Raw genomic sequence first — 115,343 nt, forward strand, 5'->3', positions numbered from 1 at the left:
GGGCTGCGCTGCGGTATACGCCGCCAGAGGCCCTACCACAGGTACAACTCCTACAAGGGGTCTGTGGGGCAAAGTTTCGCCAACATCATCGGTCGCAACTTCACGGCGACTGGTCCTTGGCAGAAGTTGGGCACCGATGTCACCGAGTTTAAGCTTTCCTTCGGTAAGGCCTATCTCGCTCCGGTTTATGACTTTGCTAGCAAGGAGATTGTCGCCTATTCCATCTCGATGTGCCCTAATCTTGCTCAGCAGCAAGAGATGCTTCAGATACTCATGGAGGCCAAACCCGAGGGAGTCAAGCCGATTTTGCACTCGGATATGGGGTGGCAGTATCAGCACGAGTTCTACGTCAGAACGCTTGCTGAGAACGGTTTTATCCAGAGTATGTCACGCAAAGGCAACTGCATCGACAATGGCGCCACTGAGCAGGTTTTCGGTCACCTGAAGGATGAGTTTTTTCGTGGCCAAGACTGGCAGACCTTTGAGAGTTTCAAGGTTGACCTTGACGCCTATATTACGCATTGGAATACAGTAAGGCGTCAGGTGAAGCTTAGGGGCCTGACCCCGGTGGAGTACCGGGTTCAGGCCCTGCAGGAGGCCGTATAGGGGTTACTATTTAATGCGTCCAAGTTTCGGGGCGCAGTTCAAAATAGTGCGAGGGGGCTTTACTATGCCCGCACGTTACATCTTCCCTTGTCAGAAATGTTTGGGGGCTCAATATTACCTGCAGAGGGGACCGTTTTCATTTACACTTGAGTGTGTGTTCTATGGTGAACACACTTGTCCACTCACTTTATAAAGGAATATTGTGTTGAAAATTCACACCGCGACCGCTGGTGTTCTTGCGGGTGCTCTGCTGCTGACTGGTTGCTCTTCGTCTGTTCGCGCTCCGAAGCCTGCGCCTTCTACGTCATCGTCGACGTCTGTTTCTGCCAGCCCTTCGGTTTCAGCTACTCCTAGTTCTTCTCCGAGTGCGTCTGCGACTCCTTCGGAGTCTCCTACCCCGACGGTAACCCCGTCTCCGGTTCCGACTACTGAGGCTCCCGTGCAGGCACCGGCGGCTGAGGCACCTTCCGCGGAGGCGCCGGTGGCTCCGGTTTCTGAGGCTCCCGCGCAACAGGCTGAGCCTGTTCAGCAGGCGCCGGTAGCTACGGAGGCGCCCGTCCAGCAGGCGCCCGCGCAGGCTCCGGCGGCTGAGGCTCCTGCTCAGCAGGCTCCCGCTCAGCCGGTGCAGCAGGCTCCGGCGCAGTCGAGTGTTTATTACAAGAATTGTGATGCGGCTATTGCTGCGGGTGCGGCACCGTTGCATCGTGGCGAGCCGGGTTACCGCCCTGGTCTAGATAAAGACGGTGACGGCGTGGCGTGTGAGCCGAAGAAGAAGCATTAGGCTTCTGCCCCTCAGATATAGCGAAGCCCCCTTGTGCCGGTTCTTAGTTGAACCGGGGCAAGGGGGCTTCTTACTTTTTAGCGCTTCCAGGGCATGTTGTCCCAGAACTGTCCCATCTTAGATTTGGGAGGCGTGAGCTTACTCCTGTGAGTCTTAGCTTCAGAAGCCGTCTCATGAGCTTCTTCGTCTGTGGTTACCTCGTGGCTTGCTTGTTCCAGCTTGGCCTTGAGCTTGCTCTGCGGAGTTCGAAGACGTGACGGACGTTCCTCGGGTTCCTCGTCAACGTAGTACCCGTACTGCGTTGAGCTAAAGAGGTTTGATTCGCGGAATTCGTTAACCGGCACAAAGAACGGTTGAGGTTCCCCAGGTTCCTGAGCCTCAGACTCCTCAGCATCAGATTCCTCAGCTTCAGGTTCCGGGGATTCCATATCCTCAGCAACCTCGAGATCTGCAGACTCTTCCTCCTCTTCAGATTCCTCGTCCGAGAAATCCTCGTAGTAGCTTTCGTCGTACTCGTCAGTCTCAGTATCCAGATCTTCAGAGTCTTCCAACTCTTCAACCTCTACGTCTTCCGACTCTTCGATTTCTACATCTTCTGACTCGTAGTCTTCTACAGTTTCAGGGTCAGAATCCCAGGTATCTTCATACTGTTCTTCCTCAATACCTTCCTGAAGCTTGAAGGCCTCGATAACCTCGTTCTTGATGTCCTCAAGGAGTGCGCACATATCCTCGTACGACTTGTGTTGCACCATCTCAACGCCCATACGCACCGTGAGCTCTTCCGCGATTTTACGTTTGATATCACGGGCAGAGACTCCCCTCTCCAAACCGTAATCGCTGGGGGCGCCCACAGAGTTTAGGGCTCGAGCGAGAGCCAACGCCAAATCGCGGTTCGTCGAGATGGAGGTTCGGTCAAGAATCTGGTTGAGGTCATCTTCCGTGAGGTAGCCTCCCTCATCCATAACCTCGCCCAGGAGGTCGTAGGTCAGCCAGGTTCGACGTAGCACGTGACGGCGCAGGTTACCGATATGTCGAACTTCCTTCGAGGGGGCAAAACGTGCAAAAGCAGCCGCAGGAAGAACCCTCAGACCGATAAACTGCCACACCTCAATAGATTCAGCTTCACCACGAATCATGTGCAGGTTCTTGTGCAGAGCTTTACCGATACGGTGGGAGTACTCGTACTTCCACTTATCCCGATCATCAGCAAAAGCCTTAAGATTCTCGAGCTCTTTATCTACAATTCTGCGGAGACTCTTTAGAGTCGGCATCGGAATCTCGTTGCCGCCAATATTGAGGATTTCTAGATTCGTGTCGATTTCTCCGCAATCTACATTGCGTAGCGGAACCCCAGAGTTTTTCCATTCCTGCAACTCTATACCCGCTAGAAATTCTTCCAGGCGGTAGTAAAGATACTGTTCTTCCTGCTCTGCAGGCGCCTGAGTATTCTCAGGGCTAGTGTCCTGCTGGGCAGGCTCTACGCTCTGATGAACCATACCTACTTCCATCCCTTCTGCATGTACCCGGTAATACCGTCAATCTTGCTCTGCACGGAATTCCAATCCCTTTTCAGCGCGTCAATAAGTTCCGGAATCGTCATTGAGAAATTTTCTTTAATAATCCTCTGCGTAACGATTTGAAACTCTTCGCAATTTCCTTCAGTGAGTTCTTTCTGCGACGTATACAAAGAATTCTCGTTCAAATGAGCAACATAAATTTCTCGCACAAGAGTTGCCAAGAAATCTCGAGAAATAGCGGGTTCTAGAATTTCATAATCCTTTTCATCCCCTCGCACCAAAGCCTTACAAACCGGGTGTTTCGTATTCACAAATACTCGCACGCATCGTGAATACAACGCTTCCGGATTACTGGCATTGCACCTTACAACCCAGGGAGCATTTTTATCCCACTCTCGCACTCGAGAAAAATCAAGCTGCGAGAACGGCATACCAGCACCCTTAGCACTCAAAGACAGGCTGTCCTCTTGCACAGCAATATAGGCGGTTTCATCGGTGTTATATCCATCGATATTTAGGGCACCCGCCACTAGAGCTGCTCGGAGCTTTAGTTCTCCCGCAACCTTACGTCCAGGAATCTTGGCGCTAACAACCGCGACAAATGATTCCGAATCAAGCTGAACATCTCGGCTCTCTTCAATGACGCTCCAGTGGGTCGGTCGACACTGGACCTCACAAATCAGTCGAGGCAGAGACTCCTCATTGCCCAGCACTCGACGGATTCCTTCAAGCCGTACTTTGACGGAGATGGAGAGTTCCAGATCAGTGTCGTAATCCCAGGTGGAGGGCAACTTATCCGGGTCAACAATTTCGCCGTTCTGATTACGGATATCCCATTCGCCCCATTCCACTTCATGCGGGAAAAGGGTGAGATGAGGATATGCCTTTACACGCTTACCTGCCATAGCTATTAGCCCTCCACCTCAAAAATATAGGTCTTACCCTTACGCAACGTGATGACCACGGAGCCCTGGCTCTCCTCGGAATCTTCAGGGCCGTCCCACTGCACATAAACATGACCCGCCTTTTGGGTGTCATTAGCGTCAGGGCCCCATCCTTCGCTCCAAGAAGGCTCAAGGTCGTGCGAGTCCGTGTACTCCAGAGTCCTCTCATCACCGGTTGCAATAGAGACCTTGATACCGATACGCTGACCAGCCTTCCAAGCACTACTGCAGGAGAAGCTAATGAAATACTGCACGTAATCAGGGTCCTGCGGGTGAACACCAGTCATTGCTGCAGACTCAATCGATACCGAGGCGCGACGAACAACGCCACCAGGGCGCTTTTTATTCTTGCCTTCGTCCTCCTCCGTCAGCTCAGTAACGACACCGCCTCCGGAGGACATAATCGGATTGAATCGAGCAAGCTTCTGCGAAATCTTCGACAAAGAACCCAGTGACCCGCTATCGCGCTTAGTGTCCTTCGATTCGAAAAGACTCTTCAGGCTCTTAGTGATATTCGAAGCAGCATAAACAACAATGTTCTTGTGCTTAGCATTTTCGAGAGAGCTCGGGTTCCATTCGTCATGGGCCGGAGGTTCAGCCTCTCGGAAGGCAACATCCGTTTCAAGGTCGGGCTTGAATACGCCGTACCAGGTGGCCTTTGAATCGTCCAGGTCATTTACCTTTCGGTACTGGACAACCAATTCAGCCTCATTACGCATCAAGCACACCGTGTTTTGCGGATAGATGGACCTTTCAGCGTTAATATCGTACGCACCTCGAGCAATTCTTAGGTATCCGATATTGTAGGAATCCCTTGCTCGCTTAAAAACAAAGCTCTTGTACTGGAAAACACCGTCAAATGACTCAGCATCAAAATTCATCCTTTGAAGCTCAGCCATTTTGCGAACATCAATAAGAGCTGCGCACAGCTGCTCGATTCCCTTATATTCAGGCTTATTCTTAAGGTCCTGAATTAAGACAGGATCATTGTTAATCCTGATATCCATAGACCTATTTCCATCTTCAACATCCAATTTGGGCCAAAGATGGTACATCACGATATTTTGAATCTTTTCGTGGGAACGCTCAATAATTCGACCCGGGTCGTCCAGAATCTTACCTTCATCGTCTGATACTTCCATAAGCTCTGCAGGCTTTGCATCAACGATAAGAATTGAGGTGCCGGTTTCTCCGTCATTAAAGTGACGAGAGAAAATAGCCTCACCCAGCCGACGAGCAGGTTCTCCCGTCAGCGGGAGAATGTTACCCGTTCCCTTAACCGTGGGTCCCTCATATCCCCACCAATGACGACCGGTGTAGTTTCGACCGCCATACGTATATTCCTTGCCAAGAGCGACAGCAATAAGTCGGTAATCAATCTCGCCAGTTTTGGTCTTAAAGGCAGACCAGTAAATAACGGACTGAGACTCGCTCATATTGAAAGCAGCCGTTTTACCGAAGCCGTATGAGCCACCGTTACCTTGACCCTTGTTATCGCTACCAAGGTTCATCGTGAGGTTTACGAAGTTCTGGCTCTCCCCCTCCTCAACGGCTTCATCCGGGCGGTCCGGACCGTCAAGACCGACGGTGCCGCGGTCCCAAAATTCCAAGAAGTAGACGTCGCCGCGGTTAAAAGTCTGGTCGAGACCGGTGTACTTGCTATGGATCTCAAAACCAGCTGCGAACACCTCGTTCCTCAGGGTATTCAGTACACCCTGGTTGGCGTGCCGAACCAAGCAACCGAACTCCGGCATGTGCCCTTCGAGGCGTGCGTCCCATGAGTTCTGGGCCATCTCTCGGGTGACCAGAGCAAGCGGGCTCAGATTGGGTCGGCCGAGGGTACGCGAGGCACCTCGAGCGGATATCGAACCAGTGTTTTTAGGAAGGGGGAACCAGTTAAGGCTCACGATGTTATCTCCTTGCCCTGTAGAAGTTGTGGGCACTATTGAATCGTATGGGGCGTGTGTTGCTGAGGGAATAAAGCTCCGGGGTGGCATTATCCGGTGAAATGCCACCCCGAAACCTATACCCTCTTTGGGCGGTGAAGAAGCTACCTGATGTTACTCCTTGTAGTCGCCCTCATCATCACTTTCAGCTGCAGCCAGGATTGAGCTGTTCTCATCCAGTTCTTCCTCATCAAGCGCCAGAGTCTCAACCTGTTCAGGAACAACCGAAATGAAGTTGTTGTAGTCGGAACCTGCAACCTGGGGAAGAACCACCGCGTGCAAAATGACCGGTGCCACAGCGTCAAGGTCACGACGGCGAGCGCCCGGCTTAGCCTTCGAGTGGGGGTTGACCACGTAAATCACCAAAAGAGGAACGTTTCCTTCGACGAAGCGTAGTGCCAACTGCTTTGCGCGGCTCTTAGAAACCTTCAGGGCCTCGAGAGTGTCTTCGTTTAGCTTTCCTGCGTTAGCGAGAATCTTGAAGTCCAGAATCGGAGTCTCACCCACAGCAAGAGCACCCAGGTCCGCGATACCGTCATCAGCCGGGATGTCGTACGCACTACGAGTTGCCATACGAATGTCCAGACCAGCAAAGTTCTGCTGCGGCATATCCTTCTGGGTACCGGAGTAGACGACAACATTCCAGTCCTGGTCGGCGTACTTCTCAATCCACTCAACCAGCTTGTCCGAGCCAGCTTCGTAGTGCGAGGAGTGGGCCTTGAAGTCCTTGAAGTAGGACAGCACGACATCTACAGGCACGCCGGTGAAGAGGTAGCTACCGTTGTTCTTATCCTGCACTACCTCATGAGTGCTCGAGATAGAGCCAATGAGCGACTCGAATACCTGAATATTGTGGTTCAGGATTTCGGCGTTCTTCTCCTCGAAGCGAGTCAGCTGATGGAGCTTGCCGCTGTAATCGACGGTGAGCGCCTTGGCGTGACGCATCTTGTTCGCAGCGGTAACCTGTAGCGCCTTGGGGTGAGTACGAATCTTCACGCCAACGGTCTTAGGGGTGCTACCGACGATACGAATTTCTTCGCGAATCTCATCTTCCACACCGGCAAGGTGACGGTAATAGTCCTGAAGATCTGCAGTGGTCCACAGACGAATCAGGTCATCATAGCCGGGGCGGAAACCAAACCAGCGGCCCATCTGCAGAAGAGCATCGTAGGTCTTACTCGTCCTGAGGTAGTACGAGCTAATGAGGCCTTCAAGGGTCAGACCACGGGCGAGAGTATTACCGCCGATAACGACATAGGTGGCCGGTGAATCTGCGCTGTATTCCAGACGCTCTTCCGAGGAACCGTTATCCACAATGCACTTGGTCTCGCGGACAACCTGACCCACAGCAAGCTTCAGCTCATCCCATTCGGGGTAAATCTCTTCAGGGCGGATAGCCTGCATACGAGCAACTTCGCGCTCGTACAGACTCTGCATAGCATCGTTAATCTCAGGCTTACCGTAGTTTTCCTTCAGCGCTGAGATGTAATCCTCAATCACCTTCACCGCTTCAAAGTGAGTGTCAACCCTGTGCGAAAGGTGAATCAGCATTGAGCTGTGCTGCTTCTTCTGAGCACGACGACGACGAAGAGCCGTGGCAATCATAAACCACAGCACCGCATCTTCAAGGCTGGGAACCATCTCAGGCATGTAGTCCCCGCCGTCCTTACGAGTAGGAGGACGCAGAATTTTGGCTTCCTCAGTATCGATATCGCGCAATGCATCAATATCTACACCGTCGTTAAGGGTGCCGTCTTCGTCCTCGGTAGCCCACAGAGGGGTACCAAAAATACGGGACGCACCAATGTAGCCATTCGGGCGCTCCAAAGCGTAGATGAAGTCGGAGGGGTACAGGCCCGGGTAACGTTCGATGGTCTCACCCTCGGATTCCTCAGGATTAACCGGCTCTAGATACTCGGTGTAGCGGTCCTCATCATTCGGGTCCATCAGAACGTTTGCGAAGGGAGTCGCGGTGTACGCAACATAGGAGCCCTGCTGGACCTGGTCCCAAATCTGACGGAGAAGTCGGTTAATACCGGAGTACGCTTCATCTTCCTTCGCAGTGTTGGGCGTTGCCTGGTCAGACTCATCATCAATGATGAGTACGGGAGTATCATCCAGCAGACCCTCACGGTTTGCGGCTTCCAGCTGCTTGAGCAGGTTGCCCAGACGACTGTAGTTCTTCTTCACCACTGCAAAAACAACACTATCCTTAGTGCGCAGAGCGTTGAGGAGAAGGCCAGAATCCGAAGAGATATCGCCCTTGACACTGGTCAGAGGGAAAACAGACTTCCCAGCATTCTGGAGCGCGGCAACAACATCGCCGTCCAAACGTTCCTGAGTCTGACGACGCAGGTTGTTGTACATACCCGCCAAAACAATGACGAAACGGTAACCCTCGTCAACCGCCTTGGTGATAACCGCCGAGAAGTTCGCGGTCTTACCGGACTGCACGTAGCCGACAACAAGGCCCTTGTGGGTCAGATTCTTCGTAGCGGGATCGGCAAGAAGACCGACAACTTTGCCGGATTCCTGGTGAATAGTGGACGTACCGTCCTCGCCAATCTTCTCGGTAAGCTTCCTACGCAGATGGCTCCATCCGGCGGTATCGGGCTTCGCAGCGTCGTACCAGTGGTGGTAGTCTTCCTTGGCCGTAGCAGCCTCATCGAACTCGCCCTTGGCGTTCGCGGCTTCACGTTCCTGAATGCTACGAAGTGCCTTCTCGTAGACGGGAACAATTGCCTCCTCAGGAATACCTGCGGCAACCATACCGTCGATGATCTGGCGACAAGCGTCTTCGTACGAGATGAGTTCCCGCGCAGCAGTGTCATAAATCTGCTGTTCCGGCTGGGAAATTTCCTCGGCCATTTTTCTCCTCGTTGAAAAATAGAGATGTGAGTGTTTACGGGAGCCAATGGTTAGCTTCCTCTGTGAGTTTAGCACTCGTTCTCACACGTCAGCACAGGTTTTCGTCATCACAATGCACTATAAAACTACTAAATCCACATTGTTGGGTCCGGTGTGGCAGAATCTGCTCGGGGCAAGGGTGCGAGCAGGGCCCCCGGGCTGCTATTCTTAGAGGGTTTAAACCTGAATACATAGACGGTAATTCTATGTATCAACCGGCACATGACACAGCACTATGACTTGCGGAGAACCTTATGGCTGAGAAGCACACATCACCCTCACCCACAACCTACAAGATGGGTGAGCTCTTCTGTGGACCCGGCGGCATTGCCCTGGGCGCACACAACGCTGCCGATAAGGTGCCCGGAATCAAGGTTGAGCATGCCTGGGCTAATGACTACGATCCCACGACTGCAGATACCTACCGAGAGAATATCCCCGGTGCGTCTGGAGAGACCGTGTACGTAGGTGATGTTCGTGAGCTCGATACCGACGCCCTACCCCCGATTGGTGGTTTTGCATTCGGTTTTCCCTGTAATGATTTCAGCCTCGTAGGAAAGAAGAAGGGCCTAGACGGTACCTACGGTCCCCTTTTTACATACGGAATTAAAGTGCTCGAGAGCCATAAGCCTGAATGGTTCGTGGCAGAAAACGTGGGTGGTCTCTCTGGCGCTAATGCTGGTACCGCGTTTCCCTACATCCTACGAGAAATGCAGCGCGCGGGATACACTGTTGTCGCTCATAAATACCGCTTTGAGGAGTACGGTCTCCCCCAGGCTCGACACCGAATTATTATCGTGGGCCTGCATAATGACCTTATTGCCAGCGGCAAAGAATTCAAGGTTCCGAAACCCACCACTCCCGAACCTTTTATGATGCGCACCGCTAAGCAGGCGCTTACCGAGCCTCCTATCCCGAAATGGGCAACCAACAATGAGCTCACTCGCCAGTCTGAGGTGGTGAAGCAACGCCTCACCTACATCAAGCCCGGCGAGAACGCTTTCAACGCTACCGACATGCCCGAGGAACTACGCCTCAATGTGCGTGGCGCTAAGCTCAGCCAGATTTATAAGCGACTGGACCCCAATAAACCCGCGTACACCGTCACCGGTTCCGGTGGCGGCGGAACGCACATCTACCACTGGGAAGAGCCCCGCGCCCTCACCAACCGCGAGCGCGCACGCCTGCAGACGTTCCCTGACTGGTACAAGTTCATCGGTAGCAAGGAGAACGTCCGTCGCCAGATTGGTATGGCGGTTCCCCCGGACGGTGCGCAGGTCATATTCGAAGCTCTCTTCAAGAGCCTTAAAGGTATGCACTACGAAAGCATTGAACCGAATATTGATGTAGATAAGCGTATTCGTGAACTTGAGAAGAAAGAAGGCACTCTTTTCTAGGTAAAAGAAGGACCTATTCCCATGGAATTTTACTCGTCACTCATGGGCGACAACCTCGCTGAGCTTGTTCTCCAATCGCCGTACCCGAAGGATGATTGCGCCGGGCATGAGCTGTGGGCGGTTACCGGGTATATCTCGCGAACTACCATTCTCAGTGCACTGTACCAGGCTGATTTCACCCCCGGACGGCGTTCCAAGGAAGCCGGTCATTGGGGTGAGATGAGTAAGTTTACCCCCGTCTCCACCACACCTAAGATTCATCTTCTGGTTGGTATGGCACGAGATGGTGCGGTAAGCATTACGACTCATGAAATCCTCAAGGGATGGGTCAAGGCTAGTCACGGGTACCTGGATATTCGTTACCCGGATCCTCGCGTCTCTCCCCTGGTGCATACTAAGCTCTACGCTTGGGCGCAGAACGGTTCCTTCGATATTGCCTACGCTGGCTCAGCTAACCTTTCGACGGACGGCCTGAATATCGGTCGAAACGCTTCGGAATGTCAGCAGGAGAACATTCTTGTGCCGGTGTCGGTGGAGTATGCGGAGAACTATATCGATACGCTATTCGGTGCTTCGCTGAGCTGCACCGACCCTGTGGTTGATTCTCTCTTCACCTTCCCTGAAGCGCCCTCCGACGTCCTGGCGAATAAGTCTCTACCTCCGGTTCCTCCGCTCCCCGAACCCGAGACGGAACGCGAGGAAAGGTTGAAGGACTTCTCCTCCATCAAGCTGTACCTCTACAGTCACGCGGGTAAGGGCTCTTCGTACAACTGCGGTTCCGGCATTAACTGGGGTCTGCGAGATGTCCGAGCTAATAAGGATGAGGCCTACTTCGCGGTTCCCGCGAACATTGGGCGGTCAAACTTCTTCCCCGTGAAGAACACTCCCATTGTGGTGCACTGTGATGATGGCGAAGACCTCATCATGCGCGTTGCCAGCGGTTCTGACCGTTGCGGTAAGGACATGTCAACCATCCCGAACTCCGAGCTTGGCTCTTATATTCGTAAGCGCATGGGCCTCAACGAGGGCACTAAGGTCGGCATTCGCGAACTGCTCGATTACGGTCGAACCTACGTCACCATCACCCGTACCTCCGAGGGTAACTACTACCTGGATTTCTCGCCCGAGACTGCAGAACCTGATGAGTTTGCTCTGCAGACCCCCGAGATTGTCAACGAGTTTTTCCACGAGGACGACTAGCGCCTCCGGGTTAGTGCCCCCAGATATAGCGAAGCGCCCCCTCGTACTATTTCTAGTACAAGGGGGCTTCGTCATATCAGCCTCGTTCTGTTAGCTCAGCCGGTGAGGTTAGCGCGGCTGGTAGGCGCGGGCACGCTCAGCGCGAGCACGGCGCGCCTCCGCATCCTGCAGGACCGGCACCAGCATACGCACCACCTGGCCCATGCCACGCAGCACCAAATTCAGCCACAAACCCACAGACCACACCGCCGCCACACGCGGATGCCCCGTGCGCATCCATCGCACACCCAGAAAAGACAGCGAGTAATACAGCAGAAGCAGCAGCGACTCACGGAAGCGGTACACCTGCCGAAGAATAGGGTTCTGAGGAAGCTTCATCATGCCTCCCAGTATACCCACCGGAACCCCTCGCCGGGGCTCCCCCGCACTACCCGTAATAGTCGCGAATCGTCACCGTCTTCAACCCGCGCCGATCCAACAACACCCGAATACGGTCCAGCTCAGACACCACACCCCGATAATTCAAATGCCCAATCACAATATGCTGAGCCAACGCATACTTCTCCGCATAGGCATACACCTCAGCCGAAGAAATATTAGACGAATCCGCCAACGACCCGTACCACAGAACCGGGCGCGTAAAACCACACGACGCCGCAGCCGCCAACACGCGCGCATCATAATACCCGTACGGCGGGCGGAAATACGGCTTCGAAGACACCCCAAAAAGCCGCCTAATCTCCTCATCATTACGGGTCAATTCCTGAACAATCTGCTCATCCGTCAGGCTCGTCAACGCCGCATGACTATACGTATGGTTCGCAATCTGCAACTGGCCGCTCTTCACCAGCGGCAACAACAGGTCACGATGCTGCCTAAACGCCGGGTACTGACCGTTGATAAAGAAGGTGAGGCGCGTGCCGGTACGGCGGGAAAACTCCGCGTAGGCGCGTACCACCTCCGGATCGGCGCCGTCATCGACCGTCCACGCAATATACTTGCCCTCACCGGGCAGGCCGGTCTGCGGGCCAGTCCAGGCACGAGCTTCTGGAACCGGGTTCGACGAAGTCGCAGTCGCAGAAGCGGTCTTAGATGCCGCGGCGGTCGGGGATGGGGTACCCGTTGCGGAGCCAGTTGCAGATACGGAGGGGGTAGCCGCCGAGCTTGCCGAGGGGCTCGCCGAGGCGCTACCCGACGCACTACCGGACGGGTTGCTCGATGGGGTGTTCGACGGGGTGCAACCGGTGAGGCCAAGACCCAGCACGCCGAAGCCCACCGCGCCCAGCCCAAAGGTACCAACGTGGCGTAGCAGTTCGCGGCGACCCATGGAGGCGCGGGCAGAAGCACCCACCACCGCCCGGTCAGCGGCGGGGTCAGCTATAGCGGATTGATGAGGAGCGATAGGTGTTTCTAAGTGTGGAACAGTGTTCATATTATGAGTGTATGATGAGATTGCCGTCAGCTATCGAAAAATTCAAAATATTACTTAATGATTAACAACGGCGCCATTAAAGAACCTTTATGCACTTTCAGTCCACTCACTCACCGAAGACCACGCTCAGTACACTAAGCTACCCGCACGCCGGATAATCCCAGGTGCAACTCTAGGTAAGTACAGCGAGGCCCCTCCCCCAGAACACGTTCACAACGCGCCCGGGAAAGGGGCCTCAATATATAAAGTTCACGCAATCGTACTGCCAAGTACGCAGATACGATCAAGTACGCGGAGAGAAACCTACTCAGTTTCCGAAGCTTCCGGCTGCTCCGCCTTAGCAGAGTCCAGCGCATTCAGTGCCTCCAGAGCCGCAGCCTCCGCAGCCTCTTCGGCGTCCGCCTCAGCCACACGCTCAGCATCCGACTCAGCAGAAGTCACTGCCGTCGGGTTCGTCAGAACCTTCACACCCATGCTGCGCAGCGCATCCGTATTCGTAATCGTCTCGTCATTATCAATCAGGTACACCTTGTACCCGTCATTCCTCAGACGACGCATCAGCTCCAGGAGCATGCTCTGAGCGACCTCATCCACCGCGTACACGCGAGTCACGTCCAGGGCGACCTTGGAACCCTCCATCGGGGATTCCACAATCTCACGGATTACGCGCTCCACACCCGCAAAACGGATACGGCCCTGCAACTGGATCAGGCGCATAGACTCATCGCCCGAACCGATCTGGTAGTTCGCGCGCAACGCCGAACGAGCCACGGTCGGCACGTTCATCACGTGCATGCCCATGTCATCCGAGAACTGCTCGAACAGCTCCACACCGCGCACACTGTTACCGTGACCGTCAAGGCGCGGCGAGAACGTTGCCACACCCAGCTGACCGGGCACCGCACCAATAATGCCGCCGCCCACGCCGCTCTTCGCCGGCACACCCACCTGGGTTGCCCAGTCACCCGCAGCGTTATACATGCCGCACGTGAACATGACGCTCAGCACCTGACGCACCACAGTCTTAGGAACCACCTGCTCACCCGTCACCGGATGCACACCATAGTTCGCCAAAGTCGCCGCCATCAACGCCAAATCCTTAACCGTCACCATCAGCGAGCACTGGCGGGTATAACCCTGCACCGCCACGGTCGGGTCGCCGGTCAGGATGCCGTGGCCGCGCAGCATGTGCGCAATCGCGTAGTTGCGGTGCGCGTGCTCCAACTCAGACTCGTACACGCGCTCATTCACCGACAGGCGACGGCCCGCAAACGCAGACAAACCAGAAATGACGCGCTCCATGCGCTCGCCCTGAGTCGCACCGGGAGGACCCACCAGCGAATGGGTGGTAATCGCGCCAGCGTTAATCATCGGGTTCAGCGGCTTACCGGAGCCGTCTTCCAGGGACAGCTCATTGAACGGCTCACCGGAAGGCTCCACGCCCACCTTTGCAAGCACGTCATCATAGCCGCGGTCTGCGAGCGCCAGGGCGTACACGAACGGCTTAGAAATCGACTGGATCGTGAACTCCACATCGGAGTCACCGGCGGCGTACTGCTCACCATCAACCATGACGATGGACGCGGCAAGCTTGTCCGGGTCCACGGCGGCAAGTTCCGGAATGTAGTTTGCCAACTCACCGGAGGTATCAGAAGCGACCGACTCGAGGGTCTCGGTCAGGTAAGTGGCAATAGGTGAATGCATAGTGTTCCGTATCTGCTGCTAATCGTGGTTGTTCTCGTCAAAAATTCCAGGATGCGCCCGCCGGCTGTTGCGTTCCAGCTCGGCTGAGGCGCTCATCATTGCAGGCTACCGCGGCGGCCAGACTCAAGAGCCTGCCAGCGGACCTGTCAAAGTATGTGGGTGAGGAGCACCTTTTGCTCCCTAAAGAGTGTATCTTTTGCGTGTTGAAGCCACAAATATAACGGTCACTACTCCCCCGCTATTTCAGGCTCTGGTGCCTGTTCTGGTTTGCCGTTTTCTGCCGTAATTTACCGCGGCGGGCAGCACCGCCGACGAAACCCGGACAAAACCTACGCGAGCCAGCCTACGGGCACAGCTTACGGGTGGCGAATCGAATCCGGCTCACGACCACCCAGCTCGGCGGTCTCCAGCTGGAAGGTCGAGTGCTCCACCGACACCTCAAAATGGCTCGCCACGCACGAACGGATACGGTCCAGAATCGCCACCGCAGAGCCGTCATGGAAGCACGAATCGGCAACCACCACGTGCGCGGTCACCACCGGCAGACCGGTCGCCACCATCGAGGCATGCACATCGTGCACCTCCACAACGCCGTCAACGCGCAGCATGTGTTCACGCATCGCGTCCAGGTCCAAGCCGTCCGGGGTGAACTCCATGAGCACGGCCGTCGTCTGCTTCATCAAACGTACTGCACGCGGCACAATCAGCGCCGCAATGAATAGACCCGCCAGGGCATCCGCCTGGTAGAAGCCGGTCAGCCAAATCACGATAGCCGCCACAATCACGCCCAGCGAACCCAGGGCGTCATTGAGCACCTCCAGGAACGCGGCACGCATATTGAAGTTCGCGTTCCTCGCCGTAGCCAGCACCGCAATGCCGATAGCGTTCGCCACCAGGCCAACCACACCAAAGATCAGCAGTTCGGTGCCGGGCACCTCCGGCGGGGCGAACAGGCGATGCACACCCTCCACCGCCGTGTAGATACCCACCGCCAGCAGCAGCACCGACTGCCCGAGGGCGGCAAGCACCTCAATGCGGCGGAAACCCCACGTACGGCGGGACGTTGCCGGGCGCGTCATCAGCGAAGCCGCCGTGAGCGCCACCAGCAGTCCGGACGCGTCCGTAATGGCGTGCGCCGTATCGGTCAGCAGGGCAAGACTTCCCGTGACCAACGAACCAATCGCCTGCGCCAACACAATAACGACCGCCAAGCTGAACGCAATCAGCAGGCGCGGACGCATCGAGGCGGCGTCCTCCGGGCTCGGGGCATGCGAATGGTCGTGGTGATGCCCGTGATGCCCGCCGTGGCCGTGATGTGCGTGCGCTCCCATGAGTGACTCCTCAACTATGAACTGTGTTGTTGACTATCGAGAGTTATCGGCAGATAGCAAAATCGCCCGATTCACAAGAACCGGGCGACAAGCTCCTCAACCGAGGAAAACGTGGAGATAAGGGGACTCGAACCCCTGACCCCCTGCATGCCATGCAGGTGCGCTACCAGCTGCGCCATATCCCCATATTCTGTTAGTGACCTCAACGAGGCAACATGAATATATTACACACACCACGGACAGCGATGCAAACCAGCGCACCCAAAAATCCAAAAAGTTCCCGGCGGGTAAGCCAAAGGCTAAGCAAGAAGGGCGGACCCCGCGGCACCATACAGCGCCAGCAGAGCCCACCCCTCATCAGCTAAAAATCAAGCTTACGCCTCATCCTGAGCGGGAATGATGCGCGCAGCATCTTCCTCAGTCTCACCCTCAATGTCGAAGGGAGCCTCGTTCTCAACCCCCAGCTCAATACGCGGGGCCTCAGCCCACAGACGATCCAGAGCGTAGAACTCGCGGTCCTCCTCATGCTGAACATGCACGACAATATCGCCGAAGTCCAGCAGAATCCAACGACCCGAGGAACGACCCTCACGGCGGACCGGCTTCAGGTCAGCCTGCTCACGCAGAGCGTCCTCAACCTCATCCGCAACAGCGTTCACGAGGCGCTCATTGTGGGCAGAAACCACCAGGAAGCCATCAATCAGACCCATCGCGTCGGATGCATCCACAGCGAACAGGTTAGTTCCCTGCTTCTCCTCCGCAGCGCGGGCGGCAATGCGCAGAGCCTCAATCGAGGACTGTGCAGCAGTCATATTTTCCTTCCTTGCCGGCAGAACATCCGCCGGCAGCACCCACAACAGGGGTGCATTGTTCACGGCCTACTTAGGGCCAAAAATCATAATCAGACCAACAACGACCAGGGCAAGCAGCAGCACAATCCACAGCCACGCCAGGGAGGTCTTCTGCGCAGGTTGCAGAACCTCTTCAGCCTTCTCAACAGCGCTCTCAGAAGCAGACTCTTCCTCAGCTTCCTCCGGAGCCTCAGCAGAAGCAGCCGAAGCAGCCTTCGACTCAGCCGGCTTAGACTCTTCAACCTCAGAGTCCTCTTCGGACTCCTCGGCAGTCTCCTCGACCAGTGCTTCTTCGGGATCCTGACGATCCACCATGCGCTGCAGCAGCTCCTCAACCTCATCCGGGCTCAGAGCAACAGTCGGGTCGCCGTCCACCGAATCCACGGTATCCCCTGCGGAGGCGCTATCCAGCACGCTCAGGTCAAGACCCTGCGCGTCCACCGCGCTCACGCGGGTGGGCAGCTCGTCAGCAGACTCTTCAACCTCAGCAACCTCAACAGTCTCTTCCTCAACGGAAGCAACCTCGGTCTGCTCAGTCTCAACGTCAGAGCTGTCCAGCTCCTCAACCTTCGGCTCATCGCGCACCAGGTACTGGTGCAGCTCGGGTTCCGGTTTCTCCTCCTTAACCACGGCAATGACCGGGATCGAAGAAGTCATCGGGTTATCCACCGCGGAGGGGCTGGTCGCATCCACACGGTTCTGCGCGATCTCTTCGGGGCGCAGAATACGCAGGCTACTGGTCAGAGGAGCAGGCTCGTGCAGCTTCTCCTCATCGTTCGCCTCAGTGTCAATCTTGCCCTGAGCCGCCAGCGCCGCAAAACGACGCTGAACAGCCAGAACCTGCGGGTCAATAGCGTCCGTATAAATCACGGAGCCCATGTTCTCAACAGGCTTCGGATGCTCACCACGACGGTTCGCACGCAGGTACTCGGCAACTTCTTCACGGTAGCGGGCAAGACGGCGCGGACCCATCACCTTAGTAGGCGGCGGCACCTCAATGCCGTCCTCGGTCACGTACGTCTCGTAGAGGTACGCTTCGTCCTCGCTATAGGGCTTCGAACCCGTAGCTTCACTCATGTGTTCCCTCATTATTCGTCGATTGGGGTGCCTGCCCAGACTCATCCTTCACGCGGGGCAAGCCGTCACGGTACGCCGTCAAAGCGTCCTTCTTGTACAGGCCGTACTTAGCAATGTACTGCACCACACCATCCGGCACCAGGTACCAGATGGGGGCATCTTCAGCTGCGCGGCGACGAATATCGGTCGAAGAAATCGCCATCGCAGGAATCTTCAGAGTCGTAATATGACGACCCTCAGCCAGCGGCGGATCCAGCTCGTGATCGGGGCGGGTCACGCCCACAAAAGTCGCCAAATCCCACAGCTTATGGGCATTGCGCCAGGTCATAATCTGGCTAATCGCGTCCGCGCCGGTAATGAAGAACAGGTCAGCATCCGGGCGCAGGGCGCGCAGCTCGTTAAGCGTATCAAAGGTGTAGGTGGCGCCGCCACGGTCAATATCAATACGGCTCACCGTAAAACGCGGGTTCGACGCGGTCGCAATCACCGTCATCAGGTAGCGATGCTCAGCGTCACTCACGTGCCGCTCCCCCACCTTCTGCCAGGGCTGACCGGTCGGAACGAACACAACCTCGTCCAGGTCGAACACGGCGGCAACTTCACTAGCTGCCACCAGGTGTCCGTGGTGAATCGGGTCGAAGGTTCCACCCATCACGCCCAGACGCACCCGACCGGGAATGCGCGGGGGAATCGACTCGGTGCTCGGAGCACCAAAATCAAGGTGAACAGGCTGGTCAGTCACAAATGCCGTCCTTGCTGGGGACAGAGACCGCACCACAGCAGCTAAAAAGCCACTACAGGCGCGGATGCGGGCAGGTACACAGAAGGTACGCAACACCGAAAAAGGTGCCCGCGTACATTCTCCTCTATGCTACCTGCTTACGGTCAAAAAAACCGAAATGACGGGGGGTGAGCTAAGCCGCCAGTGGAATACCCAGCCAGCACGCCCGACCACAGGCTCACCCGAATGTTCCAACACACACATCCGGCGCGAGAGACAACCGCACAGCACACAAGAAAGTGCCGCGCACCGGGGCAAACCCCGGTGCGCGGCACCATTCACTGTCTAGGCAACAGCTGTCTAAGCAACAGCTAACGCTTCAGCTATTAGTCCTCGACGTTCGGCATGTCGATATTCTCGTCGACCTTGCCTTCCTTCAGCTTCTTGCGGTACTCAACCGACTCGGTCCACACGCCTGCAGCGCGCTCGGACTCCAGCTCGGCACGAGCCTCCGCCTTCGCGTCCATACGCTCCTTGTACTCCACACGCTTCTGCGCACGAGTCGGGCGAATGATCTCTTCCAGACGAGCGTCCGTACCACGCGGGGAGGACAGCAGCTCAGCGCCACCGACCATGGTCGGCTCCCAATCGAAGATCACCGAGTTGTCGTTCTCGCCAATCACCACGGCGTCACCGGCACGAGCACCAGCCTTGAACAGCTCATCCTCAACGCCCAGGCGCGCCAGGCGGTCCGCCAGGTAGCCGACAGCCTCATCATTATTGAAGTCAGTCTGCTGAATCCAACGCTCAGGCTTCTCACCAATCACGCGGAACAGCGGCTCAAGGTTACGTTCCTCGCGGCGAATAGTGAATTCCTGCTTCTTCTTACCGCGGAAGCCCTTCGGGCGAACCACAGGAGCCTCAACAACCACGCGCTCCGCTTCCTTCTCGGCAGCGGCACGAGCCACGCGGTCCTCCTCAACGAGCTGTGCCATCGCAAAGATCAGGGACTTCAGACCCTCATGGGAAGCCGTCGAAATCTCGAAGACCTTGAAGCCCATCTCCTCAAACTCGGGGCGAACAAACTCAGCCAGCTCACGAGCCTCAGGAACGTCAATCTTATTGAGCACCACAATCTGCGGACGCTCGTGCAGCGGCACGGTCACACCCGCAGTCGGGTCAACCTCATAGTTCTGTAGCTCGCCGCGAATCACCTCAAAGTCACTGATCGGGTCGCGGCCCGGCTCCAAAGTAGCGCAGTCAATCACGTGCACCAGAGCCGAAGAACGCTCCACATGGCGCAGGAAGCGGTGACCCAGACCGCGGCCCTCCGAAGCGCCCTCAATCAGACCCGGAACATCCGCGACGGTGTAGCGAACATCGCCCGCCTGCACCACACCCAGGTTCGGGATCAAAGTGGTGAACGGATAGTCAGCAATCTTCGGACGCGCCGCAGAAATCGCAGCAATCAACGAAGACTTACCCGCCGAGGGGTAACCCACCAGAGCCACATCCGCAATGGACTTGAGCTCCAGAACAATATCAGCCTCTTCACCGGGGGTGCCCAACAGAGCAAAACCGGGAGCCTTACGCTTAGCCGAAGCCAACGCAGCGTTACCCAGACCGCCCATACCGCCACGGGCAGCAACATACTCGTCGCCCACACGCAGCAGGTCAGCCAAAACATTACCCTCGCGGTCCTTCACCACAGTACCCTGCGGCACGGTCAGAACCAGGTCCTCACCGTTATAGCCGTGGTGCATATCGCCACGACCAATATCGCCATTCGGGGCGTGCTGGTGCGGGCTGTGGTGGTACTCCAGCAGGGTCGTGGTCTGGTTATCTACGCGCAGAATCACCGCGCCACCATTACCACCGTTACCGCCGTTAGGGCCGCCCAGGGGCTTAAACTTTTCACGTCGCACGGAGACGCAGCCGTTACCTCCGCGACCGCCAGATACATGCAAGACCACGCGGTCCACGAATTCTGCCACGGGTTCTCCTTATCTTGGAAAATCTTCACTTCGCCACCGCACGGCACACACCAATCATGCTGCGGATGCGGCGGCAGGCGCGACCGGGTTGGGGTGCGCCTCATCGTGGAGCCCAGCACGGGCGTCCACGGCATTCGAGGTCATAGCGAGAGGGGGTAGACTAACGCCTACCCCCTCTGCCCTAGCGGTGAGTATTACTCAGCTGCTGCCAGGATGTTAACGACCTTGCGGCCCTTGCGGGTACCGAATTCGACGGTGCCTGCTGCCAGAGCGAACAGGGTGTCGTCGCCACCGCGGCCAACGTTCAGGCCGGGGTGGAAGTGGGTGCCGCGCTGGCGAACGAGAATCTCGCCTGCGTTGACGGACTGGCCGCCGTAGCGCTTAACACCGAGGTACTGGGGGTTCGAGTCACGGCCGTTACGGGTGGAGCTTGCGCCCTTCTTGTGTGCCATTCTGTATTCCTACCTTAGGGTTGAATTCCGGTCGTTTCGATTACGCGTTGATAGCGGTAATCTTGACGGTGGTCAGCTCGGCGCGGAAGCCCTGACGCTTCTTGTAACCGGTCTTGTTCTTGTACTTCTGAATAACGATCTTCGGACCGCGCAGGTCCTCAACCTTCTCAGCAACAACCTTGGCGGAAGCCAGGGACTTTGCGTCAGCGGTGACCTTGTCACCGTCGACGAGCAGCAGCACGGGCAGCTCGATGGTGCTGCCGGGCTCGCCTGCAACACGGTCAAGGGTAACGAGGTCGCCTACGGAAACCTTCTCCTGGCGGCCGCCAGCGCGTACAATCGCGTATGCCACTATGGGACTCACTTTTCTCGACAACTTGCTTCTTGAATCTCACACGAATGAGCAGCCTGCGCTTTCATTGCTGTGCGCCCTCCCCCGCCAGTCGAATGACCGCGAACAAGGAGGAACGGCCCGTGCGTTCCGGCGGGATTGCCCGCCGAAGCCAACACGCGAGGCTCACCGGTGGTGTCTCTCTCCCGCACGTTCCAACTCAGCCGAATACTCGACCGCGCCGAAGACGATGCGGGTGGGAGCGGTGTCTCCCGCTGGCCCTGCGTCGATAGGGCTTCACTGAGATAAACACCAGTCCTTAAGGATACGGCATGATCTACGCGCCGCGCAATAGATAATTTTGCGGATTATCCGCAGACACCACGTGATGCTCCTCTAATACTGCACCGCACTCTTAGTAGCGCCTTTAAAATGACGCAGCACACGCACAGAAAAAATAGCCTCGGTAGGGAAGTTCCGGCTCGCCCTACCGAGGCTATCTCATATACACACACCATCGGAATTCCGATGATCGGAAGCTAAAGACTAATCGTCCTTACCTTCACGCTTAATGTCGGCAGCAGCAACGCCAATGCCGAACAAGACAGGAGCCGAAGCGTCATCAGCCACCGGAGCCACATCCGCAACAGAAGCGGAAGCAACCACGGAACCCTCAGCACGCTCGGAAGCGTCCACGGTCACGACCTGAGCACCGGCACCGGCGCTCGAAGCCGCACGGCGAGTGCGACGCTTACGCGGGGTCGAACCGGGCACCTGAGCCGCAGGCTTCTGAGCCTCCTCAACCGGAGCCTCAACCGCTACGGGAGCTGCGCCCACCACACCGGTCACCGCCGGAGCACCAATCACGCCGGTCACAACCGTGCGAGACTCAGACTTCTCAACCTTATCAGCCTTTGCGGGTGCCTGCTCGGATGCCACGCTCTGCTCAGCTGCCTTCTCGGCACGCTTCTCATCAGCGGCACGACGAGCACGGCGGCGGGAGGCACGCGGAGTCTCACGAACATCCTCAATGCGCAGGTCCTCACGCTCAACACGCTTGGACTCCTGAGCCTTCTGCACACCCGAGTTTACCTCAGCGGAGGTTGCCTCAGCGTTCTGCTGCTCACGGTCCTGGCGCTTGGACGAACGACGCTCTTCCGAACGATCCTCACGGCCCGAACGGAACGACTCACCCTCGGTGCGGGCAAGACGGCCAGCCTTCTGAGAAGCACGAGCCTTCGCCTCACCGGCGCGAATCGCCTCGAAACGATCCGAGGAGCGGCTAAAGCGCGGGTCGAGCTCCGGGTCAACGTGGTGCTCGTCCTCCAGCGCACCCGCGCCGGAATCCTCCACAGCGGCGATATCCGCATCGGTCAGCTCGCGGCGCTTACGGTTACGAGAAGACTTCTTCTCGCCACGCTTGGACGAACGACGCTCTTCCGAACGTTCCTGGTCAGAACGCTCCTCAGCAGAGTCCTTCGAGGAATCCTCAGCGGACTCCTCCACGCGGTCGAACGCGCTCGCCAGCTGCTCCAGGGAGAAACCACCCTGCTCACCAATCCAGTTGCCCTCGGTGACCTCAGCGACCTTGTCCTCACGCTGAGCAACCTCGGCGTGAGCCTGCTCGCTGGCAGCCTCGGCAATACCCTGAATTTCCTGCTCAAGCGAAAGCTCAGCGGTCTCCGCGCGGCGCGAACGCTTGCGGCGCTTACGCTTCTTGCGGGTCGAAGCGGTCTCCTCCGAAACGTCCTCGCTCTGAGCGGATGCGGCAGCCACCGCAGCCATAGCGTTACGGCGCTCAGCCTTCTTCGACTCCAGGGCATCCTGCTTCTGCTGGTCACGAGAATCCTCGCGGGCAGCGGCACGGCTACGCTTACGGTCATTACGCTCATGGCGGTGGATGTAATCCGACGCGCCACCGCTACGACCGCTTAGTGGCTGATCGTGAACCACCAGGCCACGGCCGGCACACTGCTCGCAGGGCTCCGAGAAGACCTCAAGCAGACCGGTACCCAGGCGCTTACGGGTCATCTGAACCAGACCCAGCGAAGTCACCTCAGCCACCTGATGCTTGGTACGGTCACGGCCCAGGCACTCAATCAGGCGACGCAGAACCAGGTCACGGTTCGACTCAAGCACCATGTCAATGAAGTCAATGACGATAATGCCGCCAATATCGCGCAGACGCAGCTGACGGACAATCTCCTCAGCAGCTTCCAGGTTGTTCTTGGTGACAGTCTCTTCTAGGTTGCCGCCGCTACCGGTGAACTTACCGGTGTTCACGTCCACCACGGTCATGGCTTCGGTACGGTCAATCACCAGCGAACCACCCGAAGGCAGGTACACCTTACGGTCCAGAGCCTTCGCCAGCTGCTCGTTGATGCGGTAGTGGTCGAAGAGGTCATCCTCGCCATCCCACTGCTGCAGGCGGGAAACCAGGTCCGGCGCCACGTAGGTCACGTACGCCTCGATGGAATCCCAGGCGTTCTCTCCCTGAACAATCATCGCGGTGAAGTCCTCGTTGAAGACGTCACGCACGGTCTTAATCATCAGGTCGGGCTCCTGGTAGAGCATCTCCGGAGCCAGTACCTTACGGGAGTTAGCCTTCTCCTGAATCTCTTCCCACTGCGCACGCAGACGGTTAATATCGTGGGTCAGCTCCTCCTCAGAAGCACCCTCCGCCGCGGTACGAACAATCACGCCAGCACCCTCGGGCAGCTTGTCCTTCAGAATCTTCTTCAGGCGAGCACGCTCGGTGTCGGGCAGCTTGCGGGAAATACCGGTCATCGAACCGCCCGGCACGTACACCAGGAAGCGACCGGGCAGGGAAACCTGGCTGGTCAGGCGGGCACCCTTGTGACCAATCGGGTCCTTGGTGACCTGCACCAGAACCGAATCGCCGGGCTTCAGGGCGTTCTCAATCTTGCGGGGCGCACCGTCCAGACCGGTAACATCCCAGTTGACCTCGCCCGCGTACAGCACAGCGTTGCGGCCGCGTCCAATGTCAACGAACGCAGCTTCCATGGAGGGCAGAACGTTCTGAACCTTACCCAGGTACACGTTGCCAATCAGGGAATCCTGCTGGGTCTTGGACACGAAGTGCTCAGCCAGCACGCCGTCCTCAAGCACGCCAATCTGGATGCGGCCGTCCTTCTGACGAACCAGCATCTGACGGTCCACGGACTCGCGGCGAGCCAAGAACTCAGCCTCAGTCACGATGTGGCGGCGGCGGCCCAGGGAGCGGGACTCGCGGCGGCGCACACGCTTCGCCTCCAGGCGGGTAGAACCGCGCACACCGGTCACGGTGTTGGATGCGTGAGAGTCAGCCAGGCGCGGCGCACGCACCTTGGTGACGGTCTCAACGTCATCATCAACGCCGCCCTCAATCTCAATATCCTCGGTACCGCGGCGACGGCGACGGCGACGGTGGCTCGTCACCTCAGCCTCAGCGGCAGCCTCCTCGCGGCGGCGCTCCATGCGCTCCTTACGCTTCTGCTCCTCGGCAGCGGCGCGGCGTGCTTCACGCTCCAGCTTGGCGGCAACAGCGAGCTCGCTCAGCTCCTCCGGCTCGGGCGCCATGAACAGCGGCATCGCACCCATGGGGGTACGCGAGCGCAGTTCCTGCAGCTTCTCGCGCTGCAGGTCGCTAATGGTCTTTACCGGCTCGGGAGCTTCTGCGGGCTCCTCAGCCGCGGGCTCCTCAGCAGACTCTTCTGCGGCAGGTGCCTCAGGTGCAGCTTCTTCGGTTGCGGATTCTTCAGCAACCGCAGCAGCCTCGGCGGGCTGCTCTGCGGCAGCCTCTTCAGCGGGATCTTCAGCCTTCTCAGCCGGTGCGGGGGTTACGACCTCAACCTTGGCGGTCTCTTCCTTCACCTCAACGGCAGGCTCGGCAGACTCAGCGGCGGGGGCAACAACTTCCTCCACCTTCGCGGTCTTCTCCACGGTCTCGGTCTTAGCAACCTTCTCAACCTTGGCGACCTCTTCAACCTTCGCGGTCTTCTCGACGGTCTCGACCTTTGCGGTCTTCTCCTCAACAGCAGGCTCAGCCGCCTTCTTCTCAGCAGCCGCAAACAGGCTATCGAGGGTAGAAGCAACCTCGGTCTCAGACGCAACGGGAGCGGCAACCTTCGGTGCCGGCGCGTGCTTAGCCTTAGCATTACGCAGGTTGGTCAGGCCAGCAGCAATCGCCTCATCCAGGGGAACCTCAGGAGCCTTCTCCTTCTTCGGGCGACCCGGACGGCGGCGCTCAGCACCCTGCTGAGCCTCAGAGCTCTCACGAACATTCTTACGCAGAGTTTCACGGGTCTCTGCAGAGGCGTTCTTCTCCTCCGCGAGGGCGTTCAGCGCCTCAAAAACCCCAAGTTCGACGTTCTTCTCGTCAGACATTAATCTTCTTTCGTTACACCCTGCTCCGCACCGCAAGGATTTTAACAGCGCGCATACAGCGCAAAGCCTAGTTGCTGCCACCGCGGCTCAAGCCTCACCCTACGGTGCGCGTTCTTCGCGGGCACTATCTCATTCAGTGCTTCTGCCGTAGGGGGCGAGCGGGCGGAACGCAGAGCGCGCCGCGACGGTCACAGCCACCTCGCTCTCGAGCACGGCACGCTCACACCCTTCCTGGGTGCTCTGCCGGTCTTCGGGTTTCTTCGCCGAGGCGGGCGGCCCGCGCGGTGCGACAGTTATGCTCCGCGGCTTATAGCCGGCGCTCTTCGGGTACTCTCCCTCGATGCGTTGGTGGGGATCTTTATGCGCGTGCGGGGCGCACAAGACACCGTGTTCCATTATACCCGGTAGAGGGTACCTCTAAGCCACCCCGCCCATCCTATCTGGGCTTCACCTCCCGGCAGGATGCACGGGCACAATACCGCGGGCACTCTGCGGCGGACGCATTGCGGGTACAGCAAAGCCGGGCGTGCCACTACGCACCACCCGGCTTCAAAAACTTTCACAGAGGAGGGGCTAGTCCAGACCCAGCTCCGCATCGCGCGCCTCACGAGCCTGCTGAGCAAGCTTCGGGTCGGTCGGCAGGTACTCCGGACCGGAACCGGTCGCAAACGGAACGCCCAGAATGAAAACAAACGGAGAAACCACCAGCAGAATCACCCACAGCAGCGAGAAGTGACCGGCGGTCAGCAACAGCAGGGCAGTCAGAAAAATAACGGCAGCAGCGCCCATTGCGGCAATTCCGGCAGTCTTCACGGTTCTCCTCGAAGGGGTATCAAGAATCTAGTGTCCAGCAGAACGGCAGGCAGTCAACGCCGCAGGCAAACCCCGCGGACGGCTCCAGCTGACGCCGCTCAAGAATATACCTGACCATTATACGCACCGGCGCCGCCTCCCCGCTGACCGCCGCCGGCAAAGTCACCGGCGCCTCCCCCGCTACCCGGCGCCCCAGCCCGGCGTATTCTGCCCGGCACGATCAGCCCGGCGTATTCTGCGCAGCCTCACCCACCCGCAGACGCAACAACGCCCCGGCACCAACAGGCACCGGGGCGTTGCACGTTCGGGGCATCAGCCCTCAAACCAAGCTCAGAGATGAACGCTTAGCGCATCATATTCACAATGACCTCAAAGAAGCGGATCACAATAATGCCGAAAATCAGGATCAGCCACAGGCTAATCGCAAACCAGGACCAGCCGCGAGCGCTCTCACGCATCGACTGCGACGCCGGAATAACACCCGCCGAAATATTGCGGACCGTGGTCTTTACAAAAAGCGTGATGGTCATAACCCACACGATCATGCAGAACAGGCACAGGGCATTAATCTGGAACGTCGTCTGGTACCACAGCCACATAATGAAGGCGGTCGCCGCAGCCAAACCAATGTTCATGCACACCCAGAACCACTTCTTAAACTGTGCACCCGCCATGATTGCGGCACCGATAGTCACCACAATCGAGAAGCCCACCAGACCAATGAACGGGTTCGGGAAGCCGAAAGCTTCCGCCTGCGGGGTGCGCATCACCGTGCCGCAGCTGAGCAGGGCGTTGATATCGCAGACCGTGGAGTGGCCGGCATCAATGTAAATCTGCAGGCGCTCGTACACCAGAATCGCTGAAGAAATGAGTGCGATCAGGCCGGCGCCAACCAGCCAGAATCCGAGCTGTCGGTCTGAGTAGCTGCCCGGGGTTCCCGCGTGCCCGTGCTGCGCTTCTTTTTCAGCGTGGGTGGGCTCGGTAGTACTCGATGCGGCGGTACTCATACGACTCCTTTAGATAGTGTTTTACGGTGATACTCACCGGCGCGGCATAGCCAGCACCCCGGAAGCAGTACCCCATTTATCCTAGCCTCTCACATTGCTCAATAGCACGCCATTAGCTTCTACATTTACTATATGACGCCTCAGATCATGCAAATAGGCGCATTTTTGTGACGTACCTTAAACACAAAAGCCCCGGAAGGAGCCCGCAACGTAGCGGCGGGCGGGACCTTCCGGGGCATGGTGCGCATGTTTTCTATGGCATTCGCCTTATCGACGCGCGGCGGCTCCCACGGCAACTACCGTGGAGCGCACAGACGGCACGTGAGGGCAGTGCGTTAGGGCAGCGGGTGGGTGTACGACTCGTCAAAGAACTGCTGCTCCAGCTCCACCGCGCGGCTAAAGAACTCGCGGGCACGCTGCGCATCCGACGGGCCCACACGGTCCAGTTCGCGGCGCAGGAAATCAACCAGCTCACGGAACTCCGGGTAGTCGTGCAGGGTAATCCACTCGTGGTGCACAAACGATTCGGGACGCTTGGCGGGAGCCTTCGACGCCCAATCCAGGTACAGGCCCTCGCAAACCACCAGCACCGACAGGATCGCCGCGTAGCTGCCGCTAGCCGCCGCGTCGAGGAAGAGACGCTTGAAGCCGGTGGTCGCCTCCGTATCGGGCATGGAGTCACGCTGATGTTCGGTCACGCCCAGAGTCTCAAAGCAACGCAGGAAGTAGGTGTTCTCATCGCCGGCAATTTCGCCCGCGAACTTGGAGAGGCGCAGACGACCCGCGAGAGTATCAGCGTTAGCAATCGCGCCACCAATCAGGGCGAGGAAGGTATCGAGGAAACGGTAGTCCTGCACCAGGTACCCCGCCATGACCTGCGGGGCGATTGAGCCGTCAAAAAGCTCAGCAACAAAACGGTGATTCGTGGCGGAAAGCCAGGTGGCGAGGTTCTCCTGACGCAGCGTCTCCGTGAACGAATCGGTGCCGATCAAATCGTTGAAGGGTGCGGGCATGATGGGTGCCTTTCACTATGTGGCATACCGTCGCTGGTATGCGTATGTGTGCGGGTGTGTTGGTGCGGCCTCAGGCGTTGGGGCCGGCGCCTCAGCGAATATAGCACCGTGACGCCAAGGCGTGCCCGGTTTTGCGCCCCCGGTGCCCACAATTTTTCGTTATTTTCGATTTATGGGTGGGTGGAGGCGGAAGATACCGGTTGCACTCGGGCGATTGGGGTTAGGTGAGAGCCCATGGGAACACGTGAGAAATCATGCGTTCGAGTGGGAGCACGAGGGCAGAGGCGCGAAAAGGCGGGGCACAAAAAACGGGGCGCCGCTCCCCCAGCCGGTAAAACCAACTAGGGGGCGGCACCCCGCCTTCTCATCAATAACCTCAGTGGGCTTTATTCGTCTTCGGAATCATCGTCACCGAAGAAATCATCGGTGTACGAGTCACCCAGCGGCAGACCCAGCGAATCCTCCAGCGAAGAACCCGCCGCAGACTCGCCACCCAGCTCAGCCATGATGCCGTCCAGCAGCTCATCCGGCTCAGCAGAGGCAGCCGCAGCCGCAGCGGCAGCCAGAGTCGAAGCCGACGCCGCACCCGCAGAACCCGCATAAGCACCCTCGGCGCCCAGCTCATCCGGCAGCTCCTCAGCCTCAGCGCCGGGGGTCTTCGCCTGCTCATGCGCAGCCAGCAGGGTACGCGCCTCACCGATGACCGTAATCGAACCGGTAATCAGCACGCCCGCCGACTCCTGCTCGAAGAGGGCGTTCTCCATGGCGGTGGCAATCGCCTCGTCCAGGTGCTCGAACACCTCAATCGAGTCTTCGTCTAGACCAGCGTCCAGGGCGAGCTCGTGCAGACGCTCCGGCGCAATCGCACGCGGCGAATCCGACGCCGCCAAGTACAGGCGGAACGTGCCGTCCGAAGCGTCCACGTACTCTTCGCGCATGGTCTCAAACATGCCCAGAGCATCCTTCTCACCCAAAATACCGACCACGGAATGCAGGTGCGACAGCTTGAACGCCTCAGTCAGCGCAGCCGCGGAAGCACGCACGCCGTGCGGGTTGTGGCCCGCATCCAGGATGGTCAGCGGCTCGGTGCGCACAACCTCCAGACGGCCCGGCGAGCGCACCGTCTCAAACGCGGTACGCACCACGTCCTCGGGTAGCTGACGCTGACCGCCGAAGAATGCCTCCACGGCGGCGAGAGCCACCACGGCGTTCTGTGCCTGATGCGCACCGTGCAGGGACAGCGGAACATCCGGGTACTCGCCCGCCAGGCCGCGCAGGGTCAGCAGCTGACCGCCGACCGCAAGCTCACGGGAGACAACGCCGAACTCCACGCCCTCAAAGGCGAAGGATACTTCCTTCTCGCGGGCGGAGGCGAGCAGCACGTCCGCCGCTTCCGGGTCCTGTGCGGCAGAAACCAGGAAGCCGCCGGGCTTGATAATGCCGGACTTTTCGGTTGCAATCTCGGCGAGGGTTTCGCCGAGCATGTCGGTGTGGTCCAGACCAATCGGGGTGACCACGGAAACCACACCGTCGGCAACGTTCGTGGAGTCCCAGGTGCCGCCGATACCGACCTCGAGCACCACCACGTCCACCGGCTCGTCCGCGAAAATTGCGAAGGCGAGCACGGTAACGGACTCGAAGAAGGTCAGGGCGGGCTCGCCGCGGGAGGTCATCTCCGCGTCCACAATCTGCAGGTAAGGGGCGATTTCCTTCCAAATACGCACAAAGGTGGCATCCGGTACGGGCGCGCCGTTAATGCAGATACGCTCGGTGACGCTTTCGAGGTGCGGGCTGGTAAAGCGGCCCACACGCAGGTCGTGGCCGAGCAGCAGCGCCTCAATCATGCGGGCGGTGCTGGTCTTGCCGTTCGTGCCGGTGATGTGGATGACCGGCGCGGCACGGTGCACGTCGCCGAGGATTTCGACGGCGCGCGCCACAGCGTCCAGGCGCGGCGCCATCTTGTTTTCGGGTGCTCGCGCCAGCAGTTCACTGTAGACCCGCTCCACGCCCTCGGGGTCGGGAATTGCGGGGTAATTCTTCTCGCTCATTGTTCTCCTCACTGGGATAGCCGGTCGGTGCCGGCAGGGGCCCACCGTGCGGCGGGATAACCGTGCGGCGGGATAGACGACGGGCCGCCCCGCCTGTGAAGGGGGCGGGACGGCCGTACGGTTCAGGCGTTTTATGCCTTGGCTACGCTAATGCTCAGCTCGGCTGCTTCGCTCAGCTGCAGGGACACGGCGAGGGTTTCGCCGGTCACCAGTGCTTCGTTGGTGCGCAGAGCTGCCAGAGTTTCCTCCGGTGCCGCGATGCTCAGGTTGATGCGGTCCGCAACGTTCAGGTCGGCGTCCTTACGTGCCTGCTGAATAGCGCGGATGGTATCGCGGGCGATACCCTCGGCAACCAGCTCGTCGGTCAGCTCAATGTTGAGGACAAGGAAGCCACCGGGCAGAACCGCAGCTGCAGTGTGCTCAGCACCCTCAGCGTCAGCGGCAACCACGGTTGCCAGTTCGTATTCGCCTTCTTCCAGAGCCAGGCCGCCGTCCAGAGCTGCCACGCCGACCAGGACGGTACCGTCCTCGGTCACAGTCCAGTCACCGGACTTGGAAGCCTTAATGGCAACCTGCACCTGCTTGCCCAGGCGCGGACCTGCCGCACGTGCGTTGACCTTCAGCTGCTGGGAGATACCGTAGTCGGCGGGGTCGACGGTGTCGGCGCTGACCAGCTCCACCTGGCGCAGGTTCAGCTCGTCCTCGACGATGTTCGCGAAGTACTCCGCGCCCTTCTCGCCGAAAGCGGTACCCAGTGCCGCGAACTGCTCGGGTGCGATCGCCACGGTCATCTTCTGCAGCGGCTGGCGCACGCGGATCTTCTTTTCCTTGCGCAGTGCCGAACCGGCGGAGCAGACCTCACGCACGGTCTGCATGAGAGCCAGCAGGTCGGACTCGTCAGCGAAAGCGGATGCCTCGGGCCAGTCAGCCAGGTGCACGGAGCGTTCACCGGTGAGGCCGCGGTAGATTTCCTCGCTGCTGAGCGGCAGCAGGGACGCGGCGACCTTCGACACGGTCACCAGTGCGGTGTAGAGGGTGTCGAATGCGTCGGTGTCTTCGTTGAAGAAGCGCTCGCGGGAGCGGCGCACGTACCAGTTGGTCAGTGCGTCGGCGTACTGGCGCAGGGATTCGCAGGCGTTCCAGATATCGTAGGAGTCCATCGCTGCGGTGACCTGCTCGATGAGTTCGCGGGTCTTGCCGAGGATGAAGCGGTCCATCACGTGCTGCGAGTCGTACTTGAGCTTTGCGCTGTAGCCTTCACCGTTGTTGGCGGCGTTAGCGTACAGGGCGAAGAAGTGGTAGACGTTCCACAGCGGCAGCATGACCTGGCGAACACCCTCGCGGATGCCCTGCTCGGTCACGATCAGGTTGCCGCCACGCAGGATCGGGGAGGACATCAGGAACCAGCGCATTGCATCGGAGCCGTCGCGGTCGAGGACCTCGGAGACGTCCGGGTAGTTACGCAGGGACTTGGACATCTTCTGACCGTCCGAGCCGAGCACAATACCGTGGCTGATGACGTTCTTGAACGCGGGGCGGTCGAAGAGTGCGGTCGCCAGTACGTGCAGCACGTAGAACCAGCCGCGGGTCTGACCGATGTACTCGACGATGAAATCTGCCGGGTAGTGGTTCTCGAACCATTCCTGGTTCTCGAAGGGGTAGTGCACCTGCGCGTAGGGCATGGAGCCGGAGTCGAACCAGACGTCGAGCACGTCTTCCACGCGGCGCATGGTGGACTTGCCGGTCGGGTCGTCCGGGTTCGGGCGGGTCAGCTCGTCAATGTACGGGCGGTGCAGGTCGGGTTCGCCGTCCTTGTTCAGGGGCAGGCGGCCGAAGTCTGCCTTGAGCTCTTCGAGGGAGCCGTACACGTCCATGCGCGGGTAGTTCGGGTCGTCCGAAACCCACACGGGGATCGGGGAGCCCCAGAAGCGGTTACGGGAGATGGACCAGTCGCGTGCGTTCTCAACCCACTTGCCGAACTGGCCGTACTTCACGTTTTCCGGGATCCAGTTGATCTGCTTGTTCAGCTCGTACATGCGGTCCTTGAAGTCGGTGACCTTCACGTACCAGGAGGTGATTGCACGGTAGATGAGCGGGGTACGGCAGCGCCAGCAGTGCGGGTAGGAGTGCACGTAGGACTTCTCGCGGATCAGCACATCGTCTGCCTTGAGAGCGTTGATGATGGTGCGGTTCGCGTCGAATGCCTGCACGCCTGCAATCTCAGCCAGGGCGGTGGAGCCGGAGGCGGTAGGCTTGGCGAAGAGGTTCAGGAACTTTGCGCCTTCGTCGAGGGAGAGGATCACGGGGATGCCGTAGCCTTCACAGACCTTCTGGTCGTCTTCACCGTAGGCGGGTGCCTGGTGGACGATGCCGGTACCGTCACCGGTGGTGACGTAGTCGGCGACGAGAATCTGCCAGGAGGTTTCGGTGCCCCACTTTTCGGCGTCTACGAAGTAGTCCCAGAGCGGGGTGTAGCGTACGTGCTCGAGCTGGGAGCCGGTGTAGCGTGCGGTGACGGCTGCGTCTGCGTCCTTTTCGGGCTGGTCGCCTTCGTAGCCGAGATCCTTGGCGTAGGAGCCGAGCAGCTCGGAGGCAATCAGGAAGGAGCGGCCCTCAAACTTGCCCGCGCCGGGCACGACGGAGTATTCAATCTCGGGTCCAACGGCGAGCGCCTGGTTGGTGGGCAGGGTCCAGGGGGTGGTGGTCCATGCGAGTGCTTCGACGCCGTCGAGTTCTGCGGCGACCTTCTCGTCAGCGCCGAGGGCGGTGTCTGCGGTGAGGCGGAATGCGACGGTGACGGTCTGGTCCTGGCGGTCCTTGTACACGTCGTCGTCCATGCGCAGCTCGTGGTTGGAGAGGGGGGTCTCGTCCTTCCAGCAGTAGGGCAGCACGCGGAAGCCCTGGTAGGTCAGGCCCTTATCGTAGAGGCGCTTGAACGCCCAGATGACGGACTCCATGTACTCGACGTTCAGGGTCTTGTAGTCGTTTTCGAAGTCGACCCAGCGTGCCTGGCGGGTGACGTACTTTTCCCACTCGTTGGTGTACTTGAGCACGGATGCGCGGGCAGCGTCGTTGAAGTTGTCGATGCCCATTTCGAGGATTTCGCGCTTGTCGGTCATGCCGAGCTGCTTCATTGCCTCGAGTTCTGCGGGCAGGCCGTGGGTGTCCCAGCCGAAGCGGCGTTCTACCTTGTGGCCGCGCTGAGTCTGGTAACGTGCGACGAGGTCCTTGGCGTAGCCGGTGAGCAGGTGGCCGTAGTGGGGCAGGCCGTTAGCGAAGGGAGGGCCGTCGTAGAAGACGAATTCGTTTTCGCCGTTTTCGCCTGCGGGGCGGTTCTCGACGGATGCGGAGAAGGTGTTGTCCTTCTTCCAGTAGTCGAGGACTGCCTCTTCGAGTGCGGGGAACTTGGGCGATGCGGTGACGCCGCTTCCTGCGGCTTCGAAGGCGCTCGCCTTGGGGTAAACATGGGACATGTGTTTGTGCGCCCTTATCTGTTGTTCTCAACGCTGAGAGGTTGGGGCGACAGGGTACGTAGCACTCGTCGTCCCACCGTTTCAGCGGGTGAGGATTGACATGACGGGTGCAAGGACGCCTGGGCATCGCTGACTTGCCCGGGTTGTGCCGGGGTCGGGATGCGGCGCGGTACCACCTTGCTTACTGATTTAACAGCTCAACGCACCGAACCCTCCCGGGGCTACGTGGCGTCGCGTGTCCGCGATACCTAGCCACCGGAAGAGCGGCGCGTTGGGCGGGTATCAGTCGCTTATTACAGCTATATCGGGCTTAACCGTCCGGTTCTACTGGGACTACATCTCTTCCGCTAAGACACCCTCGCCGCAGCGATTGGCGGGTGCCCGCAGGTGCGGTCCGTTCTTCCGAATTGCTCGCCGGTGATGGCCGGGTCGTTGCAAACACTAATAGTTTATGTGGCTTTTGTGTCTGTATGCAACCCCGCAGGGTGTGGGTTTGAACAGCACTTTTCAGATGCGCCGATGCCGAGGGCGTAAAACAGAATGGTTCTTCGTTCGGCGATATTTAGAGCGAGTAGGGGGCTTAAGGGGTCTTGCCTCACCCTGCACTCGGGCGTGTTTAAGGATGTATGTTTTTACATTCCCCCAGTGTTGCTTTAAGTGGGTTTCAATTTTTTCGAGGGAGTCCATGGGATTGCAGTCAGTGCAACCACAAGATATGGGGTGAACACCGATGTAATTCCACTAGATATTCACCCCTGCACGTTTTCATCTCTTCAACACCCCGTGTGGGAACCGGTTTTTCTGAATGATTCAGCAATGCATAGCGGGTGAATAGAGTGCATATTTGGGGATTACCGAACGGGTTTCCCCTTATTGAATCGGGTATTTCTCCTGAACTACTGAAGGCCTCCTCGCATTCAGAAGGTTGATCCGATCCCTCCCCTATCCCCCATTTTTTGCAAACACTGGGACGAGGCTCTTTCGTTTTTTAGGCCATAAATATGATTGAAATCACTTAATTTAACATACGTGCCGCCTCTCACCGAAGCGCCCACTCCCATCAAATAGCTCCCCATCGACAGAGCATAGTCACAATACTTTACGGTGATTGATATCTTGAGTGATCCATAGACTCACAGAGATTACTAAGGTGTATTTTCGTGCATTTTGAATTCAAAATAGTCTAAAATGAATCGTGCAACACATCAATGATGATTCGATAGCATCTACCCTCTCACCGGAGTGTGAACATAGCAGTCTCAAAGATGAGTTCACCGCGTATCCGTTCGCTCCACCAGCAGCATGTACGCGCCCGAGGTCACTTCCGGATGTGGACTGAAACCGCGGCATTTGCCTGAAGTTTTACCCCCTTTCACGACCTCACCCAACACGCCATACAACCACGCGCCCGCCGCCGGGTGCCCCGAGCCCGCCTCGGGAATAATCAAGGAGTTCACCGATGCTCTCACCCTCTTCGAGCACCCGTTCCGTTGCTTCCCGCCTAATGAGCCGCCGCGCCCTACTGCTCGGTGGCGCGGCAACCCTCATGGCTGGTTGCGCCTCCGACATTCGCCCGTTGAGCGAAGAAGCAAAAGCTAAGATCGGTTCCCCCACCCCGTCCGCGAGCGCTTCCGCTTCTGCATCTAGTTCGCCGTCTGCTACCGCTACTTCCTCGGCGACCGCATCAGCAAGCGCTAAGAGCAGCTCGTCCAGCGCGGCACGCGTACCCGTATCTGAGGACGCACTCGTTGAGGGTTGGGAAAAGTACCCCGGTCCCCTGAAGCTGACCGGCGAATACATGGGCGAGTACCAGCCCGCAACGGATTCTTCCCCTGCGAAGAACGTACCTAAGCCCCTCAAGACCGTTCCGCACCGTGAGGAACCAACGTTCCAGGGCGCCTACGAGACCTTGCGCGCATACTACAGCGCACAGATTACCGCACTCAAGGATGGCCGCTATGCAGATCAGGCGATTGAGCTGACCTACCCGGCAGACAAGAGCGCCATCGACGAGGTCAAGGCGGTCAAGGAACTGTATGAGCAGAACGGCTGGTACATGGACTTCACGTGCAGCATTTCCATGCGGAATACGGAGCCTCGAACCGCCCTGAAGAACGGTGACGGCTATGTAGAAATCATGATAGACGCCAAGTATTCTGCCACCGCCATCCATCAGCCGGACGGCTCCGAACGCAAGATACCGGCGATTACTCAGGTAGCCATTCCGCACGTGATGCTCTACACCGAGGGTAAGTGGTGGCGAATCGGCAACGACTATCTGAATGGCGGCAAGGGCTCTTCCGATTCTTCCGACTCTTCTAGTTCCGGAGGTTCCGGTTCCGCTGGTTCTAGCGGTTCTTCGGGTCGCGGCTCCACTAAGGTCTAAATCCGCAGGGGTCTAATACCCCCGGTCGAGAGCCGCCCCATCTCACCAATTTCATACGCGCTAGCCCAAAGTCGTTGAGGCACAGTTCCCCCTGCACCTCACCGACTTTGGGTTATTGTGCCTTAAAGACAATGTCCAGGGTTTTTTGACGAAGTTTTAAAACCAGTCTTCTATAGTAAGAAGTGGATACTTCATACCGCCGCAGTTCACGCTCCGGCGCACCCGTATCCCGGTACCCCCTGTGTACCGCGCACCATACAAAACGATGAGGCGGATCCTTTCGTACGCATCACAGCGTTGTGAAGCGAGCTACCTCAATCAACCACTTTCAGGAGATACCATGTCCTTCCGGCCGAGTGCACACGCCAGCTTCTCTGCTAACGACCGAAACGGATTGACCCGCCGCACCGTCCTTTTTGGCGGTCTGACCGCCGGCGCTTTCGCCCTGGCAGGATGCGCCTTCAACAAGGATATTCGCCCCACCGGTACCGGCGACACTTTCTCCGGCTCCCCGAGCGCCTCCGCCTCCCCCTCGGCGTCTGCGTCGGCTTCGCCTTCTGAGTCTGCCTCGGCTTCGGCATCCGCTTCGTCTTCGTCCTCGTCAAGCCGTAACAGCGCGAAGATTATTCCGTCCGACGAGTTCTTGAAGGACTATAAGAAGTACATTGGCGACGTCAAGTACGAGTACAAGCCCGCCATTGCGCACTATGTTGAGCCGACCGACACCTCCCCCGCGAAGAACGTCCCAATCCCGGTCATTGATACGGTGGCTCAGCGTACCGTCTCCCTCGAAGGTGCCTACAAGACCCTGGCTGCTTACCAGAGCGCGTACATTGCCGCGATGTACAACGGCGACCTGCAGTACCTCAAGGGACTGGTCCACGGCGCTGACAGCGGTCTGGTCAACAACCTGAAGGCTATCGCTAAGCTCTACGCTGCGGGCGGTTGGACTAAGGACTACGAGAGCAAGCTGAGCATCCGTGACGATCTCGATGCGAAGGCTCTTGCCTCTTCCGATTTGGCTGTTGTGGCGTTCCCCTGCCGGGATGTTGTCAAGGAATACACCATCTACCAGAAGGGCACGGGTGAGCCTCAGAAGGCAAGCACCCTGGATGTCGTGATTTACGTGGTGTACGCCGAGGGCAAGTGGCGCGTGACCAGCCGCGAGTACTTTGTGTCGGAGTACAGCGACCGATTCCGCAAGGTCTTTGAGGGTCCCTCCTCATCGGCTTCGGCAAGCAAGTCCAGTGGTGGCGGCTCCGGTAGCTCTAGTTCCGGTAGCAGCAGCGATTTCAAGATCTAGGCGCTGAGACTCTAAACTCCAAGATTAGGATTTGAGCGCAGCACCCCTGACGAAAGCGGGGCGGGTATCAACTGATACCCGCCCCGCTTTCGTATGTTTTTGTGCCGCTGTTTTTGCTCCGCGGCGCTCCCGGCGTAGCAATATAACCCGGCACAGCAACAGCCCCGCCCCTTGGCAACTAGGAAAACCAAGGATGCGGGGCCGTGCAATACTATCTGGCGCACCGCCTCTAGGAGGTGGAACGCTCACGCAGACGCTCGTGAACCTCGCTCACAAAGCGGTTCTGATTATCGCGAGCATAATGCACGACCTCACCGATGACGGTAATAGCCGGCGCCTTAACCGATGCGCAATCTACCTGAGCGTTCTCAAGGGTCGTGACAGTCACGCGCTCCTTCTCAGAGAAACCGTTCTCAATGGTTGCCAGCGGCGTGTCAGCCTCAATCCCACGAGAGAGCAGAGACGCCACCGTATCGGGCAGGGTACGAACGCCCATCAGCAGCACCACGGTGCCCTGGGCACGCAGGGTCGCCTCAACCGCCGACACTTCGGTCTCCGACAGGCCGGAGTGACCAGAAATGACGGTGAAAATCGAGGATACCTTACGCAGGGTCACCGGAATCGCAGCACGCGCAGGAACCGCAATGGCGCTGGTAATGCCGGGGATAACCTCAGCCTCCAGGCCGGCGGCGATGCACGCATCCAGCTCTTCAGCGCCGCGACCGTACACGTACGGGTCGCCGCCCTTCAAACGCACCACGGTCTTACCCGAGAGCGCGTAATCAATCATGAGCTGCTGAATGCGGGACTGCGGAACAGCGTGCTTACCGGGAACCTTGCCCACATCAACGATGAGGGCGTTCGGTGCGTACTCGCCGTACTCCTGCGGGGCGAGGTGATCCAGAAGGACCACGTCCGCCTCGCTCAGGGCACGTGCCGCACGCAGGGTCAGCAGGTCAGCGGCACCGGGGCCGCCACCCACAATGTAGACCTTGCCGGGGTTCTCAGCAGGCTCGCCGGGCAGAAGAATGCCGCGTTCCGTCACGCTATCGTCCAGGCTGTGCCCGGGCGCCCCGCCCGCGAGTACTTCGTCGATAGTGGCGAACTCGCGGGGCGGGAACGGAGGAATCTTCGGGCACATACTATGCTGCCGGGACCGGGTTGAGGTCACTGGGCTTACCCACGGGAATCTTGGTACCGGTCAGCAGGACGGTGTCGGACTCGCCAGCTTCTGCCGCCGCAATTTCCTCGGGGGTTGCGGGGCGAATCTGCTCGCGCTCCAGCACGTACAGGTGCGAACCCTCGTCGCTGCCGTTGGGCTCGTTGATGAAGGCACGGAAGCGGCGCAGGCGGCGCTCGTCACGCAGGGTTGCTGCCCACTCGTCCTCGTAAGAGTCAACGTGACGCTGCATGTCGCGCTCCAGGTCCTCGCACACGCCCAGGGAGTCCTCAATGAGGACGGACTGCAGGTGTGCCAGACCGTCGCCGTGCTCCTCATCCAGGTCCTCAAGCCAGCGAGCGGTACGCTGCAGCTTGTCTGCGGTACGGATGTAGTACATCAGGTAGCGGTCAATGTAGCGGATGATGTCCTCGCTGGAGGCGTCCTTGACGAAGAGACGACCGTGAGCGGGGTTTGCACCACCGTTACCACCCAGGTACAGGTTCCAGCCGTTGGTGGTTGCAATCAGACCAACGTCCTTACCCTGTGCCTCAGCACATTCACGGTTACAACCGGAAACGCCGAACTTGAACTTGTGCGGGGAACGCAGACCGCGGTAACGGTTCTCCAGCTGAATTGCCATACCGGTGGAGTCCTGAACACCGAAGCGGCACCAGGTCGAACCCATGCAGGACTTCACGTTACGCAGGGACTTACCGTATGCCTGACCGGACTCGAAGCCGGCATCCACCAGACGCTCCCAAATGTAGGGCAGCTGCTCCAGGCGAGCACCGAACATACCGATACGCTGCGCACCGGTAATCTTCACGTACAGGCCGAACTCTTCAGCAACCTCAGCGATGACACCCAGCTTCTTAGCGGGAATCTCACCTGCGGGAATACGCGGAACGACGGAGTAGGTACCGTTCTTCTGCATGTTCGCCAGTGCGCGGTCGTTGGTCTCCTGAATACCACCGCGGCCTGCGTCCAGGACGTAGGAGTTGCGGAAGGAGGAGAGAATCGACGCAACGGTCGGCTTACAGATTGCACAGCCGTCGCCACCGCGGCCGAAGCGTGCCAGAACGGAGTCAAAGTCGTCCAGGTTGGTCAGGCGCACAGCCTCAGCCAGCTCTGCACGGGAGAAGTCGAAGTGCTCACACAGTGCCTTGGAGACGGTCAGACCCATCTTCTTCATCTGCTGTTCCAGAGTCTTCTGTAGCATCGGAACACAGGAACCGCACTGGGTACCCGCGGTGGTGCAGGACTTCAGCGATGCAACATCGTGGTTGCCGTCTGCGATAGCCTCACGGACGGCACCGAAGCTGATGTTGTTGCAGGAACACAGGATTGCGTCGTCGGGCAGTTCGGTGTCGGGGATGCCGTCGCCGCCGCCAGCTGCGGTCAGGTAAACGTTCGGTTCAGCGGGCAGTTCGCGGCCGAGCAGGGGCTTGAGGGAGTCGAAGGGAGCGGTGTCACCGACGAACACGCCACCGAGCAGGGTCTTTGCGTCGCCGCTGGTCACGATCTTCTGGTACATACCGCGTGCGGGGTCTGCGAACAGAACCTCGAGGCAGCCCTCGGTGGTGCCGCGGCGGTCACCGAAGCCAGCCACCTGAACGCCGGAGAACTTCAGCTTGGTTGCGATGTCGAACTCTTCAACCTGAGCTTCTTCGTTGTCGTTGAGCAGGTTAGCTGCCACAGCATCAGCCATAGCGTTAGCCGGTGCGACCAGACCCCAGGTGCGGCCCAGCACGCAGGCGACCTCACCGATAGCCCAAATGTGCTCGTCGGAGGAGTGGCATGCGTCGTTGACGAGAATACCGCCGCGCTCGCCCAGTGCCAGGTCGGCGTCGCGTGCCAGCTCGTCGTTGGGGCGAATACCGGCACCGAAGACCACCATGTCGGCGGGCAGGGTGCGGATTTCTGCATCCTCAGAGGGAGAATCTGCGATGGAGACGGAGACGACGTTGCCGTCAGCATCCTTGTTGATGCCGGAGATGTACACGCCGGTCTCAATCTCAATGCCGGTTGCCTTAATCTGGGCGTTCACGGCGTAACCGCCACCCTGGTCAACCTCAACGGAAAGCAGCCAGGGAGCCACATCCAGGATGGTGGGCTCTGCGCCCAGGTCCTTCAGACCCTCAGCTGCTTCGAGGCCGAGCAGACCGCCACCGACGACAATACCGCGGGGTGCGCGGCCGAGGGTGTCCTGCAGGCGGTTAACCTCGGAGACCATGTTCTTCACGTCGTCAATGGTGCGGAAGACGTGTGCAGCGTCCGAGTTAAGAATGGGGATACGAACCGCGCGGGAACCGGTTGCGAAGACCAGCACATCGTAGGGGTACTCGTTGCCCTCGGTGTCGGTAACAACGCGGCGGGTGCGGTCAAGCTTCTCTGCGTGGCAGTTGTTGACCAGGTTGATGTTCTCTGCATTCCACAGTTCGGGGTCACCGAGGGTCAGGTCCTTCTCGGTGTCCTTGAAAATCTTCTCGATAGCAACGCGGTCGTAGGGGATGTAGGGCTCATCGTTGAGGACGGTGATGGTGTCCGCTGCGCGACCGGCAGCTTCAGCGCCTTCGTGGTACGCGCGTACAAAACGCCACGCAGCGGGGCCTGCGCCGACAACGAGAATGTTGCGGGGGGTGTGCGACATGGATTTTCCTTCCTAGTTGTAATGCAGGTAGTTCATGGCACTTATCTACCCTCAGTGTGCGGCTGGATCGTGCCCGGCATTGGAACTCCTAGTTTCCGTACCGTTGGGCTCGTACCTGATGCGTACCGAGTAGTTGGAGCGCCCGCTTCTTTAGAATGCATCTGAAAATTACGAAACATTTTTGTGTGGGATTATGTTGTTTTCTTCAGGCAGTCAAAAGGCGTTTTAAACTACGACTTTTATCGTACACTCTAGCGCGGGGTCGAGGCATCGAAAATCCGCATTTTTTGGGAAAATTTTCTAAAAAATCCGCGGAATATCGGGCTGAAATAGGGTATTCTTACCTTACCTGAAATTAAATTAGGTAAGGCTAATCTACAAAAATCAGGCTTGAGTTTTAGGGTAAAAATAACCTTTAGCACCCTCCGCGTGCCCCATTTCCAAATGTGGGTTTCATAAGGTAAACTCCAAACAAAGAACACACGAACCGCTATTGTGTCCTGCACCCCGCGCGGCGCAGACCACCACTTCGAAAGGAAACCCCCATGGCTGAGAACTGGGTACGCATCTGCGCCGAATCTGACCTCGAAGAAAACTGGGGTGAAGTCGCCCTGATCGACGGCTACCAGTACGCCATCTACAAGACCAAGCACGGCATCTTCGCCGGCGACCACCTCGACCCGCACAGCCAGGCACTGGTCCTCGCACGCGGCATCGTCGGTGAAAAGAACGGCAACCCCACCATCACCTCCCCCCTCTACAAGGAGGTCTACGACCTGACCACCGGCGAGTGCGTCTCTGACCCCTCCTACTCCATCAAGGTCTACCCCGTAGAGGTCCGCGACGGCGACGTCTACCTCAAGACCGCCTAAGCACTCAGCCGTCTACGGCTCTCAAACACAGCAACACAAAAACCTCGGGAACATAACGTCCCGAGGTTTTTTGTATGGGTTTTCAGAAGCCTCTCATCAGGCGAGTGAACAGCGAGCGCACTAGCCTGATTTTAAGTCATCTAGGCGGCATCCAGCTGCGCAATAGCGGCATCCATGCGGTCAATAAAGCACTCCGCCACCACGGCAGCAGAAGCGCCACCCTGCGCGTTCACCAGCGGCGCGGCAACCTTCACCGGCACACCGGTCGACTCAGCATCACGGCGCATCTTACCGGCGAAGAACCCCTCCGCCAGCAGGTAGGTCGCGGCAAACTTAGGCTGATGCTCAGCAACCACCTCGTGGAACTTCGGATCAATCGCGGCAACGAAGCCGTGATGCACCGGAACGTGCAACTCCTCAGCCAGCAGCTCAGCGGCACGGCTCATGTCCGCACGACCATCAGCACGAGAAGAACCGGCAGCACCCTGAACCACAGGGCCGTCGCCGGGAGTCCAGCCAGCTTCCTCCAAACGGGCGCGGGTCAGCGCGGCAAGGCGCGCATCCGGGCCCAGAGACTCACCAATACTAATACGCTCAATACCGCTATTGCGTGCGGCACGGCGCAAATCCACCTGAGTGTGGAAGCCAGTCGACAGCAGAATCGGCACAATAACGCAGGGCTCATCCTTAGGCAGGGAGGCTGCGGCGTCATCAACGCTGGGAGATTCCACATCCACGTATGCGGCGTGAACACGGTACTCCATACCATCGTTACGCTGGGCAAGCAGGAACTTGATCTGCTCACGAATCAGCGTGATAGCTTCACGACCGGCGACCGAGTCAGTGCCGTGCGAAGTTGCGATTACATTCAGAATAGTCATATTTCCATTGTATGAAAGGAACACCCCGCTCCCCCACTCATGAACACGAGTGGCGAAGCGGGGTGTTGCACGAAGGCTAAATTTTAGCTCTTGCGGCGGCGAGCCACGACCAGTGCGGTACCCGCAGCCAGGGTGATAGCACCAGCTGCTGCGGCGAACATAGCGCCGGATGCGCCGGTCTGTGCCAGCTTCGAGGAGGAGCTACCGGAGGTCGAGGAACCACCTGCGGAAGAACCACCGTTAGAGGAACCGCCGTTGGAGCCGCTCACACCCAAGTTGTCGGAGGCGCCGGAACCTGCGTCAGAACCGCCGTTGGAGCCACCCTTGTGGCCGGCTGCGTTCTGGTCAGCGGTGCTGCTCTCAGAAGCAGAAGCGCTCGCGGATGCAGACTCACTTGCGGAAGCGCTCGCGGACGCGGATGCACTCGCAGATGCAGACTCGCTAGCCGATGCGGTCACCGATGCACTGCTGGAGCTGCTTGCGGAGCTCGATACACTTGCAGAAGCGCTCGAAGAAGCAGATGCACTAGCAGACGCCGATGCAGAGGCGCTCACCGAGGGGGTCACGGCGGGAACGCTCGGAACCGCGGTCGGGGATGCGCTCACAGATGCACTCGGAATTGCAGAAGCACTCGGGGCAACAGAAGGCGCCACGGACGCGGTCGGCAGAGACGGCGAGGTGGGCTCTTCCGAAGGCGCTACGGTGGGTTCTGCAGTCTTGGTGGGCTCAGCAGTCGGTTCTGCAGTCTTGGTGGGCTCAGCCGTTGCCGAAGGCTCCGCGGTGGGTTCTGCGGTTGCCGAGGGCTCAGCAGAAGGCGCGACAGTCGGTGCCACGGTGGGCTCCGCGGTGGGAGCAACGGTCGGCTCAGCAGAGGGTACCTCGGTGGGCACAACGGTCGGCTCAGCGGACTTAGTGGGCTCTGCGGTCGGTGCCTCGGTCGGAGCAACAGTCGGCTCTGCAGTCACGGTAGGCTCAGCAGAAGGCGCGACAGTCGGCTCAGCAGTCGGTGCCACGGTCGGAGCTACGGTGGGAGCGACGGTAGGCTCAGCAGACTTAGTGGGCTCGGGTGCCGGGGTCTGTTCCGGTGCCGAGTTCGCTGCCAGGCGGTTCAGCCACAGCTGATCCTCATAGGTGTTCGGGTTCTCGAAGCTGGTTGGGTAGATAATATCGCCGTTGGGCAGCTCGAGAGCGTTGTAGCCGCCGCTCTTGTCGGTCTTACGCATCGAGGAGAGAACCACCTCGTTCACCTTGTTCAGGGTCTCGTCCATGAACACCAGGCGGGAGCCGGATGCGTCCACCACAACCACGTTGCCCGCACGGGTCAGGAACATGGTGGCAACCTCGGTCTTCTCGAAGCCCTCAAGAGTTGCGGACTCGCGGACCACGCTGAAAGTGCCGTTCTCGTACTTGAGGATCTGCACCTTACCGCCGTACCAGTTGTTCCAACGGTAAATGTAGCCCTTGGGGCTGACCAGGGTCGAGGGCAGGGCGGTGTCGTAGCCTGCGGGTGAAGAGTTCGGCACCAGGGACACGCCGTTGCTGCTCATGTGCAGCAGGTGACCCTTCTGAACCGCCTTTTCGCCGGCCGCATCGTAGATGGAAGTCGACGGCGCGTACACGAAGCTGCCGTCGGGCAGCGGTGCGAGGGTCACGGTGTTGTTGGAGAACGAGTCGCCGTAGTACTCGTCGAGCGAGTATGCGTTCACAACCTGCGGGTCGATAGAGTCGGGCTTCGGCAGAGCCTGCGAGGTTGCCTTGCCGGATGCATCAATGATGGTCAGCTTGCCGCCGCCCTGGCCGTCAATGCTGACGATGCCCCAGGTGTTGTTGGCGGGGTTGTAGCCGATTGCCTTGACGGTGGTGGTGCCGAGGTCTGCGTCGGAGTAGGTGCCGGAGGAGACGAGCTTACCTTCGGCGGTTACGGTGTACAGCTCGGGCTTGTTGGTCTCACTGTTGATGACGAGCATGCGGTTGCCGTCAGCATCCACCGCGAAAACGCCCTTGTTGGCCTTCAGGACGCCGGTGTCGGTCATCTTCAGGTTGGAGCTGGTCAGCACGGTGTAGGTGGTGTCGCCGCCGAAGCTCGGGGGTGCCACGTGCACGATGTGGTTCTGGCCCAGACGTGCGGTGTTCTGGGGCAGGTTCACGCCCGCACCGGTGTTGTAGGACTCAGCGACGCTGTAGGCGCTCTTGGGGGTGTTAGCTGCGCTACCGTTGTAGGAGATGCTCAGCGGGTCGAGGCTGGCGCCTTCGTTGTAGAAGTCGGAGAAGGCGTGGTTACCGTCGGCGGTCAGGTTCGCGGAGATGCCGCTGATGCTGACCACACCGTCCTTCTCGCTCTGCTTGGCGGTGCCGGTGCTCAGGGTCGCCATCTTGACTTCCATGGGGCCCTCGAACTTGCCGGAGGCGTAGTTTTTGGTGCGCACGGTCATGTAGAGGGAGCCGGTGCCGTCAGCAAGGTTCAGTTCCACGCGGGGGTTGGAGAAGGTGAGGTTCAGGGCGCAACCGGTTTCGGGGTCCTGGCCTTCAGCGCAGTGGCCGGTGAACCAGAGGCGGCCGGCTGCCTGCAGGGTGACCTGCTTGCCGTCTTCGGAGACGGTGGTGGAGGTCGGGGTGAAGGTGAACTGCTTTGCGGTTGCGTCCCAGGCGGCGCCGTCGGTCATTTCGCGGGGCATACCGTTGTAGGACAGGAAGGAGGCGCGCACGCCCCAGCCGAAGGATGCGCCTGCAGTTGCCTGGTCGCCTGCAGCGACGTTCTGTGCGGCAACGTTCTGGGCAGCGATATTAATGTTCTCGGCGAGAACGGGTGCCAGGGGCAGGGCGACAGCGCCAGCGACAGCGAGGGCGCAGGCTCCCTTGGAGAGGCGGGTGCCAGATGTGAAAATCTTCATTGGTGTGTATCCATACTATCGACACTGTTAGGACAGGCTTACTATATCGATAGCGTGAGTATTTCTCAACATCAGGTTCCAAGAAACCGTTTTGTGACAAACCACCCCACAGCACACCGACAGGGCAATACCCCCTCAACAGGCAACAGGGGCCGCTACTCCCCCACCCCCTACGCGACTAATCCTTCTTCGAGGTATGCATGCGTGACATGCCCAGAGCACCAAGAATCAGGCCACCGCCCAGGGTCACCAAAATCGGCAGAAGAGGCGAACTCTTATCCATGTTGCGGGTAATCTGCGCCTCCGTTGCCTTCACACCGTTCGGCGATCCGGGATCAGTACGAACCTGAGAGGAAGAACCGTTCAGAATCGCGGCACGGCGAGACTGAGCCGCCGAATCGGTACCCGAGGGCAAATTAGACTCGGGGGTCGCCACCTCAACAGGCTGCGCCTCCCCGGTGCGGTACCCCAGCGCCGAGGAAGACGCGGTGGCAGGGCTACCGGCAGCGCGCGGAATAGAAATCGTGGCGTCATTAGTACCCGGAGCCATAGCGGTATCAGCCTGAATACCGCGGGTCTTAGACGTAGAACCCGCAGCGGGTGCCTTCGCGCCGGATGCGTTCGCAGTCTCAGAGGCAGTCGAAGGAGAGGCGGAAGAAGCCGCAACCGGCTTCCCCTCACTCTTAGACGAAGGACCGGACGATGATCCGCCACCCTCAGAGGATGCCTGAGTCACCGTAAAACGCACCGTATTGAGCTGAAGGTTACCGTCACCGGCAGCATCAAAAGCCGCCACCAGGTACGTCTTACCAATCTGTAAGGACGCACCGGGCACACCAATCACCGCTTCGAAAGCGCCCGCAGAAATCGATTCCGGACTAACGTGCACAATGGCGAGCGCGTCACCCACGGTGTTGCCGTTGGAGTCGATTTCCATGACGATCAGGTCGTAACCCTTGTCATTCTGAGGGAAGTTCGTGGCACGGACCGTGACAGGCTTCGTATCATCCTGAGAGTCACCCTGCGAGTCCTGAATGGACAGGTGCGCCTTGCCCTTGCGCTGGTTCATCGGGTCATACACGCTATTGTCTTCGGAGACAACATACTGACCAGAATCCTTGTTCTGCGGGTTGTCTACGGTACGGCGAACCGTGTCACCGTTCGCATCGGTGGATGACGTAGCGGTCGGCGAAGGCAGGTTTACCGCCTCGGGACTTGGGGTAACAGTTGCGTCAGCGGTTTCTGCTTCTTCACGCTCAATATCGACCGAAGGTTCGGTGGGCTTTGCCTTACCGTTGCGCGGGTCAGCAGTCTCAACCAGGCGGTTCCCCCGCGCGGTCACAAAAAATTCGTAGGAGACACCGTGCGCGGTATCCTCCAGAACGATTACGTACACGACGTTTGAGTCCGTCGCCGGGCTCATCCGGAGGCGAAACTCCCCCTCCCTGGTCCCCTCAGTTAGGGTCGGGCTTTCCAGGACGGAGCCACCGTACTCACCGGAAGGGGTGTAGAAGTTCACGTCAACCAGAACGCTGGAGGCCTCCAGATCTTTAGGGAAACCCGTCCAACGTAGAAGATAGCCGCCATCCTTGAGCTGCGCCTTCATGGTGATGGTGGAGGCTGCACCCTGCACCTGCTGGTTGTCTTCAGCCTGGTTCGGGGTCGCATTCAGGGTGGCGGTTTTTTGCACAGCAGAGTGTGTCGTGACGGGTGCCTCCGCCGCGACAGAGGGTACAACAAGCCCGCACTGAAGCCCCGCAACCAAAATGGTTGCGGTGACAATACGGTGCTTCGCTGAATAAATACTCATGCAATGCGTCTTTTCGTGGTGGAAATGTGCGCACTATTGTTCGTTCTTCACGTGCCGCGTGGAGCCCTTCGGGCGCGTCATGTACCCGGATTCGTCGTACCATACTCCGCTTCGTATTTCAGGTGGTGAAGACCTGACAATAGCTCGCATCTATTTATCGGTTATTTCAACCCTATCACGAACCTTAAGGTTTATTCACGCGAGGGTAGAGTTTTTTTGAACACCCTGAACGCACGACTCGCCCCCGCGATCTGCACCAACAGATAGCGGGGGCGAGCATTCCTCATGAAACAACGAACATACTATGCGATGCCGTCAAAAAGCACGGATTAGGGGCGTTAGCCGCCGAGGACTCCCCTGCGGTGAGCCATCCACGCGGCACCAACCACCAGCGCCAAACCGGCGCCTCCAAGAGCCCAGAAAGCTACACCGTGCTGCGCAACCTCTTCACTAGCGGGAGACGCCGCCGAAGCTACAGCCTTCACGCCATCCTGACGATCAGCATTCGCGTTGGAGTGCACCTGGGTGGTATTCGAGTTCACCGTAGCGGAACGATTATTAGATTCCGAATGAACCACGGGGGTGAAACCCTTATTGCCATTACCAGAAGCTGCCGACGCTGCCTTTTCTTCATCCGTCAAAGCATCCAGCTTCGCGGTAGCAGCGATAGATGCCGGGTCAGAACCCGAACTGTACGCCGAAATCTGATTGGTGCGGGTCGGTTCAAAAGCCGAACGCGGAGCTACCGTGCGCGCCTGAGCCAAAGTCTGCAAAGCCTGACGCTGACGCTCAGCCTTCGCTTCCTTAGCCTTGGACATGGCGCTCACCGCATCCAGAGTGGAGCGGGGTGCGCTCGCGGCAGACTGACCCGAGCCCGACTGGGTGTCATCAGAACGAGTCGAGACGGCGTTAGTAGCAGCGGAGGGGCTACCCTGAGTGGCGCCGGTCGCCTCGGCTGTATTGGCGCTGGGCGTAAGCGATGCGTTTGCATCCTGGCGGGGCGACTCATCCTTCGTCAAGGAGGTTGAGTTGCCGGTCGCCTCGCCACTGACCTTGAATCGCACCGAGACAACTTCTTCCGCATACTCAGTATCGTCCGCACGCACCAGGTAGGCGGTGTACACCGAGCCGGTCTTCAGCAGAGAGCCGGGCATGCCAACCTCTTCCTTGAACGCGCCATTCACGATGCGATCAGAGCTGATGTGTGTAATGGACAGCGCATCACCCTTATGGTTGCCACTCATATCGGTTTCAACCACGATTAGGTCGTAGCCAGCCGCATTCGCGGGCAGACGCGCTGCACTGATAGTCACCGGCTTGGTTTCCTTATCAGAGCGAACCTCAGCATAGGCGACCTTCAGCTCCGCAACACTCAGGGTCTGAGTATCGCGAGAAGAGGTCGATCCGCCGGGGACCTGCTCCAGCTTCTGCGTATGGGTTTCGAGGTTCAGGTTTTCAGCAGACTCGGAAGGCACCTCAGTCTTAACCTTATCCTTGCTACCCTTCTGATCTGCATCCTGCTGGTTCTTCTGCTCCTCTTCACGGAGCTTTTCCATCGTCTTCAGCTCGTCAATGGTCGGCACCTGGTGGGCGTTTTCCTTCTTGTCCACCATCACCTCGTCAGAGTCATCCCCAATCGGGATAGCGTGCGGAACGAGGGAACCCTCAGAAATCATGAATTCGCCATAGCCCTCGTCAGAGGTCGTCAGGTCCATGACGCTCATGGAGTAGTAGCCCTCCTGGGGCATCTGCGGCATCTCAAAGGTGACGAGCATCGAGCCGTCGTCCGCACGCTCAACCTGCATTGCGGAGGGCTCGTAGGTGTCAGACCCAAGCAACGTGCCAGTGGCGTCGTAGTACTGCATTACCAGGTACACCCTAGAGGCATCGCCCACGTAGCCGCCCTCATAGAGGGGCGCGAGCTTAATGGTTGCCTGACCGTCCTTGATGGACTGAATCTGAATCTCAATGGTATCGACCTCAATTTCAAGGTCTTCGTAGGGGCAGCTTGAATTAAATTCGCTATTAACCAGAGCCGCCAGGCAATCATTCACGTTAATTGCTTCAGCCTCTACTGCGGAGGCGCCAGGAAGCACAAAAGCGCTTGCACCTAAAGCGGCTGCAAGCGAAAGAGCATGAATGCGTTTCGGAAGTCGAGTGATAGTCATGTGCGCCATTTCGATCGATGTAGGCGCAAAGCGTGGACTAGGGAAGGCTCACCACAAGCCGGTGTTTCTATCCAAGTATTTGCGCACCAGTACGTCGGTTACACCCTAGCCTAACACGGATATTGCACTTAATGTTGCATTGCATTCACGTGCTAAAACTTTATGTCGCGATAATTGCCGAAATAAAAGGGAATTAATTACTTTACTGAGATATAAATAACGCAAAATTCGAATGTCAAAATATATTCCCCAGAGTGCACTAAAAAGAGATTTTTACACCACCCCAAAGCGCACCAGACCACCGCGCAATAGAGTCAAACATCCGGGCACACAGAAGGCGCCCCGCCGAACACGCACCCACACGGCACGCACCCGACAGAGCGCCTCCCACTCAACAAACTCCCCTACAGAGAGCCACGCCTCACAGAGCTAAGCAACAAATAGCTGAACTACTCAGCACCCAGCTCCTCAGCACCCTCAAGGCGACGACGATACACATTCACCGCCACAGCAGTACCCACAAAAGCAACCGAACCCAGCAGAGCAATACTCAGCGGCAAGGTACCCTCCGGCAGCGGGCCATTATCCTGAGCGCTCGCCTCCAGCTTCGAACCGGCAGAATCACCGCGCGACTTCGAGCTACGCGTATAGAAACTACCCGAACCTGCAGCACCCACATTCTCCTGAGGCGAAGCAACAGTCACCGTTTCAGACTCCGAAGACTGATAACCCAGCAGGTTCACCACAGTACGACCAGGCAGTAGCGTCGCATAACCAGACATAATCATCGTCGAAGGAACCACCGCAGTCTCAGCCACAGAACTACGAGCCTGCGCGGTAATCGCACGCGCCGACTGCTGCGCCTGCACAATATAGCCCAGAGCGCTATCCACCGAGGGAATCTTAGCAACAGAATCAGTCACCAAATCTTGAGCATCCGCAGAGGCACCTGAAGAATCCACAGTGCTCACGCGACCCGAAGGGGCCGAAGGGCTCACACGATGATTCGCATCAGAAATCATCGGGACCTGCGGGTGAACAACAGTATTCGTAGGCTTCGGAGCCGGGTCAACAGGAACCGCACGCTGAATCACGCTCACACCAAAAGCACTGGTCGCCATGAGCTGCAGCTCCTCAGTGGAGTTACCACCCACCACAACCACACGATAGCGTTTACCAGCATTCAAAGAGGTACCGGGAACCTTCAAATCAGCAGAGAAAGAAGCATCAGCCACCTGCTGAGGGCTCACATGCGTGGTCGCCAGCGGTGAACCCACGGCACCGCCGTCAGCAGGCATCTCAAAGACCATCACGTCATAACCCAGGCCACTCTCCGCAACGTTCCTAGCGCGCACGCTAATCGGCTGCAGCTCATCCGATCCGCGCAGCTCTGCGGTGGAAATTTCCAGGGTCGCCTCACGGGTCTCCGCGGGAGCCCGATCGGAGCGGGAGTGCACCAGCAGACGATCCTCGGTCACCTCAGCGGGCGCCGCATCATCGGTAGAAGAACTCACCGAAGCAGAAGCACTGGCAGACGCACTCACCGAGGCGCTAGCAGATGCACTCACAGAAGGACGAGCAGAAACTTTCTGCGATGCAGACGGCGCTTCAGAAGGTGCCGGGGCGACCGTCGGGCGCGGGCTATCCTTCGCGGCACTCGGGGATGCGCTGGGGCTCAGGGACACCTCGGGGGCAGGATTCGCCTCCACGCGGTTAGCACGGGGAACACCGGGGGTGTCAGGGAAGAAAATGTTCTGGCTGCTAGCCATAATCTCGTCGACTGTTACACCGTACTCGGGCATAAACTCAACGGAGACAGTCTCGCCGTTGCTCAGATTCTCAATTTCCACCATGTACGGCTGCTCAACGTTGAGGCGCTGGTGGATGCTCAGCTCAATATTGCCTTCTTCATTCTTTGAGGCAGTCATCTGGGCTGCGGGTACGGTCATGGTCGCCACAACGCCATCTTCAACGGAGATGGCGGACAGGCGAACCTTCACCTGGTCCAGGGAATTTACACCGCCGATTTGCAGAAGAGTGTAGTCGCCAGTCTGAGCCAGTAAAACCAAGGAGATACTGTGCTGAACCACATCAGTGGCAACGGCGAGCGGAAGTTCAGGCTTTTCAGGCTGCTGAGTCTGAGCGTAGGCAACAGGCGCGAAAGTTGCGGGAGCAAGAGTTGCAGGCGCGAGAGCACCCCCCAAACCGAGGGTTGCGGACGCTACTAGCGCCGCGCCGCGAGCAGTTCGCTGCGTGGAAAACATGGTCACCTATTTTCGTGAGTGAGTGTGATGAATCGTCGTGTGACTCCTGCGCCCAAAGGTCGGAAGTAGGCACAGAATAACGGTTCTCTCATATCGGTGACCGGAGGCGCTTCACAGCGACTCCTCACCCCGGGTGAACGAGGTGATAAAGAGTGATAGTACCGTCTATAACAGCACTCTAAATTATAGGTATAACCTTAGAAAAAGTTAAAGATGCAGGGACGCCCGAATCTTGCATTTCGGACGTCCCTACATCTATGTGCACGTTTTGCCTAGTGGGGCAATAATTGCCCCGTTTTAGCGGCGAGAACTGAGCCGCATCTCACTACGGCGACGACGGCTCAAACGCATACCAGCAAGCAGCGACAGCGATCCAGCTGCGCTAATGACCAGCATATTGGAGGCGCCGGTAGCCGCCAGCTGCTCGCGCTTCGGCTGGGTAGCAGCGGCAACCTTTTGACCACCAGATGCCTGCGCCTCAACCTTCTGAGCATCGCTCTTCTGGGCATCACCCTTCTGTGCAGAAGCGTTCTGAGCAGGGGCGTTCTGGGTAGCAACCGGAGCCTCATTCTTCTGCTCAGCGTTGCTCTCCCCCGCCTTCTGCTCCGCAGCGGAAGCCTGATCAGCCACCGGAGCAGGCTCCGAAGTAGCAGACTCAGAAGGTGCCGAGGCATCAGCTGCGGGAGCTTCAGCCGCAGGTACATCCGCCGCGGGTGCATCCTGCTCAGGGGTTGCGGGCGCGTTATCCGCACTATCGCGCTCGACAGTGAAGCCGCCGTTGACCATGCGCACGGTGCCCTGCTCATCCTCCGCCACAGCGCTCACGCGGTAGGTGGTACCGGGCTTGAGCGCCGAGCCGGGAATCTGCACCTGAGCACTAAACGCGCCGGATGCATCAATCTCAGAGACATCAGCCGAGGCGATCATGCCGCCGGTTGCCACACCGTATTCGTCAACAGCGCTGACCATCAGGTGCACCGAGCCGACACCGGTGAAACCCTCACCACGCACGGTCAGAGTCTTCTCGGAGTCGTTCTCGGGAACTACGGTTTCTTCTACGTGCAGGCGGGCGGTCATCACGGGGTTAGAGGTGTTGTTGGTCTGTTCTTCGGTGGTGTCGTGGACGCGGTCAAAAACGGTGTTGCGCGGCAGGCTGTAGTGGCGGCGCGGGTCGTTCTCGGGCAGTACGTGGTCGAACTGCTCGACGGGGCTCGCGGCAACTGCCTGAGCGGACTGAGCATTCGAGGTAGCCTGCTCAGACTGCGCACTCGGGGTAGCCTGGGCGACCTGCTCGGGCTGCGCCTCCTCTTCGAACTGCTTCTTCTCGAACTGTGCCTGCTCCGCCATTGCACGCTCAGCGGTAGCAACCGGAGCGGAGCCATTCTGTGCATTCCAACCATTCATGAAGGGAACCTCAACTTCCTGGGCGGTGTAACCATTAGCGGCAGAGGGCGCAACCTCAATGCTCAGCACGTAGCGCAGGTCTTCGTGAACAGCCTGCACTTCTTCCAGCCTGGATCCGGGCACTTCAATGCCGTCCAGGAGGGTGCCGTTCATAACGTCGGCACGCGCGGGAGAGGCAGCGAGCAGGATGCGGTTACCCTGGCTATCCAGGGCGTAGGTGTAGGTCATGACTTCAAAAGCCTGCGCCTCACCCAGACCGGTGACCTTGTAGACGACAAGGTTCTTATCCTGCGGGATTTCCAGCTGCCCCGAAAGAATCTGAGCATTGAGCGGCTCATCCTGAGTATTTGCGGGCAGCAGCTCCAGCGGTGCGGAGGAGTTGTAGGAGGGGTCCTCGGTTGCATAACCCTTACCGGGGTCGACCACGGCAGTTGCGACGACGTACTGCTGGTTGGGGTCGAGGGTACCTGCGGGCAGGGTCACCTGGGTACTGAAGCGGCCACCGTCCACATCGAGTTCGGGCACGAGGGTCATCGTCACTGCGGAGCCGCGACCCAGTGCGTAGAGGGGGTACTGGCGGTATTCGCTCACGTACACTGCCACGCCGTAACGTTCGACAGGTCCGCCGGTGAAGCCTTCACCGGTCACGGTGATGCTCTGGGAACGCGCCGGGTTAATGACAACACCCTGCTCTACGTACACCTGCGGGGAGTTCTGGGTAGCAACGTTTTCGATGGGGGTTGCGTTTGCCGCGGAGGGAGGATTGTCGGATTCCACCGCAGTCGGTGAAGCCATTCCGCCGGTATTCTGCACCTGCACATCTGCGTGCGCAGCACCAACACCGGTGACGGACAGGACGGAAGCAGCAATAGCGGCTGTTGCTCGGGTTTTTGAGTGAGCGGGTTCGGGCATGGAACACACCTTTTCTGTGAGTGTGAACGATACCCTCCGGAGGGCGCCACGGATCGAAGTTGGACGGGTGTCTCTTCGGGATTGAACGCTATAACGTACGGACTAGTCATAACATTCATGTAATGGTGGAAGTTACCGCGAAGGGAATCGCTCTATTTATCGGTAATTCCACACTAACAATACTTTTCTTGTTATTGCTGTAAAGACGCTTTAGGTCCCAACTATTTTCCTGTGCAATAACCCACACAGCATATTTTTTACCCTCCAGAACAGCATCAAGAGCACTCAAACTGCATGGACTAGGTAAAATTTTTCAACTCTCCCTTGAAGCTCAAGGTTTTATTGCATGCATATGCAGTTTTAATGGATTTGAGATAAAAATATTCTGCACATTCATGCATTTAATTTATTTCTTTTAAGTGAAAAAATAGCAGGTCACACCGCTTTTACATGCGCATTGATTACAAGCATGCGTACCAATAATTGCGCGCCAAATAACCCAGCAAAATCATTCCGTTACACCGCCCCGCGCTTCCACCCCGCACCTCCACCACGGAAGAGAACACCCGCGCCTCTCCCCCAGCTTGCCGCACACGCTTTGCCACACCCCCTCCATTTCAAAACAGCTCAACACAAAACTGCCGACACGCAAAAGTGCCGCCAATACCCTTTTCAGAGTATTGACGGCACTTGCCGCACTCACCGTGCGGTGAGCATCAGATTTTCAGAGCCTGGCTATAGAGCCTGAGCTATTAGAGGCTGCGGCGGCGCAGGAGCATCAGTGCGGCACCAGCAATCAGAGCTGCGGCGCCAACGCCTGCGATACCCGCAACACCCTCAGCGCCAGTGTGCGCCAGCTGCTGCTTCGAAGAGGAAGAAGAAGCCGACGAAGAGGTCGAGGTCGAACCCTTGGTACCGGAGGTGCTCAGACCGTGGCCCTTCGAAGAGGTAGCAGCGGATGCGTTGCCAACCTTAGCCTTGGGTGCCTGAGAAGTGGGCATGCGGGTCTCGGTTACAACAACCGAACCATCTTCGCGCATTTCAGCGGTGAAGACGCTGGTGGTGCCGTCGCCGTTATCGCGAACGGTGGTGTTATCGTCCTCGGTAGCTGCCGGCAGGGTCGGTGCGGGGTTGTTCGCATCGCTCACGGTAGCGGTGGTGACTGCAACCTGGTGTACCAGGCCGTTCGGGTCGCTGGTTGCCACCATTGCGTAGGCGTAACCGGGCTGCAGCAGTTCTGCAAGAACGCTGACCTTGACGCGGAAGGTGCCGTTCACGATTTCAGAAGCAGGAATATCGTGGGTTGCCAGAGCGTCACCGGTGATGTTGCCGTTTGCATCCAGGCGGAAGATTGCAATCTGCACGCCGTTAGCAACAGACTCGTGGGTGAAGCCGGAGCCGTTGAAGGTCAGAACGTTGTACTGGTCGTTCGGATCCAGGGAAGCGTCCTCGGTGGTGAGGGTTGCGTTCTCGGGTGCTGCGGGAGCGGGAGTCTCGTCAGCCTTAGGTGCCTCGGGGGCCGGAGTCTCAGCCTTGGGGGCTTCCGGAGCAGGAGTTTCTTCCTTGGGAGCCTCAGTCTTGGGAGCCTCGGGTGCCGGGGTCTCATCAGCCTTCGGGGTTTCCGGCGCCGGGGTTACGGGTGCCGGGGTCTCGGTCTTGGGAGCCTCAGGAGCGGGGGTCTCCTCGGTCTTCGGAGCCTCAGTAGAGGTGGTCTCGGTGACCTTGAAGGAGGAGAGAGCCACGAGCTTCTGGTCAGCCTGAGCAGCCTGCGGGTTGCTTACAGCAACCAGGGCGTAAGAAGCGCCGGCGGGCAGCTTGCTTGCCTCGACAGTGAAGGAAGTCTTGAAGGAGCCATCCTGAATCTGGTCCGCAGACACGGACACGGTGGTAATGACGTCGCCGGTAATCTGCTGGTTCTCATCCAGCGCGTAGATGCTGACCTGAACGCCGGGGCCGACCTTCTCGCCGTAGAAGCCGGTACCAACAACGCTCACGGTGTTAAACTGCGCATCACCGGAGAAGCGTGCGTTCTCGATGGAGACGAAGGGGTTAGCCTGCTTCACCTCGGGAGCCGGGGTGGAGGGGGTAGTGGGCTCGGGGGTTGCAGGAGCAGGGGCCTCAGCCTTAGGAGTCTCAGCCTTGGGGGTTTCAGCCTTAGGAGCTTCAGCCTTAGGAGCTTCAGCCTTAGGTGCTTCAGTTGCCTCAGCCTTAGGAGCTTCAGCCTTGGGGGTTTCAGCCTTGGGAGCCTCGGTCTTAGGTGCCTCGGTAGCCTCAGTCTTAGGTGCCTCGGTAGCCTCAGCCTTAGGTGCTTCCGCCTTAGGAGCCTCGGTAGCCTCAGCCTTCGGAGCCTCGGTCTTAGGTGCTTCAGCCTTGGGGGTCTCTGCCTTAGGAGCCTCAGCCTTAGGAGCCTCGGTCTTAGGAGCTTCAGCCTTGGGGGTCTCGGTTGCGTTGCCGCCAGGCAGGGAAGAAGTCTGAGCAGTTGCCTTCTGGTCGACAACCTGCTGCTGGTCAGCGGGTGCTTCTGCCGCAAAAGTTGCCGGGATTGCTGCCACGGAACCGGCAGTAAAGGCTGCCGCTGCTGCGATCTTGTAAACGCGACGGGTAGTCTTCGACATTTTTCCTCGATCTCTGATTATCGGTGTTGAGCCTACCGTGGTTCGCCCCCGTCTTTGAAGGTGCAGTAGGCCCATACATGGGTGTGACTGCTAAAAGGCTAGCATTTGCCCCTGGATGTTTAGCATGCTTACCGTCATCTTTGCCCAACTGTAACGAAATCGTTATAAAACCACCCCTTAAGTTGAGGCTTAATGCAGACCAATCCGGAAATTTTACGCCCATCTACTGACATACGAAGGCATATAACCTTATCTTTTGATTGCATTTGAAGAAAATATAATACTTTCCATAGATGATTTCACCCCAACTATTTCACCATGGTGAACCTTAAAGTCTCACGTACCACTTTATAGTTCCATCAAGTACTCCTTGATACCTCTCCCCCACCTATTCCCGCCCCGCTTGGCACCCGGATCAAAGCTCCACACAAGCCACAGACCTCCCCGCGTACAAACAAAAAGCCTCGCCCGCATCCTAAGAATCAGGAATGCAGGCGAGGCAAGTTACCCCCGCATCAGCGGACGCAAGAGCACAAAGCTTAGCTCTCCTTGCGAATCACCTTGAACTGGCTCGGCTGCGCCACCGGGCGAATCGTAATGCGGTCAAGGTTCACGTGGTGCGGAACGTTCAACGCAAAGGTCACGGTCTGCGCCACGTCCTCTGCGGTCAGCGGCTTCTCAACACCCGCATAGACGCGCTCGGCGGCTTCCTTGGAACCCAGACGATTTAGGGAGAACTCCTCGGTGTGCACCATGCCCGGGCAAATCTCAATCACGCGAACGTTATGTTCCGCTTCTTCCAGGCGGAGCGCCTCGGTCAGGCCGCGAGCGCCGAACTTCGCCGCGTTGTATCCGGCGCCGCCCTCGTAGCCGTGCTCGGCAGCGGTGGAGGTCAGGTTCAGGATCGTGCCGTGACCGTTCAGGCGCAACGCCTCCGCGAAGGCACGCACCATGTGCAGAATACCGAGCACATTCATCTGGTACATCTTCAAATAATCGGTAGGCTTGCCGTCGGCAACCTTATCCACGCCAATAGCACCACCGGCAATATTGACCAGGGCGTCAATGGTGCCCTGCTCCTCCAGGATCTGCTCGGCAATAAAGCGGACGGAATGCTCATCGGTCACGTCGCAGGTCACCGGGTGAGCGCCGGTTTCCGCGTAGAGAGTGTAGAGGCGGTCGGTGCGACGAGCCAGAGCATAAACGGTCCAGCCGCTTGCTACCAGCTGCTGTACGGTGGCTCGACCAATACCGCTGGATGCGCCGGTCACCACGGCAACTTTGCCGTCGCCGGTATGGGGCAGGAAAGGAGATGCAGGAATGTGGGTGTTCTCAGTCATACTTTAATCCTAGTAGAGTGATGCCCGCGGGTGCTCTGTTCGAGCAGACTCGCGGGCATATATTTTGAAATTTTCGATAGTGAGATAGATGCCGACAATGCCACCATTCAGGACGAACGGTACAGGCGCTGTCACACCTACTACTTGCGGCGGCGCGGCAGACCCCAGCGGCTCCTGCCGCCGTCACGGAATCCGAGGCGGTGCTCAAAGTACACGGGCGAGCTACTACCGGTCTTCACGGTGTCCGGGGGAACCGTACCCTCGCGTGCAGACATGAGATAGAGAATCGCGGCACCGGGCATGAACGCAATCAGAGGCAGTACGAAACGCATACGCGCCTCACCGTAACCGCTACGCACCGTCAAATGCCAGACGCACAACGCAACCAGCACCAGGTGCAGTATCAGCAGAACGGTTTCAGACGTGCCCAAACCAAAAATACTCAGAGAACTCATTGGCAACTCCTCAAAGGTCGTGTATCTTCAGTCTACGCCGCGCCCGCTCTGCTGAGAAGGATTCGTGGGCATTGATACTGCAGATTTTCGCGCATACACTGCAGGTAATCAGGGGCAGCAATATTAGGGGGTCTCTCCCCCATTACCGTTTCCACCGAGTTTGTCACTGAATCGCCAATTACTCCTCATATAGGGAGCCTCCACATGACAGCAACACCGCACCAGCACATCACCGACCTTAAAGAGCAGCGCCGCACCCTCCAGCAGCGGGCGCGCAGCATCCGTGCCACCACCGGACTCCCCTACAGTTCCGAAGTTCACCTACTGCTCGGGCAGAGCTACCTCGACCCCGCCAGCTGGCAGGAGCTCACCGCCTCCGGCGGGGTACGCGCCGCAGTGCGCAGGGCACAATTTGTGAGCCGGTACCGGCACCTCCTGGCGCGCCTAGAAGCCGCCATCGAGCGGTACGAACAGCACGGTGCGGCGCAGAATTCCCCTGGAGCTGAGAGAATGCCGTGAATATGAGAAAATAGCCGTTATGGCTGAAAACATTTTGGGCTCAGACTCGCCCGTACAGATTAACGTTCCCGACCGCCCCGCCCTCGAAGGCCTCGAAGAGAAGCTCTCGCAGCGCTGGGCCGACGAGAAGACCTACGCATTCGACGAGAACACCACTCGCGAACAGGTCTACTCCATTGACACCCCGCCGCCGACCGCATCCGGCTCCCTGCACGTGGGTCACATGTTCTCCTACACCCAGACCGACGTCATTGCACGCTACCAGCGCATGACCGGCAAGAACGTGTTCTACCCCCTCGGCTGGGATGACAACGGCCTGCCCACCGAACGCCGCGTTCAGAACTACTACGGCGTTCTCTGCGACCCCTCCGTGGCAGACAACGACTCCTTCCGTGACCTGATCACCTGGAAGGCAGACGGCACCCCCAAGCCCGACCGCAGCCAGGCAAAGTGGCCGCGTATCTCCCGCAACAACTTCATTGAACTCTGTGAAGAGCTCGCGGTTGAAGACGAGAAGGTCTTCGAAAACCTCTTCACCACCCTGGGTCTGTCCGTTGACTGGTCGCGCACCTACCGCACCATCGACGCGCACTCCCGCAAGGTCTCCCAGCTCGCCTTCCTGAAGGACCTGGAAGCAGGCAACGCCTACATGGCTGAAGCACCGACCATGTGGGACGTCACTTTCCGCACCGCAGTGGCACAGGCTGAGCTGGAAGACAAGGAACGCCCCGGCGCGTACCACCGCATCAGCTTCCACCGCCCCAACGGCGAGAAGGTCTGGATTGAGACCACCCGCCCCGAGCTGTTGCCCTCCTGTGTGGCTCTCGTGGCGCACCCGGACGACGAGCGTTACAAGCCGCTGTTCGGCACCACCGTCACCTCCCCGCTGTTCGGCGTTGAGGTCGAAATTAAGGCGCACCCGCTGGCACAGCCCGACAAGGGTGCCGGTATCGCCATGATCTGTACCTTCGGTGACACCACCGACGTCACCTGGTGGCGTGAACTGCAGCTGGACACCCGCGCCCTCATCGGTCGCGACGGCCGTTTCTCCCGCGAAACCCCCGAGTGGATCACCTCCGCTGAGGGCCGCGAGCGCTACGAGCGTATGGCTGGCACCACCGTCTTCACCGCACAGAAGACCGTCGTGGAAATGCTGGTTGAGGCTGGCGAAATGGACGGCGACCCCAAGCCGATTACCCACCCCGTGAAGTTCTACGAGAAGGGTGACAAGCCCCTCGAAATCGTTGCTTCCCGTCAGTGGTACATCCGCAACGGTGGCCGTGACGCTGCACGCCGCGAGAAGCTCATCGAGCGCGGCCGTGAGATGAACTGGTACCCCTCCTTCATGCGTAGCCGCTACGAGAACTGGGTTGAGGGTCTGAATGGCGACTGGCTGATTTCTCGCCAGCGCTTCTTCGGCGTTCCCTTCCCCGTCTGGTACCCGCTGGACGCTGAGGGCGAGCCGGACTACGAGAACCCGATTCTGCCCACCGAAGAGATGCTGCCGGTTGACCCCGCATCTCAGGCTGCTCCCGGTTACACCGAGGATCAGCGCGGCGTAGCGGGCGGCTTCATCGCTGACCCGGACGTTCTGGACACCTGGGCTACCTCCTCCCTGACCCCGCAGATTGCGACCGGTTGGGGTGTGAACCCGGACCTGCACGCGAAGACCTTCCCCATGGATCTGCGCCCGCAGGGTCACGACATTATCCGTACCTGGCTGTTCTCCACCGCTGTTCGCGCGGAGACCCTGGCGTCCTCCGTGCCGTGGTACAACACCGCGCTCTCCGGCTGGATTCTCGACCCGGACCGCAAGAAGATGTCCAAGTCCAAGGGCAATGTTGTGGTCCCGAACGAGGTTCTGGAGAAGTACGGTTCGGACGCTGTGCGCTACTGGGCTGCTTCCGCTCGCCTGGGTGCTGACACTGCCTACGACGAAGGCCAGATGAAGATTGGCCGCCGCCTTGCGATTAAGCTGCTGAACGCATCCAAGTTCGTGCTGAACCTGGGCGCTACCGAGAAGTCTGTCATTACTTCTCAGGCTCAGGGTCGCGTGCTCATCAACGCCCTGGACCGTTCCCTGCTGGCTCGCCTGGCGTACCTGATTGAAGAGGCAACCGCTGCGTTCGAGAAGTACGAGTACGCTCGTGCTCTGCAGATTTGCGAGAGCTTCTTCTGGTCCTTCACCGACGACTTCGTCGAGCTGATTAAGGACCGTGCGTACGGTGCTCGCGGCGAAGAGGAGCAGGCTTCTGTTCTGGCTGCGCTGGCAACCACCCTGGATGCCCTACTGCGTCTGTTCGCTCCCTTCCTGCCGTTCGTGACCGAAGAGATTTGGTCCTGGTGGCGTGCAGGTAGCGTGCACCGCGCCGAGTGGCCGCAGGCACTGCCCATCCTGGAAGGCACCCTGCTGGCTGAGTACTCCGCTCAGAACCCGACCGCCGGCATTTCGGCTCAGTGGGTCCTGGCGGACGCTGACCCGGCTCAGATTGAGTCGCTGAAGCAGATTCTGCCGGATGTTGCTGAGGCTCTGGGCGGCCTGCGTAAGGCTAAGAGCGACGCGAAGGTTAAGCAGCGCACCGAGGTTGAGTCCGCAACTATTGCGGCTCCCCAGGCTCAGCTGGATCGCATTGCCGCTGGCATGGCTGACCTGAAGGCTGCCGGTAACGCTCGTGAGCTGTCCCTGGTGGCAGCTGAGGGCGGGCTGGAGGTTCGCGACGTTGTACTCGTTGTGGAAGAAGCAGCTGAGTAATCGAATCTAACGTTCATTGCTTAGTGACATAACACCGAGTTGGTGTTGAGGACGGGGCGGTACCGATTGACGGTACCGCCCCGTTTTCTGTGTCTGCGGTTCGTTGGTTTCTGCAGGCAAGGTACCCGGAGAGCGTGATGCTCGACTGCGGGCGGTGCTTTGTATGGCGCTTTTACGACTCTGACTAGAGGCTTTACACATTCGGTACCCGCGGGTGCCCGTACCCATCCCTAGCACCTTCACAACCTCCTCCCCCAATAATGTGGGTTTTAGTCTGCTGTTCTGTAGGGATTATGTGGGATTTTCAATCCCTTTTTCTGTTCATCAATGTGCAAAGAGCATAATCAACCTTATGAGATTGACTGTCACTTTATGTATGATTGTTGATGCGAGGGTTTTACCATCAGGAACAACCCTCTATTCAACTTCAGCAACGGACAAATCACCGGTACGAGTAACGACATACCCCGACCAACCGCACGACAGTAAACCACCCGTCAGGCGCAGCGATGCGTCCTGACTCTGACCCGCGCCAAAGTAGGCGCACCCATAATTACTATGAATTCACACTCTTCATCTTCCGGATTACCGCAAGAGCCTCAGGCGAGGCAGAGCTCAACCCCGAGCACGCCGCCAGGAGCACAAGCCAACATTTCCCCCGATCAGCTTCAGCACTATCACACGAGCCTGAACGAGTACATCAGCCAGGCACGTGAACATGCCCAGGCGCTGCGTGCCAGCTACACCAACGAAGTGTATGAACTCTGGCTTCAGCATATTTCCACCAGCGCCGCCACCGATGAGGCGAGCATCGCCTCCGGTTCGTTGACCGCTCAGCAACTTGAGGAACTGACCCGCAAGTGGGTGCGCCTCATGCGTGAAAGCCGCGACATGCTGCACCACGAAAGCACTATTGCCGCCGCCCGCGCCGCGGTGGAGGCTAAGCCCCTCCCCGAGTAGGGTCACCCTTTATTTCTTTCGCGCGGCAACGCCAGCACTCCGCGTTGTACCGCGTTTTTCTGCGGCGGGGCTATCGAGCCAAGCGATTAAGCCCTGCCCGGAATGCGTACTTCACATAACCTGCCCCTTGCTATAGTTATGGATATTCAAAGACCCTAACTATGTTGCAGAAAGGGCGGGAATGTCCCACCAAAAACGCGTCCTGCGGCCTATACGTAGCGATGTTGCTCCCCCAGTCACCTCGCCACCGGTTTACCGTGGCGATATTGACACGCGCGGTGCGGCGCAAGACCTCGTGCCGCGTAGCTTCTGGGTTGATTTCTGGGACACTCTCTTCTTTATCTTCGCCGGCGTCGCCGCCCTCGTGCTGACCTTCATGATTCTGGCGAATACGGTCGGCCACTCTTTTTGGGGCGTGCCCATCGCCTTTATCTTCTGGGCGGTCACCGCGTACCTGACGCTACCGCGTTTTCACGCCATCATGACCCGCATCTACGTGCCCGATTACTTCATTGGGCGCACCCGCACCCCGGACGGCCTGCTCGGCGACCCGGTCAATATCGGCCTGATTGGTACCGAGGAGCAGATTCACCAGGTCATGCAGGATGCAGGCTGGACCCGTGCTGACGACGTCACCCTCGTCTCCTCGTGGAAGATTATTATCTCCACCATCACCCGCCGTTCCTACGCGGAGGCGCCGGTCTCCCCGCTAAAAATTTTTGGTAAGACGCAGGCTTTCGCCTACCAGAAGGAAGTGGACGGCAACCCCGAGAAACGCCACCACGTGCGCTTCTGGAAAACCCCGAACGGCTGGCTTCTGCCTGGTGGTCACCAGGTGGATTGGTTAGCGGCGGGCACCTACGACTCCGGTGTGGGTTTCAGCTTCTTCACCCTGCAGGTCACGCACCGCATCGATGCTGAAACCGACTTTGAACGCGACTACATTGTGGAGTCCATTCAGTACGCCCACCCGGAAACTCACGTTGAGATTCTGCACGATTTTTCCTCCGGCTACCACGCCCGTAACGGCGGCGGTGACGCGATCCGCACGGACGGCGCGCTCCCGGTCATCGTGCTGAACAATGAGGGTCTGGAGCCGCAGGAGCAGGAAGAAATTCACCTCTCCAGCGCGCACGACCTGGCGTACCGCATGCCGCTGAGTCTGCTGGTTGGTTCGGGTATGCTCATCGCCGTGACCCTCGCCGATATTGTCAACAGCGTCATTCTGGCGCTCAGCCGCCCGGCTCTGCGAGCCAAGCTGCTGGAGGAAGGATCCGGCGACGATCTTGATTTGCTGAGCCTATTCGATCAGGTGGATAGCGACGTGCTGCTGACCATCACCAGCGCGGTGTTGGTGGGCTTCGTAGCCGTCTATTCTGCGGCCCACCTCTTCCTGCTGTGGAGCACGCTGCGCGGCTCCTCCAAGGCTCGCCGTCTGGCCCTGCTACTGACGGCGCTAAACTTCATGGCGATTACCGGCGGCGTGCTGTGGGGACACCACTCCCTGCCGCTGTCCACGATTTTCTTCCAGCTGGGCGTTGCGGTGTTCGCAATGTTGGCGTTCACCTCGGACGAGGCGGTCCAGTACACCGCGACCCGCACCTTCCACATGCGCGACACGAAGATTGTGCAGCGCGCGACGCACCCGAAGGTTCTGGAGCGCAGGGCTCAGCGCAAGGCGCAGAAAGCACGAAAGACGGTTTCTGAAAACCGAAGCCGCCAAGTCTGACCCGCATCCGGCAATTCGGCACCGTTAGACAGAAATTACCGCCCGGTCAGTGTGACCGGGCGGTACTTTTATGCTCTGTTGAGGCTCTATCGCCGAGGGGCTCTGCCGAGCTCGGGGTTTTCGAGTCTTGGGGCTTCAGTCCCCGGCGTTTCGAGCCTCAGTTCCCGCTGTGTTTAGGCTTCGCCGTCCTCGCCGTGGAAAATCGGGCCCACGGTGCGGGGGCGCTTGAGCTCAAAGAAGCCGGGGTAGGAAGCCAGCGCCAGGGCGCCGTCGAAGAGCTTACCGGCCTCTTCACCGGCAGGGCTCGGGGAGATGACCGGGCCGAAGAAGGCGGTGCCGTTAATGGAAATCAGCGGAACACCCACATCGGTGCCGCCCACGGTCTTCAGGGCGAGGTCCAGAGAAGCGCGCATCTGCTCGTCGTACTTGTCGGTGAAGGCCACATCCGCCAGCTCTGCGGGCAGGTTGACCTCTTCCAGCGCCTTGACGATTGCGTCGCGGTAGGAATCTGCCTTGTTGTCGTTGTGGTGAATCTGCTCGCCCAGAGCGTCGTAGAGGGGCTTGATGACCTCGTTGCCGTGCAGCTCGCGCACAGCGGTAATGAGGCGGGTCGGCGCCCAGGACCGGTCCATCGCTGCCTGGTAGTCGGCGGGCAGGTCGCGGCCCTGGTTGTGCATGGACAGGGAGAAGGGACGCCAGGTCACCTCAATATTGCGGACCTTCTGCACCTCGCCAATCCAGCGGGAGGTAATCCAGCACCAGGGGCAAATCGGATCGAACCAGAAATCAACCTGTGCGGGGGCGTTCTCAGCCATGGGTGTTCCTCTCTTGTACGGATGCGCGTACCGCCCGTGCAGCCCGGCACCCTGTGTTCACCTTTAATATCTGCACCAGCCAAGCCCGCGGTTTCTGAGCGCGGCACCTGCTAGTGAGCCGTCACCCCGTATAACCGGGGCGACGGCTTCTTTATTCCCTGGCCTCTTCGGCCGGAAGTATTCGATTAGGCCACCTTGCGCCCGGCCTTCGCGGCCTTCAGGGAGGCGGTCTTCGCCTCCCCCTTCACGGTGCGGGTGGTCTCGGGGTCCGGTGCCTGCAGCACGTAGCGGGGTTCTGCCCCGTTGAGCACGGTGTCCTCACCGATGACGATAGACACCACGTCGGTGCGGTCCGGGATGTCGAACATAATCGGCTGCAGAATCTGCTCCATCATGGAGCGCAGGCCGCGGGCACCGGTACCACGTTCGGCGGCGAGGCGCGCAATAGCCGCGACTGCTGCGTCGTCGATGATGAGTTCCACGCCGTCCAGGGCGAAGAGGTGACGGTACTGCTTGAGCAGCGCGTTCTTCGGTTCGGTCAGCACGCGAGCCAGCTCTTCTTCGTTGAGCTCGCTCAGGGTCGAGATGACCGGCAGGCGACCAATCAGCTCGGGGATAATGCCGTAATGCGCCAGGTCCTCGGGCATGATCTGATCCAGCGGGTTCTTTACGGAACCGCCCAGCTCGGCACCGAAACCGATGCCACCGGCACCCACGCGGGCTGCAATGCGGTCGTCAATATTGTCGAAGGCACCAGCCACGATGAAGAGAATGTTCGAGGTATCAATCTCAATGTTCGCGTGCGCCGGGTGCTTGCGGCCGCCCTCCGGGGGTACGGTCGCCACGGTGCCCTCGATAATCTTCAGCAGCGCCTGCTGCACGCCCTCACCGGACACGTCACGGGTGATGGAGAGGTTCTCGCCACCCTTGCGGGCAATCTTGTCGATTTCGTCAATGTAGATGATGCCGCGCTGAGCCTTGGCAATATCGCCGTCAGCGGCGTTAATGAGGCGCAACAGAATGTTCTCCACGTCGTCACCCACGTAACCCGCCTCGGTGAGGGTGGTTGCGTCAACCAGGGCGAAAGGCACATCCAGCTTCTTCGCCAGGGTTGCCGCCAGGTAGGTTTTACCGCAGCCGGTCGGGCCGAGCATCAGAATATTCGACTTGCCCAGCTCCACTTGCTCCCCCGCGGTCGCCGAAAGAATGCGGGAGGTCAACACCGGGTTATCAATATCGTGGATGCGCTTGTAGTGGTTGTACACCGCCACCGCCAGGGTGCGCTTCGCCGCGTCCTGACCGATGACGTAGTCGTTGAGGTAGCTGTAAATTTCGCGCGGAGTAGCCAGCTGAGGCGCGGGCGCAGCGGCGGGGGCCTTCACCTTCAGACGCTCTTCAGCGAGGATCTCTTCGCACAGCTCCACGCATTCGTCGCAGATAGAAACATTCGGGCCGAGCACAATCTTAAAAACCTGCGCGCGAGTCTTCTTGCAGAAGGAGCATCGCATGCTGGCGTTGGGCTGTTCGGGAGGCACAATGACGTCTGTGGCCACGAAAATTCCCTTTCGATCGGCGTGGTGAAATCGGCGCAGAAGGGTCAGTGACCTGATGTCTGCGGTGATTTCTCAGGAGGAGCACCGGCGGGTGGTGGGCGCCCTAGTTTGAGTGAGAAAACGGTATGAAATACTCGAATTTTCTCCTTTTCTAAGGCTACCGGAGTTCACCCCGGAACCAAGAATTACGCACCGCAAATGAACGGACTTACCGGGCATATGACAAAGCGCGTCTTTTATGACGGCGGCAGGAACTTCCACACCCCGATATGACGGTGATTCACAAGGGTAAAGTGCAGGTCAGAGTCACCTACTGAAGCACCACACGGAGACCCACCAAATACACCCACGGTGCACAAAAAGAAGCGGCACCGCACCGCGCACCAGCCCGAAGGCTCGCACACGGGGCAATGCCGCCCCTCCCCCGAAAAATACTCGGGGATATTCCTCAAAACTAAAGTTTAGGTGTGGGAAATAGCGGTGTTGGTCGCAGGCTTACGCAACTTACGAGACTCCAGCACCTTATCGACCAGGCCGTACTCCAGAGCAGCAGCCGCAGTCAGAATGTTGTCACGCTCAATGGAGCGGTCAACTTCCTCGTAGGTCTTGCCCGAGTGCAGCGCCAGGGTCTGTGCAGTCCACTCACGCATACGCATAACCTCGTTCGCGTGAATCTCAATGTCAGATGCCTGACCGCCCTGCTGGCCGCTCAGAGCGGGCTGGTGAATCAGCACGCGAGCGTTCGGCAGTGCCAGACGCTTGCCGGGGGTACCGGCAGCCAGCAGAACCGCCGCAGCGGATGCCGCCTGACCCAGGCACACGGTCTGGATCTCGGGGCGGATGAACTGCATGGTGTCGTAGATAGCGGTCATTGCGGTGAAGGAGCCGCCGGGCGAGTTGATGTACAGGGTGATGTCACGCTCGGGGTCCTGTGCCTCCAGCACCAGCAGCTGAGCCATGATGTCGTCAGCGGATGCGTCGTCCACCTGGGTGCCCAGGAAGATGATGCGGTCCTCGAACAGCTTTGCGTACGGGTCCTGACGCTTGTAACCGTAGGGGGTGCGCTCCTCGAAGCTGGGGAGCACGTAGCGGTTGCTCGGCATAGCCGGCGCCGAGGTGGTGATATCGTTCGGCAGGTAGTTCATGTGCATCTCCCTTATGCGTTCTTCGATTCGGGCAGCTTACCGGCGGTGGTCGCAATGTGGTCGAAGAAGCCGTACTCCAGGCCCTCTTCCGCGTTGAACCAGTTGTCGCGGTCGTTATCCTTCAGGATGGTTTCCAGGCTCTTGCCGGTGCGCTCAGCGGTAATCTCTGCCAGGCGCTTCTTCATGTCCAGAATCAGCTCAGCCTGGGTGCGGATATCCGATGCGGTACCGCCAATACCACCGAGGGGCTGGTGCATGAGGATGCGGGCGTTCGGGGTTGCGTAGCGCTTGCCGATGGTGCCTGCGGTGAGCAGGAACTGACCCATGGATGCTGCCATACCGGTCACCACGGTCACCACGTCGTTCGGGATGAGCTGCATGGTGTCGTAGATTGCCATACCGGCGGTCACGGAGCCGCCGGGCGAGTTGATGTACAGGTAGATGTCTGCCTCGGGGTCTTCAGCCGAGAGCAACAGCATCTGGGAGCAGATGAGGTTAGCGTTGGAGTCGCGCACCTCGGAGCCGAGCCAGATGATGCGCTCCTTCAGGAGGCTGTTGTAGACGTAATCTTCCTGGGCACCAACGATGGGGGTTGCCATAGACGGCGCGGGCGCCACGCCGGCTGCCTGGGAGGCGCCGATGGGCAGAGGCATGTAGCTGGACATTCTTCCTCTTCTTCTCTAATGGGTCTTCGCTGCATCTTTGCGCGATTTACGCGCCGGAGCGCACGCGAAAAGTTTCGTTGCTACTACCTTACCGATAGTTGCTCTCCCCCGCTTCCCTTCGGGTTGTTCGTTCGCCAGGGGGTGAAGCAGAGGCGAAAACCTCGGTACGGAATAACTTGAGGGCGGAATAGTTTGGGGTGAAAAGAGCCTCAGCGGGCACCCAACCGGTCAACCGGTGGATGCCCGCTGAGGCTACACATTTCAAGCAATCAGCTCACGCCCTCTAGCGGGGTGGCTTTTTGCAGACCGTGGCGGGGATTTAGGCAGCTGCCTCTTCGCCCTCGCCCAGGTACTTGGACAGGTCAACAACGTTGCCCTTGGTGTCCTTGACCACTGCGGTCTTCAGCACTGCTGCCAGAGCCTTGGAGCGGCGAACCTCGCCGACCAGTGCGCCAGCCTGGCCGGAGCCGTCCAGCATCTGTGCGAACTGGTTGGGGTCCATGCCGTACTGGGAGCTCATGGTGATGATGTAGTTGATCATCTCAGCCTGGTCGACGGTCACTTCTTCCTTGTCCGCAACAGCGTCGAGAACCATCTCGTTCTTGAATGCGGTCTCGGTGTTCTCGCGAACCTCGGCGCGGTGCTCCTCGGTGTCGTGGCCTGCTTCAGCGTTGGGGTTGTTGAAGTGCTGCTCGAGCTGGTCCTCGATAACCTTCTCGGGGACGGGGATCTCAACGAGCTCAACGAGCTTTGCGAGGACCTTGTCGCGTGCCTGGGTGCCCTGCTCGGCAACCTTAGCCTCTGCAACCTGCTTCTTGATGTCTTCCTTCAGTTCTTCGATGGTGTCGAACTCGGAAGCCAGCTGTGCGAACTCGTCGTCAGCTGCGGGCAGCTCGCGCTCCTTGACTGCGGAGAGCTTGACCTTGATGACAGCCTGCTCGCCTGCGTGCTCGCCGCCGGAGAGCTTGGTCTCGAAGGTTGCGTCCTCGCCAGCGGACAGGCCGGTCAGAGCCTCGTCGATGCCGTCGAGCATGGTGCCGGAACCAATCTGGTAGGACAGGTCGTTTGCTGCGTCTACCTGCTCGCCGTCGATTTCTGCGGCGATGTCGATGGTCACGAAGTCCTTGTCAGCTGCGGGGCGCTCAACGGTCTTCAGGGTGCCGAAGCGCTCACGCAGAGCGTCCAGTGCCTGAACCTCGTCCTCAGCGGTGACCTCTACCTCGTCAACCTCAACCTCGAGGCCCTCGTAGTTGGGCAGCTCGATTTCGGGGCGGACGGTGACGGTGATGGTCAGCTTGAGGTCTGCCTCACGGTTCTCAGTGGAGGGCTGGGACTGAACGTCCAGCTCGGGCTGTGCCAGGGGGGAGAGTTCGTTCTCGCCCAGTGCCTGTGCGTAGTAGTCGTTCAGAGCGTCGTTCAGGGATGCCTCGACGATGTAGTCGAAGCCCGCACGCTGCTCGATGAGCTGCTTGGGCAGCTTACCCTTGCGGAAGCCGGGAACGCTGATCTGACCCGAGAGGTTCTTGTAGGTGCGGTCCAGGTAGGGCTTGAATTCTGCGAAGGGAACCTCGACCTCAATCTTTGCGAGGGTCGGGTTGAGCTTCTCGACGGCGGTCTTCACGTCCGTGATCTCCTCATATAGTTTCGGTGCGGCACGAATCGTGTGTGCCGCGGTTGCTTAGTGGAAAGAGCGCCACGACCTTGTAGCGTCGCGGCAACCGTTTCACGTCGGGGCGACAGGATTCGAACCTGCGATCTCCTGCTCCCAAAGCAGGCGCGTTAGCCAAGCTACGCCACGCCCCGTGAAACCGACCGTGTTGCGCACTTGCGTGTTTAACACAGTCAGTGCCCTAGTTTACCTGTTTTCCCGCTAAATGCCCAACACAGCGGCTCGTGCGCGGTTTATTTCCACTGAGCGCGTACTCCCCTATCTCCCTTGGTTTTGTAGGGTGTTTTGTGTGGATGCGAGGTGGAGGGGATGACGAGCTGGAGCGTGCGGATTCCGAGCGCGCGAGGAAATAAATCCGCATGCGTAAGCGAATCCCGGAGATTAGTTCTCGAGGGGATGACGGGCTGGAGGGCGAAAATCCCGAGCGCGCGAGGGAATGTATTTTCGCCCGGAAGCGATTCCCGGCAACCTTAGCTGGGATTTGTGCGAGGGGATGACGAGCTGGAGCATGCGGATTCCGAGCGCGCGAGGAAACAAATCCGCATGCGGAAGGGATTCCCGTCATCCCCTCGAGGGAAAAAGAAAGGGCCTCGACGCGAAAGCGTCGAGACCCTAAATCTCGAGGGGATGACGGGAATCGAACCCGCGTAATCAGTTTGGAAGACTGAGGCTTTACCATTAAGCTACATCCCCGGAATGGAACTTGACTATAGTATCGAGGTTCCATCTGGACTGTCAAATATTTGAGCAGTTTTTAGACCTGGCAGCCGGGGCACCAGTAGAGTTTGCGGCCGGCGATTTCTTCCATGCGGATGGTGGTTCCGCAGCGGCGGCAGGGCTCGCCGTGGTGCATGTACACGTAGTTGGCGTGGTCGGGCCAGGCTTCGGTTTCGGGCACGCCGAGGCGGTCTTCCGGTTCGGTGGTGATGATGCGACCCACGCGCACGCCAATAACCAGCAGGTGCTTGTTATCTTCCCAGAGCCGTTCCAGCTCATCATCGCTCAAGCTCTTACCGGGGCGTAACGGATCAATTTCCTGGCGGTAGAGCGATTCGGCGCGGAAGATATTGCCCACGCCGGAGATTGCCGCCTGATCCATCAGAATCACACCAATCGGGCGGGAGCTCTTGCGTGCCGCGCGGTAGAACTGTTCGGGGTCGGCGTCCGGGTTGAGCGGGTCGGGGCCGAGCTTGGAGCGGACGGTGCGCACCTCCTCCGGCGTGAGGGTGCGGCAGATAGTCGGGCCCACCAGGTCCGCCCAGCCATGCTCCGAAACAATACGGCAACGCACGGTACTCTTCGGCTCAGGAGGACCGGCGTAGGGTTCCCCCTCCCCCGCCGCGTATTCTTTTTCGCCGATCTTGCGGGGCGCGCCAATGCTCGAAGCACCCGTGAACGTCTCATCCCCACCGAAGCTCCAGTTACCGTAAATACCCAGGTGCACGTTCAGGGTCAGGTCGTTTTCGAAGGTCACGAACAGGTGCTTACCGTGCGCGTACGCCCCGGTGATGGTGTGCCCGTCCAGCAGGGCGGCACCCTCAGCATAGCGGCCCTGCGGGGAGGAAACCTGCACGCGCTCGCCGGTGAAGACGTCACTGATTTGGCGGGCTATACGGTGGATGGAGTGGCCTTCGGGCACGGGTTCTCCTCGAAAACTTGTCGGCTAGAAATAGCGTGGATTATATGGGGTGCAGAGACGACTGAGGCGCATAGCCTGCACTATGCGCCTCAGATTTTAGAGCTTAGGCAGCGTCAATCTGCTTGCCGGCAATGTCGCCGGTCTGCTCGTACTCAGCCAGCTGACCGATACGGCGTGCGTGACGCTCCTCGTTGGTCCAGGGGGTAGCCAGGAAGACCTTGATGATTTCCAGTGCTTCTTCCTTGCTGTGCTGGCGGCCGCCCACAGCAACGACCTGTGCGTTGTTGTGCTCGCGAGCCAGTGCCGCGGTGTCGTGGTTCCACGCCAGAGCCGCGCGGATACCCTCAACCTTGTTCGCAGCCATCTGCTCGCCGTTGCCGCTACCGCCCAGCACAATACCCAGGGAGTCCAGGCCAGCCTCGCGGTCACGCTTCACGCCAAGGGCTGCATTAATGCAGAACGAGGGGTAGTCGTCCAGCGGGTCATAGTCGGCGGGGCCGTGGTCAATCATTTCGTAGCCCGCAGCGGTGAGGGACTCGATTAGGTAGTGGCTCAGTTCGAGGCCAGCGTGGTCGGTTGCGATGTGTACGCGCATGGTACTCTCCTGGTGATTTTGTCTTGGTGTGACGTGCGTTTGTGCGTTCGTGGGAGGCGCCGGTTCTCAGTTCTGAGCGCCGTTGCTAGAGTGCGCCGCGCATCCATCAGGTGGGATACGCTTCCCCGTTTGGGTTTTTTCTGTCTTAACTGTATCGAATTCGCGCGGGTTCGGGTAATGCGAAGCCTTCTATACCCCCACCTATACGGTAGACTGTGGGATATGGCACTTTTTGGTGTCCCGATTCGCCGCGCCCAAGCTTGAAGGCCTCCAGCGCTACGTATGCAGCGTCGCAGGAGCCGCGCACCTCGGGAACCAGCGCACCATGACAGGGCGTGTCAACACGGCACGCTATTCACATCTAAGGAGAGGGAGCTGTATGCCCGGCCTGAACCTAACCCGCAATGAGGCAATCGAACGCGCATCCATTATTAAGCGCGTGCACTCGTACCGTATTGAACTCGACCTTCCGAAGGACAAAGACGTCTTCTCCTCGAAGGTTGAAATTCGCTTCGACGCTCAGGAAGGTGCCTCCACCTTCATTGACGCCATCACCTCCTCGGTCAAGTCCATTAACCTCAACGGCGAAGAGCTGAGCACCGACCTGGCGGACGGCGAGCGCATCCAGCTGCCGAACCTTGCTGCTGAGAACACCCTGGTCATTGACGCAGAGATGTTCTACACCAACACCGGTGAGGGTCTGCACCGTTTCGTGGACCCCGCCGACGGCGAAGTGTACCTGTACTCCCAGTTTGAAGTGCCGGACTCCCGCCGCGTGTTCCCCGTCTTTGAGCAGCCCGACCTGAAGGCTGAATTCGAGTTTATTGTGCGCGTTCCCTCGCACTGGGTGGTTGTGTCTAACCAGCCCGAGGTGAAGGTTGAGGAGAAGGAGTGCGGTTGCGGCCGTGCGAAGACCTGGTTCTTCAAGCCGACCCCGCGCATGTCTTCGTACATTACCGCGATTGTGGCTGGCCCCTACGAGAAGGTCACCAGCGAGCTGACTAACTCTGAAGGTCGAGTGATTCCGCTGGGCGTGTACGCTCGTAAGTCCCTCATGCCGTTTGTGGATGCTGAGGACATGTTTGAGCTGACCCGTCAGGGCTTCGAGTTCTACGAGGAGCAGTTCAAGACCCCGTACCCGTTCGAGAAGTACGATCAGCTGTTCGTGCCCGAGTTCAACGCCGGTGCGATGGAGAACGCTGGCTGCGTGACCTACCTGGAGACTTACGTCTTCCGCTCCAAGGTTGCGGAGGCTCTGCGTGAGCGCCGCGCTATCACCGTTCTGCACGAGCTGGCTCACATGTGGTTCGGTGACCTGGTCACCATGAAGTGGTGGAACGACCTGTGGCTGAACGAGTCCTTCGCTGAGTTCATGTCGACCCTGGCTGCTGCGGAGAACACCCGCTACGCGAAGGAGGCGTGGGCTACCTTCGCCGCATCGGAGAAGACCTGGGCGTACCGTCAGGATCAGCTGTCTTCGACCCACCCGATTGTGGCTGAGATCCGTGACCTTGCCGACGTTCAGGTGAACTTCGACGGCATCACCTATGCGAAGGGCGCTTCGGTGCTGCGTCAGATGGTGGCGTGGGTTGGCCAGGAGAACTTCATGGCCGCTCTGAAGGTGTACTTCGACAAGCACAGCTGGGGCAACACCGTTCTGGACGACCTGCTGGTTGAGCTGGAGCGCACCTCCGGCCGTGACGTGCGTGCGTGGAGCGCTAAGTGGCTTGAGACCGCTGGCGTGAACACTCTCGCCGTTGAGATTGAGAACGACGAGGCTGGCAACATCTCTTCGCTGGGTATTCGCCAGTCCTACGCTGAGGGCTTCGAGACCCTGCGCCCGCACCGTGCGGTAATTGGTTTCTACAACCTGGTGGACGGCAAGCTGACCCGCACCGACCGCATCGAGCTGGACATTGACGGCGAGCTGACCGTGGTTGAGGAGGCTATCGGCAAGAAGCGCCCCGACCTGCTGCTGCTGAACGATGAGGACCTGGCGTACGCTAAGATTCGCCTGGATGAGCGTTCCATCGAGACCGCTATCAAGCACCTGGGCGACATTGATTCGTCCGTGGCTCGCGGCGTGGTCTGGGGTTCGCTCTGGGATACTGTGCGTGACGCTCAGATGCCGGCACGTAAGTACGTTGACCTGGTGCTGAACAACATCGGTAAGGAGACCAACTCCACCGCTCTGCGCACCCAGATCAACAACCTGTCCGCTACTCTGCACTCCTTCGTAGCTCCTGAAGCTCGCGAGGAGACCCGCCACCGTGCCGCTGACCGTCTGTGGGAGCTGGCATGCGTTGCAGAGCCCGACTCGGATGCTCAGCTGCAGCTGCTGCAGGCGTTCATCAACCAGACCCGCACCGAGGAGCAGTACGACAACGTGCAGCGTCTCTTCGAGGGTGAGCTGACCCTTGAGAGCCTGGATATTGACGCTGACCTGCGTTGGAACCTGGTGTGCCGCCTGGCTACCGGTGGCCGTTTCTCCGCCGAGCAGATTGCTGCGGAGCTGGAGAACGACAACACCGCAAACGGTCAGCAGTACGCCGCTCAGGCATACGCGTCGATTCCGACTGCTGAGGCTAAGGCTGAGTACTGGAACAAGATCATGGTGACCGGCGAGCTGTCGAACATGATTCAGCGTTACGCTATTTCCGGTTTCAAGTCCGGCAAGCCCGAGCTGATTGCCCAGTACAATGAGCCGTACTTCGAGCAGATTGAGGGTATTTGGCGTTCGCGTTCGCACGAGATTTCCATGCAGATTATTGGTGGCATGTACCCGAGCGAGCCGACCGCTGAGCTGCTGGAGCGTACCGAGGCGTACCTGGCTTCTCTGCCTGAGGATGCTGCGGCTCTGTACCGTCAGATTGCGGAGGCACGCGACGGCGTGGCTCGTGCGCTGAAGGTTCAGGCGGCTGACATCTAACAATGCTTGTGAGCTGAGGCAGGTTCGCCACCTGCTCTCATAAGTTTTTATTCGTCCCCTTCTACCCCGAGATTCGGGGTGGGAGGGGACGTTTCTATATGGGGTTTATGCCGGTTCTATTTTGAGTTGTGCACCGGTTTGCGCACCGAGTCTAATTCTTGTCACTGCGGTGCATATTTTTTGGTATTTTCATTTGAATATCCCTCAAAAGCTCTCTACTTGGGGTTGCGCCTATCGTATACTGTTGTGCATGCCTTCTATCAAGTCTCCTATCGCGAAAGTTTCTCTGACCGGCACAATCCTTGCTGTGGTTGCCGCCGGTTCCTTTGGCGTGTACTCCGCAGGAGGCTTCACCGCACCCGGTAGCACCGCCGCTACCGCTGCTACGGGCGCCGAGCCTACCCAGTCGGCCCAGGAAAGCCCCAGCGAGTCCCCCTCCCCCGAGCCGACTCCGGAACCGACCACCCCGGCTCAGAAGATGGAACGCACCGCGCAGAACGCCTTCGGCAAGGAGGGCGCACAGGCAACCGGTGAGATTCAGGCGCCGTTCTCCACCTCCGCTGATGCCGCCGACATGCTGGTTCAGCAGTTCAAGGGTGGCGTGGTCATGTACACCCCCAAGTACGGTCCGGTTGCGGTGGAATCCGGCGTCTACGAGCACTGGTGGAAGCAGCGCGGGTACAGCGACTTTGCCGGTTGGGAGGGTCTGCCGGTGAGCTGGCGATCCAAGAAGGGCGTTCTGTACACCAAGTTTGAGAAGGCTGAACTCTACTGGGATAAGGCGAACGGTCTGCCGCGTAACACCAATGTTCTTGGCCCTAAGGACGCCCTAGTGATTGGTGACTCGCAGGTGACCGCAACCTCCTGGGTTGGTTTGGGTCTGAAGCAGGCAGGTTTCGTCCCGTACCTGTTCCGTTGCGGCGGCATCGGTTTTGTGACCGCCCGCGAGGGTGTGTGCCCCTCCTACTATCAGGGTGTGATGGGTGGCCGTTGGGCTCTGCCGAGCGGTAACCCCGGCGTGATTTACCTGGACGCCTCCGGCAATGACATTTACATTCACGAGGATGAGACGAAGGCGCGCGAGCACGTGAACGCTCACCAGACTCAGGTCATTGAGCAGCTGCGACGTATGTACCCGTCGTCGAAGATTGTGTTCGGTGGTGTGGTGTCTATGGATGAGGCGTCTGCACCGGATAAGCAGGTGGCGCATAAGCGTCACGTGGCAAACGAGGTGGCAAGGCAGGGTGCCCGCGAGACCGGCGTGCTGTTCATGGACACCTCGGGCTGGCAGAGCCTCTACCTGGCTGAGGGTGACATGGCTGATGGCGTGCATCTGAAGGAGAAGGCGCACCATAAGCTGGCGGGCCCCTTTGCGACTCGTCTGCGTGAACTGCTCGGCACCGCGTAAACTAACTGTGTAATCAGCCGAGTACATCAGCTTCGATCAACGCATATAGCATTAGAATGAGGCGCCGGGAGGATTGAATCCTTCCGGCGCCTCATTCGTTTGAGTGGGTTACCCACCGCAGCTCTCAAGTTGGTGTGCGGGTTTTATGCCGCGACGTTTGCCTGGCGTTCCTTCGCCTCGGCCTTCTGGTGTGCGAGCACGCCCTCCGCAAGGCGACGCTTCTGACGCTCACGAGCGGCTTCCTTCTCACGCTGCTCGGCAGCCCAGGCGACCGGGTCAATGTCGATCGACTCGTAGTGCCATTCGCCAATGTAGTCGCGAATCGGGGCGACCCAGGTGACGGGAATGCCGCGGCGCAGGTACACCTCGTGGTCGGTGTCTTCAAAAGCGTGGATAATGCGGTTGCCGTCAGCAATCAGGGACTCAATGACGGAGTCCTTCCATGCGGGGCTGTTGGAGCCGTCGTTGCCGGGCTTAGCGAACACGTGCTTGGGTTCCAGACCTGCGCGGGCGATGAACTGGTTCAATTCCTTCATGTAGGTGCCATCGCGGCCGGTAATTACTACGACCTCTGCGCCGGTGTCTGCCGCGATTTCGCGAACACGGTCGGCAATTTCAACATTGACCGTGGCGTTGCGGATGGCCTTGAAGAATCGGCGGTTGCTTGCGAAGAAACCGGTCAGGTACTTGTCCATCTGATCTCGGTTGCTGGCAAGGGTACCGTCAATGTCGACTGCAATCAGATCCATATAGGTCTCACTTTCGATCCGTACGGGAAGAATGCGCCTGGTGAGGGCGCGGCGGAAGAGTTCCCGTGCGGTGTGGCTGGTAATCGGTGTGTCAAAGACGCCCCGGTGAAAGGGCGTAGTCTCTCTAGAATACCCTATTTTCGTAAAGTAATGCCCTATCGAATGTCATTATTACAACTACCCCGTTGATGTCATACGGCATAGAAAAACCGCTGGTGGCGCAGGCAAAGAGCCCACACCACCAACGTAAAAAGTCTAGAAATGTCTCGAGGAAAGTTAGAGTAGCGAACCGGAACCGCGGCGCACCAGCACCATACCGGCGGGCGCCACAATGCGCAGCCACTCCTCCGAACCTACATGCGCAGCGAAGAGCGGCAGATCGCCCGTGAAGCCTTCCGGGATGAAACCGAACACGCGCAGGGCGAATGCCGCGCCGGTCGGTACAAGCACGGTATCGAACTCAGGTAGGTATTCCAGCACCATATCGGAGGACCAAATACGCGAGCGCACCGTGGAAAGCACCGCGGCACCGGGGTTCTCGGGCAGGGCGCGTTCTACCGCCTCCAGGCCTTCTGCGGTGGCGCGGTGGAATTCTTCAACCGGGACGGCACCAACCTCGTACCAGCCGCTGAGCGGGGCTGACTTGCCAGCCCAGCTGGCGTTGACGGTCACCGGCGGCATGAACAGCACCAGCTGCGAGTTCTCTTCGTTACCCTGTTCTTCTGCCTGCTTCTGCAGACGCGCCAGTCGGTCCAGTAGCGCCTGCGCCTGTACGGTCATGTCCAGGGTCGAGTCAGCCAGCAGGTGCAGGGCGCGCAGACCCATAATGACCGGGGTGTCCGAGGAGGCGTCCTCCGGCTCCAGGGAGCAGGCGAACACCGCCACCACGCGGCCGCGCGCGGTCAGGCGGATAGCCGCATCCGGGTTGACCGCCAGAGCACGAGAAATGTAGGTGGCAAGATCCTTGACGACTGCGGCACCCTGGGCACCGCCGGGCAGAATCAGGTAGGGCTCCTCCACGCCTTCGTGGGGGTTGTACTTGAGCTCAATAGGTGCTGCCGCGTTCGGTGCGCTGTTCTGTTCGGGAGCGTTCTCCTGCACGGGGGTATTGTCAGGGGTGGTTTCAGACGGCGTAGTCATTTCTGCTCCTTTTCGGCGTTGGCCTGCTCGGTGGCAAGTTGGTGGGTGATATATGCGATGGTGTGTTAGGGGAACGTTCCGGATTGTTCATCCAGATCGATAATCCGGGCCGTTGTTCCTAGTCAATGTTCCGAATCAACCTGTCGTGGTTGTCTCAGAGTATGCTCTCCCACTCTACGCCAGAAACCGGCTCATTGAAAACGTGCGAGAATAAAACCATGACCAAGCCCACTGTGACCCAAAACCTCATGCGGATGCTGGACCTCTCCCCCGTGGAGGCGGCGCCCGCCTCCTTCGGTAGTGATGAAGTGTCTACCGGCGTGACGCTCACCCGCGAGCAGCCGCGTACTTTCGGTGGTCAGGTTCTTGCCCAGTCGATTATTGCCGCCGACCGCACGGTGGAGGGCAAGGACATCCACTCGATTCACGCCTATTTTCTGCGTCCCGGCGATATTGAGCGTGAACTGTTCTTCGCCACTCAGCGCCTGAACGATAGCCGTTCCTTCTCGACCCGCCGCGTGCAGGTGTTCCAGGATGAGGCGCCCATGTTCTCTGCAATTATGTCTTTCCAGGCGGATAGCCGCGGCCCGGAGCACACCGCGGTCACCATGCCGGAGGTTCCGGACCCCGAGTCCCTTCCGAAGGTCAGCGATTATCTGGGCCAGCTCCCCCACCCCATTGCACAGGCGGTAGCGTGGGAACGTCCGATTGATATGCGCCACGTGGATGCGCCCCTGTACACTCAGCCGGATGCCTCCTCGACACAGCCGCGTGCCTGCGTGTGGTTCAAGACCTTTGACCGCCTGGTGCATGCTGATGGTTCTGAGGCGTCGGAGGCGGAGCACCGCGCCGCTATCGCCTACGCTTCGGATTACCTGCCGCTGGAGCCTGCTCTGCGTCGTCACGGCAAGTTCTGGCTGGAACCGGGCCTCAAGAGCGCCTCGCTGGATCACGCGATGTGGTTCCACCGCCCGGCGCGCGCCGACGAGTGGCTGCTGTACGTGCTGGATTCCCCGAGCGCGCAGGGCGGCAGGATGCTCGCGCAGGGTTCGATTTTCAATCGTTCCGGTGAGCTGGTGGCGACCGTGGCGCAGGAAATGATGTTCCGCCTGCCGGAATATCGATAAAGCAGAGCACCGCTAGGACTACCGGAAGGCGTCAGGCGAACCTGGCAGAGCATACAGAAAGACCGTGTGAGGTGGTTGTCTCACACGGTCTTTCTTATGTTCTAGTGTACGGTCTAGAAGCCGTTTGGAAGCTCTTATTTAGCTTCGCCGTCAATCACACCGTCCGGGGAAATGTGCACGGTGCTCTTGGTGCGGCGGGAAACAAAGAAGTCACCCACGAATACCAGACCGGTCACCAGAAGACCCAGTGCTGCCATCCATACTGCCGCCACGCCGTAGATTATCGGGAACAGCACCACGAGCAAGCCCAGAATAAGGGTACCAATAGCAGAGAGCTGCAGGTGGCGTCCGGCGGCGTAGCTCAGGTATTTCATGCCCTGGGCAGTCATCAGACGAATCAGCGCCCACATAATCATCCACGTACCCACAATGGTCGGGATGAAGGTTGCCTGTGCACCCACCGAGGCAGTCAGCAGAATCAGGCCAGCCACCACGGTCAAGATGCCGTCAACCAGGTCCCAGCCGGTACGTGCCTGCTTTGGCGTGCCGAAGTAACGTACCAGTTCAAACACGCCACCAAGCCACACCGAAATGGAGAACACATAACCCAGAACTACCAGCGGAATAGCGGGATTGGCGAACATGTAGATTGCCGCTGCAATCAGCAACAGACCGGTAACCAAGGACATCCAGTTATATTTTGAAAGCATAATGCTCTTCTCTTCGTAATCACATGTGTCAGTTGTACTTACGCACATACCCATTATAAACCGTAAATATGAAGTCCGCCACGATATATCGGTCGCCACTGAGCGAACTATTTCTACCGGCGAACACGCGACCCTCCCCTCGCCAGCACATACAGCAGCCAACGCGCGCAGCATCCAGTACACACAGCGCGTACGGCATCCAGCGCATATGGCATCTAGCGGGCACAGCAAAGCCCCGCCTCCCCACGCTTCAACAGCGCAGGAGGCGGGGCTCGCTACCGAACTAAACCCTATCGGGTCAGCTTGCGGTGCACCACGCGGTGCGGCTTGGCGGCCTCGGGGCCGAGGCGCTCAATCTTGTTCTTCTCGTAGGACTCGAAGTTACCCTCGAACCAGTACCACTGATCCGGGTTCTCGTCGGTGCCCTCCCACGCCAGGATATGGGTTGCCACGCGGTCCAGGAACCAACGGTCGTGAGAGACGACCACGGCGCAGCCGGGGAATTCCAGCAGCGCATTTTCCAGGGATGCGAGGGTCTCAACGTCCAGGTCGTTAGTGGGCTCATCGAGCAGCAGCAGGTTACCACCCTGCTTGAGGGTCAGCGCCAGGTTCAGGCGGTTGCGCTCACCACCGGAGAGCACACCCGCCTTCTTCTGCTGGTCCGGGCCCTTGAAGCCGAACGCGGAAACGTACGCACGCGAAGGCATTTCAACGTTGCCGACCTGGATGTAGTCCAGACCGTCAGAGACGACCTCCCAGAGGCTCTTCTCCGGGTCGATGTTCGCGCGGTTCTGGTCAACGTACGAGATCTTCACGGTCTCGCCGACCTTCAGCTCGCCGCCGTCGAGGGGCTCCAGGCCAACGATGGTCTTGAACAGGGTGGACTTACCCACACCGTTCGGACCAATCACACCCACAATGCCGTTACGGGGCAGGGAGAAGGACAGACCGTTAATCAGGGAACGGCCGTCGAAGCCCTTCTGCAGGTTCTCAGCCTCAATAACGACGTTACCCAGGCGGGGTCCCGGAGGAATCTGAATCTCTTCGAAGTCAAGCTTGCGGGTCTTCTCAGCCTCCGCAGCCATCTCCTCGTAGCGTGCCAGACGAGCCTTCGACTTAGCCTGGCGGCCCTTAGCGTTGGAGCGGACCCAGTCCAGTTCCTCGCTCAGGCGCTTAGCGAGCTTAGCGTCCTTCTTGCCCTGAACTTCGAGGCGGGCGCGCTTCTTCTCCAGGTAGGTGGAGTAGTTACCCTCGTAGGGGTACAGGTTACCGCGGTCAACCTCGGCGATCCATTCTGCCACGTGGTCGAGGAAGTAACGGTCGTGGGTAATCGCGATGACGGCACCCTCGTAGGACTGCAGGTGCTGCTCCAGCCAGAGCACGGACTCTGCGTCCAGGTGGTTGGTGGGCTCGTCGAGCAGCAGCAGGTCGGGCTTCTGCAGCAGCAGCTTGCACAGTGCCACGCGGCGGCGCTCACCACCGGAGAGGTGGGTGACGGGCATGTCAGCGGGCGGGCAGCGCAGCGCTTCCATTGCCTGCTCCAGCTGGGAGTCCAGGTCCCATGCGTTAGCGGCGTCGATAGCTTCCTGCAGCTGACCCATTTCTTCCATGAGGGCGTCGAAGTCAGCGTCAGGCTCAGCCATGAGGGCGGAGATTTCGTTGAAGCGGTCCAGCTTGGACTTGATTTCGCCCACGCCTTCTTCAACGTTGCCCAGAACGGTCTTTTCTTCGTTCAGCGGCGGCTCCTGCAGGAGGATGCCCACGGTGTAGCCTGCGGTCAGGCGCGCCTCACCGTTGGAGGGCTGGTCGAGGCCAGCCATGATCTTCAGGATGGTCGACTTACCCGCACCGTTCGGACCAACCATACCGATCTTGGCGCCGGGGAAGAACGACATCGTCACGTCGTTAAGGATGACCTTGTCGCCCACAGTCTTGCGGGCCTTGATCATCTGATAAATAAATTCAGCCATAGTTACCTATTTTAGCGTGGATTTGCCGGGCAGTACGAGAGTTTTAGGTTGCGTGCTAGGCGGGGTACCGTGCGGGGCACTAGACTCGAAGCTATGAGCACAAACCCCTCCCCCAAACTTCTGCGACCCGAGAACCTGGAGCAGACCCTGCACCGCCTCGCGCTCGCCATGCCTCTGGCAACCTCCGACCAGCCGTTCGGGCCCGAGCACACGGTGTACCGCATCGGCGGCAAGATGTTCGCCATGTACACGGAGGGTATCGGCTACCCCATCGTGAACCTCAAAACCGACCCGGAAGAATCCGAGGTGCTGCGGCGCATCTACCCGAGTATCATCCCGGCATGGCACATGAATAAGAGGCACTGGATTTCCGTGGGTGCCGGTGAGGGTGTCACCGAGCGGGTGCTAGAAGAGCTGGTCGAGGATGCGTACCTGCGCGTCATGTACTCGTTACCCAAGGCGAAGCGACCCATCGAGTTCCGCGAGCGCCCGGTACCCGAAAAGCACTAGGCTAAAACCACCAGGTGGGAATAATCCGCCAGAATTTTCGTCATTAAATAGCGGAGCGGGTGAGCCTCGGTCCGGACCACCGAATCGCTCACCCGCTAAGCAAAGCACTTTTCTATCCGCGACTGGGAGGGTCATCAACCACGATGAACGCTCGAACCACCAAGCTCCCATCCCATATATTGCGGGGTCCAGTACCATGCACCACTTGTGTGAATACGTGATAGTTGAGTCGGCTCCCCTGCCAGACCTTCCTATGCAGAGGAGGTACTCACACGGGTGCGCTGAATATTCCCTTGAGTGACTCGGCTGTCTCATGCGATGTAGCCGAGAGGGGATCGCTGTCCTCGCCCGAACTACCGGCACGGACGAAGTGTGCTCTCGGGAACAATAATAACCTTTTTGCATTAAAGTGTCACTTTCGGATTGAAGGATATAGAGGGCATTTATTGACCATAATTCAGGTGTTTTATAGCGCCGAACCCACATATCCAATAACCACGAAATACCTGCAGATTTTATGCCCCGAAAAATCAAGGAGGGGCCACGCTGACCCTTCCTTATACCGCCTCCACATGGGCTAATACCCACTTAAAGCAATATTCAGAAAAGTCAGTGCGACCCCTCACTATATGAGATAAATTCTTTATCTCACATGGGCTTCAGCCATAAATCCGGTCAGACGCAGACAAACACAGATGTTAGTCGTCGAACTCCACCTTCTCGAAGCTCATGGTGCCATCAGCGTGAGAGACAACAGTATTCGGGTCACGCTCACGACGAGCCGCCGCATACGCATCGTGGCTTGCCTCATCAACCCAGCGGGTCACCACAAAGTAGTCGCCGCCCTCATCCAGGGGGCGCCACAGCTCAAAACCCTCAAAGCCGGGGAAAGAGTCAGCGATGTGGCGAGCAGCGGCAAAGCGCTTCTCCAGCTCATCACGGTTGTCGCCAACGACAGCCAAACGGTGAACCTTAACAACGGACATGTGTCCTCCTTCTGTTGAGTACATGCTTTCAACGATGAAAGCGGGTTACAACCTCGCATCAGCTATAGATGAGCTATGTTCTTAGCGAGGTTAACCTCAGAATAACGGTTCGCGGGCACAAAAAATAGGGGTTAGCGCCAACTAACAGTTATATGACGCTAACCCCCATTCAGAGAATTATGAGGCACCCACAGGCACCCGTTCGAAGCTTAGGATTCCGGCTGGGTCTGCACGGTATTAGGCTGCACGGTATTAGACTGTGCAGTATCAGGCTGTGCCGCCTGAGCCGCGCTATCAGCCTGCGGTGCGGGGTTCTTCTTCGCCTTCTTCTGAGCCGCCTTCGCCGGGTTCGCAAAATGCACCCCACGCTCAGCCAAGAAGCGGCGATCCTTCTTATCCCACTGCTCCACCGGGTACGCCTCCAACAGGTCCGGGCGGCGCTCCAGGGTGCGCTCAATCTGACGGTCACGACGCCAACGCGCAATCGCACCGTGATTACCCGACAGCAGCACCTCCGGCACCTCACGCTCACGCCACACCGCGGGCTTCGTGTACACCGGATACTCCAGCAGACCGCCCGTATGCGACTCCTCCTCCAGGGAGGCGGGGTTACCCATCGCGCCCGGAATCAGGCGGGTGATAGCCTCAATCATCGCCATGACCGCAACCTCGCCACCGTAGAGCACGTAATCGCCCAGGGATACGGGCATCACGCGGAAGCTCTCCTGCGCCCAGTCCAGCACACGCTCATCAATGCCCTCGTAGCGCGCCGGAGCGAAGACAATATGCTTCTCCTCCGCCAGCTTGTACGCCATCGCCTGATCGAAAACGGCACCCGCCGGGGACGGGACAATCAGCAGCGGGCGGGTATCAGCGGCGGGTTCGGCGGGCCCAGTGCCCTCAGACTCGGCACCCTCAGACGCATCTTCGGTAGCGGCGTTTAGCGGGGAGGCGGCAAGCACCTCATCCAGCGCCAAACCCCACGGCTCCGCCTTCATCACCATGCCCGCGCCACCGCCGTACGGAGTGTCATCCACCGTGCGGTGACGGTCAAACGTGTACTCACGCAAATCATGCAGGTGCAGATCCACCAGACCCTTCTCGCGTGCCTTACCCAGCAGGGACAGCTTCAGCGGCTCCAGATACTCGGGGAAAATCGTGACCACATCGTAGCGCACGGACTACTCCCCCGCCTGCTCGGTCGCCTGCGCAGAATCCTGCTCAGCGTCCTCGACCAGGTCAATCAAACCCGCCGGAGGGGTCAGCAGCACAAAGCCGGGCTCATCCTCGGTCGAGGGAACCACCTCGGGCACAATCTCCTCAACAAAAGGAATCATGATCTCTTCACCCGCGCCGGAGGCAAGACGCGGCGAACGAGCCAGCTTAATCAGCAACAAATCCTGAACCGGCATGGTCTGCAGACCGGTCACCTTACCCAGCGGCTTACCCACAGCCGGGTTATCCACGGGGCTCTCACCCTCGGGAACGTCCGCCAGCAGGTACACGGGCAGGTTCACCAGCTCCTGCTCGTAGAAGCCCTCTTCATCGCCCTCGTCCTCGGGAACCTCGTAAACCAGGCGGCTGCCGCGCAACTCCTCAGCCTGGTTGCGGGTAGTCACCTCATCAAAACGGACCACCAGAATCTTCTTGTTCCAGCGGGCACCGGCAACCGTCAGCTCACCGGTAGGCGCCACAGAAGCGGCAGCAGAGCCGGGCTTGAAATTCTCGATACCGAGCACCTCACCGCGGGCAAAACGCTCCTGCGGGGCATCAGTAAAGAGCTGAACCGTCACCTCACCACGAATACCGTGAGGCTTACCGATACGAGCCACCACAACCTGCATAATTTTCCTCCGCTGGATACAAGCTAAAAACCTACGCCGTGCACGTGCACGGCTCCCACTATTCTACCGGGCACTTAGGACGGGCGCATTCTGCCGCCCGCGCTACAACCGGGACCGCTACCGGGACCGGGGTACGCGAAAGCCCCCGCCTTCCGGAAAAACTCCGGGAGCGGGGGCTTCAAGCGTTTACGAGCTAGCGTCGCTTTTTGTCGGTGTCGATAATGTCGATACGCATCGGCTCGCCATCAGAAATAGCCTCCATCACCAGACGGATGCTCTTGGCGGTACGACCAGACCTGCCGATAACTCGGCCCAGGTCATCCGGATGCACGCGAACCTCAAGGGTTTCACGGTGACGCTGAGTGCGCAGGCGCACCTTCACGTCCTCCGGACGATCGACAATCCCTCGAACCAGGTGTTCGAGTGCGTCAGCCAACATAATTACTCAGCTGCTTCCTCAGCCTCAGCCTCGGGTGCTGCTTCCTCAGCAGCCTCTTCAGCCTTCTCAGCCTTGGGGGTGATAGCCTCGGGCAGGATCACGGAACCCTTTTCGGGAACAACGAACTCAGCCTTAGCCTCGACGGGCAGAACCTTGGACTCTGCCTTCTCGCCCTTGAATGCAGCCCAGTCGCCCGAGAGCTTCAGCAGAGCCAGAACCTGCTCGGTCGGCTGTGCGCCGACGGAGAGCCAGTACTGAGCACGCTCAGAGTTGATCTCGATACGCGAGGGGTGCTCGGTCGGGTGGTAAATACCAATCTCTTCGATGGTCTTACCGTCGCGCTTGACGCGCGAATCAGCGACCACAACGCGGTAACGAGGATCGCGGATCTTACCCATACGCTTGAGACGAATCTTAACAGCCACTTTAGTGGTTACTCCTGTTTCATAATTTGGTGCGAGGCACACGGTTCAGCACCCGTGGGGCGGGCCATTCACGGCGCCTCTATGGACACAACGGCGCGCGAAGAGAGGGGTCGCGCGTCGCCGGGTACTCAGCTAGGGTATCAGAGCCCAAGATTTTAAGCTAGCGACACGGAAAAATAATTGCCGCAGGCACCGAACATCACTTTTAAACAGCGTTCTGTTCCCGTGATGTGCCCGGCTGTGCCCGGTCACTCGGCTGTTACTCGGCTCAAATAGCTGCCCCGGCGCCCTCACCGATGAGCTCTAGTCGAGGTTGCTAGGAATTGATGTGGCTAGGAGTCGAGGTTGCTCATCTCCAGAGTCTCCCCCGTCTCCAGGGCGCGGTAGCACTCACGCAGACGCTCCACCATCGACGGGCGCACATAACCCTCCAGGTTCTCCGGAGCCACCCACTCGTAGGTCACCAGCTCGGCATCCTGCAGGGTAATCTTCGTATCCGCCGCAATCACGCCGCCGTCGTACATGTAGTAGGTCGAATCACCCCACACACCCAGCGACAGGCCGTGGAAAATCAGCAGCACGCGACCCAGCTTCAGGTCCAGGCCCAGCTCCTCCACAATCTCACGCTCGCAACCGGGCTTGGGGGCCTCGCCCGCCTCCACGGTACCGCCGGGAAGAATCCAGCCGTCCTTATAGTTCGGCTTCACCAGCAGCATCTCGCCGCGCTCATTACGAATCAGCGCGCCCGCCGCCAAACGGCGCGTAGGCAGGGTGGCGATAAAAGCCTTCAGCTCTTCATCGCTCAGATAGGAATCCTTCATGGCTTCTTTCCTTTAGCGGTCGGTTTTCTTCGCAGCGCGCTGCCTGATGCTACGCACTATACCCAGGGCACGCTCACGCAGTCCAGAGGGTGCCTGCTCCGTGGACGGGGCGGCATCCTCCACCGTGCGGTAGTTGCCCTCACGTAGGTCATCAATGAGAGTGCGCTTGGTCGAGGGCTGCTCACCGGTGGTATCCCCCGGATGCACCAGCTCAGCATCCGCAACCGGGCGGGCATGCTTCTTCAACTGGGTCTGCTCGAAAGAACGCAGAACCGTCGGAATCAGAGCCGACTCGACCGTAGCGTTCAGCGCAAAGAGCGCGGCAGCCACCGAGAACTTACGGCTCGCCTTACCCTGCGCGCGGCGGCGGCGCGCCACATTCGCCAAGGTCAGGGCAATAGCGCTCTGAGCCGTCACATCCGCGCCCAGGACAAGACCCACGCGGCGGGTCTTCGCACGAATCTGCTCCGGGGTCAGGCGCTTGCGGCGCGAACGAGGCGCGGGACTCTGAGCGGAGGTGGTCTGCGGTGCGGGAGCCTGGGGTGCAGGACTCTGATCTGCAGAGCTTGAGGAAGCATCGAGCACGGTCTCAACGCTCGGGGCGGCTTCGTTCTGAGGTGCGAGCGCGACAGAAGGCTCGGGAGCCTGCTGGCTTACCTTTGCCTCGTGCGATGCCTGCTCCTCGGTAGGCGAAGAGTCAGCCTCGTGCAGGGCGCTGTCAAGAGACAGGTAGCCCTCTTCGGTCTCCACGAAGGAATCCGGCGCAGAGTCCTCCGGCGAACCCATGTGCGTGTACTCGTAGGGGATGTGCGCGTTGTTGAGAGCGTCCATCCACTCGGAGAGGGTCACGCGGCGGCCGGTCGCAACCAGTCGGTAGCTACGCTCCATGGGCGAGGGGAAGTTACCCGGGTAGGGCTCAATCTCCTCGTCATCTTCGAAGGAATCGTCCTCTACGGGGGTGCTCTCGGAGAAAGTAGCCTCGGCAGCGGAGTCATCCAGCGGGAAGGTAACGTCCAGAGCTTCAGAAGTCTGCGCCTCATCAGCAGCTTCAGCTGCGTCGGCAGAGTCAGTCTCAGCAGAACCGGCGGGCTGTGCGAGCTCCTCATCCTCGTTGCCAAAGACGCGAGCCGTGCTAATCGACGCCACGTCAAAACCGGTGGTCGGAACCAGCGCCAGCTCCGTGGGAACGTCCAGCAGCTGCAGCACCGACTCCAACGCCAGGGTATTGCTCGTATCGCGCAGGTACGCATTCAGGCGGCGGCCGGTAATGGAGTCAGCCTCCACACCAAACATCGCCATGACATTAGCGATGCCCTGCTCGATTTCTTCCTCATCGGAACCGAAAATCTTCGAACCCGAAAGCTCCGGGGCGCTACCGGGAAGCTCCGAGAGCAGGTCCTCCAACATGCCGCCAAAACGTGCGACTTCCTCACGGCTGAGGGCCCGGTTCAGGCGCTTAGGCACACGCTGCCAGGTGAACTCCTCCACGATGTTCTCGTAGGGTTCGCCGAACGCCTCCAGGTACCACTCCTCATCCGAGTAGGGGTCGCGGGCGGGCTCTTCATAGACCACCAGGTGCTGCTGGTTCGAGTTGCCCTCAGCAATCAGGGCGTTGCAGTTCAGCAGGCCCAGCAGCGCCATCAGATCCACCGGGTCGGCAGAAATGAGGGTCCACTCCCCCGCCGGCGCGGCAACAACCTGGCGGGTACCGGCAGGAAGGTACGCCAAAAGAAGTCCGGTAATCATGTCAATGGGCAGGTCGACGAGCATGGCGGCGTCGCCGTCCACCAGGAACTCCAGCTCACCCTGCCCACCGGGCAGCTCCTCCCACACGGTCGCCTCACCCTCAAGGGCGGCACCAGTAACCGGCAGCTGATCCACCAGCTGCGCCACGTAATCCTCAACGGGGGTACCCACGTGCAGGTGGCCGTCAGCGACCTCCAGCACGTTCATGTAGCCCTCATCATCCACGGCGCACAGCACGTAGAGCTGCACCTGATGCTCCCCCATCTCGTAGGCAATCAGCTCCGGGGAGGCGGCGGTCGCCTCAATAAGGGCGGCAATCAGCTCCTCATCGGTGGTGGAACGAGCCATGATGCGGCGGCGCTGAATCTTCTCCTCCAGCTCCATGGTCTGCTCGATGCGCTCATTGCGCTGCTTCTCGGCGGTGCGCTCCTCATCCTGGGCGCGCAGGTACTCGGGGCTATCCGATTCGCCGGTTCCGGCGGGTGCGGGGGCCTCATCCCACATGCCGGTGAGCTTATCGACGGTCCACTCTTCGCTCTCCAGGGCGGCGGCGAGGCGGTCAACCTTCGTGCGGTCGTTCCAGGCGCGCTGCGTATCGGGATCTTCCGCCTTCACCTCATCGTGCATGCTGCGGGCTTCACGAATGAGGTTCAGAATGGTTGCGGCAACGTCGTCAACGGCGGGGTCGTCGCTCTCACTGGAGTAGACGAGGTCACCCGCCAGCTCAGCGGAGTGTTCACCGTATTCGAGGGCGATGCGCGCCCAGACAGGGGTGTACCCGGGAAGGATGCTCGAATCATCGTCGAAGTCGCCCATAAGGTCGCCTGCGAAGTCATCCGAAAAGTCATCATCAAGATCCTCTGCGGAAGCTTCGGAGAAGCCCAACGAGCCCTCCTCAGCTACAGGCTCGCCTGCAGACTCCTCTACAGACTCGGCGGCAGATTCAGTAGCAGGTTCCTCTACAGAATCATCAGCGAAGGCGCGCTGAGACCACGGCGTGACCTGCTCATTCAGCTGATCATCCGCGTTCTCTCGATCCCAATTCTGCTCGTTCTGAGCCATTGATACCTTCCCTTCACACACCCAAACCGGGCACCATACCGGTACGGGTGCGCCCCGTCACCACGTGCGCACCCGTACCACCCCTCGCGGGGCTCATATTTGCTCTTACTGCAGGAACTTCTCGAAGCCCTTCGGCAGGTTCATGCTGGACAGATCCATCTCCTGGTTCTGAGCCTGCTGACCAAACGCAGCACCGGCGCGAGCCTGCTGCGCCTTAGCTGCTGCCGCCTCCTGCGCCGCACGCTTCTGCGGGTTGCCGGAGCGAGCCTTCTTCTTCTTGTTGTTCTTCGCGTTCTTACGAGCGCCACCCGCCGCAGCCGCCATACCGGGCATCTGCATACCGCCGGGCATGCCGGGCATCTTGCCCGAAGCGAGCTTCTTCATCATCTTCTGAGCCTGAGCGAAACGCTCCATCAGCTGGTTCACCTCAGACACGGTCACACCCGCACCCTTAGCGATACGGGCACGGCGAGAACCGTTAATGATGCGCGGAGCCACACGCTCGTGCGGGGTCATGGAGCGAACAATCGCCTCCACGCGGTCAATCTCGCGCTCGTCAAAAGCCTCAAGCTGCTGGCGCATCTGAGCCGCACCGGGCATCATCATGAGCAGCTTCTTCATGGAACCGAGCTTACGAATCTGCTGCATCTGAGCCAGGAAGTCCTCAAAAGTGAAGTCTTCCTGATCGATGAACTTCTTCGCCATGCGGTCGGCTTCAGCCTTATCCCACTGAGCTTCAGCCTGCTCAATCAGGGTCAGGATGTCACCCATGTCCAGGATGCGGCTTGCCATACGGTCCGGGTGGAACTGCTCAAAGTCAGTGACGTTCTCACCGGTGGACGCGAACATAATCGGCTTGCCGGTCACCGAAGCCACCGACAGTGCCGCACCACCGCGGGCGTCACCATCCAGCTTGGACAGGACCACACCGGTGAAGTCCACGCCCTCGTTGAAGGCGTTAGCGGTGTTCACGGCGTCCTGACCGATCATCGCGTCGATGACGAACAGAACTTCGTGCGGCTCAATAGCGTCACGGATGTTACGTGCCTGCTGCATCAGCTCAGCGTCAACACCCAGACGACCCGCGGTATCGACGATGACCACGTCGTGTAGCTTAGCGCGCGCCTCAGCCACACCGTCACGTGCCACCTGCACGGGGTCGCCGGTGGGTACGTCAAACTCGCTGGTCACACCGGGGTGCGGCGCGTACACGGGCACGCCCGCACGCTCACCAACGACCTTCAGCTGGGTCACCGCATTGGGGCGCTGCAAGTCGGATGCAATCAGCATCGGGGTGTGGCCCTGGCCCTTCAGCCAGTGAGCCAGCTTGCCCGCCAGGGTGGTCTTACCGGCACCCTGCAGACCCGCCAGCATGATGATGGTCGGGCCGCTCTTCGCCATGTTGATGCGGCGGGTCGAACCGCCGAGGATGCTCACCAGCTCCTCGTTCACAATCTTGACGATCTGCTGGGAGGGGTTCAGCGCCTCGGAAACCTCCGCACCGAGAGCGCGTTCCTTCACGTGGGCGGTAAATTCGCGGACCACGGGGACGGCGACGTCAGCGTCGAGCAGGGCGCGGCGGATTTCGCGTACGGTTGCATCAATGTCTGCCTCGGAGAGGCGGCCCTTGCCGCGCAGGTTCTTAAAAGTTGCCGTCAAGCGGTCGGAGAGAGAATTGAACACGATCCGTGATCACTTTCTTAACGTTGAGGTGGCCCCCAGCCGCGAAGGCGAACGGGGATGGTTAGTCAGTCTTTAAGGATACAGGATGCGCGCTTTCTCCCCCGCCTCCACCTGTGGATAAGTGGCGCCGGTTCACCCTGAGCTCAGGATTTACGCTCAGGATTTACACTCAACATCCCCTCCCGCACCCCTCAGCAAATGCGCGGCAGGTACCAGACTTACCCCCTCATAGACGCGCGACAGAAACCCTCAGCAGATGCTCCGCACCCCGCCTCAGCCTGCTCAACACGTCAGATAGATTAGATTTTCTAGACAGCCTGGGTTAGAATTCTAAAGGTGTTACGTACAAATGCGTGATACGCCCGAGTGGCGGAATTGGCAGACGCGCCTGACTCAAAATCAGGTTCTTCGGAGTGTGGGTTCGAGTCCCACCTCGGGCACCAACGCAAAAGCGGCGGGAAAGCTTCAAGCTTTCCCGCCGCTTTTGCGTATCTACCCTACGCCCACCCGGCCCACCCGCGCATCAGATGCGGCAACAATAAAGACGCAATAAAGATAAAGACACAAGAAACCGCCGCCCGGCCGTGAGAGTTCACGACCGGGCGGCGGTTCTACATACCGAGCGTACAGGCTGAGAATTACCCTCAGCTACGCATCGAAAAAGATTGGTGAGCGGCTTAGCGCTTGACCTCGTTCTCCTCGTAAGGACGCAGAGCCTCACGCTCGCCCTCAGCACCGTAGACGCGGTGTACCTGAACCATGTTGGTGGTACCTGCGCGGCCTGCGGGAGCACCGGCAGCAACGACGACCAGGTCGCCAGCTTCTGCCAGACCGTTCTTCAGCAGGTACTCGTCCACGAAGTGGAACAGACCTTCCTGATCGGTAATCATCTCAACCTGCTCAGCCTCAACGCCCCACAGCATGGACAGGAAGGAGCGAACCTTCGAGCTGGTGGTGAACGCGACAATCGGGGTCTCGGGACGCAGACGTGCCAGACGACGTGCGGAGTCACCGGACTGGGTGAAGGTTACGATGAGCTTTGCGTCCAGCTGGTCAGCGATGTTCACTGCTGCGCGGGTAATTGCGCCACCGCGGGTGCGGGGCTTGCGATCCAGCTCGGGCACGCGGTACAGGCCGCCCTTTTCGGTGTCCTTGACGATTGCAGCCATAGCCTGCAGGGTCAGGATCGGGTACTTACCGACCGAGGTCTCACCGGAGAGCATCACTGCGTCTGCGCCGTCGAGGATTGCGTTAGCACAGTCAGAAACCTCTGCACGGGTGGGGACGGGGTTGTCGGTCATGGACTCGAGCACCTGGGTTGCCACGATGACGGGCTTTGCCCAGCGGCGTGCCATGTCGATTGCCTTCTTCTGGACGAGGGGAACCTCGGAGAAGGGCAGCTCAACACCGAGGTCACCACGAGCGACCATGATGCCGTCGAACTTGTCGATGATGTCCTGCAGGTTCTCAACAGCCTGGGGCTTCTCGATCTTGGCGATGACGGGTACGCGGATACCCTCTTCGTCCATGATCTTGTGGACGGGGTCAACGTCTGCGCCGGTACGGACGAAGGAGAGTGCAATGATGTCTGCACCCATCTTCAGTGCGAAGCGCAGGTCGTTTGCGTCCTTCTCGGTCAGCGCGGGCAGGGAGACTGCTGCGCCGGGCAGGTTGATGCCCTTGTTGTTGGAGATGGGGCCCCCGACAACCACGCGGGTGCGAACGCGGGTGGGAGTTACCTCAATAGCTTCGAGGCGAATCTTGCCATCGTCGAGCAGGAGCTTGTCGCCGAGCTTTACGTCGCCGGGCAGGCCCTTGTAGGTGGTGCCACAGATTTCTGCGGTACCTTCAACGTCTTCGGAGGTGATGGTGAAGTCTGCGCCGGGCTCAAGGTATTCCTTGCCGTTTGCGAAACGCTCGAGGCGAATCTTGGGGCCCTGCAGGTCGGCGAGGATAGCAACGTCCTTACCGAGCTTTGCAGACTGGTCACGGATGGTGTCGTAGCGTGCCTGGTGCTCGGCGTGGTCACCGTGGCTCATGTTCAGACGGGCGACGTTCAGGCCAGCCTTGATTGCCTCGGAGATCTTCTCGGGGGACTCGATTGCCGGACCGATGGTTGCAACGATTTTTGCGCGCCTCATGTACCTAACCTTTGTGTGTTGTTTCATGTGACCCCTGAGGGCTCACACTGATTTTCCGGGGAAGACTAACGTCAAATTCCCAATTATTCCCACGCGTTCTAACAGGTAACCACATGCCGGATGCGTGGGACTCTTTCTCAATTATAGGGGTTTTGCGCCCTCTTGGGTATGTTTCTCCCAACTCTTTCCACCGAAGAAATTGTGTTTCACGTCGCATTTTGAACATCACCTCTTCCCCATCGAACACGCCACAGAAAGTCGATTTTCACCCCCACCACCCCCGTCTCCCCCGGAAAGTAAATTAGGGTACTTTTTACCCATATCTAGCCTTCACTGCACAATATTTAGTCTCGTTCGAGAACATTCGAGCATATTTCAAAAACATAGAGACACTCTGAGTGGGCTATGAGAAGATAGATAGGGTATCCAAAAGCTGGGCGATTTCACATTTTCGCGCGCCTAGCCTATATTGGAACCCATAATTAGTATTTGAAATGCGAAATATATCTGGAAGGTTCACAGATGACTACTCGCGTGCTGATTATCTTCGGCTCCACCTACGGCTACACCGAACAGTACGCCACCTGGCTGGCAGAAGATCTGCGTGCACTCCCGCAGGCCCCCGAGGTTGAGACTGTCCCCGCCTCCAAGGTCACCCCCGAGCAGGCTGAGGCATTCGACGCTTTCGTCATTGCCGGCAGCGACTACGGTGGATTCCTCAACGGCGCACCGGCACTTCGCAAGAAGATTCTGCCGATCATTGCGCCCAAGAAGAACCGCACCGCGTTCTTTACCGTCTCCTTCACCGGTGAATACTCCAAGAAGCTGCTGGACAAGGCTGTCGCCAAGAGCTACACCCCCGAACTGACCGAAGGTCGCCCCGTCTACCACCTGCGTGGCGGCATCGACTTCGACAAGATTTCGCTGGCTCACAAGACCGCCCTGAAGGGCCCGGTGCGCGCATGGCTCATGGCGAACCCGCACCCGAACGAAGGTATTCAGCAGATGCTCGAATGCTACAAGACCGGCAAGGCTGAGTACATCGATCGCGAGACCCTCAAGCCGCTGGTCGAGGACATCGCCAAGTTCCTCTAAGCCCTCGAAATTTTAAAAAATTCGAGGAAAAATAAACTTTCGCCTCTTCCCTCCCGATCTTTCAGCCGGACACCAGAACCTGAAAGAGCGGGCGGGAAGAGCCGAGAAAAACGTGCCAACAGGCACCATATACGTGGTCGATGACTCTTCATCTCTCCTGCATCGACCATGAAACTCCGGGTGCCGGTGCGAGGCCGCGCCAAATACAGTACCCGGAACATGAGGGGTGGGTCTTTGTGTGTGCGGCCCACCCCTTTCCTTATGCCCAAAAGCCGACTCAAAAGTCGCAAGAGGCACCGCCCGGCGCATCAGCACCCGACTGCATCCCGGCAACGTAGCTCTAGATGCTGCGGCCCACCCTGAACAACGAACCGACACAGCGACGCCCCAATACAGCAGTCCACAGAGTGAAATTCGCAACGCCTCGGCGTGTCGCGTGCCTAAAATTTTGTCCCAAAAACTTGAGCCAATAAATGCACCAACAAGCCACAAAGTAAAACAGGCACCCCAAAGATTCTAGGTTACTGTGCACTCTGCGAAAGATATGCCGCCAGAATGACACCCCAAATCATTGCGCACATCGGTGCAGGTACCGTACGCTGTTAGCTGTGTCAGCCGCATGACATACCCGGCAGCCGACACACACATCACTTCAACTACCCCACATATTCACTCGTGTCAGAAGCCCCCACACAGGGCCACATCGACACATCCACCTCTCAAACACAGGCAAAATCTATGAAGAAACTCCAGACTGCCGCACGCTCCGCGGCAGCCCGCTCCATCATGGCGTCCGCAGGTGCGCTCTCCCTGGTCGCCGCATCCCTCACCTCCGTTCCCGCCGCATTCGCCGCCCCCAACGCGAGCGCAGCCGCAGAGGTCAACCCCAATGCCTCCTACGAGGAGCTCACCTACGCCCCCGCCCCGGATGCATCCCTGGTCGAACGCTCCAACCCCGCCATGGGTGCGGGCGAGCGCGAACGCCTGGGCACCGCCAACGCGCGAACCGGCGCCACCTCCCCCGCTTCTACCGCAACTCTGAGCGGTATTTCCGCGACCCAGAGCTCCGCGCAGGGTCTGGGAGCTGGTCGAGCTCCGGCAGCCGGTCAGGCACTGGCACAGGGCCGCTCCGCATGGACCCCCTCCGGCGGCACCCTCGGTATGGACGTCTCCTCGCACCAGCAGAACGTGGACTGGGCGAGCGCCTACGCCGCAGGTTCCCGCTTCGCCTACGTGAAGGCAACCGAGGGCACCTACTACACCAACCCCTACTTCGGTCAGCAGTACAACGGCTCGGCGCAGGTCGGCATGGTGCGCGGCGCCTACCACTTCGCAAACCCCCGCACCTCCTCGGGTGCCGATCAGGCACGCTACTTCGTGCAGAATGGTGGCGCGTGGACTGCCGACGGCCAGACCCTGCCCGGCCTGCTGGACATCGAGTTCAACCCCTACCCCGCCTACGGCAACACCTGCTTCAACATGACCCCGGCGCAGCTGACCGCCTGGACCCGCGACTTCGTGGACACTTACCGTTCGCTGACCGGTCGCGCCCCGATGGTGTACACCGCAACCTCCTGGTGGTCGCAGTGCGTGGGTTCGCAGCAGTTCGGCGCTCTGCCACTGCACCTGGCGAGCTACTCAACCGTGGTCGGTGCAATTCCGGCGGGTTGGAGCGGCTACGACATTTGGCAGTTCACCGATTCGGGCCCGTTCGTGGGTGATTCGAACTTCTTCCCCGGCACCGTGAACGATCTGAAGGTTCTGGCGAAGAACCCGAAGGCTGTGCACCGCAACTGGTCGAACGGCCAGGACCGCGCAGTTGAGGAGCGCGCGGCAGAAGATCGCGCCGCTCAGGATTCGAACGTGGTGACCACTGCGACCGGTTCCATTGACATTCGCACCGGCATCGGCGACTACTGGAACCGCAACCGCTCCTTCTACGGCAACCCGATCGGCACCGAATACTACCTCGGCAACGGTGTGTACGCACAGAAGTTCACCAACGGCAAGACCATCTACTGGACGAACGCCCACGGCTCGCACTGGCTGGTCACCAACGGCGGCCTGGACCAGAAGTTCCGCTCTGATATTGCACGATTCCGCGGTCTGACCACCAACGAGGAAACCCGCTCCGACACCATCGCGGTCTCCTTCGCCAACGGTGAGGGTGGCTACTGGTCCAACGCGTACGGCACCCACATCATCAACGAGCGCGGCGCTATCTACGCGACCTGGCGCGCAGCTGGCATGAAGGGTGCACCCACCACCGACGAGCAGAACCTGGGCAACGGCATCATCAAGCAGGAATTCACCGGCAGCACCACCTATGTGTGGTCCGCGCAGACCGGCACCCACCGCCTGCACACCGGCGGCGCGTTCTACCACCGCTTCCTGCAGCACCGCGGCACCTGGGGCGCCCCGGTGACCGACGAGACCGTCACCTCCACGGGTGCGCAGGTGCGATTCGCCTCCGGCAAGGTACTGCTCTGGTCGGATGCGTACGGTGCCTACGAGACCAACGGTAACGGCGCAATCTTCAAGCACTGGGAGAAGAACACCGCCCGCTACGGTGCGGCACGCGGCGACGAGTCCTACGTGAACGGCGTGTACTACATGGACTTTGAGCGCGGCACAATCCGCTGGACCGCGCAGCGTGGCATCTACTCATAACGCGGCAACTGCTCAACCATAAAACGCGCATATAAAAACGAGGGGCACCTGACAGAGGTGCCCCTCGTTCTTTTGCCACAGGGCGCATCTTCTGAACAACACAAAAATCAAGATGCGTTCTGCAGCGGGTGGGTTACCGAGTGAGTAGAGAACCCGGCTATGTTACCCGTGCCGGCAGGTAAATTTAGCCGTGGCGGTAAGAGTCGCCACGAAGTCATGCAATGTCCTAAAAGCCCCGGATTAGTGTGGCGGACATAGTCCCCATTGACCATGTCCGTGGGGCCCACACTAATCGTTGGTGAGACCTCACCCCGAAGGTGTCTAGAGGGGCGCCTGACCGGAAGTAAGGACTCAACGGTGAATAACGGCACGGTACGAAGATGCTGAAATTCACCCGGGTATGGCGTTCCGTAAGAAGGAATCGATATCTAGGAGGGCCGAAACCTTCACGCGTCATATCCCGTTACATATAGAGTAGGTGCAGGCGCGCGCGAAACCTATCTCTTCGGCAAATATTACGCTTCAACCAGTGGTTGAATGTTTACAATACAAATATGCACTTTGAGGTCTTTAGATGTCAAACAAAGCATACTATTGCGTTAGTTTAGTGCGAATTTTGAGATAATCCACCGGATATTTCAAAATAAATTCCCACATATATTACGTTTAGGTGCATTGCACTCACAGAGGTTTCAGGGCGCTGACGATAACGGCTCTCAAAAACTCGGCAACTCTGCAACACCGCATTAAAAACACTAAGGCGCACCCCGCGTCGTATGCACAGCAGAAAGAGTACCCCTACTCCCCCGCCACACGGGATGCGCCTTAGGCGCTATAACCATCGAAGCTACCGGCAGGACCTCAGCCGAGTGAGACCTTAAAGCCCCGCCGGGCGCCTCGACCCATCCGCCAGCTTAGAGGCTAGCGAAGTCCAGAACCATACGGCCGGTAATCTTACCCGCCGCCATTTCCTCGAAGACAGCCGGTGCCTCGTCAACCTCACGCAGCTGAACCACCGGAACCACGATGCCGTCAGCACCGAACTGGAATGCCTCCGCCAGATCCTGACGGGTACCCACCAGGGAGCCCACCACGCGGATGCCGTCCAGAATAATCTTCACAATGGACAGCTCCATCATCTCCGAGGGCAGACCAACAGCCACCACGGAACCGCCCGCGCGTACCGACTCAACAGCCTGGTTGAACGCAACCTTCGACACTGCGGTCACCACGGCAGCGTGAGCGCCACCGCCGGTCAGCTCGCGAATACGAGCCGGAACATCCTCAACCTCACGACCGTTGATGACATGGTCAGCACCGGTCTCACGAGCCAGAGCCAGCTTGTCATCGTTGATGTCAACGGCGATAACCTTCGCGCCGAAAACCTTCTTAGCGTACTGAACAGCCAGGTTACCCAGACCGCCAGCACCGTAAGCAACCAGCCACTGACCCGGGCGAACCAGCGACTCCTTGATTGCCTTGTAAGTGGTCACACCAGCGCAGGTAATGGAGCTAGCCTGTGCCGGGTCCAGACCCTCGGGCACCTTCACCGCGTAGTCAGCGGTCACCAGGGTGTACTCGCTCATGCCGCCGTCAACCGAGTAGCCTGCGTTCTTCACCGAACGGCACAGGGTCTCACGACCCGAGGTGCAGTACTCACAGTGACCGCAGCCCTCGAAGAACCAAGCCACCGACACGCGGTCGCCTTCCTTCAGGGACTCAACGCCCTCGCCAACCTTGACGACACGACCGATGCCCTCGTGGCCCAGAATACGACCCGGAACCTCACCGAAGTCACCGGAAGCCACGTGCAGGTCAGTGTGGCACACACCCGAGTACTCAATCTTCACGAGCGCCTGACCGTGACCGACAGCAGGAACGGGAACCTCACGGACAACAACCGAACCGTCAACCTTCTCAGGAACAACAACAGCCTTCATGGTTTCCTTGCACATGACCTAAAACTCCTTAGTCATTGGTTGCCGCGCTCGGACCCTATACCTAGCGGGGCGGGCGCGCGTATTCTTTACATTTCCACCGTAAAATGATGAGCCGCCAATCTAAAGGACTATCCCCGAATATGACAGAGGGGTTATTTAGGGGTCAGCACGCGAGCAAGGATGAGCTTTCGATAAGGTCTATTCCGACCAATGCGCTAAACCGCCAAAGGTTGATATGACGCTATGACGAAGCAACACAGAAGATGAGAATGCCTCCCAAACCAGTAGCTTGGGAGGCATTCAGAAAAAATTTAAATATTAAGTTTGAGGCGCATACCACCCTAAAGAAAGGGTTCAATCTGCACCTATACGATTCCTAACGGATCTCAGTAGCTCTGCGCGGCAGCCTAGAAGCAGAAAGCAACCTCAATATAGCCGGCACCGCGCTCACCCGGACCATTCGGAGCGTTCAATGCCCAACCCAGATCCATGATGCGCACCGTAGAATCCATGAACGTACCGCCGCCAGCGCCACCGCCAGCCAGCTGCACCGAACCCACCGCATAGCGGGCACGAGCCGAATCATTATTCCACTTCTGCGACACCACACGAGCCGAAACGCTCAACGCAGCACCGGAACCGCCGCCGCCATAACCGGCGCCACCGCCTCCAGAAACCACCGACTGGTAGCCGTTAAACAGCTCGCCAGCATTCGACGGGCGGTTATCGGTACCCTCCGGGGTCTGATCCCACTGGTACGAATAGCTCGCCACACCATCGGCACCCTTCGCACGGAAACCGCTCGCACCCGCCGCACCGGCAGTCGCAGTGCTCACCAGCTTCTGGGTGGAGGTGCTCGAAAAACCAATCACCGAACCATCAACAGTCGGCGGGTTCAGCTTCTCACCGCCAGCACCGCCCACACCACCGGCGGCACCCGAACCCGGGTTCACCGTCAGAATCGGCTCAGACTGCGCCTCATACGAGGTGAAACCAACAAAACCGGGCGAACCGTCGCCGTCACCCGAACCAGCGCCACCACCGGTGCTGAACTGGTGCTCGCCGCCGGAGCTATCAAGCGAATAGTGCGCGGTCGGGCGCACAGCACCCGCATTCGCGGGATTCGGCAGAACCGTCGCATACGACGCCAGCACACCGGCACCGCCGCCGCCGCCGGCAACAATCATCGGCACGCCATCCACCTCAATAGCGGACGAACCACCGCCGGACGCCGAATACAGCACAGCGCTCATGCCGCCGCGACCGGTCACACCGCCAGAAATGCGGGTCAAAGCATTAATCGCAGAAACAACATTCGCGGGAACCGGCGAAGAAGCCTTCGAGGAGCCGCCCACACCGTAGCCGTCGCCGCCCTCAGCGGGCTTCAGCTCACCATTACCGATACCACCCGAACCGGCAGTCAGAGTAATAGTCTGGCCGCCGCGCACAGCCATAGAACCCTCCACCATGGCACCGGAACCGGCATCAGCCACAGTGTAGTTCGTGCCGCCGGCACCGCCCACAGCGGTAAAACGCATACGCTTAGCGCCCGCAGGAACCGTCAGCACGGCAACCTTCTTTACGCCGTCACCGGCAGTGATCATCGTCGAATCCTCGTAAGGTCCGGTGCACTCGCCTTCCTCATCAGAAGCCGCATACGCCGGAATCACCGACGACGCCACAACAACCGGGGCAGCCCACGCCGCACCAGCCACAAGACGACGACGGGTCAGACCCGGACGAGAAGAAGGAGAAACGGGGCGCGAAGAATCGCCGGCAGAAGAGCTCACGATAAAAATCCTGTACGTTGAGTGGGTGTTTCTAAACGCAGACGCGACGGGCACTCAAAGAGCCTCATACTCCTTACGCGGAGCCTCATGCCCCTTACGCGGGTGCCCGCCACACGCAATACCTCTATTATGCCTTCTCAACAGCCCAAATCCGTACAGGGCCCCGGCATATGCCACCATGAGAACATCCACCAGCAAGAAGCAGACAGCAAGCACAAATAGCGGGCATAAAAACCGCCGGACGGGGGCACTCCCCCATCCGGCGGTTTTTCTATGAAATTTAGATGGAGCTAGGAGCCCTTCGTCGAAGACTCAGAAGAGTCAGAAGTGTCAGAATCCTCGGCAGACTCTGCCTTCTTGGATGCCTTCTCAGTTGCTTTCTCCTCAGCGTCCTCTGCAGACTCATCTGCGGCAGGCTTCGGAGCGAACTCTGCAGGTGCAGGCTCAATACCCGCAGTAGCCTTCGCCGCAGCACGACGGCCAGCCACCACAAAACCAACAGCACCCAGCAGAACCAGCAGCAGAGCAGTCCACACGTGAATACGAACGCCCCAGAGCATCTCCGAGGTATCAATACGCAAGAACATCTCAATGAAGAGGCGACCCACACCGTAGTAGAACACATACAGCCACAGGGTCTGACCCAGCTTCAGCACGCCCTTCTTGCCCAGCCACAGCAGCAACGCCACACCCAGCAGGTTCCACAGCGACTCGTACAGGAACGTCGGATGGAACAGCGTGCCCGCCGGATACTGGGTCGGGAAATTACCGCTCGACGCGCTAATCTCCAAGCCCCACGGCAGAGTCGTCGGCTTACCGAACAGCTCCTGGTTGAACCAGTTACCCCAGCGGCCAAACGCCTGAGCCAGCAGAATACCCGGCGCTACCGCATCCGCAAAAGCCGGGAAATTCATGCCGTAGCGGCGGCAACCATACCAGGCGCCCAACGCACCGACCGACACGGCACCCATAATGCCGATGCCGCCCTCCCAAATCTTCAGGAAAGCCCACGGATCAGCAACATTCGGACCGAAATAGCTACCCGGGTCAGTAATCAGCACATGGTAGGCGCGGGCACCAATAATGCCCGCCGGAATAGCCCACATCGCCACGTCAAAAACGCGCTCAGGGGTACCACCCGCCGCCTTCCAACGGCGAGAACCCAGCCACAAGCACACCGCCATACCCGCAAGAATACACAGGGCATAGAAATGCACACGGAACGGGCCCAGCTGCAGGTACGAAACGCTCGGAGAGGGAATCGAAGCCAGCACGTTAGCTACCGGCACGCTCGCCAGCGACAGCACATCAGACATTAGCCTTCACGCCCCGCCAGCTCACGGGTCAGCTTAGCCACCGCCTCAACACCGCCAGAAGCCAAAGCCTTCACTAGCGCAGTACCGACAATCACGCCGTCCGCATACTCGCCAATCTCCTCAACGTGGGCACGAGTCGAAACGCCCAGACCCACGCACGCACGAGGCGCACCGGCAGCCTTAATGTCCGCAACCAGGGTGCGAGCCGCCTCCGACACGGAGGTGCGGGCACCGGTCACGCCCATCACCGACACGGCGTACACGAAGCCGCTCGACGCCTTCGCAATAGTCGCCAGACGCTCCGGCGAAGAAGACAGAGCAGCCAAGAAAATACGGTCCAGACCGTACTCATCAGAAGCTTCAAACCACGACGACGCCTCATCAGGCACCAGGTCCGGGGTAATCATGCCCGCACCGCCGGCAGCCGCCAAATCACGCGCAAAATTCTTCACACCGTACGCCAGAACCGGGTTCCAGTACGTCATCACGACAACCACCGCGTCGGTCGCCTCGGTAATGCGGCGGACCGCCTCAAACAGCTGAGGAAGCTTGAAACCGTTCTCCAGCGCCACGCCGGTAGCCTTCTGAATCACCGGGCCATCCATGACCGGATCAGAATAAGGCACGCCCAGCTCAATAATGTCCGCGCCGTTATTGCCCAGAGCAATCGCCGCGTCAATCGACTCGTCCAGGGTCGGGAAGCCCACCGGCAGGTAGCCAATCAGCGCCGCACGGCCCTGCTTCTCGCACTCAGCCAGACGAGCCGCCAGAGGCGACTGCGCATTCGGAGCGGGGAAAGAACCATCCAGCACCGTAAAAGGTGCCGCCTGAGAAATAGCGTCCTGGTAGCTCATTACTTAGCCTCACTTTCAGCCTGTGCGTTCTGTGCAGCGGATGCGGCAGCTTCCTTATTACCGGTCATCAGGGTCGAGGACGGAATCGCCTTACCCAGACCGAACCACTTCAGAGCGGTCTCCATGTCCTTATCGCCGCGGCCCGACAGGCAGACAATCATGGTCTTCTCGCGTGCCGCTTCCGGATCCTCAGCAGCCCAACGCTGGCACACGCGCAACGCGCCCGCCAGAGCGTGCGAGGACTCAATCGCCGGGATAATACCCTCGGTGCGGCAGAGCAGACGCAGAGCGTCCATCGCCTCGGTGTCAGTCACCGGCTCATAGGTCACGCGACCAATATCGGACAGGTAGGAGTGCTCAGGACCCACACCCGGGTAATCCAGACCAGCAGAAATCGAATGGGACTCAATGGTCTGGCCGTCCTCATCCTGCATCAGGTAGGTCATCGCGCCGTGCAGCATGCCCGGGCGGCCCAGAGTAATGGTCGCCGCGTGACGGCCGGTCTCCACGCCGTCACCGCCAGCCTCAAAACCGTAAATCTCAACCGAAGAATCGTCCAAGAACGCGTGGAACAGACCAATCGCGTTCGAACCGCCACCCACGCAGGCAGCAATACCATCGGGCAGGCGGCCAGTCTCAGCAAGAATCTGCTCGCGCGCCTCCTCACCGATAGCGTCGTGGAAGAAACGCACCATCGCCGGGAACGGGTGCGCACCCGCAGCGGTACCCAGCAGGTAGTGGGTGTTCTCAACGTTCGAAACCCAGTCGCGCAGCGCCTCATTAATGGCGTCCTTGAGGGTGCGGGAACCGTTCTGAACCGCAATCACCTTCGCGCCCAGCAGCTGCATACGAGCCACGTTCAGCGACTGACGCTCAGTGTCTTCCTCACCCATGTAGACCACGCACTCCATGCCAAACAGCGCAGCCGCAGTCGCAGTCGCAACACCGTGCTGACCCGCACCGGTCTCAGCAATCAGACGGGTCTTACCCATACGCTTAGCCAGCAGAGCCTGGCCAATCACGTTATTAATCTTGTGGCTACCCGTGTGGTTCAGGTCCTCACGCTTGAGGAACACACGCGCACCAGCATGCTCAGAGAACTTCGGAACCTCAGTCAGCAACGACGGACGGTTCGAATACTCAGCAGAAAGACGCTGGAACTCAGCAATGAACTCGGGGTCGTTCTTCGCCTCGTTAAAGGTTGCCTCCAGCTCATCCATGGCGGCAATCAGTGACTCGGGCATCCACCGCCCGCCGTACTCACCAAAATAGGGGCCGGGGGCATTCTTCAACGACTCGCCGTTGAGGAAAGCATCTGCCAGGTTCTCGCTCATCACTATTCCTTCCCTGGATGGTTGCCGCCGGATGCGCGCCGCGGGTAGGGCGGGGCATCAGGCCTGATCACAGCGAAACACCACGCCAACCGCGAATAGGTGGGCGGTGTTCGCACATATCCCCCTATAGTACCCGGGTACAGGCGGTGACCTGTACCCCGGGGTGCACATGACCATTCCTAGGACATGTGACGTTCGCCGGGGTGGGTGTGCTCGCGGGTATGGGCGGCTCGCATGGGAAGGTTTAAACGCTGGGAAGAAGCGGCGAGGCAGGGGCGCTCGGCTGGGTCTGGCCGGGTCGGGCAGGGTCTGGCAAGCGCGGCGGGCTACAGCAGCTCGCGCAACTCCTCCATCTGCTGAGAAAGCACCGTCGACACACCACCGCGCATCGACACCCCGTACAGGGTCTCCGCAATCTGCATCGTGCGCTTCTGATGCGTCACCACAATCAGCTGCGAACGCTCCCCCAACTCACCAATCACCTGCAGCAGGCGCGAGAGGTTGCGGTCATCCAGCGCCGCCTCAACCTCATCGAGGGCGTAGAACGGCGACGGGCGAGACATATAAATCGCAATCAACAGCGCCAGCGAAGCAAGCGAACGCTCACCGCCAGATAGCAACGACAGGCGCTTAACCTTCTTACCTGCCGGGCGTGCGTGAATCTCCACACCCGAATTCAGCGGATCGGACGGGTCGTCCAGCTCAAGGTGGCCCTCGCCTCCCGGGAACAGGGTCTCAAAGATGCGGCGGTAGTGGGTGTTAATGTCCTCCATCGCGGCGGTGAACACCTCCGCAATGTGGCTGCTGACCTCGTCCATGACCGTGTTCAGGTCGCGGCGGGTCGCCTTCAAATCCTCAATCTGCTGGTTCAGGTAGGCGTGGCGTTCGGACAGCGCCTCGTACTCCTCCAGCGCCAGGGGGTTAATGGCGCCCAGCGCCTCCAGTTCGGCGCGGGTTGCCTTGAGGCGAGCGCGGACGCTCTCGGTGGAGGCTTCGGTAGCAGCATTCTCGGAAGCGGCGTTTTCGGAAGCCTCATCTGCGGGCACGTCAACCGGCAGCTGCTCGGAATACTCCTCCTCCAGCTGCTCCAGGGTCAAACCGGTCACCAGGCGGGCACGCTCAGCCAGCGCCTGCACGCGCTCCTGCACGCGTGCCGCCTCCGTCTGCGTGCGCGCCAGCAGGGTCAGCGCCGCCGCGTGCGCCGCCTGCAAATCCTGCACCTCATCATTTGTGCTGGTCAGGCCCTCCTGGGCGTTCTTCAGGGAGCCGCTCAGCTCGTGCAGCTGCTGTTCACGCTCACTCACCTGCTCGGCAAGCACCTCACCCAGTCGGTGGGCGCGGCGCTCAATGGTCGCCGCGGGAGCCTGCTCCCCCGTGCCCGCCAGGTAGGAATCCTCGCGGGTGCGCGCCGACTCGTAGGCGGTGCGCGCTTCGGCTACGGATTCCTCCGCGGCGGTGAGGCGCTCGTTCAGGCGGGCGCGCTCATTCTGAATGTTCTGCGCGGAGGCTTCCAGGGACTCCGCCTGGGCGCGGGCGCGGGCATGCTCGGCGCTCGCCGCGCCCGCCGCCTTCGCAGCCTCGCGTTCTGCTTCAACCGCTGCCTCTGCCGCGGTCTGAGCCCGCTGAACGGCCTGTTCGGCTTCGTCCAGTTCGGCGCGGGTGCGGGTCACGACCTGGGAGGCAGCGCGGTATGCGGCGGCAAGTTCCAGGGGGCTGGCACCCTCAGCCGGGTAGAGCAGGCTGTAGCGGGTGTGCTCGGCGCCTGCGGGGTCAAAAATACGCCACATAGTGCGCTGACCTGCGAGGTTATTCTCTGCGAGCAGGTGCAGGGCCTGCTCTGCGGAGGCGGCATCCGGCGCGAACAGCACACCCGCCAGGCGCTCACCCAGCGCCGCGGTGACGCGTGCCAGGGCGTGCTCGTCGATGCCGGCGAGCGCGGCGGCATCCTCGCTGAGCGGTTCAATCATCTCGGTTGCGGGGCGGATACCCAGCTCGCGCAGCTCGGCGGCGCAGGATTCGGGCAGGGTGGTTTCGGGCAGTTCTGTTGAAAGTTCCTTCGCGGCAGATTCGCTGCTTTCGTCCCCCTTATCACCGCGCAGCTGCGACACCTCGGCGCCCTCAACCGGCACGCTCAACGCCGCGGTCGCCAGCGAGGTCAGCGCAGCAGACGCCGCACGCGCGTACTCGGGGTCAATCTGCACGGCATCCAGCACGCGTAGCAGGCTCGCGCCCTCGTTCGAAGGATCCATGAGCTCGCCGGTCTCGGGGTCGAACACCGCCTCAGCAGATTCAGCGTCCAGTTCGGCGGGTGCTTCGCCCAGGCTCTGGCCCAGCGCCTCACGCAGAGTTGCGGCACGTTCAGCCGCCGCCGCGTAGGCGCGGGTCGCCTCCACCGCGGCGGCGCGGGCGGCATCCAGTCGGGCCTGCGCGCGGGCACGAGACTGCGCCGCCTCACCCGAGGCGCGCTCAGTCTGAGCCACCTCGGACGCCGCCTTCTCAACGTTCTTCAGCGCCGCATCGTAGCGCTCCTCAAAGCTGGCGTAGCTTTCCACCGCGCGCTCTGCCTCTTCGCGGCGCTCCTCCAGCAGTTCCAGGGCGCGTTCGTATCCGGCGCGGGCGGCGGCGGTCGCCTCGGTCAGCTCCACGCGGTAGGTGCGCACGCGCTCGGCGGCGATGGACTGCACGGTGCGCACGCGCGCAGCGGACTCACGCAGGGTCGACACGGCCTTCTGACAGGCGGTGACCTCCGCGTTCAGGCGGTTCTGCTCCTGCTGATGCTTCGCGGACGCGGCGCGCGCCGCCTCCAGCTGTTCTTTCAGGGTTTCGGCGCGGCGGGTACCTTCCGCCTCGGAGGCGAGTGCCTGCGCCTGCTCAGCCTGCAGAACACCCAGCTGACGAGCCAAAAGCACCGCCTCCAGCTGACGAATGCGCGTCTGCAGCTGGCGCGCGGTCGCGGCGGATTCTGCCTGCTCGCTCAGCGGCTGCAGCTGCGAATCCAGCTCGGCAACCAGGTCACTCAGGCGGGTAACGTTCGATGCCACAGATTCCAGCTTGCGGCTGGTCTTCTCCTGGCGGCGGCGGTACTTGACCACGCCCGCCGCCTGCTCGATCATGTCGCGGCGCTGCTGCGCGGTGGCGTGCAGGACCGCATCCAGCTGTCCCTGGCCGACGAGCACGTGCATCTGCTGGCCCAGACCCGCCTCCGAGAGCAGGTCCTGAATATCGGATAGGCGCGCCGGGGAGCCGTTAATCTCGTACTCGCTGCCGCCGGAGCGGAACATGGTGCGCGAAATCTGCACCCGATCAGCGGGAATGCTGAGGGTGCCGTCAGAATTATCGAAAGTCAGGGTGACCTTGGCACGACCCAGGGGTGCACGCTGGGCACCGTCGCCCGAACCTGCTTCACCGGAGCCCGCGAAGATGACGTCCTTCATGCTGCCGCCGCGCAGGCTCTTAGCGCCCTGCTCACCCATGACCCAGGCGAGCGCATCCAGCACATTGGACTTGCCGGAGCCGTTGGGGCCGACCACCGCATTAATGCCGGGGGTGAACTCAAAAGTGGTGGCGGAGGCGAAAGACTTGAACCCGCGCAGGGTCAGCGACATCAGGTGCACAAGGGGCCTTTCTGCAGAAGAACTGGTGTGTGCCGGGCACGTTCTGTGGTGCGTGGCGGCATCCCTCTAGTGTACGCGGTGCGGCGGGCGGGCGGCGTGAACGTGCACGGGGTGAAAGGGGGTTCAAAGTTCCTCATTGTGCATCATCTTACGCGCGGGGTGAACGGGCGCGTTCATATTGGGTCTACGGATACGGGTTCGCCCGGTCGGTGCGGTAGATTGGAATGAGCATCACGAATTCTGCGGGGCCGCTGTTCGCATCCCCGCGTTTTTCTATGTATCCCACTGACTTCTATTTTCAAGGGCCACACCATTGATGAATTCATCCGCCGATAAGGTCGGCACGAACTCTGACATTCGCCACGCTAATGCAGCTCTGCTGTCTATTACCCATGAGCTGCCTCCGGAGGTCGTCGCGAGCGACTACTTCGATGAGCAGCTGGCCCAAACCTATCAGCGTCTGCGTATGCCGAAGGGCCTGCTGGAGCGTCTAGCCGGTATTAGCACTCGCCGCGGCTGGGCTGAGGACCAGACCTTCGAGGACGGCGTTGTTGCCGCAGCCGAGAAGGCTATCGAACAGGCGGGTATTGACCGCTCCCAGATTGGCCTGCTGATTAACGCTTCGGTGACTCGCGATAACTTTGAGCCCGCCGTTTCGGTGGGTGTGCACGACCGCCTGGACCTGCCGCGTCACGCCCTGAACTTCGATATTACGAACGCATGCCTGGGCTTTGTGAACGCGATGACTGTCGCCTCCACCATGATTGATGCGGGTGCTATCGACTACGCCCTGATTGTCGCTGGTGAGGACCCCTCCCCGTGGCACCGTACCGCGGTGCGCATCCTGAATAACCCCGATTCGACCCGCGAGGATGTGCTGGCTCAGTTTGCGACCCTGACCCTCGGTTCGGGTGCGGCGGCGGCTGTGATTGGTCGCGCTGACCGCCACCCGGAGGGCCACCGCATCGTCGGTTCGGTGTCCCGCGCGGGCACTGAGCACCGTAACCTGTGCATCGGTGGCGAGGCGGATCAGGGCATGAACACTGACGCCGAGGGCCTGCTCAAGCACGGCCTGGAGCTGGTGGCGCAGGCGTGGGAGCAGGCGCATCAGGACGGCTGGGAGTGGAACGACATGACCTCCTACGTGACCCATCAGATTTCTAACGCCCACACGAACGCCATTATTGAGGCGGTCGGTATTGAGCGTGAGCGCATCCCCTTGACCTTCCCGAAGTGGGGCAATGTGGCTGCGGCGGCTCTGCCGATGACTCTCGCCGAGTGCGCGCCGACCTACACGGAAGGCGACCGTATTCTGTGCATGGGTGTGGGTTCTGGCCTGAACACTGCCCTGCTTGAGATTCAGTGGTAACCCGGTAGCCAGCAGCCTTTAGCCGGTAACCCGTTAGCTTTTGCGGTAGACATTCACCGATTCGATCCGGAAGGATTCCCAGCATGCGCCATTTGAACTTCCCTAAGGCTCAGCCCCCGTATAACCCGGAGGAATGGGCGGGCGTGAACCCGCGCTACTCCCACCTTCTGGAGGTGCCCACCTCCGCCCCCATTGAGCAGCGGGCGCAGCAGGCTGGCGCGCGCCGCTGGCACTACCTGGATAACCTTCCGGTGCTGGTCGAGCAGGGTTTGGAACCGATTGGCACGATCCTGTGCGTGCACGGTAACCCGACCTGGTCGTACCTGTGGCGTACCGTGCTGGATGCGGGCGTGAATGAGCGCGCCCCATGGCGTGTGGTTGCGGTTGATCAGATTGATATGGGTTATTCGGAGCGCACCCACCTGGATTTGGAGGGTGAGCGCCGTAGCCTGGAGGACCGTATTGCCGACCTGGGGGACTTCACGAAGGCGCTCGGTCTGGATGAGACCGATAAGCCGGTCGTAACCCTCGCCCACGACTGGGGCGGGCTGGTGTCCTTCGGTTGGGCGCTGGAGCACCGCGAGATTCTTTCGGGCGTGATGCTGACGAACACCGCGGTCTACCATGACGGCATTGAGAATATCCCTGCCGCCCTGCGCCTGGCGTTGGGCGTGCACGAGTGGGGTACTCACGATTCGACCGCGTTTATTGATGTGACCTTGGGCCTGGCTCAGAATGAGGGCCGCCTGCCCGCGCCGGGTTCTGCCGGTGCCGGGGCGCTTGATGGTGCCCTGCCGCAGCCGGTGGGTCAGCAGCCCAAGCGCCTGTACCCGAGCCCTCTGAACGAGGCGATTTACCGTACGTACCGTGCGCCGTACGCTCATTCGGCGTGGCGTGAGGGTGTGCGTAATTTTGTGGGCGATATTCCGACCGGCACCGATATTCCTTCCTATACGCCGATGCAACGTATTGCCGAGCAGATCCGTGACCTGGACGTGCCCGCGTTCTTCCAGTGGGGCACGAAGGACCCGGTGTTCCAGCGTCGCTACCTGTTCGACCTGATGGAGCGCATGCCGCAGGCGAAGGTGCACCGCTACGAGAAGGCCTCGCACCTGGTCATTGAGGATTACGATATTGCCTCCCCCATGATTTCGTGGCTTGCGCAGACTTTCGGCACAAGGGAGGATGGCGCTCTGGTGCCCCCGCACAACGTTGAGGCGGAGCATCGTGCCGCCCGCGCGCGCCGCCACAGTCTGACTGCCGGCGAGGGCGCTACCGCTGAGGGCGCTGTTCCTGCGGCGTTCCGCCCCATGCTCGCGGCCCTTACCGAACGCGCCAATGACGCCTCCACCGCCGTGGTGGATATGGACCCCAAGGGTGATGGCACCTCCGTTTCTGTGACCCTGACCTGGGCTGAGCTGAACCAGCAGGTCAACGCCGCCGCGACCCGCCTACACGCCCTGGGTGTGCGTCCGGGCGACCGCGTGAACCTGATGGTACCTCCGGGTGCCCGCCTGACCACCCTGATTTACGCCTGCATGAAGCTGGGCGCTGTCATTGTGGTGGCTGATACCGGTCTGGGTATTCCGGGTCTGACTCGCGCGTTGAAGGGCGCTAACCCGAGCTTCCTGGTGGGTATTCCCGCCGCGCTCAGTGCTGCCCGTACCCTGCTGTGGCCGGGTGTGCGTATTTCTGTGGAGCCGCTGGGTTCGGTACAGGAGAAGCTCTTGGGTGTTGCCGGTTCGGTGTTTACCGCGCCCGCCGCTGACGGTACTCCGGGTGCGCCGGTGCCCACCCCGACCGTGGTGGAGTTCCCCTCCCCCGTGCCGGATGCTGATGCGGCGGTGCTGTACACCTCCGGTTCGACCGGCCCGGCTAAGGGTGTGGTGTACACGCAGCGTCAGCTGGCGGGTATGCGCGACGCTATTGCGAATACGTACGGTTTTGCGCCCGGTAGCGGCCTGGTGGCTGGCTTCGCGCCGTTTGCGCTGTTGGGCCCGGCGCTGGGTGCTACCAGCGTGACCCCGACGATGGATGTGACCCGTCCGAAGACCCTGACGGCTTCGGCATTGGCGTCGGCTGCGGCGGCTATTGATGCGTCGGTCGTGTTTGCTTCCCCCGCCGCCCTGGTGAATGTGGTGGCGACCGCCGATGAGCTGAACGCTGAGCAGCGTGCGGCGTTGGCTAAGGTTCAGACCGTGCTGAGCGCTGGCGCGCCGATTCCCGTGCCGCTGCTGGAGGCGCTCTCCGCCCTGGTGCCGAATGCCTCCCTGCACACCCCGTACGGCATGACCGAGGGTCTGCCGGTGACCGATGTGTCTTTCGAGATGATTCGCCAGGCGATTGCTGAGGGCACCCCGAATGCTGCCGGTGAGGTGCTTGACCCGTTCGCCCGTGACGGCGTGTGCGTTGGTTTTGCGGTGTACGGTGCGGCGGTGGCTATTGCGCCGCTGCTGCAGGACGGTTCGGTGGCGGATGAGCTGACCCATGAGCCGGGTGTGACCGGTGAGATTCTGGTGTCGGCACCGCATGTGAAGGACCGCTACGACACCCTGTGGGTGACTGAGGAGCAGTCCATTAGCACTCCGGGTTGGCATCACACCGGTGACGTCGGGCACTTGGACGCTTCGGGTCGCCTGTGGGTTGAGGGCCGCCTCGCCCACGTGCTGCTGACCTCCCAGGGCGTGCTGACCCCGGTGGCCGCCGAGCAGTCCGCCGAGTCGCTGCCGGAGGTGCGCCGCGCCGCCCTGGTTGCGGTGGGCCCCGCCGGAACCGCCGCCCCCGTGCTGGTCATCGAAGCTTCCGCGAACACCGCCGTACTGGAGGCGCGCCAGTCGGCCTCCGCGTTCAAGCGCGCCCTGCTCGACCGCGTGCCCGGCGTGGGCCGCTTCCCCATCGCGGAGGGCGTGGCACCCTTCGAGCTCTCCCAGCTGGTGCGCCGAAAGGTCGCCGAGGATACCGGTGTGGAGGTGGCCGCTGTGCTGGTGGTGCACGAGCATCCGACCGATATTCGCCACAATTCGAAGATTGACCGCCCCGCCCTGGGCGAGTGGGCGGCAAAGGTCCTCGCCGGGGCGTAAATCCGCCGGGTCTTTACTTTCTAAGGAGCATGATGTCCCCTCGTTCTTCTCGTGGGTCCTCTTCTCGCGAGGCTGCGTCCCGCCTGTCGCCTGCGCACACGGCGGCCTCCCCCACGGCTCGTTTCCGTAAGCCGGCGCGCCCCCTGGCCGCCCCCTACAGCGACCCCGCGCCGCGTTCCCTGCGCGCCGTCGAGGAGTCGGACTTCGCGCCGCGTATTGGCGAGCGCATCCTCTTCACAGGCGCGTCGGGCCTGCTGGGTCGTGAGAGCGTGCTGGAGCTGCTGCGCGTCGGTTACGATGTGCGCGTTCTGCAGCGCGGCGACTCGGGCATCGCGGCCCTGCTACCCGATTCGATTCGCCCCCGCTTTGAGCAGGTGCGCGGCGACATCACGAACGAAAAGGTCGTCGACGAGGCCATGACCGGCGTGGACGGCGTGGTGCACGCGGCCGCGAAGGTTTCGGTCAGCGGCGAATGGGCCGACTACGAGCGCATTAATATTGGCGGAACCCGCGTCATGCTACAGGCCGCCGTGAACCACTCGGTGCGCACCTTCCTGTACATCTCCTCGCCCTCGGTGGCGCACGCGGGATCTTCCATCGTGGGTGACGGCGCCGGCGTGGCATCCCCGGAGCACGCGCGCGGCAACTACGCCCGTTCCAAGGCGGCCGCTGAGCTGCTGGTTCTGGAGGCGAACGGCACGCCCCTGCCCTCGGGCGGGGTCATGCACACCGGCGCGTTGCGCCCGCACCTGATGTGGGGTCCGGGCGATACCCAGCTGGTGGAGCGTATTCTGGAGCGTTCCGCCGCCGGGCGCCTGCCGCTGCTTTCGGGCGGTACGGGCCTGATTGACACGCTCTACATTGATAACGCCGCGGATGCGCTGGTGCGCGGCTATCAGCGCCTCGACGCCTTTGCGGGCCGGGCGCTGGTGGTCACGAACGGCCAGCCGCGCACTATCTCTGAGCTACTCAGCGGTTTCTGCGAGGCGGTCGGCGTTCCCGCCCCGCGCTTCTCGGTGCCGGCGAAGGTTGCGGCCCTGGCCGGACGCGTAATCGAGCGCGTGTGGGAGCGTCTGCCGAAGAACGTGACGGCCGGCGATGAGCCGCCCATGACGGAGTTCCTTGCCGAGCAGCTCTCGACGGCACACTGGTTCGATCAGCGCCGCACCCGCGAGCTGCTGCAGTGGGAGCCCGCCGTGTCGATTGAGGAGGGCTACGAGCGCCTGGGGGCTTTCTACGGAGACAAGTACAGTCGCTAGGCGCAGACCCCCTACGCCTCCCCCCCCCCCAGCCTTGTCTGCCGGCTCTTGCCGCGGCGGGTTTAAATGAATGACGGCGTAGCTACATCCCCCGTTTTCGGGAGGAACGTAGCTACGCCGTCATTTTTGCGCCGGAGCGTCTATCTAGCGTGATACTTTATGGAGCTTTTACCTGGCCCGCGCTTTTACCTAGCGGGAGCGCGGCGCCCGCTGGCAGTGCGGGCAACGGTAGGATGAGCGGTTCTGG

General features: G+C 59.7%; 78 protein-coding genes and 4 tRNA genes (1 of these 82 running past the window's edge). 21 read left to right on the forward strand and 61 right to left on the reverse strand.

Going from position 1 to position 115,343, the window contains the following annotated elements:
* Together HMPREF2765_RS08360 and HMPREF2765_RS08365 are read left to right on the forward strand one after the other, a co-directional pair.
* Positions 1-606 (forward strand): IS3 family transposase (locus tag HMPREF2765_RS08360; protein WP_070605311.1); only part of this gene is annotated, 606 nt, incomplete at its 5' end.
* A 202-nt stretch (positions 607-808) separates the two neighbouring features.
* The gene (locus tag HMPREF2765_RS08365) at positions 809-1,387 is read left to right on the forward strand and encodes an excalibur calcium-binding domain-containing protein (RefSeq protein WP_083303639.1); all 579 of its coding nucleotides are present in this window, start codon (positions 809-811) and stop codon (positions 1,385-1,387) included.
* 77 nt (positions 1,388-1,464) lie between these two features.
* On the opposite strand, the gene HMPREF2765_RS08370 is transcribed toward HMPREF2765_RS08365, so the two are convergent.
* From HMPREF2765_RS08370 to HMPREF2765_RS08385, 4 genes are all read right to left on the reverse strand, one after another.
* The gene (locus tag HMPREF2765_RS08370) at positions 1,465-2,883 is read right to left on the reverse strand and encodes a DUF6339 family protein (protein WP_070599911.1); all 1,419 of its coding nucleotides are present in this window, start codon (positions 2,881-2,883) and stop codon (positions 1,465-1,467) included.
* A gap of 2 nt (positions 2,884-2,885) precedes the next feature.
* The gene (locus HMPREF2765_RS08375; RefSeq protein ID WP_070599910.1) at positions 2,886-3,809 is read right to left on the reverse strand and encodes a hypothetical protein; all 924 of its coding nucleotides are present in this window, start codon (positions 3,807-3,809) and stop codon (positions 2,886-2,888) included.
* A 5-nt stretch (positions 3,810-3,814) separates the two neighbouring features.
* On the reverse strand, positions 3,815-5,755 hold the full coding sequence (locus tag HMPREF2765_RS08380; RefSeq protein ID WP_070599908.1) for a hypothetical protein: 1,941 nt from the start codon (positions 5,753-5,755) through the stop codon (positions 3,815-3,817).
* A gap of 153 nt (positions 5,756-5,908) precedes the next feature.
* A complete protein-coding gene (locus tag HMPREF2765_RS08385) occupies positions 5,909-8,662 on the reverse strand; it encodes a Z1 domain-containing protein (RefSeq protein ID WP_070605313.1) in 2,754 nt (917 codons plus the stop codon).
* Positions 8,663-8,955: 293 nt separating this feature from the next.
* On the opposite strand from HMPREF2765_RS08385, the gene HMPREF2765_RS08390 reads away from it, so the two are divergent.
* Together HMPREF2765_RS08390 and HMPREF2765_RS08395 are read left to right on the forward strand one after the other, a co-directional pair.
* Positions 8,956-10,098: a DNA cytosine methyltransferase gene (locus HMPREF2765_RS08390; RefSeq protein ID WP_070605315.1), complete on the forward strand. Its 1,143-nt coding sequence runs from the start codon at positions 8,956-8,958 to the stop codon at positions 10,096-10,098.
* Positions 10,099-10,119: 21 nt separating this feature from the next.
* The gene (locus tag HMPREF2765_RS08395) at positions 10,120-11,298 is read left to right on the forward strand and encodes a restriction endonuclease PLD domain-containing protein (RefSeq protein ID WP_083303640.1); all 1,179 of its coding nucleotides are present in this window, start codon (positions 10,120-10,122) and stop codon (positions 11,296-11,298) included.
* Between the two features lie 108 nt (positions 11,299-11,406).
* Here HMPREF2765_RS08395 and HMPREF2765_RS08400 read toward each other — a convergent pair whose 3' ends face one another.
* The 17 genes from HMPREF2765_RS08400 to ileS form a co-directional block, all read right to left on the reverse strand.
* Positions 11,407-11,679, reverse strand: coding sequence for a hypothetical protein (locus tag HMPREF2765_RS08400; RefSeq protein ID WP_239662317.1), 273 nt, complete (start codon positions 11,677-11,679; stop codon positions 11,407-11,409).
* Positions 11,680-11,725: 46 nt separating this feature from the next.
* Positions 11,726-12,649: a polysaccharide deacetylase family protein gene (locus HMPREF2765_RS08405; RefSeq protein ID WP_246824949.1), complete on the reverse strand. Its 924-nt coding sequence runs from the start codon at positions 12,647-12,649 to the stop codon at positions 11,726-11,728.
* Positions 12,650-13,033: 384 nt separating this feature from the next.
* A complete protein-coding gene (locus HMPREF2765_RS08410) occupies positions 13,034-14,434 on the reverse strand; it encodes a glutaminase (RefSeq protein WP_070605326.1) in 1,401 nt (466 codons plus the stop codon).
* 356 nt (positions 14,435-14,790) lie between these two features.
* Complete coding sequence (locus HMPREF2765_RS08415; protein ID WP_049345571.1) at positions 14,791-15,765, reverse strand: cation diffusion facilitator family transporter; 975 nt, start codon at positions 15,763-15,765, stop codon at positions 14,791-14,793.
* Between the two features lie 112 nt (positions 15,766-15,877).
* Positions 15,878-15,950 (reverse strand) — tRNA-Ala (locus tag HMPREF2765_RS08420).
* A 189-nt stretch (positions 15,951-16,139) separates the two neighbouring features.
* On the reverse strand, positions 16,140-16,577 hold the full coding sequence (rsfS, locus tag HMPREF2765_RS08425; protein ID WP_005505774.1) for a ribosome silencing factor: 438 nt from the start codon (positions 16,575-16,577) through the stop codon (positions 16,140-16,142).
* Between the two features lie 66 nt (positions 16,578-16,643).
* The gene (locus HMPREF2765_RS08430) at positions 16,644-17,693 is read right to left on the reverse strand and encodes a sulfite reductase subunit alpha (protein WP_070605327.1); all 1,050 of its coding nucleotides are present in this window, start codon (positions 17,691-17,693) and stop codon (positions 16,644-16,646) included.
* A complete protein-coding gene (gene nadD, locus HMPREF2765_RS08435) occupies positions 17,686-18,435 on the reverse strand; it encodes a nicotinate-nucleotide adenylyltransferase (protein WP_070605331.1) in 750 nt (249 codons plus the stop codon). The genes HMPREF2765_RS08430 and nadD overlap by 8 nt, the downstream gene beginning before the upstream one ends.
* 365 nt (positions 18,436-18,800) lie before the next feature.
* Complete coding sequence (obgE, locus tag HMPREF2765_RS08440) at positions 18,801-20,408, reverse strand: GTPase ObgE (RefSeq protein ID WP_070605333.1); 1,608 nt, start codon at positions 20,406-20,408, stop codon at positions 18,801-18,803.
* 194 nt (positions 20,409-20,602) lie between these two features.
* Positions 20,603-20,860 (reverse strand): 50S ribosomal protein L27, encoded by a 258-nt coding sequence (rpmA, locus tag HMPREF2765_RS08445; RefSeq protein WP_005505766.1) that lies wholly within the window; start codon positions 20,858-20,860, stop codon positions 20,603-20,605.
* Positions 20,861-20,900: 40 nt separating this feature from the next.
* Positions 20,901-21,212 carry a 50S ribosomal protein L21 gene (gene rplU, locus HMPREF2765_RS08450; protein WP_005505764.1) on the reverse strand — a complete coding sequence of 104 codons (312 nt, stop codon included), beginning with the start codon at positions 21,210-21,212 and terminating at the stop codon, positions 20,901-20,903.
* Positions 21,213-21,737: 525 nt separating this feature from the next.
* On the reverse strand, positions 21,738-25,577 hold the full coding sequence (locus HMPREF2765_RS08455) for an Rne/Rng family ribonuclease (protein ID WP_070605336.1): 3,840 nt from the start codon (positions 25,575-25,577) through the stop codon (positions 21,738-21,740).
* 573 nt (positions 25,578-26,150) lie between these two features.
* Positions 26,151-26,390 carry a hypothetical protein gene (locus HMPREF2765_RS08465; protein ID WP_005505761.1) on the reverse strand — a complete coding sequence of 80 codons (240 nt, stop codon included), beginning with the start codon at positions 26,388-26,390 and terminating at the stop codon, positions 26,151-26,153.
* A 344-nt stretch (positions 26,391-26,734) separates the two neighbouring features.
* Positions 26,735-27,397 carry a vitamin K epoxide reductase family protein gene (locus HMPREF2765_RS08470; RefSeq protein ID WP_012903408.1) on the reverse strand — a complete coding sequence of 221 codons (663 nt, stop codon included), beginning with the start codon at positions 27,395-27,397 and terminating at the stop codon, positions 26,735-26,737.
* A 335-nt stretch (positions 27,398-27,732) separates the two neighbouring features.
* Positions 27,733-28,410 carry a TenA family protein gene (locus HMPREF2765_RS08475; RefSeq protein WP_070599894.1) on the reverse strand — a complete coding sequence of 226 codons (678 nt, stop codon included), beginning with the start codon at positions 28,408-28,410 and terminating at the stop codon, positions 27,733-27,735.
* 386 nt (positions 28,411-28,796) lie between these two features.
* A complete protein-coding gene (locus HMPREF2765_RS08480; protein ID WP_070605340.1) occupies positions 28,797-30,458 on the reverse strand; it encodes a bifunctional folylpolyglutamate synthase/dihydrofolate synthase in 1,662 nt (553 codons plus the stop codon).
* 131 nt (positions 30,459-30,589) lie between these two features.
* Entirely contained in the window at positions 30,590-33,931 is a 3,342-nt protein-coding gene (ileS, locus tag HMPREF2765_RS08485) for an isoleucine--tRNA ligase (RefSeq protein WP_070605343.1), read from the reverse strand.
* A gap of 1,459 nt (positions 33,932-35,390) precedes the next feature.
* Here ileS and HMPREF2765_RS08490 point away from each other — a divergent pair.
* Positions 35,391-36,317: a DUF6318 family protein gene (locus HMPREF2765_RS08490; protein ID WP_049345590.1), complete on the forward strand. Its 927-nt coding sequence runs from the start codon at positions 35,391-35,393 to the stop codon at positions 36,315-36,317.
* Positions 36,318-36,657: 340 nt separating this feature from the next.
* Entirely contained in the window at positions 36,658-37,620 is a 963-nt protein-coding gene (locus HMPREF2765_RS08495) for a DUF6318 family protein (RefSeq protein WP_070605346.1), read from the forward strand.
* Positions 37,621-37,849: 229 nt separating this feature from the next.
* On the opposite strand, the gene cobA is transcribed toward HMPREF2765_RS08495, so the two are convergent.
* Together cobA and nirB are read right to left on the reverse strand one after the other, a co-directional pair.
* Positions 37,850-38,761, reverse strand: coding sequence for a uroporphyrinogen-III C-methyltransferase (gene cobA, locus HMPREF2765_RS08500; RefSeq protein ID WP_049352392.1), 912 nt, complete (start codon positions 38,759-38,761; stop codon positions 37,850-37,852).
* Position 38,762: 1 nt separating this feature from the next.
* Positions 38,763-41,432, reverse strand: a complete 2,670-nt coding sequence (nirB, locus tag HMPREF2765_RS08505) for a nitrite reductase large subunit NirB (RefSeq protein WP_070605348.1) — start codon at positions 41,430-41,432, stop codon at positions 38,763-38,765.
* 545 nt (positions 41,433-41,977) lie between these two features.
* Between nirB and nirD the strand changes: the two genes are divergently transcribed.
* Complete coding sequence (gene nirD, locus HMPREF2765_RS08510; protein WP_070506128.1) at positions 41,978-42,304, forward strand: nitrite reductase small subunit NirD; 327 nt, start codon at positions 41,978-41,980, stop codon at positions 42,302-42,304.
* Positions 42,305-42,444: 140 nt separating this feature from the next.
* On the opposite strand, the gene HMPREF2765_RS08515 is transcribed toward nirD, so the two are convergent.
* The 9 genes from HMPREF2765_RS08515 to HMPREF2765_RS08555 form a co-directional block, all read right to left on the reverse strand.
* Complete coding sequence (locus HMPREF2765_RS08515) at positions 42,445-43,185, reverse strand: sirohydrochlorin chelatase (protein WP_210390353.1); 741 nt, start codon at positions 43,183-43,185, stop codon at positions 42,445-42,447.
* Between the two features lie 83 nt (positions 43,186-43,268).
* Positions 43,269-46,076: an HtaA domain-containing protein gene (locus tag HMPREF2765_RS08520; protein WP_070605351.1), complete on the reverse strand. Its 2,808-nt coding sequence runs from the start codon at positions 46,074-46,076 to the stop codon at positions 43,269-43,271.
* Positions 46,077-46,254: 178 nt separating this feature from the next.
* On the reverse strand, positions 46,255-47,886 hold the full coding sequence (locus HMPREF2765_RS08525) for an enoyl-CoA hydratase (protein ID WP_070605353.1): 1,632 nt from the start codon (positions 47,884-47,886) through the stop codon (positions 46,255-46,257).
* 338 nt (positions 47,887-48,224) lie between these two features.
* Positions 48,225-50,054, reverse strand: a complete 1,830-nt coding sequence (locus HMPREF2765_RS08530) for a hypothetical protein (protein WP_246824950.1) — start codon at positions 50,052-50,054, stop codon at positions 48,225-48,227.
* Between the two features lie 449 nt (positions 50,055-50,503).
* Complete coding sequence (locus HMPREF2765_RS08535) at positions 50,504-52,318, reverse strand: hypothetical protein (RefSeq protein ID WP_044150365.1); 1,815 nt, start codon at positions 52,316-52,318, stop codon at positions 50,504-50,506.
* A gap of 297 nt (positions 52,319-52,615) precedes the next feature.
* Positions 52,616-54,634, reverse strand: a complete 2,019-nt coding sequence (locus tag HMPREF2765_RS08540; RefSeq protein WP_070605364.1) for an adhesin — start codon at positions 54,632-54,634, stop codon at positions 52,616-52,618.
* Positions 54,635-55,386: 752 nt separating this feature from the next.
* Positions 55,387-57,249 (reverse strand): LPXTG cell wall anchor domain-containing protein, encoded by a 1,863-nt coding sequence (locus HMPREF2765_RS08545; RefSeq protein ID WP_070605367.1) that lies wholly within the window; start codon positions 57,247-57,249, stop codon positions 55,387-55,389.
* Positions 57,250-57,788: 539 nt separating this feature from the next.
* Positions 57,789-58,589 carry an SDR family oxidoreductase gene (locus tag HMPREF2765_RS08550; RefSeq protein ID WP_049342076.1) on the reverse strand — a complete coding sequence of 267 codons (801 nt, stop codon included), beginning with the start codon at positions 58,587-58,589 and terminating at the stop codon, positions 57,789-57,791.
* 140 nt (positions 58,590-58,729) lie between these two features.
* Positions 58,730-59,044 (reverse strand): hypothetical protein, encoded by a 315-nt coding sequence (locus tag HMPREF2765_RS08555; RefSeq protein ID WP_049342077.1) that lies wholly within the window; start codon positions 59,042-59,044, stop codon positions 58,730-58,732.
* Positions 59,045-59,248: 204 nt separating this feature from the next.
* On the opposite strand from HMPREF2765_RS08555, the gene HMPREF2765_RS08560 reads away from it, so the two are divergent.
* From HMPREF2765_RS08560 to HMPREF2765_RS08575, 4 genes are all read left to right on the forward strand, one after another.
* Entirely contained in the window at positions 59,249-59,563 is a 315-nt protein-coding gene (locus HMPREF2765_RS08560) for a hypothetical protein (RefSeq protein WP_049342078.1), read from the forward strand.
* A 19-nt stretch (positions 59,564-59,582) separates the two neighbouring features.
* Positions 59,583-62,315, forward strand: coding sequence for a valine--tRNA ligase (gene valS, locus HMPREF2765_RS08565; protein ID WP_070605369.1), 2,733 nt, complete (start codon positions 59,583-59,585; stop codon positions 62,313-62,315).
* Between the two features lie 558 nt (positions 62,316-62,873).
* Entirely contained in the window at positions 62,874-63,275 is a 402-nt protein-coding gene (locus HMPREF2765_RS09230; RefSeq protein WP_141749105.1) for a hypothetical protein, read from the forward strand.
* Between the two features lie 181 nt (positions 63,276-63,456).
* Positions 63,457-65,004: an LssY C-terminal domain-containing protein gene (locus HMPREF2765_RS08575; RefSeq protein ID WP_049352416.1), complete on the forward strand. Its 1,548-nt coding sequence runs from the start codon at positions 63,457-63,459 to the stop codon at positions 65,002-65,004.
* A 173-nt stretch (positions 65,005-65,177) separates the two neighbouring features.
* Here the strand turns inward: HMPREF2765_RS08575 and HMPREF2765_RS08580 are convergent, their stop codons facing one another.
* From HMPREF2765_RS08580 to HMPREF2765_RS08620, 9 genes are all read right to left on the reverse strand, one after another.
* Positions 65,178-65,819: a DsbA family oxidoreductase gene (locus HMPREF2765_RS08580; protein WP_049345615.1), complete on the reverse strand. Its 642-nt coding sequence runs from the start codon at positions 65,817-65,819 to the stop codon at positions 65,178-65,180.
* Positions 65,820-66,004: 185 nt separating this feature from the next.
* Positions 66,005-67,372 (reverse strand): ATP-dependent Clp protease ATP-binding subunit ClpX, encoded by a 1,368-nt coding sequence (gene clpX, locus HMPREF2765_RS08585; RefSeq protein ID WP_065425265.1) that lies wholly within the window; start codon positions 67,370-67,372, stop codon positions 66,005-66,007.
* A 461-nt stretch (positions 67,373-67,833) separates the two neighbouring features.
* On the reverse strand, positions 67,834-68,523 hold the full coding sequence (locus HMPREF2765_RS08590; protein ID WP_012903382.1) for an ATP-dependent Clp protease proteolytic subunit: 690 nt from the start codon (positions 68,521-68,523) through the stop codon (positions 67,834-67,836).
* 5 nt (positions 68,524-68,528) lie between these two features.
* Positions 68,529-69,182 (reverse strand): ATP-dependent Clp protease proteolytic subunit, encoded by a 654-nt coding sequence (locus HMPREF2765_RS08595; protein WP_005505718.1) that lies wholly within the window; start codon positions 69,180-69,182, stop codon positions 68,529-68,531.
* A 319-nt stretch (positions 69,183-69,501) separates the two neighbouring features.
* Positions 69,502-70,803: a trigger factor gene (tig, locus tag HMPREF2765_RS08600; RefSeq protein ID WP_049345618.1), complete on the reverse strand. Its 1,302-nt coding sequence runs from the start codon at positions 70,801-70,803 to the stop codon at positions 69,502-69,504.
* Positions 70,804-70,910: 107 nt separating this feature from the next.
* A tRNA-Pro gene (locus HMPREF2765_RS08605) sits at positions 70,911-70,985 on the reverse strand.
* 488 nt (positions 70,986-71,473) lie between these two features.
* A tRNA-Gly gene (locus HMPREF2765_RS08610) sits at positions 71,474-71,544 on the reverse strand.
* Between the two features lie 61 nt (positions 71,545-71,605).
* On the reverse strand, positions 71,606-72,490 hold the full coding sequence (locus HMPREF2765_RS08615) for an Fpg/Nei family DNA glycosylase (RefSeq protein WP_070605372.1): 885 nt from the start codon (positions 72,488-72,490) through the stop codon (positions 71,606-71,608).
* Between the two features lie 103 nt (positions 72,491-72,593).
* On the reverse strand, positions 72,594-73,085 hold the full coding sequence (locus tag HMPREF2765_RS08620) for a ribose-5-phosphate isomerase (RefSeq protein WP_070605377.1): 492 nt from the start codon (positions 73,083-73,085) through the stop codon (positions 72,594-72,596).
* A gap of 379 nt (positions 73,086-73,464) precedes the next feature.
* On the opposite strand from HMPREF2765_RS08620, the gene pepN reads away from it, so the two are divergent.
* Both pepN and HMPREF2765_RS08630 read left to right on the forward strand, forming a co-directional pair.
* A complete protein-coding gene (pepN, locus tag HMPREF2765_RS08625; protein WP_070605380.1) occupies positions 73,465-76,014 on the forward strand; it encodes an aminopeptidase N in 2,550 nt (849 codons plus the stop codon).
* A gap of 250 nt (positions 76,015-76,264) precedes the next feature.
* Positions 76,265-77,422, forward strand: coding sequence for an SGNH/GDSL hydrolase family protein (locus HMPREF2765_RS08630; protein WP_246824951.1), 1,158 nt, complete (start codon positions 76,265-76,267; stop codon positions 77,420-77,422).
* A 143-nt stretch (positions 77,423-77,565) separates the two neighbouring features.
* Here the strand turns inward: HMPREF2765_RS08630 and HMPREF2765_RS08635 are convergent, their stop codons facing one another.
* Both HMPREF2765_RS08635 and HMPREF2765_RS08640 read right to left on the reverse strand, forming a co-directional pair.
* Positions 77,566-78,171, reverse strand: coding sequence for a phosphatase domain-containing protein (locus HMPREF2765_RS08635; RefSeq protein ID WP_005508133.1), 606 nt, complete (start codon positions 78,169-78,171; stop codon positions 77,566-77,568).
* A 276-nt stretch (positions 78,172-78,447) separates the two neighbouring features.
* On the reverse strand, positions 78,448-79,311 hold the full coding sequence (locus HMPREF2765_RS08640; RefSeq protein WP_070605385.1) for a DUF8185 domain-containing protein: 864 nt from the start codon (positions 79,309-79,311) through the stop codon (positions 78,448-78,450).
* A 218-nt stretch (positions 79,312-79,529) separates the two neighbouring features.
* Between HMPREF2765_RS08640 and HMPREF2765_RS08645 the strand changes: the two genes are divergently transcribed.
* Positions 79,530-80,438 carry an acyl-CoA thioesterase gene (locus HMPREF2765_RS08645; RefSeq protein ID WP_049342090.1) on the forward strand — a complete coding sequence of 303 codons (909 nt, stop codon included), beginning with the start codon at positions 79,530-79,532 and terminating at the stop codon, positions 80,436-80,438.
* A gap of 134 nt (positions 80,439-80,572) precedes the next feature.
* Here HMPREF2765_RS08645 and HMPREF2765_RS08650 read toward each other — a convergent pair whose 3' ends face one another.
* Both HMPREF2765_RS08650 and ettA read right to left on the reverse strand, forming a co-directional pair.
* Positions 80,573-81,148, reverse strand: coding sequence for an HdeD family acid-resistance protein (locus HMPREF2765_RS08650; RefSeq protein ID WP_141747357.1), 576 nt, complete (start codon positions 81,146-81,148; stop codon positions 80,573-80,575).
* A gap of 290 nt (positions 81,149-81,438) precedes the next feature.
* A complete protein-coding gene (gene ettA / locus HMPREF2765_RS08655) occupies positions 81,439-83,118 on the reverse strand; it encodes an energy-dependent translational throttle protein EttA (protein WP_049345637.1) in 1,680 nt (559 codons plus the stop codon).
* Positions 83,119-83,211: 93 nt separating this feature from the next.
* On the opposite strand from ettA, the gene HMPREF2765_RS08660 reads away from it, so the two are divergent.
* Entirely contained in the window at positions 83,212-83,628 is a 417-nt protein-coding gene (locus HMPREF2765_RS08660; protein ID WP_070593405.1) for an MmcQ/YjbR family DNA-binding protein, read from the forward strand.
* A 698-nt stretch (positions 83,629-84,326) separates the two neighbouring features.
* On the opposite strand, the gene HMPREF2765_RS08665 is transcribed toward HMPREF2765_RS08660, so the two are convergent.
* From HMPREF2765_RS08665 to ffh, 8 genes are all read right to left on the reverse strand, one after another.
* A complete protein-coding gene (locus tag HMPREF2765_RS08665) occupies positions 84,327-84,614 on the reverse strand; it encodes an antibiotic biosynthesis monooxygenase family protein (protein WP_070605388.1) in 288 nt (95 codons plus the stop codon).
* A gap of 209 nt (positions 84,615-84,823) precedes the next feature.
* Positions 84,824-85,792 carry a tRNA (guanosine(37)-N1)-methyltransferase TrmD gene (gene trmD / locus HMPREF2765_RS08670; RefSeq protein WP_049349076.1) on the reverse strand — a complete coding sequence of 323 codons (969 nt, stop codon included), beginning with the start codon at positions 85,790-85,792 and terminating at the stop codon, positions 84,824-84,826.
* A gap of 3 nt (positions 85,793-85,795) precedes the next feature.
* On the reverse strand, positions 85,796-86,458 hold the full coding sequence (gene rimM / locus HMPREF2765_RS08675) for a ribosome maturation factor RimM (protein WP_005505693.1): 663 nt from the start codon (positions 86,456-86,458) through the stop codon (positions 85,796-85,798).
* Positions 86,459-86,651: 193 nt separating this feature from the next.
* Complete coding sequence (locus HMPREF2765_RS08680) at positions 86,652-86,897, reverse strand: RNA-binding protein (RefSeq protein WP_012903360.1); 246 nt, start codon at positions 86,895-86,897, stop codon at positions 86,652-86,654.
* 2 nt (positions 86,898-86,899) lie between these two features.
* Positions 86,900-87,322 (reverse strand): 30S ribosomal protein S16, encoded by a 423-nt coding sequence (gene rpsP / locus HMPREF2765_RS08685; RefSeq protein ID WP_049358453.1) that lies wholly within the window; start codon positions 87,320-87,322, stop codon positions 86,900-86,902.
* 332 nt (positions 87,323-87,654) lie between these two features.
* Positions 87,655-88,143, reverse strand: a complete 489-nt coding sequence (locus tag HMPREF2765_RS08690) for an NUDIX domain-containing protein (RefSeq protein ID WP_049345639.1) — start codon at positions 88,141-88,143, stop codon at positions 87,655-87,657.
* A gap of 12 nt (positions 88,144-88,155) precedes the next feature.
* Positions 88,156-90,951, reverse strand: coding sequence for a hypothetical protein (locus tag HMPREF2765_RS08695; RefSeq protein ID WP_070605391.1), 2,796 nt, complete (start codon positions 90,949-90,951; stop codon positions 88,156-88,158).
* Positions 90,952-91,056: 105 nt separating this feature from the next.
* The gene (ffh, locus tag HMPREF2765_RS08700) at positions 91,057-92,634 is read right to left on the reverse strand and encodes a signal recognition particle protein (RefSeq protein WP_005505683.1); all 1,578 of its coding nucleotides are present in this window, start codon (positions 92,632-92,634) and stop codon (positions 91,057-91,059) included.
* Positions 92,635-92,994: 360 nt separating this feature from the next.
* Between ffh and HMPREF2765_RS08705 the strand changes: the two genes are divergently transcribed.
* Positions 92,995-93,077 (forward strand) — tRNA-Leu (locus HMPREF2765_RS08705).
* A 234-nt stretch (positions 93,078-93,311) separates the two neighbouring features.
* Here HMPREF2765_RS08705 and pyk read toward each other — a convergent pair.
* Positions 93,312-94,775, reverse strand: coding sequence for a pyruvate kinase (gene pyk, locus HMPREF2765_RS08710; RefSeq protein ID WP_049363045.1), 1,464 nt, complete (start codon positions 94,773-94,775; stop codon positions 93,312-93,314).
* A 522-nt stretch (positions 94,776-95,297) separates the two neighbouring features.
* Here pyk and HMPREF2765_RS08715 point away from each other — a divergent pair.
* Entirely contained in the window at positions 95,298-95,870 is a 573-nt protein-coding gene (locus HMPREF2765_RS08715) for a flavodoxin domain-containing protein (protein ID WP_049327782.1), read from the forward strand.
* Between the two features lie 738 nt (positions 95,871-96,608).
* Entirely contained in the window at positions 96,609-98,540 is a 1,932-nt protein-coding gene (locus tag HMPREF2765_RS08720) for a GH25 family lysozyme (protein ID WP_070605395.1), read from the forward strand.
* A 914-nt stretch (positions 98,541-99,454) separates the two neighbouring features.
* Here the strand turns inward: HMPREF2765_RS08720 and adhP are convergent.
* The 6 genes from adhP to HMPREF2765_RS08750 all read right to left on the reverse strand — a co-directional run bounded on the left by adhP (position 99,455) and on the right by HMPREF2765_RS08750 (position 109,379).
* A complete protein-coding gene (gene adhP / locus HMPREF2765_RS08725; RefSeq protein WP_012903352.1) occupies positions 99,455-100,495 on the reverse strand; it encodes an alcohol dehydrogenase AdhP in 1,041 nt (346 codons plus the stop codon).
* 392 nt (positions 100,496-100,887) lie between these two features.
* A complete protein-coding gene (locus HMPREF2765_RS08730) occupies positions 100,888-102,270 on the reverse strand; it encodes a phosphoenolpyruvate synthase (protein WP_070605398.1) in 1,383 nt (460 codons plus the stop codon).
* Positions 102,271-102,560: 290 nt separating this feature from the next.
* Complete coding sequence (lgt, locus tag HMPREF2765_RS08735; RefSeq protein ID WP_070605401.1) at positions 102,561-103,586, reverse strand: prolipoprotein diacylglyceryl transferase; 1,026 nt, start codon at positions 103,584-103,586, stop codon at positions 102,561-102,563.
* Positions 103,586-104,440, reverse strand: a complete 855-nt coding sequence (gene trpA, locus HMPREF2765_RS08740) for a tryptophan synthase subunit alpha (RefSeq protein WP_012903349.1) — start codon at positions 104,438-104,440, stop codon at positions 103,586-103,588. Before trpA ends, lgt begins: the two co-directional genes overlap by 1 nt.
* On the reverse strand, positions 104,440-105,774 hold the full coding sequence (gene trpB / locus HMPREF2765_RS08745) for a tryptophan synthase subunit beta (protein ID WP_049327776.1): 1,335 nt from the start codon (positions 105,772-105,774) through the stop codon (positions 104,440-104,442). The genes trpA and trpB overlap by 1 nt, the downstream gene beginning before the upstream one ends.
* Positions 105,775-106,100: 326 nt before the next feature.
* Entirely contained in the window at positions 106,101-109,379 is a 3,279-nt protein-coding gene (locus HMPREF2765_RS08750; protein WP_083303642.1) for a chromosome segregation SMC family protein, read from the reverse strand.
* 325 nt (positions 109,380-109,704) lie between these two features.
* Here HMPREF2765_RS08750 and HMPREF2765_RS08755 point away from each other — a divergent pair, with 325 nt between their 5' ends.
* The 3 genes from HMPREF2765_RS08755 (at position 109,705) to HMPREF2765_RS08765 (ending at position 115,096) form a co-directional block, all read left to right on the forward strand.
* Entirely contained in the window at positions 109,705-110,757 is a 1,053-nt protein-coding gene (locus tag HMPREF2765_RS08755) for a 3-oxoacyl-ACP synthase III (protein ID WP_070605408.1), read from the forward strand.
* A gap of 83 nt (positions 110,758-110,840) precedes the next feature.
* Positions 110,841-113,837, forward strand: a complete 2,997-nt coding sequence (locus HMPREF2765_RS08760) for an alpha/beta fold hydrolase (protein WP_070605412.1) — start codon at positions 110,841-110,843, stop codon at positions 113,835-113,837.
* Between the two features lie 32 nt (positions 113,838-113,869).
* On the forward strand, positions 113,870-115,096 hold the full coding sequence (locus HMPREF2765_RS08765; RefSeq protein ID WP_049343837.1) for an NAD-dependent epimerase/dehydratase family protein: 1,227 nt from the start codon (positions 113,870-113,872) through the stop codon (positions 115,094-115,096).
* A 189-nt stretch (positions 115,097-115,285) separates the two neighbouring features.
* Here HMPREF2765_RS08765 and mutM read toward each other — a convergent pair whose 3' ends face one another.
* Positions 115,286-115,343 carry the 3' end of a bifunctional DNA-formamidopyrimidine glycosylase/DNA-(apurinic or apyrimidinic site) lyase gene (gene mutM, locus HMPREF2765_RS08770; protein ID WP_049344151.1) on the reverse strand. The gene runs 1,001 nt beyond the window's last position, so 58 of the gene's 1,059 nt are visible here — the last part of the coding sequence; the start codon falls outside the window, past its right edge; its stop codon occupies positions 115,286-115,288.

Origin of the sequence: Rothia sp. HMSC062H08, from assembly GCF_001810775.1 — a bacterium.
Classification (GTDB): domain Bacteria; phylum Actinomycetota; class Actinomycetes; order Actinomycetales; family Micrococcaceae; genus Rothia.

Bases quoted from the DNA above. Each gene is read 5' to 3' on its own strand.
- HMPREF2765_RS08415 (WP_049345571.1), bottom strand. From the start codon at position 15,765: ATGGGAGCGCACGCACATCACGGCCACGGCGGGCATCACGGGCATCAC.
- HMPREF2765_RS08590 (WP_012903382.1), bottom strand. From the start codon at position 68,523: ATGCACATGAACTACCTGCCGAACGATATCACCACCTCGGCGCCGGCT.
- HMPREF2765_RS08635 (WP_005508133.1), bottom strand. From the start codon at position 78,171: ATGGATCTGATTGCAGTCGACATTGACGGTACCCTTGCCAGCAACCGA.
- HMPREF2765_RS08755 (WP_070605408.1), top strand. From the start codon at position 109,705: ATGAATTCATCCGCCGATAAGGTCGGCACGAACTCTGACATTCGCCAC.
- HMPREF2765_RS08430 (WP_070605327.1), bottom strand. From the start codon at position 17,693: ATGAGTGAAGCTACGGGTTCGAAGCCCTATAGCGAGGACGAAGCGTAC.
- HMPREF2765_RS08475 (WP_070599894.1), bottom strand. From the start codon at position 28,410: ATGCCCGCACCCTTCAACGATTTGATCGGCACCGATTCGTTCACGGAG.
- HMPREF2765_RS08665 (WP_070605388.1), bottom strand. From the start codon at position 84,614: ATGTCCGTTGTTAAGGTTCACCGTTTGGCTGTCGTTGGCGACAACCGT.
- HMPREF2765_RS08645 (WP_049342090.1), top strand. From the start codon at position 79,530: ATGACCAAGCCCACTGTGACCCAAAACCTCATGCGGATGCTGGACCTC.
- lgt (WP_070605401.1), bottom strand. From the start codon at position 103,586: ATGTCTGATGTGCTGTCGCTGGCGAGCGTGCCGGTAGCTAACGTGCTG.
- HMPREF2765_RS08385 (WP_070605313.1), bottom strand. From the start codon at position 8,662: ATGGCCGAGGAAATTTCCCAGCCGGAACAGCAGATTTATGACACTGCT.
- HMPREF2765_RS08480 (WP_070605340.1), bottom strand. From the start codon at position 30,458: ATGAGCGAGAAGAATTACCCCGCAATTCCCGACCCCGAGGGCGTGGAG.
- trpA (WP_012903349.1), bottom strand. From the start codon at position 104,440: ATGAGCTACCAGGACGCTATTTCTCAGGCGGCACCTTTTACGGTGCTG.
- HMPREF2765_RS08760 (WP_070605412.1), top strand. From the start codon at position 110,841: ATGCGCCATTTGAACTTCCCTAAGGCTCAGCCCCCGTATAACCCGGAG.
- HMPREF2765_RS08390 (WP_070605315.1), top strand. From the start codon at position 8,956: ATGGCTGAGAAGCACACATCACCCTCACCCACAACCTACAAGATGGGT.
- HMPREF2765_RS08495 (WP_070605346.1), top strand. From the start codon at position 36,658: ATGTCCTTCCGGCCGAGTGCACACGCCAGCTTCTCTGCTAACGACCGA.
- HMPREF2765_RS08640 (WP_070605385.1), bottom strand. From the start codon at position 79,311: ATGACTACGCCGTCTGAAACCACCCCTGACAATACCCCCGTGCAGGAG.
- HMPREF2765_RS08370 (WP_070599911.1), bottom strand. From the start codon at position 2,883: ATGGTTCATCAGAGCGTAGAGCCTGCCCAGCAGGACACTAGCCCTGAG.
- HMPREF2765_RS08650 (WP_141747357.1), bottom strand. From the start codon at position 81,148: ATGCTTTCAAAATATAACTGGATGTCCTTGGTTACCGGTCTGTTGCTG.
- ileS (WP_070605343.1), bottom strand. From the start codon at position 33,931: ATGTCCCATGTTTACCCCAAGGCGAGCGCCTTCGAAGCCGCAGGAAGC.
- HMPREF2765_RS08455 (WP_070605336.1), bottom strand. From the start codon at position 25,577: ATGTCTGACGAGAAGAACGTCGAACTTGGGGTTTTTGAGGCGCTGAAC.
- HMPREF2765_RS08530 (WP_246824950.1), bottom strand. From the start codon at position 50,054: ATGACTATCACTCGACTTCCGAAACGCATTCATGCTCTTTCGCTTGCA.
- HMPREF2765_RS09230 (WP_141749105.1), top strand. From the start codon at position 62,874: ATGAATTCACACTCTTCATCTTCCGGATTACCGCAAGAGCCTCAGGCG.
- HMPREF2765_RS08575 (WP_049352416.1), top strand. From the start codon at position 63,457: ATGTCCCACCAAAAACGCGTCCTGCGGCCTATACGTAGCGATGTTGCT.
- HMPREF2765_RS08660 (WP_070593405.1), top strand. From the start codon at position 83,212: ATGAGCACAAACCCCTCCCCCAAACTTCTGCGACCCGAGAACCTGGAG.
- HMPREF2765_RS08550 (WP_049342076.1), bottom strand. From the start codon at position 58,589: ATGACTGAGAACACCCACATTCCTGCATCTCCTTTCCTGCCCCATACC.
- HMPREF2765_RS08595 (WP_005505718.1), bottom strand. From the start codon at position 69,182: ATGTCCAGCTACATGCCTCTGCCCATCGGCGCCTCCCAGGCAGCCGGC.
- HMPREF2765_RS08720 (WP_070605395.1), top strand. From the start codon at position 96,609: ATGAAGAAACTCCAGACTGCCGCACGCTCCGCGGCAGCCCGCTCCATC.
- HMPREF2765_RS08750 (WP_083303642.1), bottom strand. From the start codon at position 109,379: ATGTCGCTGACCCTGCGCGGGTTCAAGTCTTTCGCCTCCGCCACCACT.
- HMPREF2765_RS08620 (WP_070605377.1), bottom strand. From the start codon at position 73,085: ATGCGCGTACACATCGCAACCGACCACGCTGGCCTCGAACTGAGCCAC.
- HMPREF2765_RS08520 (WP_070605351.1), bottom strand. From the start codon at position 46,076: ATGAAGATTTTCACATCTGGCACCCGCCTCTCCAAGGGAGCCTGCGCC.
- HMPREF2765_RS08580 (WP_049345615.1), bottom strand. From the start codon at position 65,819: ATGGCTGAGAACGCCCCCGCACAGGTTGATTTCTGGTTCGATCCGATT.
- HMPREF2765_RS08525 (WP_070605353.1), bottom strand. From the start codon at position 47,886: ATGAGTATTTATTCAGCGAAGCACCGTATTGTCACCGCAACCATTTTG.
- rpmA (WP_005505766.1), bottom strand. From the start codon at position 20,860: ATGGCACACAAGAAGGGCGCAAGCTCCACCCGTAACGGCCGTGACTCG.
- rsfS (WP_005505774.1), bottom strand. From the start codon at position 16,577: ATGACTGCTGCACAGTCCTCGATTGAGGCTCTGCGCATTGCCGCCCGC.
- HMPREF2765_RS08680 (WP_012903360.1), bottom strand. From the start codon at position 86,897: ATGTTGGCTGACGCACTCGAACACCTGGTTCGAGGGATTGTCGATCGT.
- pepN (WP_070605380.1), top strand. From the start codon at position 73,465: ATGCCCGGCCTGAACCTAACCCGCAATGAGGCAATCGAACGCGCATCC.
- nirD (WP_070506128.1), top strand. From the start codon at position 41,978: ATGGCTGAGAACTGGGTACGCATCTGCGCCGAATCTGACCTCGAAGAA.
- HMPREF2765_RS08695 (WP_070605391.1), bottom strand. From the start codon at position 90,951: ATGGCTCAGAACGAGCAGAATTGGGATCGAGAGAACGCGGATGATCAG.
- ettA (WP_049345637.1), bottom strand. From the start codon at position 83,118: ATGGCTGAATTTATTTATCAGATGATCAAGGCCCGCAAGACTGTGGGC.
- valS (WP_070605369.1), top strand. From the start codon at position 59,583: ATGGCTGAAAACATTTTGGGCTCAGACTCGCCCGTACAGATTAACGTT.
- HMPREF2765_RS08410 (WP_070605326.1), bottom strand. From the start codon at position 14,434: ATGCATTCACCTATTGCCACTTACCTGACCGAGACCCTCGAGTCGGTC.
- HMPREF2765_RS08400 (WP_239662317.1), bottom strand. From the start codon at position 11,679: ATGATGAAGCTTCCTCAGAACCCTATTCTTCGGCAGGTGTACCGCTTC.
- HMPREF2765_RS08630 (WP_246824951.1), top strand. From the start codon at position 76,265: ATGCCTTCTATCAAGTCTCCTATCGCGAAAGTTTCTCTGACCGGCACA.
- HMPREF2765_RS08690 (WP_049345639.1), bottom strand. From the start codon at position 88,143: ATGAAGGATTCCTATCTGAGCGATGAAGAGCTGAAGGCTTTTATCGCC.
- HMPREF2765_RS08715 (WP_049327782.1), top strand. From the start codon at position 95,298: ATGACTACTCGCGTGCTGATTATCTTCGGCTCCACCTACGGCTACACC.
- HMPREF2765_RS08555 (WP_049342077.1), bottom strand. From the start codon at position 59,044: ATGAGTTCTCTGAGTATTTTTGGTTTGGGCACGTCTGAAACCGTTCTG.
- HMPREF2765_RS08490 (WP_049345590.1), top strand. From the start codon at position 35,391: ATGCTCTCACCCTCTTCGAGCACCCGTTCCGTTGCTTCCCGCCTAATG.
- HMPREF2765_RS08470 (WP_012903408.1), bottom strand. From the start codon at position 27,397: ATGAGTACCGCCGCATCGAGTACTACCGAGCCCACCCACGCTGAAAAA.
- HMPREF2765_RS08515 (WP_210390353.1), bottom strand. From the start codon at position 43,185: ATGACTATTCTGAATGTAATCGCAACTTCGCACGGCACTGACTCGGTC.
- HMPREF2765_RS08560 (WP_049342078.1), top strand. From the start codon at position 59,249: ATGACAGCAACACCGCACCAGCACATCACCGACCTTAAAGAGCAGCGC.
- pyk (WP_049363045.1), bottom strand. From the start codon at position 94,775: ATGAGGCGCGCAAAAATCGTTGCAACCATCGGTCCGGCAATCGAGTCC.
- HMPREF2765_RS08765 (WP_049343837.1), top strand. From the start codon at position 113,870: ATGTCCCCTCGTTCTTCTCGTGGGTCCTCTTCTCGCGAGGCTGCGTCC.
- HMPREF2765_RS08545 (WP_070605367.1), bottom strand. From the start codon at position 57,249: ATGTCGAAGACTACCCGTCGCGTTTACAAGATCGCAGCAGCGGCAGCC.
- trpB (WP_049327776.1), bottom strand. From the start codon at position 105,774: ATGAGCGAGAACCTGGCAGATGCTTTCCTCAACGGCGAGTCGTTGAAG.
- rimM (WP_005505693.1), bottom strand. From the start codon at position 86,458: ATGCAGGTTGTGGTGGCTCGTATCGGTAAGCCTCACGGTATTCGTGGT.
- HMPREF2765_RS08395 (WP_083303640.1), top strand. From the start codon at position 10,120: ATGGAATTTTACTCGTCACTCATGGGCGACAACCTCGCTGAGCTTGTT.
- adhP (WP_012903352.1), bottom strand. From the start codon at position 100,495: ATGTGCAAGGAAACCATGAAGGCTGTTGTTGTTCCTGAGAAGGTTGAC.
- HMPREF2765_RS08535 (WP_044150365.1), bottom strand. From the start codon at position 52,318: ATGTTTTCCACGCAGCGAACTGCTCGCGGCGCGGCGCTAGTAGCGTCC.
- HMPREF2765_RS08375 (WP_070599910.1), bottom strand. From the start codon at position 3,809: ATGGCAGGTAAGCGTGTAAAGGCATATCCTCATCTCACCCTTTTCCCG.
- cobA (WP_049352392.1), bottom strand. From the start codon at position 38,761: ATGTGCCCGAAGATTCCTCCGTTCCCGCCCCGCGAGTTCGCCACTATC.
- HMPREF2765_RS08540 (WP_070605364.1), bottom strand. From the start codon at position 54,634: ATGCCCGAACCCGCTCACTCAAAAACCCGAGCAACAGCCGCTATTGCT.
- nirB (WP_070605348.1), bottom strand. From the start codon at position 41,432: ATGTCGCACACCCCCCGCAACATTCTCGTTGTCGGCGCAGGCCCCGCT.